Source organism: Embleya sp. NPDC025285 (genome assembly GCF_055558835.1).
Map to the genome: position 1 here is coordinate 57,672 of NZ_JBVHLU010000005.1, position 114,704 is coordinate 172,375.

General features: G+C 72.1%; 100 protein-coding genes, 2 tRNA genes and 2 riboswitches (1 of these 104 only partly in view). Of the genes, 40 read left to right on the forward strand and 62 right to left on the reverse strand.

The features are described from left to right. Positions 1-210 precede the first annotated feature (210 nt). Together ACZ4FV_RS05050 and ACZ4FV_RS05055 are read left to right on the forward strand one after the other, a co-directional pair. Positions 211-1,005: a hypothetical protein gene (locus ACZ4FV_RS05050; RefSeq protein WP_402234275.1), complete on the forward strand. Its 795-nt coding sequence runs from the start codon at positions 211-213 to the stop codon at positions 1,003-1,005. Between the two features lie 312 nt (positions 1,006-1,317). Further along, on the forward strand, positions 1,318-2,199 hold the full coding sequence (locus tag ACZ4FV_RS05055) for a hypothetical protein (RefSeq protein WP_402234273.1): 882 nt from the start codon (positions 1,318-1,320) through the stop codon (positions 2,197-2,199). A gap of 137 nt (positions 2,200-2,336) precedes the next feature. On the opposite strand, the gene ACZ4FV_RS05060 is transcribed toward ACZ4FV_RS05055, so the two are convergent. Continuing rightward, complete coding sequence (locus ACZ4FV_RS05060) at positions 2,337-3,335, reverse strand: LacI family DNA-binding transcriptional regulator (protein WP_395862952.1); 999 nt, start codon at positions 3,333-3,335, stop codon at positions 2,337-2,339. A 279-nt stretch (positions 3,336-3,614) separates the two neighbouring features. Then, positions 3,615-5,399 (reverse strand): bifunctional metallophosphatase/5'-nucleotidase, encoded by a 1,785-nt coding sequence (locus ACZ4FV_RS05065; protein WP_402234271.1) that lies wholly within the window; start codon positions 5,397-5,399, stop codon positions 3,615-3,617. Positions 5,400-5,639: 240 nt separating this feature from the next. Here ACZ4FV_RS05065 and ACZ4FV_RS05070 point away from each other — a divergent pair, with 240 nt between their 5' ends. Continuing rightward, positions 5,640-6,452 (forward strand): protein phosphatase 2C domain-containing protein, encoded by an 813-nt coding sequence (locus tag ACZ4FV_RS05070; protein WP_395862955.1) that lies wholly within the window; start codon positions 5,640-5,642, stop codon positions 6,450-6,452. A gap of 111 nt (positions 6,453-6,563) precedes the next feature. Here the strand turns inward: ACZ4FV_RS05070 and ACZ4FV_RS05075 are convergent, their stop codons facing one another. The 3 genes from ACZ4FV_RS05075 to ACZ4FV_RS05085 all read right to left on the reverse strand — a co-directional run bounded on the left by ACZ4FV_RS05075 (position 6,564) and on the right by ACZ4FV_RS05085 (position 8,795). After that, the gene (locus ACZ4FV_RS05075) at positions 6,564-7,055 is read right to left on the reverse strand and encodes a glutathione peroxidase (protein ID WP_395862957.1); all 492 of its coding nucleotides are present in this window, start codon (positions 7,053-7,055) and stop codon (positions 6,564-6,566) included. Positions 7,056-7,184: 129 nt separating this feature from the next. Next, positions 7,185-8,099, reverse strand: coding sequence for an NAD-dependent epimerase/dehydratase family protein (locus tag ACZ4FV_RS05080; RefSeq protein WP_395862959.1), 915 nt, complete (start codon positions 8,097-8,099; stop codon positions 7,185-7,187). Positions 8,100-8,423: 324 nt separating this feature from the next. Continuing rightward, positions 8,424-8,795, reverse strand: coding sequence for a roadblock/LC7 domain-containing protein (locus ACZ4FV_RS05085; protein ID WP_395863469.1), 372 nt, complete (start codon positions 8,793-8,795; stop codon positions 8,424-8,426). 792 nt (positions 8,796-9,587) lie between these two features. Between ACZ4FV_RS05085 and ACZ4FV_RS05090 the strand changes: the two genes are divergently transcribed. The 6 genes from ACZ4FV_RS05090 to ACZ4FV_RS05115 all read left to right on the forward strand — a co-directional run bounded on the left by ACZ4FV_RS05090 (position 9,588) and on the right by ACZ4FV_RS05115 (position 14,259). Further along, positions 9,588-10,442 carry a class II aldolase/adducin family protein gene (locus tag ACZ4FV_RS05090; protein ID WP_395862960.1) on the forward strand — a complete coding sequence of 285 codons (855 nt, stop codon included), beginning with the start codon at positions 9,588-9,590 and terminating at the stop codon, positions 10,440-10,442. A gap of 146 nt (positions 10,443-10,588) precedes the next feature. Beyond that, positions 10,589-11,134, forward strand: coding sequence for an RDD family protein (locus ACZ4FV_RS05095; protein WP_465321886.1), 546 nt, complete (start codon positions 10,589-10,591; stop codon positions 11,132-11,134). A gap of 189 nt (positions 11,135-11,323) precedes the next feature. Continuing rightward, positions 11,324-11,532, forward strand: a riboswitch (cobalamin riboswitch). A gap of 28 nt (positions 11,533-11,560) precedes the next feature. Then, positions 11,561-12,274 (forward strand): energy-coupling factor ABC transporter permease, encoded by a 714-nt coding sequence (locus ACZ4FV_RS05100; RefSeq protein WP_395862965.1) that lies wholly within the window; start codon positions 11,561-11,563, stop codon positions 12,272-12,274. Beyond that, complete coding sequence (locus ACZ4FV_RS05105; RefSeq protein WP_395862968.1) at positions 12,271-12,666, forward strand: energy-coupling factor ABC transporter substrate-binding protein; 396 nt, start codon at positions 12,271-12,273, stop codon at positions 12,664-12,666. The genes ACZ4FV_RS05100 and ACZ4FV_RS05105 overlap by 4 nt, the downstream gene beginning before the upstream one ends. 4 nt (positions 12,667-12,670) lie before the next feature. Further along, complete coding sequence (gene cbiQ / locus ACZ4FV_RS05110) at positions 12,671-13,414, forward strand: cobalt ECF transporter T component CbiQ (protein ID WP_465321888.1); 744 nt, start codon at positions 12,671-12,673, stop codon at positions 13,412-13,414. Next, complete coding sequence (locus ACZ4FV_RS05115; protein WP_465321890.1) at positions 13,411-14,259, forward strand: energy-coupling factor ABC transporter ATP-binding protein; 849 nt, start codon at positions 13,411-13,413, stop codon at positions 14,257-14,259. Before cbiQ ends, ACZ4FV_RS05115 begins: the two co-directional genes overlap by 4 nt. A gap of 18 nt (positions 14,260-14,277) precedes the next feature. Here ACZ4FV_RS05115 and ACZ4FV_RS05120 read toward each other — a convergent pair whose 3' ends face one another. The 8 genes from ACZ4FV_RS05120 to ACZ4FV_RS05155 all read right to left on the reverse strand — a co-directional run bounded on the left by ACZ4FV_RS05120 (position 14,278) and on the right by ACZ4FV_RS05155 (position 21,491). Then, positions 14,278-15,348 carry a PP2C family protein-serine/threonine phosphatase gene (locus ACZ4FV_RS05120; RefSeq protein WP_395862974.1) on the reverse strand — a complete coding sequence of 357 codons (1,071 nt, stop codon included), beginning with the start codon at positions 15,346-15,348 and terminating at the stop codon, positions 14,278-14,280. 94 nt (positions 15,349-15,442) lie between these two features. Then, positions 15,443-16,270: an Fpg/Nei family DNA glycosylase gene (locus ACZ4FV_RS05125; protein ID WP_395862976.1), complete on the reverse strand. Its 828-nt coding sequence runs from the start codon at positions 16,268-16,270 to the stop codon at positions 15,443-15,445. Positions 16,271-16,432: 162 nt separating this feature from the next. After that, complete coding sequence (locus ACZ4FV_RS05130) at positions 16,433-16,900, reverse strand: ribose-5-phosphate isomerase (protein WP_395862978.1); 468 nt, start codon at positions 16,898-16,900, stop codon at positions 16,433-16,435. 37 nt (positions 16,901-16,937) lie between these two features. After that, the gene (locus ACZ4FV_RS05135; protein WP_395862980.1) at positions 16,938-17,696 is read right to left on the reverse strand and encodes a hypothetical protein; all 759 of its coding nucleotides are present in this window, start codon (positions 17,694-17,696) and stop codon (positions 16,938-16,940) included. A 94-nt stretch (positions 17,697-17,790) separates the two neighbouring features. After that, positions 17,791-18,387 (reverse strand): biotin transporter BioY, encoded by a 597-nt coding sequence (locus ACZ4FV_RS05140; RefSeq protein ID WP_395862982.1) that lies wholly within the window; start codon positions 18,385-18,387, stop codon positions 17,791-17,793. Positions 18,388-18,542: 155 nt separating this feature from the next. Next, complete coding sequence (locus tag ACZ4FV_RS05145; protein ID WP_402234263.1) at positions 18,543-19,940, reverse strand: aldehyde dehydrogenase family protein; 1,398 nt, start codon at positions 19,938-19,940, stop codon at positions 18,543-18,545. Between the two features lie 121 nt (positions 19,941-20,061). Beyond that, positions 20,062-20,769, reverse strand: coding sequence for a hypothetical protein (locus ACZ4FV_RS05150; protein ID WP_395862985.1), 708 nt, complete (start codon positions 20,767-20,769; stop codon positions 20,062-20,064). Positions 20,770-20,861: 92 nt separating this feature from the next. Continuing rightward, a complete protein-coding gene (locus ACZ4FV_RS05155) occupies positions 20,862-21,491 on the reverse strand; it encodes a mycothiol-dependent nitroreductase Rv2466c family protein (protein WP_465321892.1) in 630 nt (209 codons plus the stop codon). A 282-nt stretch (positions 21,492-21,773) separates the two neighbouring features. Between ACZ4FV_RS05155 and pepN (ACZ4FV_RS05160) the strand changes: the two genes are divergently transcribed. The 3 genes from pepN (ACZ4FV_RS05160) (at position 21,774) to ACZ4FV_RS05170 (ending at position 27,396) form a co-directional block, all read left to right on the forward strand. Further along, entirely contained in the window at positions 21,774-24,317 is a 2,544-nt protein-coding gene (pepN, locus tag ACZ4FV_RS05160) for an aminopeptidase N (protein ID WP_465321893.1), read from the forward strand. A 91-nt stretch (positions 24,318-24,408) separates the two neighbouring features. Beyond that, the gene (pepN, locus tag ACZ4FV_RS05165) at positions 24,409-26,955 is read left to right on the forward strand and encodes an aminopeptidase N (RefSeq protein WP_402234259.1); all 2,547 of its coding nucleotides are present in this window, start codon (positions 24,409-24,411) and stop codon (positions 26,953-26,955) included. A gap of 267 nt (positions 26,956-27,222) precedes the next feature. Next, the gene (locus ACZ4FV_RS05170) at positions 27,223-27,396 is read left to right on the forward strand and encodes a hypothetical protein (RefSeq protein ID WP_465321896.1); all 174 of its coding nucleotides are present in this window, start codon (positions 27,223-27,225) and stop codon (positions 27,394-27,396) included. Between the two features lie 61 nt (positions 27,397-27,457). Here ACZ4FV_RS05170 and malQ read toward each other — a convergent pair whose 3' ends face one another. Together malQ and ACZ4FV_RS05180 are read right to left on the reverse strand one after the other, a co-directional pair. Next, positions 27,458-29,632, reverse strand: coding sequence for a 4-alpha-glucanotransferase (gene malQ, locus ACZ4FV_RS05175; RefSeq protein WP_395862994.1), 2,175 nt, complete (start codon positions 29,630-29,632; stop codon positions 27,458-27,460). 146 nt (positions 29,633-29,778) lie between these two features. Beyond that, entirely contained in the window at positions 29,779-30,321 is a 543-nt protein-coding gene (locus ACZ4FV_RS05180; protein WP_126642612.1) for an HNH endonuclease, read from the reverse strand. A 190-nt stretch (positions 30,322-30,511) separates the two neighbouring features. Here ACZ4FV_RS05180 and ACZ4FV_RS05185 point away from each other — a divergent pair, with 190 nt between their 5' ends. From ACZ4FV_RS05185 to ACZ4FV_RS05200, 4 genes are all read left to right on the forward strand, one after another. Further along, a complete protein-coding gene (locus ACZ4FV_RS05185; protein WP_465321898.1) occupies positions 30,512-32,680 on the forward strand; it encodes a prolyl oligopeptidase family serine peptidase in 2,169 nt (722 codons plus the stop codon). Between the two features lie 130 nt (positions 32,681-32,810). Next, positions 32,811-33,848 carry a mechanosensitive ion channel family protein gene (locus tag ACZ4FV_RS05190; protein WP_395862999.1) on the forward strand — a complete coding sequence of 346 codons (1,038 nt, stop codon included), beginning with the start codon at positions 32,811-32,813 and terminating at the stop codon, positions 33,846-33,848. Between the two features lie 204 nt (positions 33,849-34,052). Beyond that, positions 34,053-35,531 carry an SDR family oxidoreductase gene (locus ACZ4FV_RS05195; RefSeq protein ID WP_395863001.1) on the forward strand — a complete coding sequence of 493 codons (1,479 nt, stop codon included), beginning with the start codon at positions 34,053-34,055 and terminating at the stop codon, positions 35,529-35,531. 48 nt (positions 35,532-35,579) lie between these two features. After that, on the forward strand, positions 35,580-35,966 hold the full coding sequence (locus ACZ4FV_RS05200) for a globin (RefSeq protein ID WP_395863471.1): 387 nt from the start codon (positions 35,580-35,582) through the stop codon (positions 35,964-35,966). 178 nt (positions 35,967-36,144) lie between these two features. Here ACZ4FV_RS05200 and ACZ4FV_RS05205 read toward each other — a convergent pair whose 3' ends face one another. The 9 genes from ACZ4FV_RS05205 to ACZ4FV_RS05245 all read right to left on the reverse strand — a co-directional run bounded on the left by ACZ4FV_RS05205 (position 36,145) and on the right by ACZ4FV_RS05245 (position 48,585). Then, the gene (locus ACZ4FV_RS05205) at positions 36,145-38,280 is read right to left on the reverse strand and encodes an MMPL family transporter (RefSeq protein WP_465321901.1); all 2,136 of its coding nucleotides are present in this window, start codon (positions 38,278-38,280) and stop codon (positions 36,145-36,147) included. Positions 38,281-38,545: 265 nt separating this feature from the next. Beyond that, positions 38,546-39,193, reverse strand: coding sequence for a DUF8185 domain-containing protein (locus ACZ4FV_RS05210; protein WP_395863005.1), 648 nt, complete (start codon positions 39,191-39,193; stop codon positions 38,546-38,548). Then, positions 39,190-39,630, reverse strand: coding sequence for an acyl-CoA thioesterase (locus tag ACZ4FV_RS05215; RefSeq protein ID WP_395863007.1), 441 nt, complete (start codon positions 39,628-39,630; stop codon positions 39,190-39,192). Before ACZ4FV_RS05215 ends, ACZ4FV_RS05210 begins: the two co-directional genes overlap by 4 nt. A 132-nt stretch (positions 39,631-39,762) precedes the next feature. Continuing rightward, positions 39,763-41,427: an energy-dependent translational throttle protein EttA gene (ettA, locus tag ACZ4FV_RS05220; protein WP_395863009.1), complete on the reverse strand. Its 1,665-nt coding sequence runs from the start codon at positions 41,425-41,427 to the stop codon at positions 39,763-39,765. Between the two features lie 265 nt (positions 41,428-41,692). Then, the gene (locus ACZ4FV_RS05225; RefSeq protein WP_395863011.1) at positions 41,693-43,069 is read right to left on the reverse strand and encodes a Cys-Gln thioester bond-forming surface protein; all 1,377 of its coding nucleotides are present in this window, start codon (positions 43,067-43,069) and stop codon (positions 41,693-41,695) included. A gap of 584 nt (positions 43,070-43,653) precedes the next feature. Then, complete coding sequence (locus ACZ4FV_RS05230) at positions 43,654-44,124, reverse strand: single-stranded DNA-binding protein (RefSeq protein ID WP_395863013.1); 471 nt, start codon at positions 44,122-44,124, stop codon at positions 43,654-43,656. Between the two features lie 228 nt (positions 44,125-44,352). After that, positions 44,353-45,948: a GTPase gene (locus ACZ4FV_RS05235; RefSeq protein WP_402234253.1), complete on the reverse strand. Its 1,596-nt coding sequence runs from the start codon at positions 45,946-45,948 to the stop codon at positions 44,353-44,355. Between the two features lie 148 nt (positions 45,949-46,096). Then, entirely contained in the window at positions 46,097-47,476 is a 1,380-nt protein-coding gene (locus ACZ4FV_RS05240; RefSeq protein WP_402234251.1) for an ATP-binding protein, read from the reverse strand. Between the two features lie 56 nt (positions 47,477-47,532). Next, a complete protein-coding gene (locus ACZ4FV_RS05245) occupies positions 47,533-48,585 on the reverse strand; it encodes a Gfo/Idh/MocA family oxidoreductase (RefSeq protein WP_402234250.1) in 1,053 nt (350 codons plus the stop codon). A gap of 161 nt (positions 48,586-48,746) precedes the next feature. Here ACZ4FV_RS05245 and ACZ4FV_RS05250 point away from each other — a divergent pair. Beyond that, positions 48,747-48,819: transfer RNA gene (locus tag ACZ4FV_RS05250), tRNA-Arg, on the forward strand. 286 nt (positions 48,820-49,105) lie between these two features. Here ACZ4FV_RS05250 and ACZ4FV_RS05255 read toward each other — a convergent pair. The 5 genes from ACZ4FV_RS05255 to ACZ4FV_RS05275 all read right to left on the reverse strand — a co-directional run bounded on the left by ACZ4FV_RS05255 (position 49,106) and on the right by ACZ4FV_RS05275 (position 53,986). Further along, entirely contained in the window at positions 49,106-49,465 is a 360-nt protein-coding gene (locus ACZ4FV_RS05255; protein WP_395863062.1) for a hypothetical protein, read from the reverse strand. A 205-nt stretch (positions 49,466-49,670) separates the two neighbouring features. Continuing rightward, complete coding sequence (locus ACZ4FV_RS05260; protein WP_402234248.1) at positions 49,671-50,444, reverse strand: ABC transporter ATP-binding protein; 774 nt, start codon at positions 50,442-50,444, stop codon at positions 49,671-49,673. Then, on the reverse strand, positions 50,441-51,595 hold the full coding sequence (locus tag ACZ4FV_RS05265) for a FecCD family ABC transporter permease (RefSeq protein WP_402234246.1): 1,155 nt from the start codon (positions 51,593-51,595) through the stop codon (positions 50,441-50,443). The genes ACZ4FV_RS05260 and ACZ4FV_RS05265 overlap by 4 nt, the downstream gene beginning before the upstream one ends. Further along, positions 51,592-52,608, reverse strand: coding sequence for an ABC transporter substrate-binding protein (locus tag ACZ4FV_RS05270; RefSeq protein WP_395863068.1), 1,017 nt, complete (start codon positions 52,606-52,608; stop codon positions 51,592-51,594). Before ACZ4FV_RS05270 ends, ACZ4FV_RS05265 begins: the two co-directional genes overlap by 4 nt. 122 nt (positions 52,609-52,730) lie before the next feature. Then, positions 52,731-52,969, reverse strand: a riboswitch (cobalamin riboswitch). Between the two features lie 213 nt (positions 52,970-53,182). After that, on the reverse strand, positions 53,183-53,986 hold the full coding sequence (locus ACZ4FV_RS05275; protein ID WP_395863069.1) for a DeoR/GlpR family DNA-binding transcription regulator: 804 nt from the start codon (positions 53,984-53,986) through the stop codon (positions 53,183-53,185). Between the two features lie 135 nt (positions 53,987-54,121). On the opposite strand from ACZ4FV_RS05275, the gene galT reads away from it, so the two are divergent. The 3 genes from galT to galK are packed head-to-tail and all read left to right on the forward strand — an operon-like array spanning position 54,122 to position 57,305. Continuing rightward, positions 54,122-55,228 (forward strand): galactose-1-phosphate uridylyltransferase, encoded by a 1,107-nt coding sequence (galT, locus tag ACZ4FV_RS05280; RefSeq protein WP_402234244.1) that lies wholly within the window; start codon positions 54,122-54,124, stop codon positions 55,226-55,228. A gap of 5 nt (positions 55,229-55,233) precedes the next feature. Next, on the forward strand, positions 55,234-56,199 hold the full coding sequence (gene galE / locus ACZ4FV_RS05285; RefSeq protein WP_402234318.1) for a UDP-glucose 4-epimerase GalE: 966 nt from the start codon (positions 55,234-55,236) through the stop codon (positions 56,197-56,199). Further along, positions 56,196-57,305, forward strand: a complete 1,110-nt coding sequence (gene galK, locus ACZ4FV_RS05290; RefSeq protein WP_465321906.1) for a galactokinase — start codon at positions 56,196-56,198, stop codon at positions 57,303-57,305. The genes galE and galK overlap by 4 nt, the downstream gene beginning before the upstream one ends. Positions 57,306-57,374: 69 nt before the next feature. On the opposite strand, the gene ACZ4FV_RS05295 is transcribed toward galK, so the two are convergent. Beyond that, the gene (locus ACZ4FV_RS05295; RefSeq protein WP_395863075.1) at positions 57,375-58,316 is read right to left on the reverse strand and encodes an LLM class flavin-dependent oxidoreductase; all 942 of its coding nucleotides are present in this window, start codon (positions 58,314-58,316) and stop codon (positions 57,375-57,377) included. A gap of 188 nt (positions 58,317-58,504) precedes the next feature. Between ACZ4FV_RS05295 and ACZ4FV_RS05300 the strand changes: the two genes are divergently transcribed. Next, complete coding sequence (locus ACZ4FV_RS05300) at positions 58,505-59,470, forward strand: pirin family protein (protein ID WP_465321907.1); 966 nt, start codon at positions 58,505-58,507, stop codon at positions 59,468-59,470. 154 nt (positions 59,471-59,624) lie between these two features. On the opposite strand, the gene ACZ4FV_RS05305 is transcribed toward ACZ4FV_RS05300, so the two are convergent. Next, a complete protein-coding gene (locus ACZ4FV_RS05305) occupies positions 59,625-60,494 on the reverse strand; it encodes an SCO6745 family protein (RefSeq protein WP_402234238.1) in 870 nt (289 codons plus the stop codon). 82 nt (positions 60,495-60,576) lie between these two features. Beyond that, positions 60,577-61,314 carry a Mut7-C RNAse domain-containing protein gene (locus ACZ4FV_RS05310; protein ID WP_402234236.1) on the reverse strand — a complete coding sequence of 246 codons (738 nt, stop codon included), beginning with the start codon at positions 61,312-61,314 and terminating at the stop codon, positions 60,577-60,579. 233 nt (positions 61,315-61,547) lie between these two features. Here ACZ4FV_RS05310 and rpmG point away from each other — a divergent pair, with 233 nt between their 5' ends. Next, on the forward strand, positions 61,548-61,712 hold the full coding sequence (gene rpmG, locus ACZ4FV_RS05315) for a 50S ribosomal protein L33 (RefSeq protein ID WP_395863083.1): 165 nt from the start codon (positions 61,548-61,550) through the stop codon (positions 61,710-61,712). Between the two features lie 126 nt (positions 61,713-61,838). On the opposite strand, the gene ACZ4FV_RS05320 is transcribed toward rpmG, so the two are convergent. Next, complete coding sequence (locus ACZ4FV_RS05320; protein WP_465321908.1) at positions 61,839-62,744, reverse strand: hypothetical protein; 906 nt, start codon at positions 62,742-62,744, stop codon at positions 61,839-61,841. Then, the gene (locus tag ACZ4FV_RS05325; protein ID WP_465321909.1) at positions 62,741-64,879 is read right to left on the reverse strand and encodes a hypothetical protein; all 2,139 of its coding nucleotides are present in this window, start codon (positions 64,877-64,879) and stop codon (positions 62,741-62,743) included. Before ACZ4FV_RS05325 ends, ACZ4FV_RS05320 begins: the two co-directional genes overlap by 4 nt. A 306-nt stretch (positions 64,880-65,185) precedes the next feature. Between ACZ4FV_RS05325 and ACZ4FV_RS05330 the strand changes: the two genes are divergently transcribed. The 3 genes from ACZ4FV_RS05330 to ACZ4FV_RS05340 all read left to right on the forward strand — a co-directional run bounded on the left by ACZ4FV_RS05330 (position 65,186) and on the right by ACZ4FV_RS05340 (position 68,259). After that, on the forward strand, positions 65,186-66,445 hold the full coding sequence (locus ACZ4FV_RS05330) for an MFS transporter (protein WP_402234230.1): 1,260 nt from the start codon (positions 65,186-65,188) through the stop codon (positions 66,443-66,445). A gap of 183 nt (positions 66,446-66,628) precedes the next feature. Beyond that, positions 66,629-66,997 (forward strand): GntR family transcriptional regulator, encoded by a 369-nt coding sequence (locus ACZ4FV_RS05335; protein WP_395863090.1) that lies wholly within the window; start codon positions 66,629-66,631, stop codon positions 66,995-66,997. A 98-nt stretch (positions 66,998-67,095) separates the two neighbouring features. Next, the gene (locus ACZ4FV_RS05340; protein ID WP_395863092.1) at positions 67,096-68,259 is read left to right on the forward strand and encodes a DUF5925 domain-containing protein; all 1,164 of its coding nucleotides are present in this window, start codon (positions 67,096-67,098) and stop codon (positions 68,257-68,259) included. Positions 68,260-68,345: 86 nt separating this feature from the next. Here the strand turns inward: ACZ4FV_RS05340 and ACZ4FV_RS05345 are convergent, their stop codons facing one another. Further along, entirely contained in the window at positions 68,346-69,137 is a 792-nt protein-coding gene (locus ACZ4FV_RS05345) for an exodeoxyribonuclease III (RefSeq protein ID WP_402234228.1), read from the reverse strand. A gap of 131 nt (positions 69,138-69,268) precedes the next feature. On the opposite strand from ACZ4FV_RS05345, the gene ACZ4FV_RS05350 reads away from it, so the two are divergent. Continuing rightward, a complete protein-coding gene (locus tag ACZ4FV_RS05350; RefSeq protein ID WP_395863096.1) occupies positions 69,269-69,619 on the forward strand; it encodes a nucleotide pyrophosphohydrolase in 351 nt (116 codons plus the stop codon). 95 nt (positions 69,620-69,714) lie between these two features. On the opposite strand, the gene ACZ4FV_RS05355 is transcribed toward ACZ4FV_RS05350, so the two are convergent. Next, on the reverse strand, positions 69,715-70,059 hold the full coding sequence (locus ACZ4FV_RS05355) for a hypothetical protein (RefSeq protein WP_402234226.1): 345 nt from the start codon (positions 70,057-70,059) through the stop codon (positions 69,715-69,717). Further along, a complete protein-coding gene (locus ACZ4FV_RS05360) occupies positions 70,059-70,889 on the reverse strand; it encodes an ABC transporter ATP-binding protein (RefSeq protein ID WP_465321911.1) in 831 nt (276 codons plus the stop codon). Before ACZ4FV_RS05360 ends, ACZ4FV_RS05355 begins: the two co-directional genes overlap by 1 nt. A gap of 1,114 nt (positions 70,890-72,003) precedes the next feature. On the opposite strand from ACZ4FV_RS05360, the gene ACZ4FV_RS05365 reads away from it, so the two are divergent. Both ACZ4FV_RS05365 and ACZ4FV_RS05370 read left to right on the forward strand, forming a co-directional pair. Then, complete coding sequence (locus ACZ4FV_RS05365; RefSeq protein WP_395863102.1) at positions 72,004-72,606, forward strand: TetR/AcrR family transcriptional regulator; 603 nt, start codon at positions 72,004-72,006, stop codon at positions 72,604-72,606. Positions 72,607-72,674: 68 nt separating this feature from the next. Then, positions 72,675-73,811 carry a serine hydrolase domain-containing protein gene (locus ACZ4FV_RS05370; RefSeq protein WP_465321913.1) on the forward strand — a complete coding sequence of 379 codons (1,137 nt, stop codon included), beginning with the start codon at positions 72,675-72,677 and terminating at the stop codon, positions 73,809-73,811. A 217-nt stretch (positions 73,812-74,028) separates the two neighbouring features. On the opposite strand, the gene ACZ4FV_RS05375 is transcribed toward ACZ4FV_RS05370, so the two are convergent. Together ACZ4FV_RS05375 and ACZ4FV_RS05380 are read right to left on the reverse strand one after the other, a co-directional pair. Beyond that, entirely contained in the window at positions 74,029-74,769 is a 741-nt protein-coding gene (locus ACZ4FV_RS05375) for a hypothetical protein (RefSeq protein WP_402234221.1), read from the reverse strand. A gap of 75 nt (positions 74,770-74,844) precedes the next feature. After that, a complete protein-coding gene (locus ACZ4FV_RS05380) occupies positions 74,845-75,273 on the reverse strand; it encodes a hypothetical protein (protein ID WP_402234220.1) in 429 nt (142 codons plus the stop codon). A 306-nt stretch (positions 75,274-75,579) separates the two neighbouring features. Between ACZ4FV_RS05380 and ACZ4FV_RS05385 the strand changes: the two genes are divergently transcribed. Then, on the forward strand, positions 75,580-78,027 hold the full coding sequence (locus ACZ4FV_RS05385) for an amidohydrolase family protein (RefSeq protein ID WP_465321914.1): 2,448 nt from the start codon (positions 75,580-75,582) through the stop codon (positions 78,025-78,027). Positions 78,028-78,142: 115 nt separating this feature from the next. Beyond that, positions 78,143-78,718: a Uma2 family endonuclease gene (locus ACZ4FV_RS05390; RefSeq protein ID WP_402234216.1), complete on the forward strand. Its 576-nt coding sequence runs from the start codon at positions 78,143-78,145 to the stop codon at positions 78,716-78,718. 17 nt (positions 78,719-78,735) lie between these two features. Here ACZ4FV_RS05390 and ACZ4FV_RS05395 read toward each other — a convergent pair whose 3' ends face one another. Genes ACZ4FV_RS05395 through ACZ4FV_RS05405 form a run of 3 tightly spaced genes read right to left on the reverse strand, consistent with a single transcriptional unit; the run spans position 78,736 to position 81,922 of the window. Beyond that, positions 78,736-79,908 (reverse strand): type ISP restriction/modification enzyme, encoded by a 1,173-nt coding sequence (locus ACZ4FV_RS05395; protein ID WP_402234214.1) that lies wholly within the window; start codon positions 79,906-79,908, stop codon positions 78,736-78,738. Further along, the gene (locus ACZ4FV_RS05400) at positions 79,890-81,353 is read right to left on the reverse strand and encodes a carboxylesterase/lipase family protein (protein WP_465321915.1); all 1,464 of its coding nucleotides are present in this window, start codon (positions 81,351-81,353) and stop codon (positions 79,890-79,892) included. The genes ACZ4FV_RS05395 and ACZ4FV_RS05400 overlap by 19 nt, the downstream gene beginning before the upstream one ends. Before the next feature lie 23 nt (positions 81,354-81,376). Then, complete coding sequence (locus ACZ4FV_RS05405; protein ID WP_395863117.1) at positions 81,377-81,922, reverse strand: TrmH family RNA methyltransferase; 546 nt, start codon at positions 81,920-81,922, stop codon at positions 81,377-81,379. Between the two features lie 272 nt (positions 81,923-82,194). Here ACZ4FV_RS05405 and ACZ4FV_RS05410 point away from each other — a divergent pair, with 272 nt between their 5' ends. Further along, entirely contained in the window at positions 82,195-83,487 is a 1,293-nt protein-coding gene (locus ACZ4FV_RS05410; RefSeq protein WP_465321917.1) for a metallophosphoesterase, read from the forward strand. Between the two features lie 29 nt (positions 83,488-83,516). Here ACZ4FV_RS05410 and ACZ4FV_RS05415 read toward each other — a convergent pair whose 3' ends face one another. Together ACZ4FV_RS05415 and ACZ4FV_RS05420 are read right to left on the reverse strand one after the other, a co-directional pair. Beyond that, a complete protein-coding gene (locus ACZ4FV_RS05415; RefSeq protein ID WP_465321919.1) occupies positions 83,517-84,089 on the reverse strand; it encodes a Uma2 family endonuclease in 573 nt (190 codons plus the stop codon). Positions 84,090-84,239: 150 nt separating this feature from the next. Next, complete coding sequence (locus ACZ4FV_RS05420; RefSeq protein WP_402234210.1) at positions 84,240-85,007, reverse strand: SDR family NAD(P)-dependent oxidoreductase; 768 nt, start codon at positions 85,005-85,007, stop codon at positions 84,240-84,242. A gap of 97 nt (positions 85,008-85,104) precedes the next feature. Here ACZ4FV_RS05420 and ACZ4FV_RS05425 point away from each other — a divergent pair, with 97 nt between their 5' ends. Next, positions 85,105-85,698, forward strand: coding sequence for a 3'-5' exonuclease (locus tag ACZ4FV_RS05425; RefSeq protein ID WP_402234208.1), 594 nt, complete (start codon positions 85,105-85,107; stop codon positions 85,696-85,698). A 40-nt stretch (positions 85,699-85,738) separates the two neighbouring features. Here ACZ4FV_RS05425 and ppgK read toward each other — a convergent pair whose 3' ends face one another. From ppgK to ACZ4FV_RS05485, 12 genes are all read right to left on the reverse strand, one after another. Further along, entirely contained in the window at positions 85,739-86,476 is a 738-nt protein-coding gene (gene ppgK, locus ACZ4FV_RS05430) for a polyphosphate--glucose phosphotransferase (protein WP_395863126.1), read from the reverse strand. 127 nt (positions 86,477-86,603) lie between these two features. After that, positions 86,604-89,258 carry a right-handed parallel beta-helix repeat-containing protein gene (locus tag ACZ4FV_RS05435; RefSeq protein ID WP_465321921.1) on the reverse strand — a complete coding sequence of 885 codons (2,655 nt, stop codon included), beginning with the start codon at positions 89,256-89,258 and terminating at the stop codon, positions 86,604-86,606. Positions 89,259-89,428: 170 nt separating this feature from the next. After that, a complete protein-coding gene (locus ACZ4FV_RS05440; protein WP_395863130.1) occupies positions 89,429-90,574 on the reverse strand; it encodes an LCP family protein in 1,146 nt (381 codons plus the stop codon). Positions 90,575-90,772: 198 nt separating this feature from the next. Next, positions 90,773-91,429, reverse strand: coding sequence for an ACT domain-containing protein (locus ACZ4FV_RS05445; RefSeq protein ID WP_465321923.1), 657 nt, complete (start codon positions 91,427-91,429; stop codon positions 90,773-90,775). Between the two features lie 313 nt (positions 91,430-91,742). Next, positions 91,743-93,329, reverse strand: coding sequence for a tetratricopeptide repeat protein (locus ACZ4FV_RS05450; RefSeq protein WP_465321924.1), 1,587 nt, complete (start codon positions 93,327-93,329; stop codon positions 91,743-91,745). Positions 93,330-93,471: 142 nt separating this feature from the next. After that, entirely contained in the window at positions 93,472-94,833 is a 1,362-nt protein-coding gene (locus tag ACZ4FV_RS05455) for a YhgE/Pip domain-containing protein (RefSeq protein WP_395863135.1), read from the reverse strand. After that, positions 94,833-95,492: an ATP-binding cassette domain-containing protein gene (locus ACZ4FV_RS05460; protein WP_395863137.1), complete on the reverse strand. Its 660-nt coding sequence runs from the start codon at positions 95,490-95,492 to the stop codon at positions 94,833-94,835. The genes ACZ4FV_RS05455 and ACZ4FV_RS05460 overlap by 1 nt, the downstream gene beginning before the upstream one ends. Positions 95,493-95,643: 151 nt before the next feature. Further along, on the reverse strand, positions 95,644-95,946 hold the full coding sequence (locus tag ACZ4FV_RS05465; protein ID WP_020550640.1) for a DUF397 domain-containing protein: 303 nt from the start codon (positions 95,944-95,946) through the stop codon (positions 95,644-95,646). A gap of 173 nt (positions 95,947-96,119) precedes the next feature. Beyond that, positions 96,120-96,195, reverse strand: a tRNA-His gene (locus ACZ4FV_RS05470). A 97-nt stretch (positions 96,196-96,292) separates the two neighbouring features. After that, a complete protein-coding gene (orn, locus tag ACZ4FV_RS05475; RefSeq protein ID WP_395863139.1) occupies positions 96,293-96,904 on the reverse strand; it encodes an oligoribonuclease in 612 nt (203 codons plus the stop codon). Positions 96,905-96,908: 4 nt separating this feature from the next. Continuing rightward, entirely contained in the window at positions 96,909-98,195 is a 1,287-nt protein-coding gene (locus tag ACZ4FV_RS05480; RefSeq protein ID WP_395863141.1) for a GlxA family transcriptional regulator, read from the reverse strand. 185 nt (positions 98,196-98,380) lie between these two features. Further along, on the reverse strand, positions 98,381-99,307 hold the full coding sequence (locus ACZ4FV_RS05485; RefSeq protein ID WP_395863142.1) for a LysR substrate-binding domain-containing protein: 927 nt from the start codon (positions 99,305-99,307) through the stop codon (positions 98,381-98,383). Positions 99,308-99,318: 11 nt separating this feature from the next. On the opposite strand from ACZ4FV_RS05485, the gene ACZ4FV_RS05490 reads away from it, so the two are divergent. The 3 genes from ACZ4FV_RS05490 (at position 99,319) to ACZ4FV_RS05500 (ending at position 102,993) form a co-directional block, all read left to right on the forward strand. Continuing rightward, positions 99,319-100,431: a YeiH family protein gene (locus tag ACZ4FV_RS05490; RefSeq protein ID WP_465321926.1), complete on the forward strand. Its 1,113-nt coding sequence runs from the start codon at positions 99,319-99,321 to the stop codon at positions 100,429-100,431. A gap of 705 nt (positions 100,432-101,136) precedes the next feature. Continuing rightward, entirely contained in the window at positions 101,137-101,634 is a 498-nt protein-coding gene (locus ACZ4FV_RS05495) for a universal stress protein (protein WP_020550635.1), read from the forward strand. 153 nt (positions 101,635-101,787) lie between these two features. Then, positions 101,788-102,993: a MerR family transcriptional regulator gene (locus tag ACZ4FV_RS05500; RefSeq protein ID WP_395863146.1), complete on the forward strand. Its 1,206-nt coding sequence runs from the start codon at positions 101,788-101,790 to the stop codon at positions 102,991-102,993. An 83-nt stretch (positions 102,994-103,076) separates the two neighbouring features. Here ACZ4FV_RS05500 and ACZ4FV_RS05505 read toward each other — a convergent pair whose 3' ends face one another. Further along, positions 103,077-103,745 (reverse strand): TetR/AcrR family transcriptional regulator, encoded by a 669-nt coding sequence (locus ACZ4FV_RS05505; protein ID WP_395863148.1) that lies wholly within the window; start codon positions 103,743-103,745, stop codon positions 103,077-103,079. Positions 103,746-103,919: 174 nt separating this feature from the next. On the opposite strand from ACZ4FV_RS05505, the gene ACZ4FV_RS05510 reads away from it, so the two are divergent. Together ACZ4FV_RS05510 and ACZ4FV_RS05515 are read left to right on the forward strand one after the other, a co-directional pair. Further along, the gene (locus tag ACZ4FV_RS05510) at positions 103,920-106,385 is read left to right on the forward strand and encodes a beta-glucosidase (RefSeq protein WP_465321927.1); all 2,466 of its coding nucleotides are present in this window, start codon (positions 103,920-103,922) and stop codon (positions 106,383-106,385) included. A 267-nt stretch (positions 106,386-106,652) separates the two neighbouring features. After that, entirely contained in the window at positions 106,653-107,237 is a 585-nt protein-coding gene (locus ACZ4FV_RS05515; protein WP_395863151.1) for a TlpA family protein disulfide reductase, read from the forward strand. A 17-nt stretch (positions 107,238-107,254) separates the two neighbouring features. Here ACZ4FV_RS05515 and ACZ4FV_RS05520 read toward each other — a convergent pair whose 3' ends face one another. Beyond that, positions 107,255-107,458 (reverse strand): hypothetical protein, encoded by a 204-nt coding sequence (locus tag ACZ4FV_RS05520; protein WP_395863153.1) that lies wholly within the window; start codon positions 107,456-107,458, stop codon positions 107,255-107,257. A gap of 699 nt (positions 107,459-108,157) precedes the next feature. Further along, entirely contained in the window at positions 108,158-108,640 is a 483-nt protein-coding gene (locus tag ACZ4FV_RS05525) for a hypothetical protein (RefSeq protein ID WP_395863155.1), read from the reverse strand. Positions 108,641-108,980: 340 nt separating this feature from the next. Here ACZ4FV_RS05525 and ACZ4FV_RS05530 point away from each other — a divergent pair, with 340 nt between their 5' ends. Further along, the gene (locus tag ACZ4FV_RS05530) at positions 108,981-109,529 is read left to right on the forward strand and encodes a hypothetical protein (RefSeq protein WP_395863157.1); all 549 of its coding nucleotides are present in this window, start codon (positions 108,981-108,983) and stop codon (positions 109,527-109,529) included. 63 nt (positions 109,530-109,592) lie between these two features. On the opposite strand, the gene ACZ4FV_RS05535 is transcribed toward ACZ4FV_RS05530, so the two are convergent. Continuing rightward, entirely contained in the window at positions 109,593-109,835 is a 243-nt protein-coding gene (locus ACZ4FV_RS05535; RefSeq protein WP_395863159.1) for a hypothetical protein, read from the reverse strand. Between the two features lie 132 nt (positions 109,836-109,967). On the opposite strand from ACZ4FV_RS05535, the gene ACZ4FV_RS05540 reads away from it, so the two are divergent. Beyond that, complete coding sequence (locus ACZ4FV_RS05540; protein WP_395863161.1) at positions 109,968-110,174, forward strand: hypothetical protein; 207 nt, start codon at positions 109,968-109,970, stop codon at positions 110,172-110,174. Here ACZ4FV_RS05540 and ACZ4FV_RS05545 read toward each other — a convergent pair. After that, positions 110,165-111,328, reverse strand: coding sequence for a nucleoside 2-deoxyribosyltransferase domain-containing protein (locus ACZ4FV_RS05545; protein ID WP_395863163.1), 1,164 nt, complete (start codon positions 111,326-111,328; stop codon positions 110,165-110,167). The genes ACZ4FV_RS05540 and ACZ4FV_RS05545 overlap by 10 nt on opposite strands. Before the next feature lie 164 nt (positions 111,329-111,492). Between ACZ4FV_RS05545 and ACZ4FV_RS05550 the strand changes: the two genes are divergently transcribed. Next, a complete protein-coding gene (locus tag ACZ4FV_RS05550) occupies positions 111,493-113,196 on the forward strand; it encodes a serine/threonine-protein kinase (RefSeq protein WP_395863165.1) in 1,704 nt (567 codons plus the stop codon). A 15-nt stretch (positions 113,197-113,211) separates the two neighbouring features. Here the strand turns inward: ACZ4FV_RS05550 and ACZ4FV_RS05555 are convergent, their stop codons facing one another. Beyond that, a protein-coding gene (locus ACZ4FV_RS05555) for a class I adenylate-forming enzyme family protein (protein ID WP_395863167.1) crosses the window boundary here: on the reverse strand, positions 113,212-114,704 show its 3' portion. 229 nt of this gene lie beyond the right edge of the window; the window shows 1,493 of its 1,722 coding nt (coding positions 230-1,722); its start codon lies off the right edge, out of view — the gene reads right to left on this strand; it ends in the stop codon at positions 113,212-113,214.

Genomic DNA, 114,704 nt, shown 5'->3' on the forward strand with positions numbered 1-114,704 from the left:
CGCGTCGCGGAGAGTCCCGACTCGTTCGTCGCCGGCTGAACCGTCTTGTGGGGAGACGTGGTCCGGGCTGCGAGTTCGGTGTGTCGGCTTCCTGAAGGCTCCTGAAGGCCCGTCACACTCTCTTCGCGGCCCGCCGCGTCGTGCTCTCGCGACGCTTCGTACCGGCGTGGTGCGTCGGAGCGGGCCGCATTCCTCGGAGGAACCCGTTCCATGCGCACATCCATGTCTCGGCTGGGCTCGATCGTGATCACCGGTGCACTGCTCGTTGCGGCGACCGCGTGCGGTTCCGACGACGACAAGAAGGACAGCGGAAAATCGGCCGCCGGCACGCCGAGTTCGGCCGCGCCGTCCGCGCCGTCCGCGCCGATTCCGGGTACGCCGGCGGCCGGCACGACGCCGCCGGCTGCCCCGTCCTCGGCCGCGGGCGCGGTTTCCGCGTTGACCGGCCCGCAATTGGAGAAGGCCGTACTCACCGCCGCCGACCTCCCGCAAGGCGTCTACCTGACCCGGCCCGCGGCCGGGTCGGACGACCGCGCGACCGCGACGCCTGCCGACTGCCAACCGCTCGTGGACCTGTTCCTGCCGAGGCAGGGCGCCACGAAGCCGGCCGCCGTCGCTCAGGCCTTCGTGTCGATGGGCACCCCGATCCCCACCGGCGTGATCGGTAGCGAGTTGTTCTCCTTCTCGGGCACCGACGCGGAAGCCGTGATGGCCAAGGGGCGCGCGGCCCTGAAGAACTGTGGGTCGGTGTCGATGAAGGACCCCGAGGGTGAGACCTCGACGATCAAGCACACCGAAATCGCCCACCCGAAGCTGGGCGACGACACGTTGGCGATCACCAGTTCACCCGAGGACGGCGGCGCACGCGCGTCGATCGCGATCCGGGTCGGCTCCACGCTGATCGTGATCAGCTCCGCGGACCTTTCCGGCAACGCCGCCAAGGTGCCGGATCTCGCTCTGGTCACCAAGCAGGTCGAAAGGATCACGGCAGCGGCGAAGTCGTGATTCCCGATGGGTCGGCGGTGGATGGTTGGCAAATGCAAGCAGGTTCCAGCATGATGTTGCCGCTCTCGTTGCGCCCCCTTTCGACCGGGCGGCCGCGCCCGGCCCGACACCGGCCGACGCTTCGGCTCCGGGGCGGCGAACTCCGCCCGATCCGGCGCCGGATGCCCTGCTCGTGGGTGGGATGAGCGGGCGGCCGGTCGGCCGCTGTTCCGCTTCCTGATGGCCCATCGGATCCCGATCGGCCCGATCGCCGTCCTCGTCCGGCGTTCGGGCCCCACCGGACCGACCGAGCTTCTCCGAAGGAAACCTCGTATGCGCAGAATCGTGATTCGGGTGGGAACAGCGGTGATCGCCGGGGCTGTGCTCCTGGCGGCGACCGCGTGCGGTCGCGACGAGGAGGCGTTGGCGCGCGAGTACGCGAACACGGCCACGCCCGAGGCGAAGGCCGCGGCGACACCGGCACCGTCGGGGACCGCGCCTGCGGGCTCCGCGCCGCCGGCTGCCGGGCCGCCCGCCTCCGGCCCGCCCGCCACGGACTCCTCCCCCGGGGAACCTCCGCCCGCACAACCCCCCACCGACGAGTCGGCCACCCCGCCCGGGAACGGCAACGGAACCGGCTCCGACCCGACCGCCCAATCCCGCCTCGACGCCGCCCTGTTGACCGCGGCGGAGATGCCGCCCGGCGCCTACGAGGTCGTCTCGAACGATCGCACCGAAGTCCGGGAGACCGCGCGGGACACCGCGTGCCAGCCGCTGATCGACCTGCTGCGCCCGGCCCAGGCCGCCGGCGCGCCCACCGCGTCCGCGCAGGCGTCGGTGGCCAAGGGCGGCCCCACACCGACCGGCTTCATCGTCGTCGAGTTGTTCGCCTTCACCGACGCCGGCGCGCGGAACCTGTTCGCCCAGGGCCGCAGCGCGCTGAAATCCTGCGCGTCGATCACCTCCACCGACGCCGAGGGCGAGACGAGCACCCACGCGTACGCCGAGATCGCGCACGCCACCCTCGGCGACGAGTCGTTGGCGGTCGGGATGACCCCCGAAGCGGGCGGCGCGCTGGGCCAGATCGTGGTCCGGATCGGCTCGACGGTCGTGGTGGTCAGCAACGCGGACCTGTCCGCGACCACACCCGCGCTTCCGGCCGACGACCTCGTGTCCCGCCAGATCGCCAAGCTCACGGCCGCCCCGCGCGTCTGACCCGGCCGGCATCCCGGCATCCGGTCGGCGCGGCCCAAGCGCCGACCGGCGCCCACTCGACGCCCGCCGGCACCGTCGGCACCCGCCGGCGCCCACCACCGCGTGCGACACGCTCTCGACGGGCGCGCCGGGCACGGTCAGCTCGAGTCGCGGGCCCGCAACGTCATCCGCCACATGTCCAGATCGCCCTGGATCGCCCCCTCGCCGACCGCGACGATGGCCGCCGCCACCGCGCTCATCGGCTTCAACTCCTCGAAGGCGACCGAGGTCAGCCGGGGCCGGACCATCTCGCACAGGCTCAGGTCGTCCGTCCCGACGATGGCGAGTTGCTCCGGGATCGCTACGCCCACGTCGGCCAACGCGCCCATGAGCAGCGCGGCGTATTCGTCGTTGTAGCCGTACACCCCGTCGGGACGCCCCTCGGCCCGCCACTCCCCCGCGATCCGCGCGGCCTCGGCCGGATCCTCGGCCATCTCCACGACCCGCACCGTGCCACCCGCCGCCTCGGCCGTGGCCCGGAAGCCCTCGAGCCGTTCCAGGCCCATCTCGGCCAGGCCCGGCTCGCGCGGCACCACCACGGCGAGGTCGCGCCGACCCCGTTCGATCAGATGCTCGGCGGCCCGGCTGCCCGCCGCCTCGTGATCGGCCTTCAGAGTGAGCGCGACCGGCGCGGGGCTGTGGCCCAGGGCCACCACGGCGATCCCGCGCGAGGTCAGGTATTCGACGCCGTCGGCCGACATCCGCTCCGGCAGGACCAGCACCACCGCCGGGTTCAGCGCGCCCCACGCCTTCGCCGCCTCGATGCCGTGCGCGGCGGGATTGCCGTGGATCACCAGGGTGTGCCCCAGGGCGTGCAACTCGCGGGCCAGGCCGTCCAGGAAGCGCTGGATCAGTTGTCCGAACGGCACCACGTAGGTCGGCACGAGCACCAGATCGGTCCGCCCGCGCCGCAACGATCGCGCGTCCGAACGCGGCTCGTACCCCAACCCGGCGGCGACCTCGCGGACCCGGCGCCGGGTCTCCTCGGGGATGCGGCTGTCCAGGACGTCGTTCATCGCGTACGACACGGTCGCGCGCGAAACGCCTGCGGCGCGGGCCACATCGGCCCCGGTCGGGGGGCGTCTCGTTGTGCTCATGGGGCGATTGTCGCCCAGGTCGGGGCCGCACCGGGCACGTGGCCCGCCGCGCCGGTCCTCGTGTCGACGTACCGTCCCCATTGGCTGATTATGTGCCAGGAAGGCCCGGCCGCACCGCGACCGGGCCTTCCGAGTCACTCGGCGAGTCTCACCCGCCGAAAGCGGCGAGAAGACTCATCCGACGAGCCTCACCCGACAAAGGCGACGGGGAGACCCATCCGACGAGCCTCCCCGCCGCACGTGGCGAGGAGACCCATCCGACGACCGTGGTGAGGAGACTCACCCGATGAAGGTGATCCGGTCCGCCGCCGGCGGCGCCAACGGCGCGCTCGCCGACGAGTGGGCCGCGAAGTAGGCCAGCAGCGCGTCCAGATCGGATCCGCCGACCAGCTTGTTCGTACCGGTCTTGAAGGCGGCGAAGCCGTCGCCGCCGCCGGCCAGGAACTCGTTCGCGCTGACCTTGTAGGTCGCGGCCGGGTCGATCGGCACGCCGTTGAGCTTGACGCTGCCCGCCACGATCTTCGCCGCGCCGGTCTGCGACCGGTCGGTCGTGTAGGTCAGGCCCTTCGATATCTGCAACACCTTCGGACTGGCCGCGTTGCCACCCGTGTACTGCTGCGCGAGCAGGTCGAGCACGGCCTGACCCTTGAGGTCCAGGGTCTGCATCATGTTGGTGAACGGCTGCACCGTGAACGCCTCGCCGTAGGTGACGACGCCGTTCCCCTCGCTGCCGGCCGCCGCGTATTGCAGGTCGGACCGGATCCCGCCCGGGTTCATGAACGCGATCTGCGCACCGCCCTTGTCGGCCGGCGCGGTCGCCTCCAACTGCGCGTCGGCGATCACGTCACCGAGCGGCGACTCGGGCGTGGTCGCGCCGCGTCCGCGGATGTCGCCGGAGATGTAGCCGATCGAGCGGTTGGACACCGGGGCCGCGAGCTTCTGCCAGTCGGCCAGCAGGCTGGTCAGGTCCGGGGCCTTCGGGGTGTCCCGGCGGACGACCGTGTTCGTCGCCTTGACCGACGTGCGCACGATGTCGCGGGTGCGCTTGTCGTAGGTGGCGTCGATCTTCGTGTACACCTTGCCGAACGAGGACGCGCTGGTGACCATCCGCGGATTCCCGGCCGGGTCCGGGATGTTGCACGAGTACGCCTGGTGCGTGTGGCCGGTGACGACCATGTCGATCGCCGGGTCCAGGCCCTTGGCGATATCCACGACCGGACCGGACAGGCCCAGGTTGCCGCCCGCGTTGCAGTCGTAGTTGTACGCGTTGTTCGCCGGCAGGCCGCCCTCGTGCAGCAGCACCACGATCGACTCGATGCCGATCAGCCGTAACCACGGAACGATGTTGTTGGCGGTCTGGATCTCGTCCTTGAACTTCAGGCCCTTGACACCCTCGGCCGTGACGATGTCCGGCGTGCCCTCCAGGGTCATGCCGATGAAGCCGACCCGCGCGCCGCCCACGTTCTTGACGGTCACCGGGGCCAGGATCGGCAGGCCGGTGCGCTCGTCGAGCACGTTGGCCGCGAGGTACTGGAAGTCGGCGCCCTTGAACTCGCGGCCCGGGGTGTAGCAGCCCTCGGTGGGGTGGCAGCCGCCCCACTGCATGCGCTGGAGTTCCTTCCTGCCCTCGTCGAACTCGTGGTTGCCCACCGAGGTGACGTCCAGGCCGACCTTGTTCAGCGCCTCGATGGTCGGCTCGTCGTGGAACAGGCCGGACAGGAGCGGGCTCGCCCCGATCATGTCGCCGGCCGCGATGGTCAGCGAGTTGGGGTTCTTCGCCCGCTCCGCGCGCAGTTGGGTCGCGAGGTGTTCGATGCCGCCGGCCGGGATCGCGACGGGCTTGCCGTCGGGGCCGATCTCGGTGACGTTGCCCGCGGAACCCTGCGGTTCCTCCAGGTTGCCGTGCAGGTCGTTGAGCGCGAGGAATTGCAGATCCGTCGTGCCGGAGGGCCGGCCCTGGCCGGCGCGTGCGTCGGCGGTCGCCGTGCCGCCCATGGCGAGCAGGCTCGCGGCGACCAGGCCGGTGAGGGCGAGGCGACCGCGGCGTCGTCTAATCCCGAGCATGGGATCCCTTCCGATGGCGCGCAGTGGTGACGCGCGTAGAAATGGGGACTGAAGGTGTCACGAAGGCAGAGATTAGGGGCAGTTCCCCCACCGGGGGGAGACCTCACGCGAAACCGTTTCGTGAAACCGTCGTGAACTCGGGCGACCGCCGTGCGCACAGGGCATGATCAACCACCGTTTCCCACCCCCGGGCACTGGGCAGCCGTACGGCGTGGCACCTAAAAGGGAGGGATGTCCGCGATGCGCGTGGAATTCGCGACCGAACCGGGTCATCCGGGCAAACCGAACGAGGACTTCGTCGTCGCGGGACCGACGACGCTGGTGCTGCTGGACGGTGTGACGTCGAGTTCGGACAACGGGTGCAAGCACGGTGTCCCTTGGTTCGTCGAGCGGTTGGGCACCGCCCTGTTCACGCACAGCGGTGGCCGGCCGGACCGGTCTCTGGCCGAGTGTCTGCACGACGCGATCGAGGACACCTCGGCACTGCACGTGGACGGCTGCGACCTGGCGCGGCCGGACGCGCCCGCCGCGACGGCGGTGGTGGCGCGCGTGGTCGAGGACCGGTTGGAGTACCTGGTGTTGTCCGACTCGACGCTGTTGATCGAGCGGGACGAGGACCTGACCGTGATCACCGACGATCGCCTGGACGTGATCGGCGTGGCCGCCCGCCGGCGCCGGGACGCGCATACGACCGGCACACCCGAGTACCTGACGGCGCATCAGGAGTACGCGGACACCCTGCGGGCGGCGCGGAACGTGGCCGGCGGCTACTGGGTCGCGGCGGCCGATCCGGAGGCGGCGGGCGAGGCGTTGACGGGCGGACTGGACCTGGGCGAGGTACGCGCGCTCGCCGTGTTGAGCGACGGGGCCAGCCGGCTGGTCGACCGGTTCGGGCTGAGCGACTGGGATCGACTGATGACCACGCTGCGGCACTTCGGGCCGGCCGAGGTGTTGGCGCGGGTCCGGGCAGCGGAGGCCTCCGACGCGGACGGCACGCGCTGGCCGCGCGGGAAGCCCTGCGACGACGCGACGGCGGTGTGGGCTCTGGTGTAGCCGGCCCCCGCGGATGCGCGCCGGACGCCGGACCGCGCCCCGATCCGGCCCCGAACGTCGAACGTCGGTCGGGTCGTCGACGACCCGACCGACGTTCGACGCGCCGCCGGACTATTTCGGCAGCACGCTCTCGATCGCGGCGATCAGGTTCGGATCGTGCGGGTCGGTCTGCGGCCGGAACCGACCCACGATCGCGCCGTCGGCGGAGAGCAGGAACTTCTCGAAGTTCCACTGCACGTCACCCGCGCCGCCCTCGGCGTCGGAGGCCGCCGCGAGCACGTCGTAGAGCGGATGCCGGTCCGGTCCGTTGACGTCGATCTTCTCGGTCAGCGGGAACGTGACGCCGTAGGTCGTGGAGCAGAACTCGAGGATCTCCTCGGCGCTGCCCGGCTCCTGACCCATGAACTGGTTGCAGGGCACGCCCACGACGGTGAAGCCGCGCGCGCCCAGTTCCTTCTGGAGTTCCTCCAGGCCGGTGTACTGCGGGGTCAGGCCGCACTTGGACGCGACGTTGACGACCAGTGCGACCTTGCCCTCGGTGACACCGCCCAGGGTCGTACGCTCCCCCTCCAGCGTGGCGATGGGGGTATCGAGGATGCCCATGATCGTTGTCCTTCCTGCGTGGTGCCGCTCGCAGCGACGCGATCCGATGACGTGGAGCGCTCCGAGACGGCGCGAGTAAGACCTGAAGACTCGACGCTATCGAGCACAGCGGTAGGCTGCCCGACCGCGTCAGGCCGAATCACCACGCCGTGTGGCGTACACATCCGCCAGTCCCGCGCGCCACCCCACCGCGCACGGACCGGTGATCGCCGCGCGCTTGCCGGTGTCCTGCACCTGACCGCGCAGCGTGCCCGGTTGCTCGCGCACCACCACCTCGGCCGGCAGGCCGCTCAGATCGGCCATGTGCGCCGCCCAGTCCTGCACGCTCACCGGCTCGTCGCCGCCCCAGTTGACCACCGTCGCGGGGGTGGACGCCGCGTCCAGCAGGGCCGCCGTCTGGCTGTTGATGTCGTCCTGGTGGATCGGGCTGTACATGCACGGATCCCAGCGGGTGACGATCGGTTGCCCGGCCAGCACCGCGTCCAGGTGCATCGTCGGCAGGCCGCCGCCCGGGCCGTAGGAGGCGTTCATCCGGGCGATCACCACCGGGAGGTCGAACGCGCGGGCGCAGTAGCGCGCCACCGCCTCCTCGGCGGTCTTGGAGACCGAGTAGGTGGGCGCGTGCGAGACGTTGGCGTCGCCGAGCGGGTCGGTCTCACGGAAGACGTGCATCGGGTCGGGATGCGGCTTGAGCACCGACGCGGTGGACATCACCAGCGCCGCCTTGGCCCGTCGACAGTGCTGGAGCAGCAGCCCGGTGCCCTCCGCGTTGACCCGCAACGCCTCGTCGTAGTCCAGCCCGGGACCCTGGAAGGTGGCCAGGTGCAGGACATGGGTGAAGTCCTCGGGCAGGTCGCCGAAGTCGCCCGAGCCCAGGTCGACGGCGCGCGTGGTCACGCCCAGCGCGTCCACCCGCTTGCGGTCCTCGGCGTTCGAGAAGCGGGCGATGCCCCATACCTCGTTGTCCCGGGCCAGGTACTCGGTCAGCGGGTAGGCGATCTGGCCCGCGGGGCCGGTGATCAGGATCTTCTCGCCGGACAGCATGCGGCTCCTCGGGGACTCGGGTACGCGATCCGTAACGGATCCGGCTGCGATCCGTACGCGAAGTACGACGTCGAGCTTCGACGGTACATCTGACGTACCGTCATATCCGAGACGGAGCAGGGAGACCAGAGCGGTCGCACGTGGCCCCGGACACCCTCGCACGTGGTCCCGAACACCCGCGCGCGGCTTGCCGGGCACCCTCGCGCCGGTCCCCGGACACCCCGATGGCGCCCACCGCACGGGGGTGGCGGGGGCGCCAGGGGTATCGAGGATGGGTCTGCGGGCCCCGACGGCGGGCCTCGAACGCGCCGCCGGGGCGCGAACTCAGACCTCGATCTCCTCCTCGATACGCTTGAGGCTGTGTCGGGCCAGCGCGAGGTTGGCGCGGTCCTTCATCAGCACGATGTAGAGGAACAGGCCCTTGCCGGCCCGGCCGCTCAGCGGCCGGATCACGTGGTACTGCTTGCCGAGCGTGATCAGGATGTCCTCGATCTGGTCGCCGAGGTGCAACATCTCCATCGTGCGCATCTTCGCGCGCATCACGTCGGTGTTTCCGGCGGCGGCCACGTTCAGGTCGAGTTCCTTGCTGCCGCCGAGAATTCCGAGCGCCATTCCGCTCGTGTAGTCGACGAGGGCCACACCCACGGCGCCCTCGATCGTCATTGCTTCCTTGAGGGCCGTTTCCATACTGGCCATGATTGCCTCCGGGGCGATCGGCGGTGCGGCTTTCCGGTGGACTCCGACAGGCTCGTCCTCGGGCACTGCTGCGACACCCGGGGTCGGCGGCCCGACCGGGATCACCGCGATCGGGTCGGCGTCGACTGCTGCGTTGGGATCGGCCTCGATTGCTTCGATGACATCCGCCTCGGTCACAGGGGTCCACTCGGTGTCGGACCCGGTCGGCAGGTCGCCTGATCTGCGCCGGGACGGCCTCGACCGTCGCGGGGGTTGTGCCATCTCCGCCCAACTCCTCGCGATCGGGCTCCTCGACGTCGAAGCCCGGGCGGGTGAACCCCGCCGGCCCGCGTCCGCCTTGGCCCGCACCGGCACCGGATCGCCGCGGCCGAACACGGGCGTCGCCGAGGGCGCCCGTGCGCCGATACTCACAACCTCCGTCGAATTCACGCCCCCGCCGCTCAAGTCACGCGCCCCTTCCCCCTGTGTGCGCCCGTTCTTTCCGCGCGCCCGTACTTTGCGCGTTGCCCGTATCTTGTGCGTCTGTTGCGGGTCCGGAAATTCGAGTTCGACTGCTTCGAACTCGACCTCCCGGACTCACTGAACGGCAGCGTAGAAGCAGCTCGAAGAGCCCTGCGGGCAATATTCGATTAATTTCCGGAAACCCGGTCCCAACGCGACCCGGGCGCTAAAATCCCCGGCCTCGCACGAACGGCCCGCCGTCGGGGGCTGTCCTGGGAAGTGACTCGCCGGTAGCGTCGGCCGCGTCCCACGCCCCGCATAGCAGTCCGAGTCGAGTTCGAGGAGACGCACATGTCCGGCACCGATGCTCCGCAGGCCCAGGACGTGCCGGGCCGGCAGCCGACCCCGCCGCTGCCGGTGTCCCCGGCCGACCTGAGCTTCGCCCTGCCGCCCACGTTCGAGACCGTCGAACAGGAGCGCCGGCACCGCAAGGAGCGGTTGACCGCGGCGTTGCGGCTGTTCGGTCGGTTCGGCTTCGAGGAGGGGGTGGCCGGCCACATCACCGCGCGTGATCCGGAGCTCACCGATCACTTCTGGGTCAACCCGTTCGGGATGTCGTTCAAGCACATCACCGTGGACGACCTGATTCTGGTCAACCACGAGGGACAGGTCGTCGAGGGCCGATTCCACGTCAACCAGGCCGCGTTCGCGATCCACTCGCAGATCCACGCGGCCCGTCCCGACGTGGTCGCGGCGGCACACAGCCACTCCGTGCACGGCCGGGCGATCTCCGCGCTCGGCATCCGACTCGAACCGATCACTCAGGACGTGTGCCCGTTCTACGAGGATCACGAGCTGTTCGACGACTACGCGGGCGTCGTACTCGACGCCGAGGAGGGCCGCCGCATCGCCAAGACGCTCGGCCCGCGGAAGGCGCTGATCCTGCGCAACCACGGCCTGCTCACGGTGGGGCAGTCGGTCGACGCGGCGGCGTGGTGGTTCATCACCATGGAGCGCTCCTGCCAGGTACAGCTGCTCGCCCAGGCGGCCGGCGAGCTCAAGCCGATCACGCCGGAAAACGCGCGGCTGACCCGGGAACAACTGGGCAACGACACGGTCGCCTGGATCAACTACAAACCGCTGTACGACGTGATCAGCCGCTCCGAGCCGGACCTGTTCGGCGTGGACGGCCCGATGACGATCTGATCACCCGAGAATCCGATCGCCGCCGTCGGCGCCGGATCCGGGCCATCCGGTCCCGGCCGCCGACCGGATCCGCCGACCGGGCGCAATCTCGCCGATATCCGGCCGCGTCGGGAGTCAAATCACCCGGTTGCGGAAAGTACAACAGCATGTACGAACGGAGCCTTCCGCGGCACTTCGCCCGCTCGGCGCGGCCCGCCCGCCCGCGCGCCCGGGTGTGGCTGCCCGAGGTCGCGAGCCCGGTCGGCCCCTCGGTGCTGTGGCGCCGGATCGGCCAGTTCGTGGTGGACGTGCTGGCGTCCGCGCTGTTGCCCGGCGCCGCGATGTTCCTGTTCGTCCTGCTGCCCACACATCCCGACGGTTCGATCCGCAGCGGCCCGCTGACCGCGACGATCACCGTCGGTGTGCTGATGGTCGCGCTGGCCATCCTGTTCTGGTACTGGGTACTGCGGCCCGCCGAGCACGACGGGCGCACGTGGGGCATGCAGATGTTCGGTATCCGGGTCGTGGACGTGTCCGGTGGGCGGGCGGGGCGGCGTCAGCTCGGGATCCGCTGGCTGCTGCTGTGCGTCGACGCGTTCGCGCTCGGCGCGGTCGGCCTGACCGCGGTGCTCACCAGCGAGCGGCGCCAGCGGGTCGGTGACCGGGCTGCGGGCACCGTGGTGGTCCGGGGCCGAGGACCCGGCCTGGACTGAGCACCGCGCGGCGTGCCTCGGCGCCGAGCCGCGCCACACCGCGCCACTCCGCATCGCACCGCAATCGCGCCCCGCCGCACCCGTCGACGATCACGCTCCGGAATGCGGCAATTGCTCGACCGCTCCGCCCGCATTGTGGTCTTGCGCACGGTTTGCAAAAGCCATCTTGTCGCCATGTCCATCCGACCACTAGTGTCGGCTCGCCGTGGTGCTCGGGAAGCCGGTTCGATGCCGGCGCGGCCCTCGCCACTGTGATCGGGAAGTTCTCCTCCACCCCCGCGGAAACGTTGATTCGTCGCCGCGGGAAGCCACTGGGACCGCTCGCGCGGCCCCGGGAAGGCGGAGATGTGAACGTACGACCCGTCAGCCAGGAGACCGGCCACGGCGATCGTCCGTCCACGAGGTGTTGGAGAGGGACCCTTCCTCATGCATATCGCAGAGGGCTATCTGCCCTGGGAACACGCTGCCGCCTGGGGCGTCGCGTCGGCCCCGTTCGTCGTCCACGGCGCCCGCGCGCTCACCCGCGAGGTACGCGACAAACCCGAGAACACGCTGCTGCTCGGCGCGTCCGGCGCGTTCTCGTTCGTGCTGTCCGCGCTCAAGATCCCTTCCGTCACCGGTAGTTGCTCGCATCCCACCGGTACCGGACTGGGCGCGATCCTGTTCCGGCCGCCGATCATGGCCGTACTGGGCACGATCACCCTGCTCTTCCAGGCGTTGCTGCTCGCGCACGGCGGGCTGACCACGCTCGGCGCGAACGTGTTCTCCATGGCGATCGTCGGCCCGTGGGCCGGCTACGGCGCGTATCGGCTGGCCCGTTCGCTCCTGGACGGACGCGGCGGCACCACACCGCTGGATGTCGCGGTGTTCGTGGGCGCGTTCGTCGCGGACCTGAGCACCTACTGCGTCACCAGCGTGCAGTTGGCCCTGGCCTTCCCCGACCCGGACAGCGGATTCGCGGGCGCGTTGGCCAAGTTCGGCGGCATCTTCTCCCTCACCCAGATCCCGCTGGCGATCAGCGAGGGTCTGCTGACCGTCCTGGTCGTGCGCTTGTTGCGGCAGTCCAGCCGCGGCGATCTGGTCCGGCTCGGTGTGGTCACGGACGCGCGGATCGCGCGCGAGGAGGAGAAGTCCAAGTGAAGCGCTCCACGAAGATCAACCTGCTGATCGTGTTGGCCGTGGTACTGCTCGCGGTCCTGCCCGTGGTGTTCGGCATGGGCGACCACAAGGACGAGCCGTTCGCGGGCGCCGACACCCAGGCGGAGACCGCGATCACCGAGAACGACCCGGACTACGAGCCGTGGTTCAGCCCGCTGTACGAACCGCCGTCCGGAGAGATCGAGTCCGGTCTGTTCGCGTTGCAGGCCGCCCTCGGCGCGGGCGTGGTCGGCTACATGTTCGGGGTCAAGCGCACCCGCCGCCGGCTCGCGCCGGATGCCTCGGACACGCCCGACGAACCGACCGCCGCTTCGGCGAATGCCGCCGGGGCGACACCAGCGGACCAGACGCCGGCATCGGTCCCGGGCCGCTGATTCCGTGCTGCCGATCGACGCGGCGGCGCACGCGAGTTCGTGGCGTCACCGCCATCCGGCCGACAAGGCCGTGCTCTCCTTCGGGCTGCTCGGGTGCGCGGTGGCACTGCCGCCGTGGCCCGGCGCGGTCCTGGTCGCGGCGACCGTCCTGGTCGTCGCGTTCGGCTTCGCGCGCGTGCCCGCCCGGCGGTTGTGGCGAGCCGCCCGCGCGCCGCTCGGATTCGCCGCCACCGGCGCGCTCGCCCTGCTCGTCACGATCGGCGCGGACGGTGTCGGCTGGGCCCCCAACGGGCCGCGCCACGCCGCCGAGTTGCTCGCCCGCTCCACCGCCGCGGGCCTGGCGATGCTGCTGTTCGCGTTCACCACACCGCTGTCGGACGTACTGCCGAGGCTGACCCGGGTGGGCGTGCCGGCCGCCGTGGTGGACGTCGCCGCGGTGATGTATCGAATGTTGTTTTTGCTCTACGACACGACCACGCGGATCAACCAGGCCCAGGCGGACCGGCTGGGTCACCGCACCCGGCGAGCCCGTTGGCGCTCGGTGGCCGGGCTCGGCTCGGCGGTCTTCGTGCACGCGTTCGCCCGCGCCCAGCGCCTGGAGGCGGGTCTGGCCGGACGCGGCTACGACGGGCGCCTGCGGGTGCTGGTGGACGAGGTACGCATCTCGCGGGCGTTCGTCGCGGGCTCCCTGTTCGTCGTGGCGGCGGTCGTCGCCGCCACTCTTCTCCTGGTATCGGTGGTGCCGTGATTCCGTTGCGGGTACGAGAGATCGGCTACGCCTACGAGGACGGGCCGGCCGTGTTGAGCGGGCTGTCCCTGTCCGTTCCGACCGGGCGGGCGCTGGCGCTGCTCGGGCCCAACGGCAGCGGGAAGACCACGCTGCTGCGGCTGTTGACCGGCGGCCTGACACCGGACTCGGGGCGGGTCGAACTGCACGAGGTGCCGATTCGGCACGACCGCAAGGGGCTCACCGCGCTGCGGCGGGCCGTGCAACTGGTCGTCCAGGATCCCGACGACCAGCTCTTCTCGGCGTCGGTGGCCCAGGACGTCTCGTTCGGGCCGCTCAACCTGGATCTGGACCCGGCCGAGGTGCGCTCGCGGGTGGCCGAGGCACTGGCCGCGCTCGAAATCACCGAACTGGCCGAGCGGCCCGTGCACCTGCTGTCCTTCGGCCAGCGCAAGCGGGTCGCCATCGCCGGCGCGATCGCGATGCGGCCCGAGGTGCTGGTGCTGGACGAGCCGACCGCGGGCCTGGATCCGGCCGGGCAGGAAGCGCTGTTGCACACGCTCGACCACTTGCGTGCGACCGGGACGACGGTGGTGATGGCCACCCACGACGTGGACCTCGCGCTGCGCTGGGCCGACGACGCGGCGGTCCTCGCACACGGGCGCCTGCACACCGGGCCGGCGCACGAATTGCTCGCGGACACCGAGTTGCTGGCCGCCGCGAGCCTGCGGCCGACCTGGGCGCACGCGGCCGCCGCCGTACTGGCCGCACACGGGCTGGCCCCGGCGGGCACCCTGCCGCGCACGCCCGCCGAACTGGCGGCCCTGGCGCGTCCGGCCCCGAGCACCGCGGAGCCCGCCCGCTGAGCGAACCCCGGGCCGACCTCAGCGCCGGCGCAGCAGCACCACCGCGCGGTCGTCGCCCACGTTGCGCCCGGCCGCCGCCACGATCCGGCGCGCCGCGTCGTGGAAGTCGTCCCGGACCAGCCGCTCGGCCTCACCGAGGAAACGGTCGATGCCGGTGGCGATGTCCTCGCCGGGCATCTCCACCATGCCGTCGGTGAACAACAGGAGCGCGTCGCCGGTGCCCAGCCGGCCCTTGACGCCCTCGAAGGTCGCGTCCTCGATCACCCCCAGGAGCGGGCCGACCGCCTCGATCACGTGCCAGCGCCCGGAGCCCGCGTCCCAGTGCACGCCCGGAGGGTGTCCCGCCGAGATCAACTCGTACTCGCCCGACTCCAGGTCGAGCACGACGTGCACCGCCGTCGCGAAGCCCTCCGCCCACTCCTGGCGCAACAGGTAGTCGTTCGCCGCCGGCAGGAAACCGTGCGGGGGCAACGAGCCGAGCAGCCCGCCGAACGCGCCGGACAACATCAACGCGCGCGTGCCCGCGGCCAGCCCCTTGCCGGAGACGTCGACCAGCACCACCTCGAGCACCCGCCCGCCGCCCGCGCCGCGGGAGGCGACCAGGAAGTCGCCGGAGAACGACTGCCCACCGGCCGGTCGCAGCACCACCTCGGTATGCCACTGCGGCGGCAGCACCGGCATCTCGCCCTGGGCCCGCAACCGGTCCCGCAGGTCGAACAACATCGACTCGCCACGCGTCCACTGCACGCCCAGGCGGGTCCGCATCCGGGCCATCAGCAGCACGATGCCCGCGATCGCCCCGACCACCACGATGGTGCCCGCGGTGACCTCTTCCGGGTCGTGCACCTGGTGCTGCGCGACCAGTACGCCGGCGGTGGCCGCGTACAGCAGGAGCAGGCTGGGCATCCGCAGCACCAACCCGCCGACCAGGATCGGCAGCGCCGTCATCGTGGCCGGGAACCACGACGCGTTCACATCCGAGAGCAGGCCGCACGCGGTGACCGCGGCCAGCAGTCCGGCCAGGGCGAACCCGTCGGAGGGGAAGACCCGATGCCGCAGCCAGGTCGCGACGCGCCGGCCCGAGCGCACGAGTGTCGCGCGCCTCCCGGTCCGGCTTGCCCGGTTTCCTCTGCTTGTCGGCGCGGCCACCCCGCGACACTACCGAACGGTCACCAATCGGAGGTTACGCCGACGGCTGACAGGTGGGACACCAGAACAGATTCCGGCCGACCAACTCGGCGGTCTTGACCGGGGTTTCACACACCAAACACGGCATGTCGGTGCGCCGGTAGACGTACACCTCGCCACCGTGGTCGTCCTTGCGCGGCTCGCGGCCCATCGCCTCGGGGGTGTGCTCGGGGCGCACGGTGTCGATCCGGCCCGACAGCACGCCCTCGCGCATCAGCAGCACCAGGTCGGCCCACATCGCGTCCCAGGTCTCCCGCGCGAGCCGGTTGCCCGCCAGCCGGGGATCGACGCCGAACCGGAACAGCACCTCGGCGCGGTAGACGTTGCCCACGCCCGCGAGCACGTTCTGCTCCATCAGCAGCGCGCCGATCGGCTTCGCGCTGCGTTGGATCCGCTGCCACGCCGCCGCCGGGTCCGCGTCCGCCCGCAGCGGGTCGGGGCCCAGCCGGGCGTGCACCGCGTCCTTCTCGGCCCGGTCCAGCAGTCGGCAGGCGGTGGGGCCGCGCAGGTCGGCCCAGGCCGCGCCGCCCGGCACCTTCGCGGCCAGCCGCAGCCGGACCTGACCGACCGGGTCGGGCAGCTTGTCGCCCTCGCCGAAGGAGAACTGTCCGTACAGGCCCAGATGCACGTGGATGTAGCGCTCGCCGGAGAACTCCAGGAACAGGTGCTTCCCGTGCGCGTCGGTGGCGACCAGGGGCTCCCCGTCGAGCAGCGCCGCGCTCTCCGCGAATCGGCCCTGCGGGCTGCTCAGCCGCAGCGGCAGTCCGCCGAAGCGCTCCTGGTGGGCGGTGGCGAGACGGTGGATGGTGTGGCCCTCGGGCACGCGGCCTCCAGTGCGGCGACGAATGCGAAGTGGTGGATTCGGTGGTGAAACCCGGTGGTGGATGCGCGGTGGTGTGACGCCTCCACGCTACCGATCCGCACCGACATGGCGGCGCCCCCGACCGGACGGACCGATCGGGGGCGCCGGCGGAGCGGCCTCGGGCTACGGCAGGGTCGGCAGTTCGCCGGTGTTCTCGTACTTGGTGAGCATGTTGATCCGGCGGGTGTGCCGCTCGGCCTCGCTGTACGGGGTGTTCACGAAGACCTCGAGGAACTTCGTCGCCTCGTCGAGCGAGTGCATGCGCGCGCCCATCGAGATCACGTTCGCGTTGTTGTGCTCGCGGGCCAGCGACGCGGTCTCCTGGCTCCACACCAGGGCGCAGCGCACCCCCTTGACCTTGTTCGCCGCGATCGCCTCGCCGTTGCCGGAGCCGCCGAGCACGACGCCGAGGCTGCCCGGGTCGGCGGCCACCCGCTCGCCGGCCCGCAGGCAGAACACGGGGTAGTCGTAGGAGTCGGCCTGTACGGCCGGGCCGCAGTCGACGGCCTCGTGGCCATTGGCGTCGAGCCACGCGATGAGGTGCTGCTTGAGGTCGTAGCCGGCATGGTCGGAGCCGAGGTAAACGCGCATGGGCCGCAGTCTCTCAGGCTCGGTCCCGAACGTCCCATCAGGGCCGGTATCCACCGGGTGGCGTGTCCGGCGCACCGGTCGGCCGAGGCGGCGCGGTGGGCGGCGGGCCCGCGGGCCTGATGGTGGTGGGGGCACCGTAGGGCGACTGCGGCGGGAGGCCGAAGGCGAGGTTGCCGGGGGCGCCGGGCGGGCCGTACGCGCCGGCTTGGCCGTAGACGGTCATCGGGGGCGGCGGGTAACCTGCCGGGCTCGCCGCCCCGCGCGCCGCCACGTAGCCGGCCGCCGCGGCCAGGCCCACCAGCCAGCCGGTGAGCAGCCCGAAGTAGGCGCCGGCCTGGATCGTGGTCATCGCGTCCTGGAAGCCCGAGACGCCGCGCCTGCGCCCGGCCTCGTCGTGCACGATCGTGAAGACGGTCAGCGAGTGCAGCGCGCCGCCGAGCACCAGCGAGAACCAGCCGACCACGAACGCCACGAAGCCGCCGGCACGCTCGCTCAGGCCGCGCGCACCGAGCGCGAGCACCGCCGCGACCACCACGAACAGCACCGCGATGCCGACATAGCCGGCGGTGACGTCCTTGGTGGTGAAGCTGACCCGGAACTCGTCACCGAGTTCGCCCTTGTCCGCGATCCACAGCGGATGGCCGATGATCCGCAGCAGCACCATGTACCACTTGTCGCTGTCGCTGCTCTCGCCCCACGACTCCTTGAACACCCACTGGTTGCCCAGTCCGGCCACGATCAGGAACGCGACGACGGTTCCGCTGATGGCGATGCGCTTGGTTGCCCCCGGTCTCATGGGACGAGAGTAGGCGTCCGCGGGTGCCGCTCGCCAAAAAAATCGGACCCCGCCTCCCCTGACGGGGAAACGGGGCCCGACCGGTGACGGGGCGTCAGCCGCGCCGGCCGACCAGCTTCCACGCGGTGGGCAGCAGCGCCGTCGCGAGCAGGATCTTGACCGCGTCGCCGAAGAGGTAGTTCTGCATGCCGATCTCGTACGCCTTGGACATCGAGATGCCGAGGTCGTGCGCGAGGTAGGTGAGGCCGGCCGCGTAGATCACCGCGTTGCCCAGCACCATCGTGCCGACGGTGCGCAGCGGGCTGCGGTCGGTGCCGCGCTGGGCCAGGAAGCCGGCCGCGGCGGCGGCGAGCACCATGCCGAACACATAGCCCAGGGTCGGGAAGCCGGTGCCGGAGGTGCCCTCCGCGAACCACGGCATGCCCGCCGCGCCCAGACCCAGATAGAGCACCATCGCGGCGAGCCCGCGCCAGGCGCCGAGCGCGCTGCCGGCGAGCAGCACGGCGAAGGTCTGCGCGGTCACCGGGACCGGCGAGCCGGGCACCGGGACGGAGATCTGGGCGGCGAGGCCGACGAACGCGGACGCGCCGACGACCAGCGCGGCGTCGCGCACGGCGGCGCCTTTGAAGACCCGGGCCGGGATCAGGTCGGCCAGGACGGGGCGGCGCGCGTCGAGAAGGGCAGTACTCACAGCTGACTCCACACTCTTGTGTTGCGGGACCCTGTGAACTTAACCAATCGGACATCGAACGATCACGGCGGCGCCCGACAACGTATCGATCCGAACATTGTCGAGCGCCACCGAAAGCACCGTGTCGAGCACCACCGACAGCGTTCGGCCGAGCGTCACAGTTGCAGCGACTTGACCTCCAGGTACTCCTCCAGGCCGAATCGACCCAGTTCGCGCCCGTTGCCGGACTGCTTGTAACCGCCGAACGGGGCAAGCGGGTTGAACGCCCCGCCGTTGATCTCCACCTGGCCGGTGCGCATCCTGCGGGCGAACGCGACCGCGGCCTCGCGGCTGGGCCCCCACACCGCGCCGGCGAGACCGTAGGGGGTGTCGTTGGCGATCCGCTCGGCCTCCTCCTCGGTGTCGTAGGCCAGGATCGACAACACCGGGCCGAAGATCTCCTCGCGCGCGATGGTCATCTCGCTGGTGACGTCGGAGAAGACCGTGGGCCGCACGTGGTAGCCGCTCTCGACGCCCTCGGGCAGTTCCGGGCCGCCGGCCACCAGGGTCGCGCCCTCCTCGATGCCCTTGGCGATGTAGCCGCGCACCCGCTCGAACTGGGTCGCGTTGACCAGCGGGCCGAGCTTTCCGGTCATCGCCGTCGCAGTCTCCGCGGCCAACTCGACCGCGCGCGGCAGGTCGTCGCGGTGCACCAGCATCCGGGTCGGCGCGCTGCACGTCTGCCCGCTGTTGAGGTACGCGCCGCCCACGCCCGCGCGCACCGCCTTCTCCAGGTCGGCGCCGGGCAGGATCACGTTGGCGGACTTGCCGCCGAGTTCGAGCGCGACCCGCTTGACCGTCGCCGAGGCGAGTTCGGACACGCGCGTGCCGGCCCTGGTCGAGCCGGTGAACGAGACCATGTCGACGTCCGGGTGGGCCGCGATGGCCTCGCCGACCACCGGTCCGGTGCCGGAGACCAGGTTGACCACGCCCGCCGGGAAGCCCGCGTCGTGCAGGATCTCGAAGAACAGGTGGGCGGCCTGCGGCGCGACCTCGCTGGCCTTGAGCACCACGGTGCAGCCCGCGACCAGCGCCGGGCCGAGCTTGTTGGTGATCTGGTGCAACGGGAAGTTCCACGGGGTGATCGCGCCGACCACGCCGACCGGTTCGCGCACCACCAGCGAGGAGCCGATGTTCTCCTCCCACGGGAACTCGTCGGCGAGCTTGACGTAGCTGCCCAGCACGACCAGCGGCAGACCCAGGTGCACCCGCTCGACCAGTGCGGCGGGCGCGCCCATGTCCGCGACGATCACCTCGGCCATCTCGGCCGAGCGCTCGGCGAGCAGGTCCCGCGCCTTCGCGAGCAGCGCGGCCCGCTCGGCCGGCGGCGTCGCCGCCCACCCGGGGAAGGCACGCCTGGCCGCGGCCACGGCCAGGTCCACGTCGGCGGGCGTGCACTGCGGCACGGTCGCCACGACCCGCTCGGTGTTCGGGTCGACGACCTCGATGGTCTCGCTCGACGAGGGAGCCGTCCACGCGCCGTCGATGTAGATCGTGTCGTAAGCCTTGGTCATGCCGCCGGACTCCTCGCCGCTCGTCACTGGGACGCAGCCGAGCGTACGTCGACACGTGTGCAATACACAGAGCCGGCCCGAGAACCCGCGCCCGGGCGCATCGGCCGCTGGGCGGGCCCGCTCAGAACATGGACGGATCCGTGCGTCCGTGTGGGCCGTTCGACGTCCACACCAGGTCGCCACTGCGGCCGGTGACCGGGAACTCGCGGGCCAGGCCGACCTCGTGCAGGCGCGCGAGCGGCGTGAAGGACACCCCGTACTCGCCCTGACCCTTGTCGAAGCCCCAGTCCTTGTAGACCTCGACCCGATACACCAGGCGCACGTCGGGCAGCACCGGCGAGCCCGGGACCGAGGTGGTGCCGGGCAGCACCTCGATCCGGCCGGTGATCCGGTACTGGAGACCACGCATGGCCAGCCACCAGTCGGTGTCGTCACCGCGCCGGATCAGCACGCCGTGCCAGTGCGTGGTGGTCTCGAAGACGCTCTCCAGGCCCCCGCTGTCGTGCCAGCGGATCGCCGCGAGCGCCCACCACTCCTCGAAGTGGGTGAGCGCCGCGCGGCGGAACGGCTTGGCCCGCAGCGGCTGGGTCGGGTCGATCACGAACGGCGCGCCGCGCCCGACCAGGTAGTGCCGCAGCGAGGCCGCCCCCATCCGCAGTCCCACGCACCGCCACAGCGGCACGACCGCGCGCAGCCCGAAGGCGAGCGCGCGGTCGCGCAGCCGCGGCATGCGGGACCCGTAGGGGGCGTTGCCGTTGGGCGTGCACGGATCCGGCCGCCCGGTTCGGGAGGTGTGGATCACGCTGCTCTGGCGTTCCGGAGCCGTCATTTATCCAGATTAATTAGCTTTGCTTTGTTTTGTAGCGGTTTCCGGTCGACGCCGGCAGGTTTCATCCGGTCAGTCGAAGCCGGTCGAGTCGGTCAGTCGAAGATCGGCCCCTGGTCCCGGGTGCGCTTGATCTCGAAGAAGCCCGGCGTGCCCGCGACCAGCACCACACCGTCCCAGAGCTTGCCCGCGTCCTCGCCCTTGGGCGCCGGCGTCACCACCGGGCCGAAGAACGACACGCCGTTGACGCTGATCACCGGGGTGCCGACGTCCATGCCCACCCGGTCCATGCCGTCGTGGTGCGACTTGATCAGCGCCTCGTCGTACTCGGTCGAGTCGGCGGCGTCGGCGAGTTCGGTGGGCAGCCCGGCCTCGGTGAGCGCGGCCTCGATCACCTCGCGCGTGAACTCCTCACCACCCGGGTGTCGGCGGGTGCCCAGCGCGGTGTACAGCGGCAGCAGCACCTCGTTGCCGAAGCGCTGCTCGGCGGCGATGCACACGCGCACCGGCCCCCAGCCCCGCTCCAGCATCTCCTTGTACGCGTCCGGGATGTCGTCCCGGCCGCTGTTGAGCACGGACAGGCTCATCACGTGCCACTGCACGTCCACAGGGCGGATCTTCTCCACCTCGAGCATCCAGCGGGAGGTCATCCACGCCCACGGACACAGCGGGTCGAACCAAAATTGCGCTATGTCGCGGGCGGATCCGTCGTCCTTGGTGGTCACAGCGGGGTTCCTCTCGATCCTGATACCTGGTGCGCGGTGCCTCGCGCCCGACCGCGCCGTGCGCGTGGCCGAACGCCGGACGGCGGGCCGGCCGTCGATGCTGTGCAACCCGCGAGGGCACCGTGCCATTCCTGCCGACCGGGACAATCCCCGCGGCGCCGCGCGCCCACCCCGACCGACGGCGTCCCCGCCGCCGCGAATCCGGCCGGGAAACCGGGCCGACACCGTCGCCCCCGCCGTGAAAGGATCGGCCGGGACCGCAGCCAACCAGGGAGTGATCCAGTGCCCGGCAGGAACCTGACCCGCGAGGAGGCCCGCACGCGGGCCCGGATCCTGAGCGTCGAGGACTACGACGTCAGGCTCGACGTCAGCACCGACAGCACGGAGACGTTCCGCTCCGAGACGGTGCTCCGTTTCGGATGCCGAGAGGCGGGTGCGGCCACGTTCGTGGATCTGCTCGCCCCGCACGTACACGAGGTCGTGCTCAACGGCCGCGAGCTCGACCCCGCGCAGGTCTTCGACGGCACCCGGGTGCTGCTGGACGACCTGGTCGAGGGCGCCAACGAACTGCGTGTGCTCGCGTCGTGCGCCTACAGCCGCACCGGCGAGGGCCTGCACCGCTTCGTCGACCCGGTCGACGAGCGGGTCTACCTCTACACCCAGTACGAGCCGGCCGACTCGCGCCGGGTGTTCGCGAACTTCGAACAGCCGGACCTCAAGGCCGCGTTCCGCTTCTCGGTGACCGCGCCGGCCGACTGGCACGTGGTCTCGAACTCGACCACGCCGGACCCGGTGCCGGTCCGCGACGGGGTCGCCCGCTGGGACTTCGCGCCGACGCCGCGCATCTCCACCTACCTGACGGCGGTCGTGGCCGGTCCCTACCACGCGGTCTTCGACACCTACACCGGCCCCGACGGCCTCGTCGTCCCGCTCGGCGGGTTCTGCCGCGCGTCGCTGGCCGACGCCTTCGACCACGAGGAGATCTTCGAGGTCACCCGGCAGGGCCTGGACCTGTTCCACGACCGGTTCGACTTCCCGTACCCGTTCGGCAAGTACGACCAGCTCTTCGTGCCCGAGTACAACCTCGGCGCGATGGAGAACCCGGGCGCGGTCACCTTCACCGAGGACTTCGTCTTCCGCTCCAAGGTCACCGACTCGGCGTACGAGAACCGCGCCAACGTGATCCTGCACGAGATGGCCCACATGTGGTTCGGCGACCTGGTCACCCCGCGCTGGTGGGACGACCTGTGGCTGAAGGAGTCCTTCGCGGACTTCATGGGCTCCTACTCGCAGGGCGCGGCCACCCGCTGGACCGACGCGTGGACGAGCTTCGCCGCGCGACGCAAGGACTGGGCGTACCGCCAGGACCAGTTGCCCACCACCCACCCGATCGTGGCGGTGATCAACGACCTGGAGGACGCCAAGCTCAACTTCGACGGGATCACCTACGCCAAGGGCGCCTCGGTGCTCAAGCAACTGGTCGCCTACGTGGGCGAGGACGAGTTCTTCGCGGGTGCCCGGTCGTACTTCAAGCGGCACGCGTGGGGCAACACCACGCTCGCCGACTTCCTCTCCGCCCTGGAGGAGACCTCCGGTCGCGACCTCAAGTCCTGGTCGGCGGACTGGCTGGAGACCTCCGGCGTGAACACGCTGCGGCCCGCGATCGAGACCGACGCGGACGGCGTGATCACCTCGTTCGCGGTGCTCCAGGAGGCCGCCCCGGGGTTCCCCACACTGCGTCCGCACCGGATCGCGATCGGCCTGTACGACGGCGCCGAACGCGTCGCCCGGGTCGAGGTGGACGTGGTCGGCGCGCGCACCGAGGTGCCCGAGCTGGTCGGCCGCGCCCGCACCCCGCTGATCCTGCTCAACGACGACGACCTCACCTACGCGAAGGTGCGCTTCGACGCGCGGTCGTGGCAGGCCCTGCTCGACTCGCTCGGCGAGCTGGACTCCTCGCTCGCCCGCGCCCTGTGCTGGGGCGCGGCCTGGGACATGACCCGGGACGGCGAGCTGCCCGCGAGCCAGTACCTGGCGCTGGTGCTGCGGCACGCCGGCCGGGAGAGCGACGTGGGCGTGGTGCAAAAGCTTCAGGTGCAGGTCAAGACCGGCCTGGACCGCTACACCGACCCCGCGTTCCGGGCCGAGGGCCTGCGCCTGCTCGCGGCCGGTGCGCTGGCCGAGCTCAGGGCCGCACCGGTCGGCGGCGACCACCAACTGGCCTGGGCCCGTTGCCTGGCCTCGGCGTCCTCGACCACCGAGGAACTCTCCTTCCTGCGCGACCTGTTGACCGGTGACGCCGAGATCGCCGGGCTGGCGGTGGACACCGAGCTGCGCTGGGTGCTGTTGCGCGCGTTGTGCGCGGGCGGCGCCGCCGACGAGCCCGACATCACCGCCGAGGTCGAGCGCGACGGCACCGCGGCGGGCCGCCGGCACGCGATCGAGTGCCGGGCCGCGCGACCCACCGCGGCGGCCAAGGCCGAGGCGTGGCGGCTCGTGGTGGAGACCGACGAGCTGCCCAACGCGATGCTCAACGCGGTGATCGCGGGCTTCGCCACGCCCGGCCAGGAAGAGCTGACCGAGCCGTACACCGACCGCTACTTCGCCGCGCTCGCGCCGGTCTGGCGGGACCGTTCGATCGAGATCGCCCGCCGGATCGTGGTCGGCCTGTACCCGTCGGGTCGAGTCGACGCCGACACGCTGCGCCGGACCGACGACTGGCTGGCCGCGGCCGAGCCGGTGCCGGCGCTGCGCCGGCTGGTGCTGGAATGCCGCGACGACGTGGCGCGTGCGCTCAAGGCTCGAAAGCGCGACCAGCGGAACTGAAAAACCTTCGCGGACCCCGCCGTCATCCCGGGCGGGGTCCGATCCGTCGGCCGCCCCTTCCCGGCGGCGCCCATCCCACAAGGAGCGCAGCGTGCCCGGTACCAATCTGACGCGTGACGAAGCCCGCGAGCGGGCTCGGATACTGTCCGTCGACTCGTACGACATCACCCTCGACCTGACCGGCACCGGTGCGACGTTCCCGTCCACGACCGTGCTGAGGTTCGGGTGTACCGAGCCCGGCGCGACGACGTTCGTCGATCTGGTCGCCCCCGAGGTGCACGAGATCACCCTCAACGGCAAGGCGCTCGACGTCTCCTCGGTGTACGCGGACAGCCGGATCGCGCTGACCGACCTCGCCGAGAGCAACGAGCTGCGCGTCGTCGCGTCCTGCGCGTACATGAACACCGGCGAGGGCCTGCACCGCTTCGTCGACCCGGTCGACGACAAGACCTACCTCTACACCCAGTTCGAGGTGGCTGACGCGCGCCGGGTGTTCGCCAACTTCGAACAGCCGGATCTGAAGGCCACCTTCGCCTTCACGATCAGTGCCCCGAGCGACTGGCACGTGGTCTCCTGCTCACCCACCCCCGAGCCCTCGGCCGGCGCCGACGGCACCTCGGTGTGGGCGTTCGAGCCGACCCCGCGGATCTCCACGTACATCACCGCGCTGGTGGCGGGCCACTACCACGCGGTCCAGGACAGCTATACGGCCGAGGACGGCACCGTCGTCCCGCTCGGCGTGTACTGCCGAGCCTCGCTCGCGCCGTTCCTGGACGCGGACAACATCTTCGACGTCACCAAGCAGGGCTTCGACTACTTCCTGAAGCAGTTCGACTTCCCGTACCCGTTCGCGAAGTACGACCAGCTCTTCGTGCCCGAGTACAACGCGGGCGCGATGGAGAACGCGGGCTGCGTGACGATCCTGGAGGACTACGTCTTCCGCTCGAAGGTCACCGACACGTCCTACGAGACGCGTGCCGAGACCATCCTGCACGAGCTCGCGCACATGTGGTTCGGCGACCTGGTCACCATGCAGTGGTGGGACGACCTGTGGCTGAACGAGTCGTTCGCCACCTACGCGTCGGTGCGCTGCCAGGCCGAGGTGACCCGCTGGTCGCACGCGTGGGCCACGTTCGGCAACCGGATGAAGACCTGGGCCTACCGGCAGGACCAACTGCCGTCCACGCACCCGATCTTCGCGGACATCCGGGACCTGGAGGACGTCGAGGTCAACTTCGACGGGATCACCTACGCCAAGGGCGCCTCGGTGCTCAAGCAACTGGTCGCCTACGTGGGCAGCGAGAACTTCTTCGCGGGCGTGCGGACGTACTTCAAGAAGCACGCCTGGGGCAACAGCCGGCTGGCCGACCTGCTCGGCGCACTGGAGGAGACCTCGGGCCGGGACCTGAAGGCGTGGTCGCGCGAGTGGCTGGAGACCGCCGGCGTGAACACGCTGCGGCCCGCGATCGAGACCTCCTCGGACGGCCTGATCACCTCGTTCGCGGTGCTCCAGGAGGCTCCGCGGGAGTGGCCGACGCTGCGCTCGCACCGGATCGCGATCGGCTTCTACGACCGCACCGACGCGGGCCTGGTCCGCACCCACCGCCTGGAGCTGGACATCACCGGCGCCCGGACCGAGGTCGCGGACCTGGTCGGCCTGACCAGGCCGGCCGTCGTGCTGCTCAACGACGACGACCTGACCTACACCAAGATCCGGCTCGACGAGGAGTCGCTCGCGTTCGTCACCGACGCGATCGGCGAGTTCGTCGACCCGCTGCCGCGCGCGCTGTGCTGGGCGGCCGCGTGGGACATGACGCGCGACGCGGAGATGGCGACGCGCGACTACCTCAAGCTGGTGCTGGCCGGCGCGGGCGGCGAAAAGGACATCAACATCGTCCAGTCGCTCCAGCGCCAGGTCACCAGCGCGCTGGAGTTGTACGCCGACCCGGCGCACCGCGAGCGCTCGCTGGCCGAACTCGCGGTGGCGGCCGAGCGGTTCCTGCGCGCGGCCGAGCCGGGCAGCGACCACCAGCTCGCCTGGGCCCGCTGCCTGGCGTCGGTGGCCGCGCGGCAGGACCACCTGCAGCTCCTGCGCGGGCTGCTGGACGGCGGGGAGCGGATCGAGGGCCTGGCCGTCGACGCGGACCTGCGCTGGGCGCTGCTGCTGCGGTTGTCCGCGACGGGCGTGGCGACCGACGCCGACGTGGACGCCGAGGTGGAGCGGGACTCGACCGCGGCCGGACAGCGGCACGCGGCGGCCTGCCGCGCGGCGCGACCGACCGCCGCGGCCAAGGACGAGGCGTGGGCTTCGGTGGTCGAATCCGACGCGCTGCCCAACGCGATCCAGGCGGCGGTGATCGGCGGCTTCGTCCAGCCGGCCCAGCGCGACCTGCTCGCGACCTACACCGACCGGTACTTCGCCGCGATCGCGGACGTGTGGAAGACCCGCACCAACGAGATCGCCCAGCAGATCGTGATCGGCCTGTACCCGACCCTCCAGGTCACCGCCGACACCCTGGACCGCACCGACGCGTGGCTCGCGGCGGCGGAACACCCGGCCGGGCTGCGGCGCCTGGTGGTGGAGAGCCGCGACGGGGTGGCCCGGGCGCTTCGGGCGCGGGCGCGCGACACACGTTAGCCGTGCGGCGCGGGTTGCCGGCCTGCGGCCCGGCCTCTGCCTCGACGTCGAGCGCCGGCCGGGCTACTTGGCCTCGACCGCCGGCCGGGCTGTTGATCAGCCCGGCCGGCGGTCGACGCCGGCGGGTGGCGGCCGAGGCCGGTGGTGGTCGGTTTGCACGGAAGGGTCAACCCGGTGCGCGGGTGTGGGTGTGCGCCCGGTAGCGTGGGTTTCGTGGTGAACAGGAATGCACTTCGCGCCGGGGCCGTGTCGGCCGTTGTCACGCTCATGTCGCTGATTTCGTCGCCGGCGTTCGCGAACGTCCGCGACGACGGCGACGACCCGGCTCCCAAGCTGGGTATCGGCGAGACCCTCGGGATCTTCGTCGGCATCCCGATCCTGTCCTTCCTGATCATCGCGGGTCTCGTGATGCTTCCGGACATCATCAAGAAGAAGCACTGACGTTCGACCGAAGCCGCCGACCGGGTCCGCACCCGGTCGGCGGCTTCGGCGCGTCCGCCCTCTACAGGCCGCGAAACGCCCGGGCCAGCGACACCGCGCGCGGGTTGACCGGCAGGTCCTCCAGGTAAACGTGCCGGCCCTCGCCGTCGGCCACCGGCAACAACCAGTTCGGGTACTGGTTCCAGGTCCCCGGCAGGTTCTGCGGTCGGCGATCGCCGACCCCGTCCGGCAGCCACACGCCCAGCAGTCGGCACGGCGTCGCGGCGAGCAGTCGGTGCAGGGCCTCGATCGTCTCCCGCTCGCCCGCGCCGGGCCGCAGGTAGCCGCGCCGGCGCAGCAGTTCGAGCCACTGCTCACGGTCGGCGAGGTCTTCGGCGCGTTCGGTCTCCGCATCCCGTACCAGCAGGCTCAGCCGCTCCCACAGATCGATGTGCTCGCCCGCGAGCCGGGCCGCGGTGGGGGGCAGGTCGTGCGTGGTCACCGTGGCCAGCGAGCCGGCCCGCCACTGCTCCGGTGGCAACGGCCGCCCCTTGTCGTCGCGTTCGAACCACAACACCGACGTGCCCAGGATGCCGCGCTCGGCCAGATAGGTGCGCACCCACGGCTCCACCGTGCCCAGGTCCTCGCCGATCACCACCGCTCCCGCGCGGTGCGCCTCCAGTGCCAGGATGCCGACCATCGCCTCGTGGTCGTAGCGCACGTAGGCGCCCTGGGCCGGGCTGTTGCCCTTGGGGACCCACCAGAACCGGAACAACCCGAGTACGTGGTCCACCCGCACCGCGCCGGCGTGCCGGAACACCGCGCGCAACAGTTCGCGATACGGCGCGTAGCCCACCTCGGCCAACCGCAGCGGGTGCCACGGCGGCTGGTTCCAGTCCTGGCCGATCTGGTTCATCGCGTCCGGCGGCGCACCGCCGGTGGCGCCCAGGGCGAGCACCCGGCCGCCGCGCTCGGAGCCCAGCACCCACGCGTCCGCGCCGTCGGGATGCACGCCGACCGCGAGGTCGTGCACGATGCCCACCGCCATGCCCGCGGCGGTCGCCGCGTCCTGCGCGGCCCGCGACTGGTCGGCCAGCACCCACTGGGTCCACCGGTGGAAGTCGATCGCGCCGGCGAGCCGTTCGCGCTCGGCGTCGACCTCGGCCGCGTCCGGGTCGTGCAGTTCCTCGGGCCAGGAGCGCCAGGACGGGCCGTACTCCTCCACCAGCGCGCACCACGTGGCGAAGTCGGTCAGCCACTGGCCCTCGCGCGCGACGAACGCGCGGTAGTCGGCGTCCCGTCCCAGGCTGCGCGGCACCTTGTGGACCAGCGCGAGCGCCTCCCGCTTGGCCACCCGTACCGCGTCCCGGTCCAGGTGCTCGGCGCCGTCGTGCCCGTCCCCCGCCGCGGCCCTGAGTTCCTCGGCGACCGCGCGCTCGACCGGGGTCAGGTAGGCGAACTCGGGGATGGCCTCGACCCGGACGTACATCGGGTCCGGGAAGCGTCGGCTCACCGGCAGATACGGCGATGCCTCCACCGGCGGCACCGGCGAGGCCGCGTGCAGCGGGTTGACCAGCACGAAGCCGGCGCCCTGGGTGCGCGCCGACCACACCGCCAGGTCGGCGAGATCGGCCAGATCGCCGATGCCCCACGACCGGCGCGAGGGCAGCGAGTAGAGCTGGACCATGTATCCCCACGAGCGCCGCTCGGGCGTGGGCAACACGGCCGGGGTGATCGCGACCGGGCACGAGGCGCGGACGTCCTCGCCGCCCGTGCTCGGCACGCCGCCCGAGCCGAGCGACTCCTCGGGTTCGGGCGAGCAGCGCGCGTGCAGGGTGTGCCAGCCCAGGGGCAGGTCGCCGGGAATCCGGTGCCCGCCGACCGGGTCACCGAGCGGTCCACGGTCCGGTCCGGGGCCGAGGTCACGCCGTATCCCGCCGTTTTCCAGTTCGAGCCACAGGTCGACCCGGTGTCCGGCCGGCACGTTGACGGTGAATCCGGCCGCGCGGCCCGAGCGCAGCACCAGAACCGGCGGCAACAGCCGGGTCCGACGCAGTTCCTCGTGCGCGGCGAGTGCGGCCCGGGCGCTCTCGGGTGTCGACGCGTCCACCCCGAGCGCACCGAGCACCGCTATCACCGTCGCCGGGTCGGCGTGCACGACCTCGCCGCGCCACCCCTGATACTCCGTGGCCACGCCGAACGCGGAGGCGAGCCGGACCAATTCGGGAGACAGTTGCGATACGCGTGGTTCCTCCATGCCCGCGAGCATCGCACCCGAACGGCTCCGGTGTCGGCGTGTCCGGCCGACACGCGACGTGGTGTGTCGGGTTCCGGACCGCGGCCCAGGGGGAACCCGTCGAAACAAAAACGGCGACGGGCTCCCCTGAGGAAATCCGCCGCCTTCTAGGCGCTCGCGACCTGGTCGAAATGGTCGAAGCCCGCTTCCTGTGCACCGTACGGCGCCAGGTATGGCTCCCAGCGCGGATCACGGAAGCCGGTTCCGAGGATCCGCCAGGCCAGGCCGGTGGGTTGGGATGGGGGGCGCGGCATTCGCCAGCCCAACTCGGCGATGTACCGGTCGCTCTTGACGTGATTGCAGCGACGACACGCCGAGACCACGTTGTCCCACGTGTGTTGCCCGCCCCGGCTGCGCGGGACGACGTGGTCGACGCTGGTGGCGGCGCTTCCGCAGTAGACACAACGCCCTCCGTCGCGAGCGAACAGCGCCCGGCGGGTGAGCGGTACTTGGCCCCGAAAGGGGATGCGGACGAAACGGGTCAGTCTGATCACACTGGGTACGGGAATCTCGGTGGTGGCGCTGTGCAGGATGGTGCCTGTCTCTTCCAGGCACATTGCCTTGTCGTTCAGCACGAGGATCAGTGCGCGGCGAACGGGCACCACGCACAGGGGCTCGTACGACGCGTTGAGGACCAGCGAATGCGGCACGTATGCCTCCCTGTGACGCCGACAGCGCGTGGCTCGCGCCGGGGACGATCGGCCTCCAGTGTCCATGCCGGGATACCCCCCGCGCTACCAGGAATCGACAAGGTCACAGAGCGTTCACCTGCACGAGTGGCCCCGCGTGGCCGAGTGGTGACCGTGCGCACCGATGGGCCCGGACGTCTAGGGTGCGCCCATGACGCGCTCTGTGCAGCCCGCGGAACACGCCCCCTTCGAGACCCCGCGCGCCCCCGCCGCCGCCCGTGCGGACACGGTCGACGTGCTGTTCGGCCGCCCCGTCCCGGATCCCTATCGCGCCCTGGAGGACCCGGACGCGCCGGCCACCCGCGCGTGGTCCGCCGCGCAGGACGAGTGGTTCCACGCCCATGTGGACCATCTGGCCGGACGCGACGCGCTGCGCGCTCGGCTGGCCGAGCTGCTCGCCACCGGCCTGACCGGGCTGCCCTGTTGGCGCGGCGACCGGCACTTCCTGATCCGCCGTGACCCCGGCCGCGAGCACGCGGTGTTGTTCGTGGTCGAGCCGGACGGCGCCGAACGGGCGCTGGTGGATCCGATCGCGATCGACCCGACCGGCACCACCACACTCGACCAGTGGGTGCCCTCGGACGAGGGCGACCGGCTCGCCTACCTGCTCTCCACCGGCGGCGACGAGGAATCCCGCCTGTACGTGCTCGACGTGCGCACCGGCGCCCGGATCGAGGGCCCGATCGAACGCGTGCGCGACACCTCGATCGCCTGGCTCCCGGGCGGCGACGCGTTCTATCTGGTGCGCCGGTTGCCGGCGGAGGAGGTGCCCGCGGGCGAGGAGCAGTACCACCGCCGGGTGTACCTGCACCGGGTGGGCACCGACCCGGCCGCGGACGTCGAGGTGTTCGGCGCGGGTACCGAGCCGGCCACCTACTTCGGTGTCGGGGTCAGTCGGGACGGCCGCTGGCTCACCGTGTCCGCGTCGCTGGGCACCGCGCCGCGCAACGACCTGTGGCTGGCCGACCTGCGCGCGGGTTCGCCGGAGCGGCCGGTGCTGCGGCCGGTGACGGTGGGCCTGGACGCGCTCACCGGTGTGCGGGTGGGCCGGGACGGGCGGTTGTACGTGTTCACCGACCTGGCCGCGCCACGCGGTCGGCTGTGTGTGGCCGACCCGGCGGCGCCCGGGCCCGAGGGCTGGCGCGATCTGGTCGCGGAGGACCCGGACGCGGTGTTGACCGGCTTCGCGATCCTGGACGGCACGCACGCGCCCACACCGACGCTGCTGGTCACCCGGACCCGGCACGCGGTGGGCGAGTTGACCGTGTGCGACCTGGCCACCGGCACGGTACTGGCCCGGCCGGCGACGCCCGGCGGCTCGCCCGGTTCGATCGGCGGTCTGGCCGAGCACCCCGAGGGCGGGCACGAGGCGTGGTTCGGCTGGTCCGACTACACCGCGCCGTCGGCGGTGCTGCGCTACGACGCGCGCACCGGCGCGATCGACACGTGGGCCACCGCACCGGGCACCGCGACGCTGCCGGACGTGCACGTGCGCCAGGAGTGCTACCGGTCGGCGGACGGCACCGAGGTACGGATGTTCGTGATCGCGCCGACCGCCGAGCCGGACCGGCCCCGACCCGCCGTGTTGTACGGCTACGGCGGCTTCGGCATCTCGCTCGGCCCGGCCTACTCGGCGGGCGCGCTCGCCTGGGTGGAGGCCGGTGGCGTGTACGCGATCGCGAATCTGCGCGGCGGCGCCGAAGAGGGCGAGGAGTGGCATCGTGCGGGCATGCGTGGGAACAAGCAACGCGTGTTCGACGATTTCCACGCCGCCGCGGAGCACCTGACCGCCCGCGGCTGGAGCGCGCCCGACCGGCTGGCCGCGTCCGGCGGCTCCAACGGCGGGCTGCTGGTGGGCGCCGCGCTGACCCAGCGGCCGCAGTTGTACGCCGCCGTGGCCTGCTCGATGCCGCTCCTGGACATGGTCCGCTACGAGCGGTTCGGGCTCGGCCGGTTGTGGTCCGACGAGTACGGCAGCGCCGAGGTGGCCGAGGAACTGGACTGGCTGCTCGGCTACTCGCCCTATCACCACGTGCGCGCGGGCGTGCGCTACCCGGCGGTGCTGTTCACCGTGTTCGACGGCGACAGTCGGGTCGACCCGCTGCACGCGCGCAAGATGTGCGCGGCCCTGCAGGACGCGAGCACGAGCGGGCGCCCGGTGTTGCTGCGCGCCGAGGCCGAGGTCGGCCACGCGGCCCGCTCGGTCTCGCGCACGGTCGAACTCACCGTGGACACCCTGTCCTTCCTGGCCGACCGGACCGGTCTTGATCTGAACGCGCGCGCGGACGAAGACGGCAGAGATGGGGGTTCGGTGAGATAACGGTGATCAACGACAGAAGGTACGAACAAGAGGTATCGCACGAGGGCCCTCGGCCTCGTGGCTACTGTGGGGAGCCGATCCCCCCTCGCGGGGGCAGTGTCTCCCGCTCGTCGTCCGAAAGGTCTCGTACGTGTCCGCGCCCGTCCCCGGAATCCTGCTGTCGTACGACGTCGCCGAGAGCGACGGCAAGGTGTCGTCCTGGTTCGACCGGCACGGCGAGTCCCTCGTGGTGACGCCGATCCGGATCCTGGTGATCATCCTGGTGGCGCTGATCCTGCGCGCGGTGACCAGGAAGTTGATCACCCAACTGGTCGGCCGGATGGCCAACAGCGGCACCGACAGCAGCGGGCGGCCGGTGACCGGCTTCCTGTTGAACGCCGAGCGGCGCCGCCAGCGCGCCGAGACGGTCGGCTCGGTGCTGCGCAGCACCGCGTCGTTCGTGATCCTGGGCATCGCCGGGCTGATGGTGCTCGGCGAGTTCAAGGTCAACCTCGCGCCGTTGCTGGCCAGCGCGGGCATCGCCGGCATCGCGCTGGGCTTCGGCGCGCGCAACCTGGTCACCGACTTCCTGTCCGGGATGTTCATGATCCTGGAGGACCAGTACGGCGTGGGCGACCTGGTCGACGCGGGCCCCGCGACCGGCACCGTGGTCGAGGTGGGCCTGCGGATCACCAAGCTGCGCGACGTGGACGGCACCGTCTGGTACATCCGCAACGGCGAGATCAAGCGGATCGGCAACAAGAGCCAGGGCTGGGGCACCGCCAAGGTGGACGTCCAGGTCGGCTATCACGAGGACGTGGACAAGGTGCGCGCGGTGATCGCCTCCACCGCCGAGGCGCTGGCGGAGATCGAGCCGTGGAACGAGCGCGTGTGGGGCTCCGCGAACGTGGTCGGAATGGAGTCGGTGACCGCCGACTCGGTGGTCCTCCAGGTCCAGATCAAGACCATGCCGGGCCAGGAGTTGCCGGTCGCGCGCGAGCTGCGCGGCCGCCTCAAGCGTGCGTTCGACGACGCGGGCATCCGGATCAGCGAGCCGATCGCGAGCGCGACGGGACCCGGCACGGAGGAGGGCCCGGCGCCCGCCCCGGCCGAGCCGGCACCGGTTCCGGTGAACCCGCCGCCGGCCCCGCCGACGCCGCAGGCACCGGGTGCGCCGGGAGGCTCCTGACCCCGGGCCGGACGGCGGGCGCGGGCGGGTGGTCGCCGGGGGCGGCGGGCGCGGGCGGATCGCCGTCGGGCCGCACGGCGGACACCGGTAGTCGCCGGGCCTGCCCGCGAACGGGTTACCGCGGGACCCGTCCGGCGGACCGAACGGGTTGCCCTCGGGCGCGTCCGCGCCGGGTCGCGCGTGCCATCCGCGAGACTGGGCCGGGTGGACTCTCCCCTGTGCCTGGTCACCGGCGCCACCGGCTACCTCGGTGGCCGGCTGGTGCCCGAACTGCTCGCGGCCGGCTACCGCGTCCGCTGTATGGCCCGAACCCCGGCCAAGCTGCGTGACCACCCGTGGGCGGACCGGGTCGAGATCGTCCGCGCCGACGTGCTCGATCGAGCCGCGGTGCGCCGCGCCCTCGACGGCGTGGACGTCGCGTACTACCTGATCCACGCGCTCGGCAGCGGGCCGCGCTTCGCCGACACGGACCGCGAGAGTGCGCGCACCTTCGCCGCCGCGGCCGAGGACGCGGGCGTGGGCCGGTTGGTCTACCTCGGCGGGCTGGGCCCGGCCGCCGGGTCCGCCGCCCGCGACTCCTCGCCGCACCTGCGCTCGCGCGCCGAGGTCGGCGAGATCCTGCTCGCGTCCTCGGTGCCCGCGGCGGTGCTGCGCGCGGCGGTGATCATCGGCTCGGGGTCGGCCTCGTTCGAGATGTTGCGCCATCTCACCGAGCGGCTGCCGGTGATGGTCACCCCACGCTGGGTCACCTCGCGGATCCAGCCGATCGCGGTCCGCGACGTCCTGCACTACCTGGTCGGATGTGCCGAGCTGCCGCCGGAGGTGGACCGCGCCTTCGACATCGGCGGGCCCGACGTGCTGACCTACGAGCGGATGATGCAGCACTACGCGGCGGTGGCGGGTCTGCCCCGGCGGCGCGTGTTGCCGGTACCGATGCTCACACCCTCGTTGTCGAGTCATTGGGTGGGCCTGATCACACCGGTGCCCGGCGCCCTGGCCCGACCGCTGGTGGAGTCGCTGCGCAGCGAGGTGATCTGCCACGAGCACGACATCGCACGCTGGATCCCGGACCCGCCGGGCGGCCCGACCGGTTTCGACCGTGCGCTCGAACTGGCCCTCAAGCGCATCCGCGACGCGGACGTGGCCACCCGCTGGTCCTCGGCGGGCCTGCCCGGTGCGCCGAGCGATCCGCTGCCCACCGACCCGGACTGGTCCGGCGGTTCGCTGTACGAGGACGTCCGCGAGGCGGAGCCGGCCGCCTCCCCGGCGGCCGTGTGGCGGGTGATCGAGGGCATCGGTGGCGACAACGGCTGGCACTCGTGGCCGCTGGCCTGGTCGGTGCGCGGTGCGCTGGACCGGATCGTGGGCGGGGTCGGGCTGCGCCGCGGGCGCCGGGATCCGCACCGCCTGCGGGTCGGCGACTCGCTGGACTTCTGGCGGGTCGAGGAGGTGGTGCCCGGCGAACTGCTCCGGCTGCGCGCGGAGATGCGGCTGCCGGGACTGGCCTGGCTGGAGTTCACCGTCGGTACCCGGGACGGCCGCACGCGCTATCGCCAGCGTGCGCTGTTCCACCCCCGGGGCCTGCTCGGGCACCTGTACTGGTGGGCGGTGTTCCCCTTCCACGGCATCGTCTTCGGAGGCATGCGCCGAGGCATCGCCCGGGCCGCGGAACGATCGGGCTGAGCCTGCCCGGCCCGCCGGGCCATCTGGGAGGATGGAACGGTGACCGAGATGCGAGAGCCGGAACCGAGTCTCTACGAAGCCGTGGGCGGCGAGGAGACGTTCGTCAAGCTCGTGCACCGCTTCTACCAGGGCGTGCGCGAGGATCCGCTGCTGCGCCCGATGTATCCGGAGGAGGACCTCGACGGTGCCGAGGACCGGCTGCGGATGTTCCTGGTGCAGTACTGGGGCGGTCCACGCACCTACAGCGACCAGCGCGGGCATCCGCGGTTGCGGATGCGGCACGCGCCGTTCGCGGTGACCGAGGAGGCCCGGGACGCGTGGCTGCGGCACATGCGGGCGGCGGTGGACGACATCGCGCTGCCGGCCGAGCAGGAGAACACCCTGTGGGACTACCTGGTCTACGCCGCACAGTCGATGGTGAACCGACTGGACTGACGGGCCGACGGCCGCATCCGCGATGCGACGGAGGCTGCCGCCGGCACGTGGTCGGTGGCACGACGCGATCTTCCACCGAATCCACGTGCGCGGCTTCGCGGACGGCGAACCCGGTGCGGCCGGCGCCGGTCGGCGCGTTGTCGCTCGCCTCCGGCCCGGTGGGTCCGGGCGACGGCGATCAGCTCGTGCCGCCGCCGGACACGGCCGTGTGGTGGTCGGACGGGGACTGATCGGGTTCGGACGCACGCACCGGGTGCCGGTACAGCACGCTGGGCCACCACATCACCCGGCCCACGTCCAGGGTGAGCGCGGTGACCAGGATCGAGCGGACCACGATGCTGTCCAGGAGCACGCCGAGCGCGACCGCGAAGCCGATCTCGGCGAACGTGACCACCGGCAGCGTGCCCAGGACGCCGAACGTGCTCGCCAGCACCAGGCCCGCCGAGGTGATCACACCGCCGGTGGCGCGCAGCCCGATCAACGCCCCCGGCCGCGCACCGTGCCGGGCGCTCTCCTCACGCACCCGGGTCATCAGGAAGATGTTGTAGTCGATCCCGAGCGCGACCAGGAAGACGAACACGAACAGCGGCAGCGACGTGTCGGCGCCGGCGAAGCCGAAGACGTACTCGAAGACCAGCGCACTGGCACCGAGCGCCGCGGCGAAGGACAACACGACGGTGGCCACCAGGATCACCGGCGCGGCCACCGCGCGCAGCAGCAGCGCCAGGATCACCAGGACGGCCAGGAGCACGAGCGGGATGATCCACTTGTCGTCGTGCCGCTGGGCCCGGGCGATGTCGATGTTCACCGCGGTGGTACCGCCGACCTTGGCCGCCGCGTCCGGTACGGCGTGTGCCACGTCGCGCAGCCGCTCGACCGTGCGTTGCGCCGCGGTGCTGTCCGCGCCGTCCTTGAGCGTGGCGTCGATCTCCACCAGCCCGTTCCGGGCCCGGACCTGGTGTGCGGGCAGCACCCCCGGGTCGGTGGACAGCGCCGCGACCACGGCGCCGGCCGCCGGTTCGCGAGCGATCACCACGACCGGGGCGCCGGAGCCTTGCGGGAAGTAGCGGGCCGCGACCGCGGCGCCCTTGATCGACTCCGGGCGCCCGATGAAGGTGTCCTTGTTGCTGAGCCCGTCGGCCTTGAGCGCGAACAGGCCGAGCGAGAGGGCGGCCAGCGCGAGGCTCGTGCCGATCCACACGATCCGCGGCCGGCGGGCGATCCCGTTGCCCATCCGGGCCCACATGCCGGTGGCGGCCGGGTCGGCGGTGCCGTACCCGGGCCGGACCGGCCAGAAGACCCATCGACCGCAGATCACCAGCAGGGCGGGCAACAGCGTGACCATCGCGACCAGGCCGACCAGGATGCCCAGCGCGCGCACCGGGCCGAGCCCCGAGGTGGAGTTCATCCGCGCGGCCAGCAGGCACAACATGCCCACGCCGACGGTCGCGGCGCTGGCGAGCAGCGCGGGTCCGGCGCGCAGCAGCGCGTGCGCCATCGCCTCGTGCCGGTCCTGGTAGCGGCGCAACTCCTCGCGATAGCGCGCGACCAGGAGCAGTGCGTAGTCGGTGCCCGCCCCGAAGATCAACACGGTCAGGATGGCCGCGCTCCGGGCGTTGACCACGACCACGTCGTGCTTGGCGAACAGGTAGACGAAGGCCTGCGCGCCGAACAGCGCCGTCACCACGGTGAGCACCGGCAGCAACCACAGGGTGGGGCTGCGATAGGTGAGCAGGAGCAGCACGATCACCACGGCGAGCGCGCTGTACAGCAGTACGCCGTCGATGCCCTCGAACGCCTTGCCCTGGTCCGCGCCGATCCCGGCCGGGCCGGTCACGTAGGCGCGCAACCCCGGCGGTGACCCCTCGGTGATCGTGTCCACGTCGTCGACGACGTCGATGAACTCGCTCCAGCCGACCTTCGGGTCCATCTCGATCGGCGCCAGCACCTGGGCCGCCCGGCCGCCGGGCTCGAACGTCGGGTCCGCGATCGGCCCGACGACGCCCGGGGTGTGCCGGATCCGCTCGGTCTGCGCCAGGATCGCGGCGCGGTCCGGCTCGCTCAGCCCCGCGGCGCGCTCGTAGACGACGACCGCGGTGACCGTGTCGACGTCCTGGAGCCGACTCTGCAACTTGATCACCTTGGTCGACTCGGCCGCCCCCGGCAGCCACGCGGACGCCTCGTTGCGCTCGACGTCCGGCAGCTTGCCGGCGAGCGGGAACGCGCCGACCAGCAGCGCCACCCACACGATCAGCACAACCCACTTGGATCGCCGCCCACAGGGCCAAGTGGCCATCGCCTTGACGCGCTCCATGGTCCGGTCCCCTCGCCACGAACAACGCTCGTCACACAACGCCGGTATGTGTCTCCCGAGACAAAGATCGACACACCACGTCGCCGAACATGACGGAGCGTCAAGGAAACCTGACGAGGCATCAGGAGGCGTCGGTGCGACGTCGGTTCGGCCCGAACAGCGGTCTCGGCCGGCCACAGGCGTCGGCCGCTCGGGGCATGTCGGTCGACGCGCGGGCCGGGGCGGGTGCCTCGGGCGTGTCGAGGACCCCGGCCGGACCGGGGCGTCAGCGGGTGAAGAGGATGCCCGGGGCGCCTTCCCGGCGGACGGAGACCGAGCCGAAGCGGGCCTCCAGGCGCAACCAGGTGCCGCAGGCGAGGATCTCCACCCGTGCCTCGGGGTCGGGTGGGCCCAGGAAGCCGAACGACTGGGCGGCGTGCGCGGCGCGGAGCGGGAGTCGTCCGGTCATCGGTCGGGTCCAGATGTCGGCGGCGATTCGGTCGAGTTCGGCGCGCGGCAGGCCGGGCTCGGCGCGGGATCGGAACTCCGCGACACCGGCGGCCACTTCGCGGGCCAGGTCGAGCACGGCGAGCTCGGCGACCCGCTCCCAGCCGGTGCGCGGGGGGAGCAGGCCGGCCCACCCGGGACCGGTCACCGACGGCGGCAGGGTAACGCTCGCGTCGTCGGTGATCGCGTCCAGGAGTTGCCCCGCGGACACGGTAGCGTCCACGGTCGCGGGCCCGGCCAACTCGCTCGCGCGCAGCGTGATCACGCCCGACGCGGCCTCGCCGAACGGCGGGTGGCCGAACGTACCGAGCACCGAGCCCTCGGCTCGCACCCGCACCACCGCGCGGCGGTCGTAGCGCAACAGTCGGCTCAGATAGCCGCCCAGGTCCGCGGCGGCGGCGGGATCGGCGAAGCGCAACACGGTCATGGGCGGACCGGCCGCCCCTCGGGCTCGTCCCGCGGCTCGACGAAGCGCTCCAGATAGGCCCGCTCCTCCGCATTCAATCGCCGGGGGCGCTGCTCGTCGAGCGAATAGGGCACCAGCACCGACAGCGCCGTCGCGTACACCTGCTCGTCGTCCTTGACCTCGTAGGCGAGCGTGAACCGGGCGGCGCCGATGTGGGTCACCCACGTCTCCACCCGCACCGGCTCGGCACGCCACACCAGCGGTCGTTTGTAGTCGATCTCGTGCCGGGCGATCACCACACCCTCGGAGAGCGTCTTGGCCCCCTCGCGTTGTCCGAGGGTGAACATCATGTCCACGCGCGCCTCCTCCAGGTAGCGGAGGTACTGCACATTGTTGATGTGCCGGTAGGCGTCCATGTCGGACCACCGAAGCGTCGCCTGGTAGATGTGCCTGGCCACGTGCCCAGTCCTCTTCTCTGTTCCCGTGTCGATGCGTCCCGAGTGCCCGAGCGTGCCGGCCGGAGGACGCCGGTGGCCTGCCGTATGCGGGCATACGACAGGCCACCGGTTACGCCGTGCCGACCGGGTGGGTCAGTTGCGCTTGAGCTTCTTGTACGTCGCGCGGTGCGGCCGGGCCGCCTCGGCGCCCAGGCGCTCGATCTTGTTCTTCTCGTACGACTCGAAGTTGCCCTCGAACCAGAACCACTTCGAGTCACCCTCGTAGGCGAGGATGTGCGTGGTCACCCGGTCCAGGAACCAGCGGTCGTGCGAGACGACCACGGCGCAGCCCGGGAACTCCAGGAGCGCGTTCTCCAGGCTGGACAGGGTCTCGACGTCGAGGTCGTTGGTCGGTTCGTCGAGCAGCAGCAGGTTGCCGCCCTGCTTGAGCGTCAACGCCAGGTTGAGGCGGTTGCGCTCACCGCCGGAGAGCACCCCGGTGGGCTTCTGCTGGTCCGGGCCCTTGAACCCGAACGCGCTGACGTAGGCCCGGGACGGCACCTCGACGTTGCCGACCTTGATGTAGTCCAGGCCGTCGGAGACGACCTCCCACAGGTTCTTCTTCGGGTCCAGGCCGCCGCGCGACTGGTCGACGTAGGAGACCTTGACGGTCTCGCCGACCTTGATGTTGCCCGCGTCCGGCGTCTCGGCGTCGATCAGCATCTTGAACAGCGTGGTCTTGCCCGCGCCGTTCGGACCGATGATGCCCACGATGCCGTTGCGCGGCAGCGTGAAGGACAGGTCGTCGATCAGCAGCTTCTCGTCGAAGCCCTTGCTGAGGTGGTCCACCTCGACCACGACGTTGCCCAGGCGCGGACCCGGCGGGATCTGGATCTCCTCGAAGTCCAGCTTCCGCATCTTGTCCGCCTCGGCGGCCATCTCCTCGTAGCGGGCCAGGCGCGCCTTGCTCTTGACCTGGCGGCCCTTCGCGTTGGAGCGGACCCACTCGAGCTCGTCCTTGAGCCGCTTCTGCCGCTTGGCGTCCTTCTGCCCTTCGACCTTGAGGCGGGTGGCCTTGGTGTCCAGGTAGGTGGAGTAGTTGCCCTCGTAGGGGTGCAGCCGACCGCGGTCGACCTCACAGATCCACTGGGCGACGTTGTTCAGGAAGTACCGGTCGTGGGTGACCGCGACGACGGTGCCGGCGTACTTCTCCAGGTGCTGTTCCAGCCACTGGACGCTCTCCGCGTCGAGGTGGTTGGTCGGCTCGTCCAGGAGGAGCAGGTCGGGCGCTTCGAGGAGCAGCTTGCACAGCGCCACGCGGCGCTTCTCGCCACCGGAGAGGTTCACGATCGGCCAGTCGCCGGGCGGGCAGCCCAGTGCGTCCATGGCCTGTTCGAGCTGCGAGTCGAGCTCCCAGGCGTTCGCGTGGTCGAGCTGGTCCTGCAGCTCGCCCATCTCGGCCATCAGCTCGTCGGTGTAGTTGGTCGCCATCTCCTCGGCGATGGCGTTGAACCGGTCCAGCTTGCCCTTGATCTCCTTGACGCCGTCCTCGACGTTCTCCAGAACGGTCTTGGACTCGTCCAGCGGAGGCTCTTGCAGCAGGATGCCGACGGTGTAGCCGGGGGACAGAAACGCGTCGCCGTTGGACGGCTGTTCCAGCCCGGCCATGATCTTCAGAACGGTCGACTTACCCGCGCCGTTCGGGCCGACGACGCCGATCTTGGCTCCCGGCAGGAAGCTGAGCGTCACGTCGTCGAGGATCACCTTGTCGCCGTGCGCTTTACGCGCCTTGCGCATGGTGTAGATGTACTCAGCCATGCGTCCAAGCCTATGGTCTGCCGGGCAGTGCCCGTGCATGGGTGCCCGCAGGGCGCGCGATCGTCGGCGCCGGGTCGCGGGATTTCGGCGCCGGGCCGCGCGATCGTCGGCCGCGGGGCTCCTCGGCCGGGCAGGCGGGCCACTCGTCCTCGAACGCCGGACCGGCCCGCGACGGTGGTGCCGGGGGACGACGTCGGGCCCCGACGCGCCGGCTGCGCGTCGGGGCCCGACGGTTATCGGTGTGCTTCGATCAGCGGCGCCCGAATCAGGCGGCGGCGCCGTCCGAGCCGTTGTTGCGGCGGCGCATGTAGAACACCAGTCCGCCACCCGCGAGCAGGAGCGCACCGGCGCCGCCCAGGATCGCGGGGGTGTTGCTGCTGTCGCTACCGGTGGCGGCCAGGTCCGGACCCTTCGGGTTCACCGGAGCCGGCGTCCCGCCGGTGCTGCCGCCCGAGGTACCACCGGTGACACCTTCGGTGGCGCCGGCGGTCTTGCAGTCGAGCGTGCCGGTGAACTCCTTGGCGGTCTTGCCGTCGGGGCCCACGATGGTGATCTTGTAGGCTTGGTCTTCGGCGACCTTGACGACCTGGTCGACCGACTTGCCGGCCTCGACGGTGGTTTCCTTGCCGTCGAGCTTGAACTTGTACGACTCGTCACCGGTGTTCTTGACGGTGACCTTCACGCCGCCGTCGACACAGTCCTTGGTGGCGTTGATCTCCGGGAGCGGGCCCTTGCCGGGGTTGCCCCACTTGGCGATCGCCTTGTCGGAGGTCTGCACCTTCTGCTTGTCCGCGACGATCAGGAGCTGGCTGGTCGACCCGTCCTTGTTGACGCCCTGGAAGACCCGACCCGCCTGCACGGTCGACTCACCGGAGACCTGGAAGGTCTGGCTGCCCGCCTTGGTGGCCTTGGAGGCGTTCACGTAGAGCTTGTCGCCGTTGCCGACCTTGTCGACCGGCTTGCCGTCGGCGTCCACCAGGGTCGCCTTGGCGTCGGCGTCGCCCTCGAGCAGCTTGGCGTTGATCGACTTGCCCTCGGCGTTGGTCTTGACCTCGAACGGGCCGATGCCGGGCTTGTCGTTGATCTTGCCGGCCTTCTCGCCCGGGGTCACCGAGAGCGAGACGGGAGGCTCGGTGACGTCGCCCTTGTTGGCGTCGCCGACCAGGTACTTGTAGAGCTTGACGATGTCGCCGTCGTTCTTCTTGCTCTCGTCCAGCTTCTGGCCGTCGGTGAAGTGCCAGATGGCGACCTGCGTGGCGGCGGCGGCCTCGCCCTCGGTCAGCTCAGGAGCGCCGACCTTCGCGCGAACGGCCCCCAGGTCCACCGTCGGGAACGAGTTCAGGAGCACCCACTTGACCTTGGCCTTGTCGGCCTTGGTGCCGAAGGAAGTCTCCTTCCAGCCCGACTCGTCGTACTTCGCCTCGTCACGAACGAGCGTGTGGAAGTCGATGCAGTAGGTGCGCAGGATCTTGCCGTCGACCTCGAGCTTCAGGATCGAGGCGCGCTGCGACTTGTCCTTGCCCTGCAGGAAGATGTCCGCACCGACATCGCCGCCCTTGTAGACGCCCTTGGCGCCTTCCGCACTGGCCGCACCCGCGAAACCGATCACGCCGGCCGCCGCCAAGCCGCCGGCAATGATCATGGCCGACAAGCGGGTGGCCGTCCGTCCCGGTGTACGGAACATGTGGTGGTCCCCTCGAAAATGTATGCCGACTCGCGCGGCGCATGGTTCCCCCGAGCGGGGCGCGAGTAAAGAACCGTTGAATGGTATGAGGAGTCGGGCCACCTCTCGCGACCCGGGGTACTCATTTGTTTCACGTTCTTTACCTCGGGAGAAGATCCACGTCGAGGATGTCAATTCGCATATCGGGAAGTCGACAAGTCTTCGACGGATATAGCCGCCTATGGGGTGCGTCAAGCCGCTTAGACGCTGATCAGGGCCATCTCATCCGCTATTGATTTGTCAGTGTTCACAACCGACCGAATCGGTCTTTTTCGTGATCAACGCCTCGTCTCGGGCGCTATTCGCCCCCATGATCCGGCTTTTTCCACCCTCCCACCCCATCGGTTGAGGGACATGCGACGGTTGGTCTGATTTGACGCGGATCGCACCCGCTCCGAGTCGTCACAATTCTGTTCCAGATTCGTTCCCGAAACCGCCTTGAATTATCTCCGCCATCAACAATGAATGGCTTTCCCGAACACGCGATCACACGCCGCGGCAATTCACGCGGCCTCCTCCGCGCCGACGGATCCGGGATCGGACCCGATCGCGAGGGTGCCCTGCTCCGCCGCCGAACCCGCCGCGACGCCGTCCGCCACCACCGACAGACGCGCGGGCCGACCCACCCGCCGAAACTCCGCGACCCCGCGGGCGAGGTCGTGTCCCACCGAGGACGCGTCGATCTCGGTGACCGTCCACCATCGCCCCTCGCGCTCCCACTCGCGCACCCGCAGCCGACCCGTGACCACCAGTGGGTCGCCCTTGTCGATCGAACTCGTCACGTTCTCCGCCAGGCCCCGAAAGCACACGATGGTGTAGAACGACGCGTCCCCCGACACCCACGTCCCCGTCTCCCGATCGAAGCGCCGGGGCGACACCGCCATCCGGAAGCGGGCCAGGGGCACGCCCGCCTGGGTCATCTGGACCCGGACATCGCTGGCGGCATTGCCGATCACCGTCACGTACGTGTCCACGCTTGCCTCCTGTGTCGCCGCGGGTCACGGCGTGCCCCGCGACATCGCCGTCCGCCCTCGACGATCCGGCACCGGGCGGTCGACCGGCGGCGGGCCGGGAGGGGCTGTGGACAACTCGGCCCCTGTGCACGACACCACGTCACCCACGTGAGGGACGCCCCGGCCGCCCGTCGCCCACGTGGGTGACACCGCCCCCGCCACGCCTCCCGCCCCGCCCCGCCCCTCCCCTCACCCCCGCCGCATCGGCTCCCGAGCCGTCACGAAATACCCGTGCGCCTCCCGATACCGCGCCAACTCCCCCTCCACCGGCCCGACCAACAACCGATCCGCCACCTCCCCGACCCGCGACCGCAACGCCGCCGCCACCTCCGCCGTCCGCCGGTCCGCCGCCGTCCGCGCCACCCGGCGCGCGCACCACACTCCCGCCACCACCAGCACGAGCCCCGCCACCACCACCCACCACGAGGCCGGCATCCCGAACCCACGCGCCGCCGGCCCCCCGGCCCGGGCCGAGCCCGCACCGACCACCCCGGCCGCCACCGCGAGCACCCCGACCCACTGCGCGCCCACCGCGACCCGCACGCCGAGCGCCGGCGGAGCGGCCTCCGGCCCGGCCCCCGTCAGCACCGCGGGCAACTCGTCCGGCAACCTCCGCAACCCCTCGGCCGACACTCGGTGCACGCCACCCACCCACTGCGCGGGCAACCCCCGCGTCCACCTCGCCCCCGCCCGCCGGATCACCCGCTCGGCCCGATGCATCTGTACCGGCGCGGGCCGCGTCGCCGGCCGCCGCACCCGACGACCCGACAGCGGCCCGCGCGGCACCCGCTGCCCCTCCCCGGCGGCCGCCGCGAGAACCGCCACCCCGGCCGCGTCGCACAACCCGTCCACGAGCGCGTCGCGGTCCTCGGCGGTGAACCCGTCCACGTCCGGCGCCACACCCGCGAAATACGGCTCGAGGCGTTCGGTCAACGCGTCCAGATCCGCGGCCAGCCGGGTCACCGACGCCTCGCCGGGTCCGGCCGCGGCCACCACCACCCGGCGCAGTTCGGCGATCCCGATCCCGGTCTCCGGCGACGTCGCCAGCACCCGCACCTCGGCGAGCCCGTCGGCCGCCAACAGCGCCCGCACGTCGGTCAGGCAGGCAGCGAGGTCCCCGGCCGGCAGCCGGTCCGCGTGGTTGAGCACCACCGTCATGCCGGGCCCGTGATGCCGCAACGGCCGCAGGTAGCGCTCGTGCACGATCGCGTCGGCGTACTTCTGCGGATCGAGCACCCACACGATGTGATCCGCGACCGCCACGACCGCGTCCACCTCGGCCCGGTGCGCGAGGTCGATCGAGTCGTGATCGGGCAGGTCGAGCAGCACCAGGCCGGCCGGCATCCCGCCGCCTCGGCGCGCGTCCAACGAACCGTGCCGGGCCACCCGGTGCGCCGGTTCGATGCCGAGCAGGTCCAGCAACGGCGCCGCGCCCTCGGGATCCCACGCGCACGCCAGCGTGGTCCGGGTGGTCGGCCGTTCAGCGCCGGTGTCCGCCAGCCGCAACCCGGTGAGCACGTTGAACAACGACGACTTGCCGGCGCCGGTGGCGCCGGCGAGCGCGACCACGGTGTGCCACGTGGCCGTGCCCAACCTGGTCTCGGCATGCCCGAGCAGGTCCTCGATCAAGGCGAGATCGGTGCCGGGCAGCCGATCCCGGGCCAGCGCCGCGGTGCGATCGAGCGCGGCCAGCCGAGCCATCAGCCGCCCCGCCTCCTCGGTCCCACTCGCGTGCCGGGCCCGACGCACGGCGAACCGATCGACATCCTGCCCACCGGCGGTCACCCCGGCCTCCGCTCGGAACCGGGTCGCACCCCGACCCGCCTCTCGCGGCGGCGCACCCGAGCCGGCCCGCCGCACCGCGTACGACCCGGCTTCCGCGCGAGACCGGTACGCGGCCCCTGCTCGCGCTCGGGCCGCGCCCCGCCGCCCCTCACGCGCTCCTCCGCACCACGTCGAGCGCCTCGATCAACCCCGCGTCGGCCCGGGCGGGCAGGAGCGCCACTGCCGCCACCCGCCGCGCGCGCTCACCGTCCAGCGCCTCCGCGACGACGGCGCGCAGCGCACGATGGAGATCGGTGATCAGCCGCGCGGCCGGCTCGGATCCGATCCGGACGCCGAGCCGCCCCGCCGCGTCGCGGCCGATGCCGGGCCCGAGTTCGGCGCCACCGACCGCGGCGATCAGCGCGAGGGGCTCGGCCCGGTCCGGCCACGCGAGCGGCCCGGGCCCGGGCCGACGGATCCCGCCGCGCGGCAGACACCCCGCCGACCGCTCGGCGCCCCGCGCGAAGGCGTCCGCCACCAGCGCGTCCAGGCTCTCCAGTACCGCCCGCGCGGCCCCCGCCTCGTCCCCCTCGTACCAGCGTCCCGCCGCCGAGCCGCGCAACAACGACCCGTCGTCGAGCGCCCGCAGCGCCCATCGCGAGGTCGCCGCGTACGCCCGATCCACGCACTCGCGCGCCCGCCCGGCCGCCTCGTACTGTCGCCCCACCGCCTGCGCGAGCGGCGGCACCCGCCGATCCAGGCTGTGCAACAGCCCGCCCAGGGTGCGCCGGACCACCGCGGCCCGCGCGTCCGGATCCGCGCCGCGCTCGGCGAGCCACGTGCGGATCGGCACCACATTGCGCTCGGGCAACCCGGCCCCCGGCTCGGTCTCCACGATCGGGTACAGCGGCACATCGCCCAATCCGGCGTGCCGCAACAATCGGACGTAGTCGGGCCGGACCCGGTCGAGTACCTCCGCCGGCACCCGGTTCAACACGATCGCCAGACGGGTGTTGCGATCGCGCGCGAGCCGGAGCAGGTGCCACGGCGCGGCGTCGGCGTAGCGCGACGCGGTGGTGACGAAGATCCACAGGTCGGCGGCGCCGAGCAGGCGAACCGCGATCCGCCGGTTGTCGGCGGAGACCGAGTCGATGTCGGGCGCGTCCAGCAGGGCCATCCCGGGCGGTACCCGCTCGTCCAGCTTCAGGTCGATCCCGGGCTCCGCGGCGAACCAGTGCCGGTCCCCCGACCGACACACCAGGACCGGCACCCGGGTGGTCGGCCGGAGCGAGCCGGCCACCGTGATCTCGCGCCCGACCAAGGCGTTCACCAGGGTGGACCGACCCGCGCCGGTGGACCCGCCGACCACCGCGAGCAGCGGCGCGCGCGGCACCGCGAGCCGGGGCAGCACGTAGTCGCCGAGTTGGTCGATCAACTCGCGACGGGCCGACCGCGCCTGCACGGCGCCGGGCAGGTCGAGCGGGAAGCACGTCGCCACGACCTTGTCCCGCAGGTCGGCGAGGGCTGCGGACAGGGTGTCGCTTCCCATGATCACCACGGGCGACCAGTGCCCGAATTGTCCGCATTCCCAACGTGCCGTCGCGGTTACAACGCGACGGTCACTCCGTCGGCGGAGGACCGCTGCGCCGCCTCGATCGTCTCCAGGACGGACACCGCCTCCTCGATCGCCACCGGCGGCGCGCCCTCGCCCCGCACCGCGCGCGCGAACGCGGCGTAGTAGTCCTGGTAGGCACCCGGCTCGGTCTCCACCGGCACGGTGTCCCCGGGCGTACCGAGCCTTCCCCACGCCGACGGTGGCTCAGTCCCCCACCCGGGCGTACCGACCTCCGCCCCGGCGCGCAGCAGTTCCTCCTGCGGGTCCATCCCGAACTTCACATACGACGCCTTCGAACCGAGCACCCGAAAGCGCGGTCCGAGGTCGGCCGCCGCCGCGCTCATCCACAGGTGCGACCGCACCCCGCTCGCGTGGGTGAGCGCCACGAACGAGTCGTCGTCCACGAGCGCCCCGGCCCGCCGGGCGGACAACTCGGCGTACACGTGGGTGGGTCGCCCGAACAGCGTCACCGCCTGGTCGATCAGGTGGGTCCCGAGGTCGTACAGGATCCCGCCCAGCGCCGCCGGATCGGCCTGCTCCTTCCACCCCGAGGTCCGCACCTGCGGTCGCCACCGCTCGAACCGCGACTCGAAGCGGTACACCTCACCGAGCCGCCCCTCCTCGACCAACCGCCGCACGGTCCGGAAGTCGCCGTCGAACCGACGGTTCTGGTACACCCCCAGCACCCGCTCGCAGCGCGCCGCCGTCGCGGCCAGCGCCCGCCCCTCGGCGGCGGTCCCCGCGAACGGCTTGTCCACCACCACGTGCAGCCCGGCCTCCAGCGCGCGCTCCGCCAGCGGTACGTGGAAGCGGTTCGGCACAGTGATCACCACGAGGTCGAAGTCACCCGCGCGAGCGAACATCTCGTCGGTCGTCCCGATCAGCTCGGCCTGCGGATGCCGCTCGTGCGCCGTCGCCCGGCGCTCCGGATTCCCGGTCACCACGGCGGCCAGTTCCAGCCCCTCCGTGGCCTCGATGACCGGTGCGTGGAAGGCCGAGCCCCCTACGCCGTAGCCGACAAGTACAGTCCTTGTGGGACCCACTGCGCCTCCCTCTGCCCGATTCGGCCCTTCTCTGATCACATTCTGGCCGCCAACTGCGTCTGATCAGGTAACGGTGACCGCCGGAACGTCGGTGAGGCATGCACACGGCCCTATTCTGTTGTGCCGCGACCGGATCCAGTGCAAGATCCTGATTCGCCCACGCCCTCGTAGCTCAGTGGACAGAGCAGGTGCCTTCTAAGCACTTGGTCGCAGGTTCGAGTCCTGCCGGGGGCACAGTCACGCCGCCGTCCGCCGCCCGCACCCCCGGGCGGCGTCCGCGCAGGTCAGCGCCTTGGTGGGGAACGTCGTGCGGCGCCGAGCGGCTTCGGCGCCGGCCGTCGGCGGGCCGATGGTGTCCGACCGTCACCGTGCTTGCGCGAGCGGTGACAGAACGCGTGCGACGACCGGAACCCGCGCGCCGATATGACCTCTTCACGCTCTTTGTGCGGCGTGGACCGCCGGCCGAAAACACACCGGCCCCGGCGCGTGCGCGATCCGGCCCGACGGGCCGCCCGTGCGTTCAGGCGGCCGGACCGTTCTGGCTCAGGGCGAAGGCGGTGGCCTGGAGCGCGATGGCGGCGAGGGACAACGGCAGGGTGATCGTCACGCGACGGCCGCCGCGGCGGCGGGGACGGCGGACCAGGGCGATCAGGGCCGTCACGAAGCTGAGCGCGAACAGGCCGAAGACCCAGGGAAGTCGGGTGCCGTACCAGTCGCGGCACGTCTGGTTGGCGCAGGATTCGGTGGCGCCGCCGAAGCCGATCAGGACGAACAGATCGACCATCGCGACCACGACGAAAAGGAACAGGCCGACGACGAACGCCGCCGCGCGGGCGAAGCCTTCGCCATTGCTGCCCGGGGTGGGAGGCGTGTAGGTCATGCGGATCACGCTAGGCGGCGGGTCCGACGCGAACATCCGTACAACTACTCACTTCCGCCCTTCACCCGCCCGGACGGCACCCGCCGCGCATCGGACATATCGAATGCATCGGACACACCGGACCTCTCGAACACGGCGAACACGGCGAACACGGCGAACGCACCGGGCACAGCCGCCCCGACCGCCCGTCTCGGCCCGGCTTCCCCTACAACACCACCACCAGCGGCGTCCCGGTCCGGGGGTGCGTCCGGATGTCCGTCTCGATCCGGTACACCCGCTCGATCGTCGGTGCCGTCAGCACCTGCGCCGGCGTGCCGGTCGCCACCTCCCGGCCGTTGGCCAACAGGCAGATCCGGTCGCAGAACATCGCCGCCAGGTTGAGGTCGTGCAGGGCGACCAGCACGCTCACGCCCAGCCGACGGACCAACCGCAGCAGTGCGAGCTGGTGGTGGATGTCGAGGTGGTTGGTCGGCTCGTCCAATACCAGCAGGCCCGGCTGCTGTACCAACGCCCGTGCCACCAGCGCCCGCTGCCGCTCACCGCCGGACAGCAGCGCGAACGCGCGCTCGGTCAGGTCGGCGAGTTCCAGCAGCTCCACCGCCGCCGCCACGATCGCCCGGTCGGTCGCGTCGTCCGGGTCGAGCAGGCCCTTGTGCGCGGAGCGGCCCATCGCGACCACGTCCCGCACGGTCAGCGGAAAGTCGGTGGGCATGTCCTGGAGTACGGTGCCGATCCGGCGTGCGGCCCAGCGCGCCGAGTGCGTCCACACGTCCTCGCCGTCCAGGAGTACCCGGCCCGAGGTCGGCCGGTTCACCCGGTACACGCTGCGCAGCAGGGTCGACTTGCCGCTGCCGTTGGGGCCGAGCAGACCGACCACCTCGCCGGGCTCGACGGTCAGCGACACCGCGTCGACCAGGGGCCGGCCGTTGATCGCGAAGGTGACGTCGTCCAGGACCAGGCGTGCCGCGGGCCCGGTCATCGTGCGCCCGCTTCCCGGCGCGCGTCCCGGCGCAGCAGCCAGACGAAGAACGGGCCGCCGACCAGCGAGGTCACGATGCCCACCGGCAACTCCTGCGGCGCGAGCACCGTACGCGCCACCAGGTCGGCGCAGATCGCGAACACCGCGCCGAGCAGCGCGGCCACCGGCAGCGCGCGCCGATGATCCGCGCCGACCAGCAATCGCACCACGTGCGGCAACATCAGGCCGACGAAGCCGATCACGCCGCTGACCGCGACGACGACCCCGGTGAGCACCGCCGCGAGCAGGAACATGCCCTGCCGAAAGCGCTGGACGTCCAGGCCGAGCGCGGCCGCGCTCTCCTCGCCGGCCAGGAGCAGGTTGAGGTTGCGCGCCTGGAGCAGCAGCACCACCAGGCCGATCGCGAGCGCGAGGGCGGGGACGAGCAGCAGGGTCCAGCGGGCCGAGCCGAAGCCGCCCAGCGTCCAGAACAGCACCTGGGCGGCGAGTTGCGGATCCGGTGAGGTCAGCACGAGCAGGCTGGTCAGCGAGGACAACACGGCGCTGACCGCGACGCCGGCCAGGACCAGTCGCACGGCGGTGACCCGGCCGCCGGAGCGGGCCACCGAGAAGACCACGAGCAGGGTGATCAGTCCGCCGGTGAACGCGGCCGCGTTCAGGGTGAGCGCGCCCAGCGAAAGGCCGCCGATCGACGCGACGCCCCAGCGCATCACCAGGACCGCTCCGGTGGCCGCGCCGGAGGAGACGCCGAGCACGTCCGGACCGGCCAGCGGGTTGCGCACGATCGCCTGGATCACCATGCCCACCACGGCCAGCGTCGCGCCGACGACGGCGGCGAGCAGCACCCTGGGCAACCGGGTGTCGGCGATGATCAGGTCGTGTGCGCGGCTCCACGACGGCCGCACCCACGCGTCTCCGCCGACGCGATGCGCGAGGATGCGCCACGTCTCCGACCAGGGCACCGACACCGACCCCACCAGCAGCCCCGCCGCGGCCGCCGCGAACAGCGCGACGAGGAGGCCGCCGACCACCAGCGGAAGGCGGACCCGGCCGCCCGGGACGACCGCCGCACGGCCGACCGGTGGTGTCGGCGGGCCCTCGCCGCGCAGGACCGCGACCCGTACCGCCACCGGGTCCCGATCGACCGTCACGGCCGGTCGGGGTGCAGTTGCCTGGCGAGTTCCTCGACCGCGTCCACCGAGCGCGGCCCGGGCTGCGCTACGGACAGCGAGATCACCGGGAAGGCGTTCGCGCGCAGCGCCGGTACGTCGGCGAGTACCGGAGTGGCCTTGAGGGTGGCGATCTTGGCGTCGACCGGCGGCGTCACGTAGTCGTAGATCAGCACCACGTCCGGCTTGCGTTCGGCCACCTGCTCCCAGGAGACCTTGGTCCAGCGCTCGTTCAGGTCGGCGAACACGTTGGTGCCACCGGCACGGGTGATGATCTCGTTGAGCATCGAGTTGCCGCCGGTGGTCTGCGCGGCGTCGGCGCCCGAGTTGTACACGAACACCTTGACCGGCGCGGCGCCGGCGAGCCGCGCGGTGACCGCGTCGAGCCGCTGCCGGAACGCGGCGGCGGAGCGCTCGGCGCGCTCGGGCACGCCGAAGATGCCGCCGATGGAGCGGAGTTCGCCGTAGAGCTGATCGAAGGTGACCGGCGCCTTGGCGCAGCCCTCGGGGTTGAGGTGGGTCTTGATGTTCAACTCGCCGAGCCGCGCCCGGGTGTGGCCGGACGACTCGGAGAAGCCGTCCGGGTAGCCCGAGTAGACGAAGTCGGGGGTGGCTTCGAGGAGTTTCTCCAGCGAGGGTTGCGCGTCGGCGAGCACCGGGATCCGCGCGTACGGCTCCTTGTACTTGTCGCCGATGGTCCGGCCCTTGAGGTAGGCGGTGCCCACCATCCGGTCGGCCAGGCCCAGTTCGAGCATCAGCTCGGTCGCGTTGGAGGTCAGCGTCGCGGCGCGCTGCGGCGGCCGGTCGTAGCTCGTGGTCACACCGCAGTTGTCGGTGTCCGCGTACGGCTTGTAGGCGGCGGGTGCGGGAGCGGCGGCCTTGTCGTCCCGCACGGCGCCGCCGCACGCGGTCGCGAACAGCGCGAGGGCGGCCACCGCCGCGGCCCACGAATATCGGTGTGCCGCCGGCATCCGCCCGGGTATCTGCGTACGCATCGTCGAAGCTCTCCCTTGCGAGTCCTCGTCGGGGGAACTCGGGAGGGAGTACGGCGGCGGACACCGCACGGCGCCGTCGTCCGACGGACCCGCCCGCGAGGTCCCGGAAGTCCGCGTGCGTGAGGCGTACGCGGGCGACGGCAGGTCTTCGGACTCGTGGGCGGGTCCCGGGAGCCACGGGTGTGGCCGGGATGCCTACCGGTCGTCGCTTCCCGGGACCCGTTCGACCGGGGCCCAGTGCGTGATGACGACTTTCGTTCCCACTTACCGCTGCGGGGCAGTTCCGGATTCGCACCGGATTCCCTCTTGCGACACCCGGAATCGGTCGAAGCCGGGTGAACCGTTCGCAAGGGCAGCCTAACCAGGGCGCCTCGACCGTCGAGCGAGGGGGCCGGGACGGGCGCGCCGAGGGTCGCGGCGGCCGAGTGAGGGGCCACGGCGGGAGGACCGGCTCGGGTCCGGGCAGGGTCCCGCGCTCGGGTACGTGCCCACCCTTACCCGCTTCGCGCCGTGCCCGCCTACTCCGCGCGCTCCGGTACATGCCCACCCCGCACCCGCTGCGCGCAGCGGCCGCCTACTCCGCGACCAGGATCTCCAGCCCCACGTCGCGCAGCGCGTCGAGCGCCTCCGCATCGGCCGCGCCGCTCGTGATCAGCAGGTCGATGTCCGCCAGCGGGCACACCTCGGCGAGTTCGACCCGGCCCAGCTTCGAGCCGTCCGCGACCACGACCCGGCGACCCGCGGCTCGCAACATCGCGCGTTTGGCCTCGGCCTCGGGCAGGTTCACATTGGTGATGCCCCCGGTGGGATGCACGCCGTTGCAACCGATGAAGACCGTGTCGGCGTGGATCCGCTCCAGAATGTGGTCGCCGAGCGGATTGATCAGCGAGTGCTGCAACGGCCGCAGCGTGCCGCCGGTGACCACGACCGAGAACCGCGGGATCGCCCGTTCCAGCTCCAGGGCGATGGTCAGCCCGTTGGTGAACACCACGAGGTCGCGCAGTTCCTCGCGGTCCACCAGCGCGCGGGCCACGAACGTGGTGGTCGTGCCCACGTCCAGCACCACGCTCTCGGACGGCGACACCAGTGCCGCGGCCGCCCGCCCGATCAGCGTCTTCGCGGGCGACGCCGAGGTCAACGCCTCCTCGAAGGACGGCTCCACCCGGGGGTCGCGGCCGGTGAACATCGCGCCGCCGCGGACCCGGCGCAGCCGGCCCTGCCGCTCCAACACCTCCAGGTCGGCCCGGACCGTCACCCGCGAGATGCCGAACGCCTCGGCCAGGTCGGTGACCTTGGCGAAACCCCGGTCCGCGATCGTCGCTGCCATCCGGGCGCGGCGGCCCTCGGCGGGCAGTCCGTCGGTGTCGTCGTCAGGCATGGGCAGCATCTTGCGGACACCTTTCGAAACTTGTCAAACCGCAGGTGACCCCCGGTCGATCCCGCCAAATGGCAAGCCTGCTGGCATCTTTCCTTTCTCATTGACAAGTTTTGGAAAGCTTCGCAAAATGAGCGCATGAAGAAGACGCAGGCCGTCATGGCCGACGGTCGCGAGATCGTCTACTACGACACCCGGGACGACGCGGTGCGCACCGCCGTCGACCACCGCGATCTCGCGCCCGTGGTCAGTGGCTCGGAGATGCGCTACGACCGACTGCTCGACGAATGGGTCATGGTCGCCTCGCACCGGCAGACCCGGACCCACCTGCCCGCCGCCGACGCGTGCCCGCTGTGTCCGTCCACGCCCGAGCGGGCCACCGAGGTCGCCGAGTCCGACTACGAGGTCGTCGTCTTCGAGAACCGCTTCCCGTCCATGTCCGGCTCCTCCGCGGCCGACGGCGGTCCGCCGGCGGGCCCGGAACCCGGCTGGGACCACGCCCCGTTCCCGCGCCGACCGTCCGGCGGACGGTGCGAGGTGGTGTGCTTCACCCCCGAGCACGACGCGTCCTTCAAGGACCTCACCCCCGAGCGCGCGCGCCTGGTCCTGGACGCGTGGACCGACCGCACCGCCGAGTTGTCCGCGCTGCCCGGCGTCGAGCAGGTGTACTGCTTCGAGAACCGCGGCCGGGAGATCGGCGTGACGCTGCCGCACTCGCACGGGCAGATCTACGCCTACCCGTTCGTCACCCCGCGCACGGCCGCGATGATCGCCACCACGACCGCGCACCGGCACCGCACCGGCCGCAACCTGTTCGACGACGTGCTGGCCGACGAGCGCGCGGACGGGTCGCGGATCGTGGCCGAGGGCGGGCACTGGACGGCGTTCGTGCCCGCCGCCGCGCGCTGGCCGTACGAGGTGCACCTGTACCCGAACCGCCGGGTGCCGGACCTGCTCGCGCTGGAGGAGGCCGCGCGCGCCGAGTTCGGCGCGATGTACCTGGACCTGCTGGGCCGCTTCGACCGGCTGTTCGACGGCGAGCCCGCGCCGTACATCTCCGCGTGGCAGCAGGCGCCGGTCCGCTCGGGGCGCCAGGACTTCGCGCTCCACCTGGAGCTTTTCTCGATTCGCCGGGCACCGGGCAAGTTGAAGTACCTTGCCGGGAGCGAATCGGGGATGGGTGTGTTCATCAGCGACGTGCCGCCGGAGACCGCGGCGGCACGACTGCGGGAGGTCGGCGAATGAAGCTCATGGTCACCGGCGGCGCGGGCTACGTGGGCAGCGTCGTCGCCGCCCACCTGGTCGCGGCCGGCCACGAGGTGGTGGTGCTCGACGACCTGTCCACGGGGCATCGGGACGCGGTCCCGGACAAGGCGCGACTCGTCGAGGGCCGGGTCCAGGACGCCGCCGAACATCTGGACGCCTCGTTCGACGCCGTGCTGCACTTCGCCGCGTCCTCCCTGGTGGGCGAGTCGGTCACCGACCCGGCCGAGTACTGGCACAACAACGTCGGCGGCTCGCTCGCGCTGCTGGACGCGCTGCGCACGCACGGCGTCACCCGCTTCGTGTTCTCCTCCACCGCGGCCGTGTACGGCGCCCCCGAGGTCTCGCCGATCACCGAGGACGCGCCGTGCGCGCCGACGAACCCGTACGGCGCCTCGAAACTGACGGTCGATCGCCTGATCACCTCGTACTGCGCCGCGTACGGCCTGCGCGCGGTGAGCCTGCGCTACTTCAACGTCGCGGGCGCCCACGGCCGGTACGGCGAGCGGCACGCGACCGAGACCCACCTGATCCCGCTCGCGCTCCAGGTGCCCAACGGCACGCGCGGCTCGGTCGCGCTGTACGGCACCGACTACCCGACGCCCGACGGCACGTGCGTACGCGACTACATCCACGTCGCCGATCTGGCCGACGCGCACCTGCTCGCGCTGGACGCCACCGAGGCGGGTGGCGCCGCGACCGGGCACCTGATCTGCAACCTCGGCACCGGCACCGGCTTCTCGGTCCGCGACGTGGTGGACGCGGTCCGCACCGTGACCGGATGCGCGGTGCCCGCGCACGAGGCGCCGCGCCGGGCGGGTGATCCGCCGGTCCTGGTCGCCGCCGCCGACCGGGCGCGCGACGTGCTCGGCTGGCGTCCCACCCGGACCTCGCTCGAGGACATCGTCGCGGACGCGTGGTCGTTCCTGCGGGACGGCGAGGCCGTGCGATGAGCGAGTTCCGTGTCGAGGGCGTCTGGGCGGCGCCGGGCCGGGTCAACGTGATCGGCGAACACACCGACTACAACAACGGGTTCGTGCTTCCGATCGCGATCCCGCACACCGCGCGCGCGGCGGTCGGGCGACGTACGGACGGCCGACTGCGGCTCGCGTCCGGCCATGCGGGCAGCGAATCGCTCGACATCGCGATCGAGGACCTGGCGCCCGGCGCACCGGCCGGCTGGGCCGCGTACCCGGCGGGCGTGTTGTGGGCACTGCGCGAGGCGGGACACGAGGTCGGCGGCGCCGACATCCGGATCGACAGCGACGTGCCGGTGGGCGCGGGGCTGTCCTCGTCGGCGGCGCTGTCCTGCGCGGTCGTGCTGGCGCTCGACGACCTGTACGAACTGGGCCTGGATCGCGTCGGGCTGGCCCGCATCGCGCAACGCGTGGAGACCGACTTCGTGGGCGTCCCGGTCGGGATGCTGGACCAGATGGCCTCGCTCGGCTGCGTCGCGGGCCACGCGTTCTTCCTCGACTGCCGCGATCTGACGGGCACTCATGTCCCGTTCGACTGCGAGGGGGTGGGGCTGCGTCTGCTGGTGATCGACACCCGGGCCCGACACGCGCTCGTGGACGGCGGGTACGCGGAACGGCGGGCCTCCTGCGAGGAGGCGGCAGGACTGCTCGGGGTGCCGTCGCTGCGCGAGGTGGCCGACCCGGACGCGGCCCTGGCGGCGCTGCCGGACGGGCCGCTGCGCCGTCGGGTGCGGCATATCCTCACCGAGAACGCGCGGGTGCTGCGGGTGGTCGAGGCACTGCGGGCCGGCGACGTGCGGGCGATCGGGCCCGAGTTGACCGCGTCGCACGTGTCGATGCGGGACGACTACACGATCTCCTGCCCCGAACTCGACACCGCCGTGGACACCGCGCTGGCCGCGGGCGCGCTCGGGGCGCGGTTGGTGGGCGGGGGCTTCGGCGGCTCGGCGATCGCACTGGTCGACGCGGATCGGTGCGCGGCGGTCGCGGACGCGGTGGAAAAGTCCTTCGCGACCCGGGGATTCACCGCTCCGCGATTCTTCGAGGCGGTGCCGTCGGCGGGTGCGCACCGGGAATCCTGACCGCTCCCGGGCCCGCCCGGGAGCACGAGGGCGTCGACCCGGCTGCCGCTCCCGTCGTGTCGGCCGGGCTCACGTCACCTCGGCCGCGGCCGCGCGGAGCAGAGGCCGGACTTCGTGCGCGGTGCGGCGCATGACGGGCAGGAGCGCGGCCGGGGGCAGCCGGGCGGGCTGGGTGTGGCACAGGAGCTCGGTGGCGTGCGGATAGCCGGGGTCCGCCCGCAGGGACCGGGCCACGGTTTGCGGGGTACCCGTATACATGTTGCCGATTGCCAGGTAGTCGGTCGGCGTGAAATCGACCGGGAAGCGGCCGGCGGCTCGGCCCCGGGTGATCCACGGGATCAGCCGCTCGGTCAGGGCGGTCGAGGCGCCGGGGTGCACCGGACGGGAGAGGGCGACGCGGGTCGGGGTGTACCGGGCCAGGTGTTCCGCCGCCTCGCGGTCGCCCGGGAGCGGGCCGGCGGGGCCGCTCGAGCGGCGGCCGGAGAGGATGCCGAGGCCGCGTTCGACCGCCCACGCGATGCCTTCGGGACTGCCCGTGCCGAGCCATATCCGGTCGCGCAGGGTGGGTGCGGACGGGACCAGGTCGGCGCCGGTCAACAGGTCGAGCACGGTGTCCACGGTCTCCCGGAGCCGGGCGTGCCGAGCCTGGTACGGGACGCCGAACGCTTCGAACGTCGCGGGGTCGGAGCCCGCCCCGAGGCCCAGTTCCAGCCGGCCGGCGCTGAGTGTGTCGAGCGCGGCGGCGTCCTCGGCGAGCCGGATCGGGTGCTCGGTCGGGGCCACCACGACGGCCGTACCGAGACGGATCCGGGTGGTGCGTTCGGCGATCGCGGCGAGCAGCACGAACGGGGAGGGCGCCGACGCGCCCTGCGCGCCCAGGTGGTGTTGCGCGACCCAGAACGAGTCGTAGCCGAACTCCTCTGCGGCGACCGCCAGTTCGATGGTCTCGCGATAGACCGCGCGGGCGTCGTCGCCGGCTCCGGCCACGTGGGTGAGGAAGCCGAGCCGCACGCGTGTCATCCTTCCGAGCCGCGAAACGCCCCGGTGGCATTCGCGGGATCGTCCGTTTTCCACCCATCCCAGGGCGATACCGATCCTAGGACGTGACTTCGCCGTCCTCGCCGCCGGCCCCGCCGGGTTCGTGCTCCCCACCCGCCGGGTCCGTGGGCCGACGTCCCGGTCCGCGTAGCGTTGGCGCCATGAGCAACCTCGATACCCAACCGACCCTGACCACGTGCGGTGGCCGGGCCGACGTCCCCGGCGCACCCGTCCACGAGTTGCTGAAGTCCCGCGAGGTGCCGCTGGGCGAGAGCCACATGGTCCGCCGGCTGCTGCCGAGCCTGGGCCGGCGGATGATCGGCGCGTGGTGCTTCGTGGACCACTACGGCCCGGACGACATCGCGGACGCGCCCGGCATGCAGGTCCCGCCGCACCCGCACCTGGGGCTCCAGACGGTGAGCTGGTTGCGCGAGGGCAGCGTGCTGCACCGGGACAGCCTGGGCAGCCTGGCCACCGTGCGACCCGGCGAGCTGGGCCTGATGACCTCGGGCCGGGCCATCTCGCACTCCGAGGAGTCCCCGCGCGAACACGCCCGACTGCTGCACGGCGCGCAACTGTGGGTCGCGCTGCCGGACGCGCATCGGGGCGTGGACCCGCACTTCGAGCACCACACCGAGCTCCCGGTGGTCGTCGGCGGCGGACTGACCGCCACCGTGATCATGGGCACGCTGGACGGGTCCACCTCGCCGGGCACCACCTACAGCCCGCTGGTCGGCGCGGACCTGACCCTGGCGCCGGACACGGACGTACGGCCGCCGCTGGAGCCGGACTTCGAGTACGCGGTGATGTCGATGTCCGGCGAGGCCGAGGTGGACGGCGTGCCGCTCGCTCCCGGCGGGCTGCTGTATCTGGGCTGCGGGCGGACCTCGCTCTCGATCCGGTCGACGAACGGAGCCGACCTGATGCTGCTCGGCGGCGAGCCCTTCGCCGAGGAGATCGTGATGTGGTGGAACTTCGTGGCGCGCACGGGCGAGGAGGTCACCGCCGCGCGCACGGCGTGGGCGAACGGGTCCGACTTCGGCACGGTGAACGGCTACGACGGGCCGCGGATGGACGCGCCCGCGTTGCCGTCCGTACCGCTGCGGGCCCGGGGTCGGGTTCGCTGACGTCGAGGCGGGGTGCCGAGGCGGGTGCCGAGGCGAGGTGCCGACGCGGGGTGTCGGTGCCCGATCCGGCCTCGTCCTCGATCGGGCACCGGATGGGCCGGGCCGGACCCCGCGTCGGGTCCGGCCCGGCCTCGGGTCGGCGTTGCCGCCCGGGTCAGCCCTTCGGCGTCGCGAAGACGCCCGGCGGGAACGCGCCGTTGGCCAGGGCAGTGCCGGTGAGCATCGCGGCCAGGTCGGTGAGGCGGGCGGTGTCGGTGTCGCCGAGGTGGTGGAACGGGGCCAGGCCGAGGCGATCGGTGCGTTCCTCGACGGAACGACGCAACTCGCGCCCCGCGTCGGTGAGCGCGCCGGCCGCGTCGACCAGGCCGCGCGTGGCCAGCCGGTCGCGGGCCGCCTCCCACTGCTCGACGGTCCAACCGCGATTGCCGATCGCGAACTCCGGGACGAACCCGCGCCCGGTCGCGGTGTGCGTGAACAGCGCCTCGATGCCGTCCAGTTCGGCCTCGACCAGGGCCACCAGGTGCCCGTCGCCGCGATACTCGCGGATCAGCGTGGCGGCGTGCCACAGCGCGACGTGCGGCTGCACCGCCGGGTCGGGCGGGTCGAGTTCGGCGTGCGCCGCGTACAGCGGCCGGGCCTCCGGGCCGCCCGCCCACGCGCAGGACAGCGCCAGTTCGGCCGCCTCGCGCAGTTCCGCCGAGCGCACCAGGTCCTCGCCGAGGACCCGGCGCAGCGCCTGGTCGACCACCCGCAGTCGCGCCGCGTATACCGCCTCCGGCGTGGCCAGCGCCCATGCCGCCGGGATGTGCCGGCCGATCAGCACCGGGCTGAAGTTGTAGAAGGTCGCCCGGACGGTGGCCGCACCGACCGCCCCCATCGGCGCGGCCCGGGACGCGAAGTAGCCCATCCGTCCCTTCCGCAACCCGACCGCGACGAACTCGGAGTCGGCCTCGGGCGCGAAGTAGACCAGCGAATGCAGCGGATTCAGTACGGTGTGGCAGCGCCTGCCGGTGCGAGCATCCATGCCCCGACCGTAACCATCGGCGCGGGGCCGCGACAGGGCACGGTTGCTGTCCGCGACCGGTCGCAGCCGTGCGCGGCGACCGTCAGCGGATGCCCGCGACGGTGCGCCGTGCGGCCTCGACGATCTCGTCCAGGTGACCGCCGTGCGCACCGTGCCAGTACACCCGGTCGCACGCGCGGCATCGGGCGAACGCGTCCACCCGGTCCAGCGTGCCCGCCTCGACCTCGGACTCGACCTCCTCGCGCGTCGCCGCCCGCAACTCGCCGTTGCACGCCGTACAGCGCGTCCAGGGTGCGAGCGGCAGCGCGAACCGGCGGAGCAGGTCGTCGAGTTGGCCGTCCGCGCGGATCCCGTACACGTACGCGCCGAACCACAGGTTCTTGCGCCGGAGCAGACCGCGGTCCTGGGTGAGCAGCACCCGCCGCTCGGCGTTGGCCTGGATCACCAGGGTCGGGTCGTCGCAGTCGTTGTGATAGGCCGTGTCGATCCCGATCAGACGCATCCGACGGGCCAGCGCGCCGAGGTGCACGTCGAGCAGGAAGCGCGGCGGCGCGTCGGCGAATTCCGGGATGGCCTGCGGGCGCCGGATCGGCAGCACGTCCACGACCTCGCCGCCGGCCGGTCGATGCCCCGGCCCGACCTCGCGACCGTCCACCAGCAGCGCGCCGACCTCGGGCAGCGGCGGTCCGGCGGATTCCACCAGGTGCCCGAGGGTCGAATCCCCGTCGGCGGGGATGGTCACCGGCAGTCCACGCAGCCTCGGCGGCAGGAACTGTTGCAACTCGGCGGGGATCTGAAGCAGCACGTCCGATCGATTCACCGGGCCAGCATCGCATCGCGCACCCCCACCGCGCCCGGGGTTTCCGGGGCGATCTCGCGGTCGCCGGAGCGTGTCCTCGATCCCCCGCCACCGCCCCGCCGGCCGATGCCGCGCGCCTACCCGACGCGCGCCGACGGGGTGACCCTCCCCCGCGTGGAAGCCGTGGAATAACCGGTCGTCCCAATGCCTTGAAGCAGCCATCGGGACACACTTCGAAACTCCGGGAGGCGTCCATGGCTCGCAGTGAGCTTCGTCCGATCGTGAAACTTCGGTCCACCGCCGGGACCGGTTTCACCTACGTGACCAGAAAGAACCGGCGCAACGACCCCGACCGGATGAGCCTGCGCAAGTACGACCCGGCCGCCGGAAAGCACGTACTGTTCCGCGAAGAGCGTTAGGCAAGGCTTCGAGCGGAGCGACAGGCCGGAGGGAATAACAGCCGGCGGAACGTCGACGCGAAACAGCCGGACCGCAGGGGCCGCACACCACCATGGGTGTGCGGCCCCTGGTCGTGCTCGATTTCGCTATCCGCCCGATTTTGGTTCGTCTCTCGCGTCCGAACCGCGTTCGACCAGGTCGTCCCACAGGCCCAGGCCGCGCAGCACCTCCACGCCACGCGGCCCGGACGCGGCAAGGCCGGCCACGATCGCCTTCCGTAGTTGATTGCGCTCGAAGTCGTCGGCGTCGCCGAGCAACGCGAGCAGTTCGGTACTCAGGGTGGAATCCGCGGCCGCGGCCGAATCACGGCGATCCAGGTGCTCCACCACCGCCTCGATTCGATCGGGAAACCGGGTCAGCCAGTACGCGATCAGCGCCTTCGGCCCCTCTCGAATCAGCGCCTGGTGAAAATCCAGCCGCATTCGGGTGAGCCGCTGTCGCTCCTTTTCCAGAGGCACCGCCCAGCGCGCCTGGTCGAGCGCGTCCCGGATATTGTCCGGAATCGGCTCGGCAAGCAGGATCGCGCCCGCCGGGCGATAGCCGAGTCCGTATTCCGCCAGCACCGTCGGCTGAGCCGCCACAAGATCGAGTTCGTCCTGGACCCGGCCCTCGTCGGCGTCGTGCGACACGGCCATCGCCTTGCGGATCCGGTTCTCCACGTCACGGCGAATGAAGGCGACCGCGTCCACGGGGCGAAGACGCGCGACCGTTCCGGGGTCGTGCACCCACCAGTGCAGCTGTACCTGCACCCGACAGGCACGCTCGCCGTCCGGTCCGGCCCGCAGCTCGAACTCGCGGATGTCGGCGAACTCGCGTACCGCCACCCACCACAGCTCGCGCGCCTTGCGCACCTCCGCGAGGGTCGGTCCCGGCTTCGCGCTCGACGGGACCACGAGCACATGATCGGCGGGCGACCCGAACCGATGGCGGAGGTAGGTCAGGATGCGCGAGCCGGTGGCGGGCCGGACCAGGGCAATCCGGTCGTCGGTCATGCGCTTGCTCCCCCGTTCGCTCGGGTCGGCGGCTCCTCGAACGCGGTGATGGCGGGTTCGAGCACCTTGATGTCGATCACGCCGCCGTCGGGCAGCCCCCGGTGGGCCAGCCGGGTCAGGTCGTACGCGAGGCGTTCCAGTCCGTGGCCGCGGCCACGGCCGGTGCGAAACAGCAGCACGAAGGACGCGCGCAGCGCCGCGGCGCGGGTCGAGTCGCCCCGCGTGGTGCCGAGCAGGTCGGTGAACAGCCGGGCCACCACCGGGTATGCGTCCCGATCGCACACCGCGTGCCGGACCACGGCCAGGAATCGCTCGCCGGTCAACAGTTCGCCGTCGGCGTCCTCGCCGACCAGGACGGCCGCCACCTCGGCGGCGGCCCGCGCCTCCTCCCAGTCCTCCACCCGTTCCAGCACCGACTCGGCGCGCATGCCGTCCCGGCACAGCGCCGCGAGACCCTCCCGGGCCGCCGCCGCCACCGCGCGGTCCCCCGTCCGGGCGAGCCGGAGCAGATCCGTCAACGTCCGGCCGGGATAGACCGACGCCAGCCCCGGGTACGCCCGGGCCGCCATCAGTCGCAGCCCCGAGCGGGTGGTGTCCCGACTCCAGTCCGCCAACAGGCGCCGCACCTGGGTGGCCACCACCGCGTCCTGGGCCGCCGCCCGCAACGCCGGCACCGCCATCGCGCGCCTGGCGTCGTCCCGGACCCAGCGCAGCACCGGCGCCAACGGCCGGTGCCCGCGGCCGGTCGCGATCAGGTCGCCCACGGCGCGCGCCGCGACCCGGTGGACGTCCGGCGGATGCCGCGGGGTCGCGGCCAACCAGTCCAGCAGCGGGTCGCGCAGGTCCGGGTAGGCGTCCCACACGTGCGCCCGAACCGACGCCGCCCAGTGCGGTCGGTCGAAGGCGACCACGTCGAGCCGGTAGCGGGCACCGTCACGCGTCGCGTCGGCGGCGATCGTGGTCGCGTCGATCAGGTCCAACCGGGCCGCCCGGGCCCGTGGCGGCCAGTCCTCGGCCGGTTCCTCGGCCCCGGTCGGCAGCCGCTCGGTCAGCGTCTCGCGCAGCGCCCCCGCGCGCTCGGTGACGATGCCGTAGTCGTGCCCCTCGAAGACCGCCGCCGCGATCATCAGCGCCCAGTCGGCGCGCCCGGGATGCGCCCGCAGCCAGCCGGCCACGGCCGCGTGGTCGCGATCGCGCAGCACGTTCAGCACCTCGGTCCTGGTGAACCTGCCGTCGGCCAGATCGGCCAGGTCGCCGGCGACGGCCGAGGCCCGGTCCGGACGGCCCCCGTCGGCACGCACCAGTTCGGCGATGTCCTCGTCCACCAGGTCCAGGTGGCGGCGCTCCCAGTCCCGACCCAGGTGGTGGGCGAGGTGGCTGTGCAGCACCTGGAGCGGGTCGGGACGTTCACACGGCACGTGCCAGGGTGCCCACAGGGCGAGCACCGGGGCGGTGGCGACCGCGGTCACGACGAGCACGCTGTCGCGTTCGACCAGGCGACCGCGCAGCAGTTCGAGGTCGTGGCGGGCGTAGCCGGCAAGCGGGTCCGCGGCGGCGGAGTCGACCACATAACCCCGGCCGCGCTGGATCCGGTGGGTGGTCAGGTCCTCGTCCGGGTCGAGCGCGATCACCTTCCCGGCGTACTGGTCCTGCATCAGGTGCAGGGCCAGTGTGCGCTTGCCCGACTCCGCCTCGCCGGTGAGCAGGATCAGGTGGCGGGCCATCATGCTGCGGGCGCGCAGGTAGCCCTTCGGCGGCACGAACGTGCGCCGGACGAACTCGCTCTCCTCCGGCCAGATCGGACCCTCGCGCGCCTGCCGCAACCGGCCCGCGCTGCCGGGGCCGGCCCCGGAGGTCAGGTCCGCGAACATCCGTGCGCCGAAGACGTGCGTCCCGGTCGTGCCGTCCAGGTTGACGATCACCGTGCCGGCCGCGTCCGGACGCACGAGGTCCTCGTCCGGCCGGTCCGTGTCCAGCCGGTCCTCATATCGCCCCTCACCATCCGCTCGGTCCCGGTCGACCTGTGCCGGGTCGATCCGCCGCTCGGACCGCAGGGGTCCGGCGGCGCCCTCGCGCGGCGGGACGGCGCGAGCCGAGGCGGCCGGGTCGAGCGGCCGCTCGTCGGGAAGGCTCATCTCACACGCCCCGGGCCGAGCCGCCGACGTGCGGCTCGTCGTCCGGGTCCCGGCGGTGATGCGTGAACCTCTCGGTATCCACGGCGAACAACGCCCGGATCGACGGTATGTCGGACACGGATTCCCCCTTCGGCGAGCGTGTGACCACGCTGGGTTCGACGGGTCCACCGTGCCGCAGCCGCGCCCGCGGCGCCGCGCACTTCCGCCTTCCCGTGCCGGGGTCGTGGCGCGGCAACCGGCCCGGTCGCCGACGGGTGTCCCGGAAATCATTCGACAGCGGCCCGGTGTTTGTGCCGATAGTCACGAATGTCGAGCCGACTTGCGCTGCCCACGTGGGCGAGCCGCAACTATGTGTTGCAGACCGGGGCCACCTTCGTCACCGGGCTGGGTAATTCCGGGGCGCTGATCGCTGCGGCCTTCGCGGTGCTGGAGGCCGGTGGCGGCGGGACCGGTGTCGGGTTCGTGGCCGCCGCGCGGACCCTGCCGCTGGTCGGCTTCCTGCTGCTGGGCGGTGTGATCGCGGATCGTTTCCCGAGGCATCACGTGATGGTGCTCGCCAACATCGCGAACGCGCTGTCCCAGGGTGTGTTCGGGGTCTACGTGCTCACCGGAGGCACCCGCCTGTGGGTGATGATGCTGCTCTCCGGCATCGGCGGTTCGGCGCAGGCGCTGTATCTGCCCGCCGCACAGGGCTTGTTGTTCGCCTCGATGGAGGCCGAGCACGCCGGGCCGGCACTGGCCGCGTACCGGGTCGCGGCGACCGGCTCGCAGATCGGCGGGGCGGCGCTCGGCGGGGCGCTGACCACCACGATCGGGCCCGGGGTGGTGCTCGTGCTGGACGCCGCCTGCTTCGTGTCGGCCGCAATGCTGCGGCTATTCATGCGGTTGCCCGCGTCCGGGCCGGTCGAGGACGACTCGGTCTTGCGGCAACTCGTGGACGGTTGGCGGGCGTTCGTGGCGCGGCGCTGGTTGTGGGGGATCGTGCTGCAGTTCGCGTTGCTGAACGGGGTGATGACCGCCGGCGAGACGGTGTACGGGCCGTTGGTGGCCGAGGAGCACTGGGGCGCGGCCTGGCCGTGGGGGGTGGCGCTGAGCGCGCTGGGCCTGGGCGCCCTGGTCGGCGGTCTGATCCAGGTGCGGTATCGGCCGCGCCGACTGCTTCGGGTGGGCAACTGGGGCCTCCTGCCGGTCGCGCCGACCTTCGTCGCGCTCGCGATCCCCGCGCCGTGGCCGCTGCTCGCGTTGTCGATGTTCGTCTGCGGGGTGGGCATGGAGGTGTTCGGCGTGTGCTGGATGTCGGCCCTGCACCAGGAGATCCCGCCCGAGTACGTGGCCCGCGTCTCGGCCTACGACTGGCTCGGCTCGATGGCCCTGGCCCCCGCGTGCACCGCACTGGCGGGCCCGGCGGGCAACGCCTTCGGTTACCCGAACATGTTGTGGGCCTGCGCGGGCGCGTGTGTCGTGCTGGTGCTCGCGGTGTTCGTGATCCCCGAGGTCAGGACGTTGTCCCGAGCACCGACCGGGCAGCGGGTGAGCGATCCGGTCACCACGGTCGACGCGTCCTGACCCGGCCCCACGATCGGGCGACGTGCCCGGCTCCGACACCGGTGCCGCGCCCGGATCCTGGCTGTGGTGCCCGGCGCAGGCGGCCTGACTCTCGGCCATGCCGCCGCCGGGCCGCACAGCCAGGCTCCGGGCGCGCGGCCGTGCTGCCGCCGGGCCGCACCGCCAGGCCCTAGGCTCGCGGCCATGGTGATCACCGTCGATCCGGCCTCGCCCGTCGCGCCGTTCGAGCAGATTCGGGCCCAGCTCGCCGAGCAGGCCCGGGCCGGCACGCTGCCCGCCGGCACCCGGCTGCCGACCGTACGCGGCCTGGCCGGCGACCTCGGCCTCGCGCCCAACACCGTCGCCCGCGCCTACCGCGAACTGGAGGCCGACGGCGTGATCGAGACCCGGGGTCGTTCCGGGAGCTTCGTCGCCGCCGTCGGCGACACCGCACACCGGGCCGCGAGCGAGGCCGCGTTGGAGTACGCCCACCGGGCACACCGGCTCGGCCTGACCCGCGACGAGGCGATCACCACCGCGCTGGCCGCGTTCGACGCGGTCTACGACGCCTGAACCCGGTCCTCGAACCCCGGCCGGCACCGCCCGGTCGGGAAAAAGCGCTACGCGAAAACCTCTGTACGGACGGCCCGGGGCACCGGATCATCGAATTCATGTCGATGCCTCGCCAGACGTCCCGCCCATCGGATGGGGCGCCGAGCTCAGCCGGTGACGACCCCTCGACGCTGCTGCCCTTCGTCTTCGGACTCGACGACGCGGACACCCCCTACGACGCCGTGGACGGGCTCGCCCTCGCCGCCTTCGTGACCGGCGCCCAGCCGTGGGCCAGGACCACCCGCCTGGACCGGGTCAAGCCCGGCGCCCGACTCGTGCCGCGCGGCGCCAAGGTGGTCCGCGCCGTCGAGGAGGACGACCGCTCCTCCCAGCTCGCCGTCGGCGACGGCTGGACCCTGCGCTCGGTGCGCTGGCGCAGCGGTGGCGGCGAGGTCACCGTGACCGCCGTCGACGAGAAGGTCGGCCGCGCGGTGCTGAAGAAGGCGGTCAAGGGAGCGGCGGCCGATCCGCCGCCCAAGGACGAGGCCGTCGCGATGGGCTTTTGGTACTTCTCCGCCCGGCGCGGCCCGTACCGCACCACCCGGGCGATCACCGCCGCGCCGTGGGAGGACATCCGGCGCAACTACACCGCGCCGACCGCCGGCGCGTTCGACCGACTGATGAAGGTGACGCCCGACGACGTGTCCGGGCGATTGATTCTGCTGCACGGTCCGCCCGGCACCGGCAAGACCACGGCCCTGCGCGCGCTGGCCCGCTCGTGGCAGGACTGGTGCCGGATGGACTGCGTACTCGATCCCGAGGCGCTGTTCGGCGACACCGGCTACCTGATGGACGTGGCGATCGGGCGCGGCGACGAGGACGAGGAGACGCACGACAAGTCCAAGAAGCAGCGGTGGCGGTTGTTGGTCCTGGAGGACTGCGACGAGCTCATCCGCGGCGAGGCCAAGCGCTCGGCCGGTCAGGCGCTGTCCCGGCTGCTCAACCTCACCGACGGTCTGCTCGGTCAGGGCCGCAACGTGATGGTGGCGATCACGACCAACGAGAACCTCGGCCGATTGCACCCGGCGGTGGTGCGCCCCGGCCGCTGCCTGGCCCAGATCGACGTCGGCCCGCTGGACTTCGCCGAGGCGCGCGAGTGGCTCGGCACCGCCGACGGCATCGGCACGCACGCGACCCTCGCGGAGCTGTACGCGCTGCGCAACGGCGCGGCGCCGGTCGAGGTCGAGCGGCCCCGGCACGATGGCGAGGGGTTGTATCTGTAGCAGCCGTGGTCCTGCCGGCGGGATCCGTACCGGCGGCCGGTCCCGGAGACGACGCGCGGCCGGCTCCGGGACCGGGTGGCCGGCGGCTACACGTCCAGGTCCACCACGACCGGCGCGTGGTCGCTGGTGCCCTTGCCCTTGCGGGCCTCGCGGTCGACGTAGGCGTCGGTGGTCGCGGTGACGAACGGCGTGTTGCCGTAGACCAGGTCGATCCGCATGCCCTTGTTCTTCGGGAAGCCCAGCTCGCGGTAGTCCCAGTAGGTGAACGGGACGTCGTACTTCAGCGCCCGGGGCATCACCTCGCGCAGTCCCACGCCCTCCAACGCGGTGACCGCGTCCCGCTCGGCCTGCGTCACGTGGGTGGAGTTCTCGCCGAACAGCGAGATGTCCCACACGTCGCGGTCGGTGGGCGCGACGTTGAAGTCGCCGAGCACCGCGAACGGTCGCGAGCCCGCCGCGTCGGCGGCGACCGCGGTGCGCAGCGCGCTCAGCCACTCCAGCTTGTAGGCGTAGTGCGGGTTGTCCACCTCGCGGCCGTTGGGCACGTACACGGACCACACCCGGACGCCGCCGCAGGTCGCGGAGATCGCCCGAGCCTCGTGCGGGCCGTCGACCTCGGGGAAGCCCGGACCGGCCTCCAGCCCGAGGGTGACATCGGCCAGGCCGACCTTGGACAACACCGCGACACCGTTCCAGCGCCCACCGGCGTTGACGGCCGACGTGTAGCCGGCCTCCTCCAGTTCCTTGCTCGGATAGGCCTCGGGTGTGGACTTGAGCTCCTGCAGACACACCACGTCGGGCGCGGCCCGCTCCAGCCACTCCAGCAGCTTGGGCAGCCGGGCCCCGATCGAGTTGATGTTCCAGGTGGCGACCCTCATGCGAACCTTCCAGGGCGGACGACGGCGGTCGGGGCGGCCGGACCGGCCGGACATACCCCGCGGCCATTCTCCCTCGCCGGGGTGACACCACCGGTGCGACCGGGGCGCGTCGGATGCGGTAGGCATGGGGCATGGACACCACTCCCCCGGCCGATTCCGAACTCGCCGAACTGACCGCCGCGCTCGCCGCCTTCGCCGCCGAGCGGCACTGGCAGCCGTACCACACGCCGAAGAACCTGGTGATGGCGCTGAGTGTGGAGGCGGCGGAGCTGGTGGAGATCTTCCAGTGGCTGACTGCCGAGCAGGCCGCCGACGTGATGTCGGATCCGGAGCGCGGCGAGCATGTCCGGGAGGAGATCGCGGACGTCCTCGCCTACCTGCTCGGACTCGCGGGGCAGCTCGGCATCGACCCGGCGCAGGCGCTGCGGGACAAGATGGTCAAGAACGCGATCAAGTACCCGCCGGGCGCGCCGGGGTTGTAGGCCGGACCGATCCGCGCGCCGGGGTTGTCGGGCGGACCGATCCGCGCGCCCTGGCGTGACACGCCGGGCCCGGGCGGATACGACCGCCGTCCGGGCTACGCCCGGCGCAGCCGGATCCAGTGCCGCGCGCGGGTGATCCGGCGGGAGACGCGCGGCCCGCGCGGGTCCGGCTTCGCGGCGGTCGTGGCCACGAGCCTGGTCTGGGTGCGCGGGGCGTCGGGTTCGTAGGGCAGGGCCCCGAGGTCGCCGGGCAGACCGTCGACCGCGGACCGGGCGCCTTCGAGCAGCGTGTGCGTCATTGTTGTTCCCCCGTTCGGGATCCCACGGACCCCGTCGTCTTCCTCGATCCCGCCGTTTTCCTCGATCTCGTCGATGTCGTGGATCGCGCCGATCGCGCCGACGGTGTTCATCTCGGCGTGCGGCGACTCGGTCTCGGTCATCACGCGTGCCCTCCCGAACAGGCGTCCATGGTGCGACGGTCCCGTCGCACCTCGGCCGGCGTGCCCTCCGCAACCACGCGGCCGGATTCCAACAGGGTGACCCGATCGCACACCGCGTCGACGAAGTCGCTCTCGTGATCCACCACGAGCAGCCCCACGCCGTCCGCCGCGACACCGCGCAGGAGCAGCAGCAGGGCCTCCGTCTCGCGCGGTGTCAATCCGGCGCTCGGCTCGTCCAGCAGCAGCACACGCGGTACGGCCACCATGCCGCGCGCGATGTCCAGGAGCCGTCGTTCGCCGTACGTGAGCACGCCCGCGTTCCGCTCGGGGCGACCGCGCGGGCCCGCCCGACCCGGCGCGGCCGGCCCGCCGGGTCTGCGCTCCTGCTCGACCCGCGCCATCATCGGGCGTAACAACCACGAGGCGAGCAGCAGCCGGTGTCGGGTCTCGGAGCCGGCGAGCACGACACTGTCCGCGCCGGATAACGCGCGAACCGGCTGCGGGGTCTGGAACATCCGGACCAGGCCGGCCCCGCGCGAGCGTTCGGGGCTGCCCAGGCGGACCGGCCGGCCGTCCACGAACAACTCGCCGCCGGCCGGCACCACCCCGGTGATCGCGTTGAGCAGCGTGGTCTTGCCGCTGCCCCGCGGGCCGATCACGCCGAGCACCTCGCCGCGATCCACCGTCAGGGACACGTCGTCCACGGCGCGTAATGCGCCGAAGTCCACCCGGATGTCCCGGACCTGCAGGACCGGTCGTCGCGCCTGATCGGACGCGACGGCCGGGACCGGCTCGGGCCCCGGGACGTACCGGCGCGCCGGGTCAGGCATGGTCGCCCCCCTTGGCATGGCCCGGATCCCGCGCGTGTGCAACGGTCGTTCGCACCCGCGCGGGCGGGCCCGCGAGTGTCGCTTCCCCAAGCAACACCTGCCGCGCCGCGACGGCCGCCCCCCGGCCGCGCGGCTTTCCGGGGCCCGAGCCGAGGCGCGCATGCGGGCACGCCCCGGCGTCGGACCCTTCCCCCGGGCAGCGCACGGGACCGGACGCCATACCTGACACGGCGTCACCCCCCACCCGCGCGCCACCCGTATCGGAGGCCGATCCGGAAGCCGGATCGGCGCTCGAACAGGGCTCCCCCACCCCGTCCGATACCGACCCGGACGTATCCGGGACAACCTCCGCGAACCGGACAGACGCCGACTCCCCTCCTGACCCGGCGTCACCTCCCGGCCACGACACATGGTTGGTACTGGTTCGGAGCAACCGGCCGCCCCCGGCCCGGTCGACGCACCCGAGCACGACCCGATCGGGACGCGTCGCGAACACCGAAGTCGGAACGAGGGATGACGGCGCACCCGAGCGACCGGGCAACCTACGCCCGGCGAGCCGGAGTCGGCCCGGATCGGCCCCGAGGCGGCCGGACACCGCGGGGGCGGCGAACGGCGCGACGAAGGTGACCATGGTCAGACCGCACCGTGCACGAGTGCCGGGAGCTCGGTCGACGCACCGCCGCAAACGCCGGTGACCGGCGCGGTGCGAGCGGACACGACGGGGCCGCCCGTCCGGAATCGATTCCCGGCGGGTCCTCGGCCTGCTCGTGCCGCTCTGGTGGTGCGTGTCGTGCGCACGGCATGCGCCGTGCGTGCCGTCCATCGAGCCATGGGAGCCAACGCCTCTCGCGTCGTCTCCCCGCCCGGCCATCCCCCACGGAGTCCCGGATGCGGCACAAGCTAGACCGCAACGCCCTTTGCCCGCAAGGGCCTTGACAGCGATTCGAGAACTGGCGTAGAAGGTTCAGCACAATCTAACAAATGTTAGATAGGCAGTTCGGTTCTCCCTGAAGGCAATCCCCCACCGATCAACGGCAACCGCTCCACCTGCGGTTAGGCTGCACGCACCGCACGACGCAGCCGCATCCACCCGCCGGACCGAGAACGGGCGCTCATGTCACGCAGGAAGACGGAACCCGAAGCACTTCCGCGCCGGGAGGTGATCCTGTCCGAGGCGGCAACGCTGTTCGCCCGCAAGGGAGTCGTCGCGTCGACGGTGCGCGAGATAGCCGACGCGTCGGGGATTCTCGCGGGCAGCATCTATCACTGGTTCGGCTCGAAAGAGGATCTGATCGACGAGATCCTCACCGGCGCGATGCGCGACCTGTCGACCTGGTACGACGAGGCGTTCGCCGACGCGCGCACCTCGAGCGACCGGTTGCGCGGACTCGTGCACGCCGCGTTCCGCACCATAGAGCACCACCCCGACGCGGCCACGATGTACGTCCGGGACTACGCCTACCTGGCCACACTGCCGCGCTTCGCGCATCTGGCGGCGGACGGTGCCCGGGTTCGCGACCTGTGGCTGAACACCCTTCAGGAGGGCATCGAGTCCGGGGAGTTCCGCGCCGATCTGGATCCGGAGCTGGTCTACCGCTACCTGGCCTATCCACTGTGGCTCACCGCCGGTTGGAAGTCCGGCATCGACCGCACCCTGCCCGAACTGGAAGCCCAATTCACGGCGCTCGTGCTGGAAGGCGTCACCCCCCGAAACTGACGAGGCGACGGCTGCCGACCACGCCGACGCCGGTGGGGGACCCCGAGCGTTCGCGAAAGGACCACACCATGCACGTCGACGGTTTCGTCGCGCCCGGATTCGCGCCCGTACAGGCCGCGTTCGAGGAGAACTTCGCGATCAACGGCGAGGTGGGCGCCGCGCTCGCGGTCCATCTGGACGGGGCGCCGGTGGTGGACCTGTGGGGCGGACTGGCCGAACCGGACACGGGACGCGATTGGGAGCCGGACACCGTGCAGGTGGTCTGGTCGGTCACCAAGGGCCTGGTCGCGACGTGCCTGGCGGTGCTGATCGATCGCGGCCTCCTCGATCCCGCGCAGCCGGTGTGCCGCTACTGGCCCGAGTTCGCGGCGGCCGGCAAACGTGCCGTGACGGTCGCCCAACTGCTGTCGCATCAGGCCGGGTTGCCGTTCCTGGACGAGCCGATCACGCTCGACCAGGTGGCCGTACCGAACGCGCTGGCCGACGCGCTGGCCGCCCAGCGGCCCGTGTGGGAGCCCGGAACGGCACACGGCTATCACGCGGTGACCTGGGGCTTCTACGCGGGCGAGCTGATCCGCCGGGTGGACGGCCGCACGGTGGGCGCGTTCCTGGCCGAGGAGGTGGCCGGCCCGCTCGGCGTCGACGCGCACATCGGCCTGCCGGCGACCGTCGTGCCCCGGCTCGCGCACCTGACCACCCTCGCCCCCATGGACCCCGGTCTGCTCGACCTCGGCTCCGATCTCGGCCGGGCGATGCTCGCGCTGCCCGAACTCGCCGCCCCCGGTGCGGATCACGATCCGGACGTGCTCGGGTGGGAGGTGCCTTCCGGGCTCGGCGTGACCAACGCCCGGGCGCTGTCCCGGGTGTACGCGATGCTCGCCGGAGGCGGCACGCTGGACGGTGTGCGGCTGCTCTCCCCCGCGACCGTCACCGAGGTGACCCGCACGGTGGTCGAGGGCCGGGACCGCATCCTGGGCGACCACACCGCGTTCAGCCTGGGTTTCATGAAGCCGGAGACCGCGTTCTTCGGCGTCTCCCGCGATCCCGCCGCGTTCGGACACCCGGGCAGCGGCGGCCCGTTGGCGTTCGCCGACCCGGCGGCGGGACTGGCCTTCGCGTACGTGACCAACGGCCGGTCGCCCCTGCACACGGACGTACGGGCACTCGGACTGATCGAGGCGGTGCGGGGCTGTTCGTCGCGCTGAGGCGGGACTTCGAACGCGATGCCGAACACCGCGGCACCCGGTGCCGTGGCGCATCGGCGTGCCGTGGAGAAGCCCGCAGGATTGTTCCATTCGCGTGTTTCGCCGGGGCGGCGAGCGCGGCGAGCGCGGCGAGGAGCCCAAAGCGCGGATGCGGTGCCGGCGGCGTGCTGCTCGGCGGGGAATCGAGCCACGCGCCGGAGCCCGACCGGCGCAGAGGTCAGTCGCGGCGGCGAGCGGCGGCGAGCAGGAAGCCGCCGAGGAGAAGCAGAAGGCCGGCCGCCACGCTCAGCGGCAACACCGGCGCCGAGCCGGTGTTCGCCACATGGTCGGTGATCGCTCTGCGAGCGATCACCGCGGGTCCGTCGTGCACCGCCCGCTTGGCGGCGGCGCCTCGGTCCTTGGCCGCGCCCTCGCGGCTGCCCGGGGGCTTGGCGCGACGCGGGGGCTTGCCGGCCGCCGCCGGGCGGGGGGCGCCCGCCGGGTGACGAAGCGACCCGGCACCGGCTCGATCGGCCCCCGACCCGGTCGAAACGGCGGACGACACATGCGGCGCGGCGCCCGGATCGGCGCGCCGGCCCGGATCCCGCAGGCCCCGGCAGTCGTCCCGGGCCGGTTCGGCGCCCGGGACGCGGGCCCGTTCGCGCAGCGTGGCGGTGTCCGGCCGGCCCGCGCCGAGCGGGTCCGCCGCGGTCGCCGGGTTCGAGTCCGGGCAGCGCGCCGCGCCGACCGTGTCGGTGTTGGGGAGTCGGATGCCGGGCCGGAGCGGGTGATCGGTCGGAAGCGGCGACAGCGGCGGCGGGATCGGGCGCAGACGTACCTCGGCCGACCCGCGCGCGAGCGCCGAACCGGCCTGGACCGGCGCCGCGGCGGCACCGATCGGTGTGGCGATCGAGGTGAGCACGGCCACGCCGAGCACAACCGCCGGCGACGTCGCGCGGAGCCTTCGGTGTCTGCTCACCCGACCACGCTAGCCGGCCCGGGCAGCTCGGGGCCGGCGCCGCGCGTGCCGTTCCCCCCTTCGGCCCAACGCGCGTCACCCGCCCGGGAGGACCCGGGCCACGACGCCCGCGTCGCGCAGCAGCCGCGCGAGGTGCTCGACCTCGACCCGGGTGCCCGCCCAGCCGTTGTCCAGCGCGTCCGCGGCCATCCGGCCGGCGGTGGCGAGGTCCACCGGGAACTCGTCCCGGAACACCTTGAGCACCCGGACCCGAGGGCCGCCCGGCCCCGCGCCGCCGGCGTCGACCACCAGGTGCGCGAGCCCGTGCTCGGCGATCAGTGCGGCGCGGATCACCGCCGGCGTCGGCTCGCGTCCCCAGTCGTCGCTCACCAACCCACAGGCGCCGCACTGATAGCTGTCGTCCCAGGCCGGCCGGCCGTCGACGATCTCCTGGGTCAACCAACGGCGGATCGAGGCGCCGCATCCGCCGCACGCCGCGACGATGCTCGTGGACTGATGGCGCATGGTCCGCCTCCGGATCCGGGCGGCCGCCGGTCCCGAACCGTCGGCCACGACTGGTGCTGCGAGGTACGCCGGCGGCCGGCACCCGCCCGCGGGAACCGGGGTCGACCCGTGGCGACCCACGGCGACCGGTGGCGCCCCGTGGCGCAAAGCCACCGATCACCCGTTCGGGAAACTCGCTGCGGAGCCGATCGCCCGGCGGCAATCATCCTTGCAGGGACCGAACTTCGGCGCGTGGCACGCGACGCGCAGCCCGCCGGCCCCGGGTCGATCGTCGTCCCCGAGGAAACGTGCGCACAGGGAGCCACCGTGGCGAAGGTGTCGGCGGGCCGGTATCGGCTCGTCGAGGCGTTGGGCCGGGGCGCGATGGGCGTGGTCTGGCGCGCGGTCGACGAGTCACTCGGGCGGTCCGTGGCATTGAAGACGCTTCCGCCCGCGTACGGTGATCCGCGCGAGGCCGAGCGCCTGGCGCACGAGGCCCGCGCGCTCGCCCGGATCGCCTGCCCGCGCGTCGTGGACGTGCACGACTACGGTCGGGACGAGGACGGCACGGTCTTCCTCGTGCTCGAACTGGTCGAGGGCCGCACGCTGTACGACGTCATCGCGTCGGGTCGGCTGCCCTCGATCCCGGTGCTCCTGGACTGGGCCCGCCAGGTGCTCGAGGCGCCGGACACCACGCACGCCGCGGGTCTGCTGCACCGCGACATCGAGCCGGCGAACATCATGGTCACACCGTCTGGCGCGATCAAGCTGCTCGACTTCGGCATGTCCCGCTTCCTGCGGGATGGACTCCCGCCGCCTCACCCGCACCGGCTTCGCCGCCGGAACCCCGGCGTACATGGCGCCGGAACAACTGGATCCGGACACCGAACCCGACGGCCGGGCCGACCTGTTCGCGCTCGACGTGGTGCTCTACGAGTTGCTCACCGCCCGGCGGCCGGAGCGCGGCGCACCCACGCCGCCGAGCGCGCTGACCGCGACCGCGGTGCCCGACGTCCTCGACGATCCGGCGCCGGCCGCACTCGCGCGCCCACCCGCGACGCGCGCCCCTCGAACGCGCGGACGGCGCGGGTCGGGGTCGAGTACGCACTGCGCTCGTGGCCGGCCGAGCACGTGTCCACCGGGCGGGCCGGGCGGTTGTCCCTGGGGGTGATCGAGGACCCGGCCCGCCTGCCGGGGGGCCTGCCCAGCGGCGCCGACCTGCGCGGCGCCTCGCTCGCGGCGGCCGACCTGCGCGACGCGGACCTGTCCGACACCGATCTGCGCGATACCGCCCTCAGCGGCGCCGATCTCACCGGGGCCGACTGTCCGGCGCCACCCGGTTCCCCGGCACCCGCCGGCCCGTCGGCGCGGAACACCTGCGCCGGATCTCCACCCCCCGTCCTCCGTCGACATCCTGCGCCTGCCCCGGCACGCCGTCTTTCGACCCTCCATGAAAAAGACAGACAGCCTTACCTTGTAACGGTGTCACGATTCGAGCGACAATCCCCGGACACCGGGTCCCGACCCGCGTCCGGGTTCGCGTCCCGTCGCGTCCGGTGCGGGTTCGTGCCGGGTTCGTGCCGCTCCGAGGGGGTCTTCGCCATGCGTGTCTTCGACGCCGACAACCACTACTACGAGGCCATCGACGCCTTCACCCGCCATCTGGACCCGAGGTTGGGCGAGCAGGTCATTCAGTGGTGCGAGATCAACGGCCGCAAGTACCACGTGATCGGCGGCACGGTGAACCACGCCGTGGTCAATCCGACCTTCGACCCGATCGCCAAGGCCGGCGCGATGGCCGAGTACTTCCGCGGCAACCCCTCCGGCCGCAACCCGCTGGACTACCTGCGCGAACGTGAGCCGATCCGCCCGGAATACCGCGACCGGGACGCGCGCCTGGCGGTGATGGACGATCAGGGCCTGGACGGGATCTGGCTGTTCCCGACCCTGGGCATGGTCTACGAGGCGGCCCTGGCGCACGACCCCGCGGCGGTCGGGCAGTTGTACTCGTCCTTCAACCGCTGGCTGGAGGAGGACTGGGGGTACGCCTACCGGGACCGGATCTTCGCCGCGCCGTACATCGCGCTCGCCGACCCGCGGACCGCGCTCGCCGACCTCGACCGCGCGCTGGAGGGCGGCGCCCGGATCGTATGCATGCGCCCGGCGGCGCCGAACACGGCGGACGGCCCGTACCCGCCCGGGCATCCGGTCTTCGATCCGTTCTGGGCCCGGGTGAACGAGGCCGGCGTACCGGTGATCGTGCACGCGGGCGACAGCGGCTACTCGGCCAACGGCTACAGCCGCAAGCAGGGCCTGCGCACCGACTTCAAGGGCGGCGGCGGCCCGTCGGTGACCATGTTGTGGACGATGGAACGGCCGATCTTCGACTTCCTCGCGTCGCTGATCCTGGACCGCCTGTTCGAGCGCTTCCCGAACGTGCGGGTGGTCTCGGTGGAGAACGGCTCCGAGTTCCTCGGCGACCTGTTCCGCAAGCTGCGCTCGGTCGGCCGCAAGATCCCCGGCCTGTTCCCCGAGGACCCGGTGGAGACCTTCAGGCGGCACGTGTGGATCAACCCGTTCTGGGAGGACGACCTGGTCGAGGTGGTCGACCTGATGGGCCCCACCCGCGTCGTCTTCGGCTCCGACTGGCCGCACATCGAGGGCCTCCCGAACCCACGGGACTACGAAAGCGAACTCAAGCCCTTCGACGAACGAACCAAAGCCATGATCATGGGCGAAAACGCGAAGGAACTGAACACACCCCGCCCGATCTGAACCCGGCGCCTCCCGCGCACTGTCGCACCTTCCCGTTTGTCACATATCGGGAAGGTGGATCCTCGTACCTCGGTAAGGTGGGCGGCGTTCAGAGTCGTCCACAGGAGGCATCGACATGAGCAACGGCCCCCAGTCCACCGACTCCGGTATCGCTGCCCTCTTCGAGTCGATAGAGGCACCCGAAACCGTCCGGGTGGAGCTGATCGGAGGCCGCATCGTGATGTCACCCACTCCTGTCAGCGGGCACGGAGGGCTGCTGCGCCGACTGTTCTCACGGTTCCTGGAACCGAATCTTCCCGAAGGCATGGACGTTCCGATGTCCCCCGTCACGATCATGCTTCCGGGCGTCGGTGGCGACGGATACGTCCCCGACATGGTTGTCTTCGACGAAGACGCGAACTGGGACTTCGACGACTGGAAGCTCCCCGCCGATGTCGTCCACCTGGTCGTCGAGGTTGTCTCCGCCGGCCGGGAGAGTCAACACGACGACCGTGAGGTCAAGCCGCTCGGCTATGCCTCCGGTCCGATCCCGCTCTACCTGCTGATCGACCCGCTCCGTCAAGAGGTCACGCTGTTCGCGTCCCCGTCGGACGGCAAATACCAGGAGCGGCACACCGTGCCCTTCGGCGGGCGTATTCCGGTACCCGACCCCTTCGACGCCGTGCTGGACACCTCGATCTTCTTCCGCTGAGCGCGGCTGTCGATCGGTCAGATCAGGACGGCCTGGCCGCCGGGGCCCTCCTCGGTGATGTCCAGGACCGTGGGTGGGCGGCGGGTCGCGGGGGCGGGTGGGAGCAGGGCGGCGGGGTCGAGGGTGGGGCCCGCGGCGGCCCGGATGCGGAGTTCGGCCTGCTCCTCGGTCAGGTCGGTGAGCAGGCCCAACACGTGGAGCAGGTCGATCAGTTCGCTGGTCAGGTCGGTCGACCAGGTACGTTCGCGAATGCGCTCCAGGCCCTCGCCCGGGGGTTCGGTACGGGCCGCGATCCACGGCTCCAGGATGCCCAGGTCCCACACCTCGCGCGGGACGGGACCGATCCGGCCGGAGCCGAGCAGGAGCGTACGGGTCTCCTCGTCGTAACTCGCGCCCGCCGGGCGCGCGGGGATCGGCTCGCGCACGAACGGGCGCCGCCCGCCCGGCAGTCGGGGCTTGCCGTCGCCGGGACGGCCGAACCGCGCGCCGAACGTGTACAGGCCGATCAGCCGGCGGCCGAGTTCGACGCCCGCCGCCCACACCGTCGGGTCGGCGGTGAGCGGCACCCCCGCCGGATCCACCGTCACCGCCACGATCCAGGCGAACACGTCCTCGGCCGCGACCGGGACGGCCAGCCGCTCCGTGAGCAGGCCGACCAGACCGGGCGCGAGGTTGGGCACCCGGCCCGCCGGGTCCCGATACAGCGGCGCGACCCGCCCGCCCCGACCGCCGTGATGGGCCGCGTCCGGCAACAGCGCGCTGCACAACAGCGGCCAGGGGTCCCCCGCTTGACGTTCCGTCAGGTAGACCTGCCGATCCCCGCGCACCCGCCACAGTTCGGGCCGGGCGAAGTCCACCACGCGGTGGTCCGCGACCAGCCACTGCCGATCGAAGGGCCGCCGGGCGACCCGCACCAGCCGAGGCGTGGGCCCGACCTCACGCGCCAGCGGCCCGATCGGCGCCGCACACCCGGGCAGTGGCGCGGGCCGGGACCCGTCCGTGCGCGAACGCGTGGGCTGCAACAGCGTGTTGCGGTCCTCGGCGGCGGCCAACCGGGCCCAGCGCCGACGCAGCGTCTCCCGTTCGGGCGCGTACACCCAGGTCCGTCCCGTGCCGATCCCACTCGTGCCCCACGGCATCAGATCCGCCAGCGGAGGCGGCCCACCCGGGCTCACAGCGCGTGGTCCCACACCCGCCGCTCCTCCCGATCCGGATCGCCGACCACCGTCGCCGGCACGTCGAGCAGCATCGTGCGCCGCTCGCTCGGGTCGTACCGGGGCCACGCCGGCAGACCGTCCGCCACCGGCGGCCCGCCCTTGACGAACGCGACCCACGCCTGCTGGATGCGATCGGACAACTCCCGCGCGGCGGGCGGCACCCCGCCGGTCAGCCAGCGGCCGAGTGGCGTGTCCAGCGTGCCGAACACGAACGGGATGTCGATCGCGTGCGGCGACCCCAACCGCTGTGGATGGGCCTTGGGCGCCCAGCGGAAGCGGTACATGTACGCCGTGCCGCCGGCCGCGAGCTGCGCCTCGGCGAGGCGCACGGTCGGTATCCCGTACGACTCGGCGGTGAGCAGCCGGATCCGCCGCGAGCGCCCGTTCAGGTCCGGGTACATCTCCGCGTAGGTGCGCACCAATTCGGCGAGCGCGTCCGGGCGGCGCAGGTTGGCCAGGTCGGCGGGTCCGGGCTCGCGTGCGCCCGTCCCCTCGGTGACCGCGAACATCTGCTCCTCGTCCTGATTCGACCCGAGCAGGATCGGCACGTCGCCCCGGATCGCCCGCAACGGCGTCACCGGCAGCGGCCCGGCGGGATCGACCACCGGCCGGAACACGAACCGCGCCGTACCGCGCCCGATCGCCTGCTCCTGCGCGTCGAGCAGATCGGTCGACGGCACGTCGATCAGTTCGGCGGCCCGGTCCGGGCCGAGCCCGAGCGCGGCCAGCACGTGCCCGGTGGCCTGCTCCGCCTCGGGCACCGTGCGCACCGTGTGCGCTCCGCCGCTCTGCACGATCGCGCGGTGGAAGAGCCCGCGCGCGGCGGGCAGCGCGAGCAGGTTGGCGGTGAGCTTCGCGCCCGCCGACACCCCGCCGAGGGTGACCCGGTCGCGATCCCCGCCGAACGCGGCGATGTGCTCGCGCACCCAGCGCAGCGCCCGCACCACGTCCAGGAGCGCGTTGGTCGAGGAGGCGGCGTACTCGTCGCCGAGCAGGTGCCGCAACTGCAACAGCCCCAGCGCGCCCAGCCGGTAGGCGACGGTGACCACCAGCACGCCGCGCCGGGCAAGCCGGCCGCCGTCGTAGACACCCTCGAACGAGGCGCCGGAGGTGTAGCCGCCGCCGTGCACCCACACGAGCACCGAATGCGGGCCGGGCTCGACCGGCGCGTGGATGTTCAGGTACAGGCAGTCCTCGTCGACGGCCACCGGCGCGGCCCCGTACCGGCCGATCGGCTGCGGCGCCGCGTGGGCGAACTCGCGCGCGTCCCGATCGCCGGTCCAGGCCGCCGGCGGCCGGGCCGGGCGAAACCGGGCCGGGCCCACCGGCGGCGCGGCGAAGGGCACCCCTCGAAAGATCCGGACCCCGTCCGACTCCTCGCCGACCAAGCCACCCAGCGACGTCCGCACACGCACCATGGCATCGAGCATAGGACCCGCCGTCACAGCAGACCCGCGAGCTTGTAGGCGACCAGGGAGCCGGCCACCGCGACGTTGAGACTGGTGCCGGTGCCGACCATCGGAATCTCCACCATCTCGTCGAGGTGCGGCAGCGCCTCGAACGGGATGCCGTCGCTCTCGTGGCCGAGCACGGCGATGGTGGGACAGCGGGCGGGTTTCAGGTCGGCGAGGCGGACCGCGTCGTCGGCGAGTTCGACGCCGACCACCCGGGCGCCGCGCTCGCGTTGGGCGCCCAGCCAGGTGAGCGGATTGCCCACGCGATGCACGCAGGTCGGTCGGCGCAGCGTGTTGCCCCGGGCCAGGGCTTCGGGAACCCAGGGCAGCCGCGGGACGACGAGACACGCGCCGACCGCGTCGCACGTGCGCAGGAGGGTGCCGAGGTTGACGCCGTACTTGGGCCACAGCGGCGCGAGGTAGAGGTGGTCCCAGCAGCCGTGCGCCTTGCCGCGGCGCTGCCGCTTGAGTTCGGCGCGGGTGTTGACGTGATACGCGGGGCCGGCCGGGCGCCTCCCGCCGGGCGCGGTCATCGCTCCCGGGAGGAGTGCCTCCCGTCGCGGTGCCGCCGAGCCCGATCGGTGCGGTGCGACATGTCGTCGCTGTTCTCGATTCGCTTCACGAGTGGGCCACTTCGCGGCGTGACCGGGCCATCGTCGGGTGTGTCACTACCGCGTCAGGATACGGGCAACGGCGTCGCGTTGCTCCTGCGGGAGCAACCTCGGATACTCCGCGAGCCGGATGCCGGCGCCGGCGCGGGCGTGACACGCTTCCCGGGAACCATCCATGCACCCGGGAGTCCCCCTTGACCGTTGTCCTGGTGATCATCGCGGCCGTCGCCGTGCTCGCGCTGCTGGTCGGCGTGCACCTCTACGTGTGGCGGCGACTCGTGCGCGACACCACCCGGTCGGGGCTGGTGCGACGAGTCGGCGCGGGCGTGGTGATCGCGCTCGGGGTGTCGATGGCGGGCGCGCTGGTGCTGCCCAAGGTGTTCGGCCCGCGCGGCACGGAATGGATCGCGTGGCCGGGCTTCGTCTGGATGGCGCTGCTGTTGTACGTGGTGATGGCGCTCGGGGTGCTCGAGGTGCCTCGGGTGCTCGCGCTGCGGGCGCTGCGGCGGCGCGGGGCGGGTGAGCGGCCGGCGGAGGTGCCGCGCTCGGTCCCGGTCGCGGTCGGTGCCGACGGGGATGCCGTCGGCGAGGTCGCGGAGCTTGACGCCCGGTCCGACGCCGGGTCGCCGGTCGCCGCGTCGGGCACGCCGCTGGGGCCGGATCGGCGCCTGGTGCTGAGCCGCTCGGTCGCGCTGTTGGCGGCGGGCACCTCGATGAGCGCGGTCGGCTACGGGATGACCCAGGCCCTGGGCGCGCCGCGCACGGTGCGGGTGCGGATACCGGTCGCACGGCTCGATCCGCGCCTGGCCGGCTTCCGGATCGCGGTGGTCGGCGACATCCACCTGGGCCCGCTGCTCGGGCGTGCGCACACCACGCGAGTGGTGGAGACGATCAATCGGACCAACCCCGACCTGGTCGCCATCGTCGGCGACCTCGCCGACGGCACGGCCGGGCAACTGGGCGACGACGCCGAGCCGTTGCGGCGGCTGACCAGCCGATACGGCAGCTTCTTCGTCACCGGCAACCACGACTACATGTCCGGCGCGGCGGACTGGGTCGCCGAACTCGCCGAGTTGAACGTCCACACGCTGGCCAACGACCGGCTGGAGATCGCTCGGGGCGGCGCCGCCTTCGATCTGGCCGGCGTCAACGACGTGACCGGCAAGTCGCACCACGACGGCCCGAACTTCGCCAAGGCACTGGGCAACCGCGACCCGTCCCGCCCGGTGGTGCTCCTCGCCCACCAGCCGGTCCAGGTGGACGACGCCGCCAAGTACGACGTAGACGTACAACTCTCCGGCCACACCCACGGCGGCCAGATGTTCCCGGTGCAATTCCTGGTCAAGCTCGACCAGCCGGCCGTCGCCGGGCTGCACCGGGTCGACGACACGATGCTCTACATCACCAGAGGCGCCGGCTTCTGGGGCCCTCCGGTCCGCCTCGGCGCACCCCCGGAGGTCACGGTGGTCGAACTGCACCCGAAGTAGCGAAGCCGAACCACCCGTACCCATCCCCGTCACCGCATCCGCAGCAACGTGCCCGGATCGAGGGCGACCGGCGCAAACGCGGGAAGCGTGGTGACGACGCCCGGCTTGGCGGTACCCGAGGGCACGTACTCGTCTCCGTCGAGTGTGTAGGTCTCGACGGTCAGGGCTTTCGGGTCCACGACCCAGTAGGACGCGATCGCCCACTCGGCGTACCTGGCGAGCTTGTCGATGCGGTCGGCGCCCTCGTGGCCGGGCGAGAGAATCTCGACGGCCAGGAGCACGTCTTCGGGGGCGAAAGCCACCTCGTCCGCTTCGAGACCCTCTATCCCGGCAGCACGAGTCACCACGGCGATATCGGGCTGGAGCAAGTCCCGCTCTCCTCGACGAACATTGACGTTCTCGAAGACCATGACGGCGACCCCGGAGTCGGCTGCCACCTGTTCGAAACGGCCCGACAGCGTCGAAGACACACGTTGGTGGCGCAGCCTGGGCGCCGGAGACATCATCAGAACGCCGTCCAGGAGTTCGATGCGGTATGGCGAGGTCTCCTGAGCGGCGATCACGTCGTCGGCCGTCCACTCGTGGTCGAAGGCGGGTTGCACAATCTCTCCCGAACGCTCGGCTTCCTCATCCACAGGATCACCACCACTTTGTCAGGGATTGATCTGCCGTATGCCCGGTTTCCCGAATCACGATCATGAACACTCGGGGCAGGGCGACGTCCCTTCGTGAGCCGGCCCTGCCCCGATCGATCAGACCGTCTCCGTCATCCCGCCGTCCACCATCAAGTGTGTGCCCGTCACGAAGGACGCCTCGTCGCTCAGCAGGAAGCGGATCGCGCCGGCGATTTCCTCCGGGCGCCCCAGCCTGCCCAGCGGGGAGCTGTTCTCCATGCGCTCGCGGGTGCCGGGGCGGGCGAAGGAGCGGGCCAGCATCGGGGTCTCCACGTAACCGGGGCAGACCACGTTGCTGCGGATGTGGTACTCGGCGAGCTTGGCGGCGATCGAGCGGTTCAGGCCGAGCATGCCGGACTTCGACGCGCAGTAGGACGGGTTGAGCGCGTTGCCGACGATCGCGTTGAGCGAGGCGATGCCCACGATCGCGGAGCCGGCGTGTTCGCGCAGGTGCGGGGTGAGCGCCTGGACCAGCAGCGCGAACGAACGCAGGTTGACGTCCAGGACGCGGTCCCAGTTCTCGGCGGTGACCTCGGTGATCGGGGTCGAGTCGACGATGCCCGCCGCGTGCACGAAGCCGCCGATGGTGCCCAGCGCCTCGGCCGAGGCGTGGATCGCGCCCGGGTACGCCTCGGTGTCGGTGACGTCCAGGGCCAGACCGAGCGCCCGCACACCGTGCTCGGCCTCGATCTCCTTGGCGGCCTCCTCGACCGGACCCGCGGCGATGTCCCACAGCGCGACGGGGCGCCCGGTGGCGGCCAGCGCCCGCGCGGTGGCCCGCCCGATGCCCGAGGCACCGCCGGTGATCACGACGCCGGTCTCGGGTGATGTCTTGTGCGTACCCATTTCTTATCTCCTCCGTGGACGGGTGGACTCGACATCTGACATACCGTCAGAACAAAACCAGTGGTAGCACGTCGCCGAGGATGCTCTGCTGACCGGCATGGCAAAACGACTGATGGACCTGCTCCTGGTGATCGACGTCGAGGCGACCTGCTGGGACGGCCCGACTCCCGAGGGACAGCGCAACGAGATCATCGAGATCGGCCTCGCCACCTTCGACATCGCCACCGGGGAGCGTGTCGACCGACACGGCATCCTGGTGCGTCCGACCCACTCCACCGTCGGCGCGTTCTGCACCGAACTGACCACGCTGACCCAGGCGGACGTGGACGCCGGCCTGCCCTTCGCCGACGCGTGCGCCCTGCTGCGCGCCGAGTTCAAGGCGCATCAGCGCATGTGGGCGAGTTGGGGCGAGTACGACCGGCAGCAGTTCGAGCGGCAATGCGCCGCCGAGGGCGTCCCGTACCCGTTCGGCACCCGCCACCTCAACGCCAAGTCGCTGTACTCGCTCGCGCACGGCCTGGACCGCGAACTCGGCATGGCCGGCGCCCTGGAGCACGCCGGCATCCCGCTCGAAGGCACCCACCACCGAGGCGTCGACGACGCGTGGAACATCGCCGCACTGCTCGGCGGCGTCCTGCGCGCCCCACGCCGGAACCGCCCGACCGCCGTCGACACCGGCGCCGACGTCTAGGCCCTGTCCGGCGGACCCACCAAGATCCGCCGGACAGGGCCTAGTCGCCGGTCACCAGCATCGCCGCGCCCACGATCCCCGCGTCGTTGTGCAGCTTCGCGGGGACCAGGTCGGCCCGGATCTTGATGTACGGCAGGAACCTCTCCGGCTTCTTGCTGATCCCGCCGCCGATGATGATCAGCGACGGCGAGAAGAGCATCTCCACGTGTCGCAGGTAGTCCTGCACGCGCCCGGCCCACTTCTCCCAGGACAGGTCGTGCGTCTCGCGGGCCACCGCCGAGGCCCGGTGCTCGGCCTCGTGCCCGTCCAGCTCCAGGTGGCCCAGCTCGGTGTTGGGCACCAACTTTCCGTCCACGAAAAGCGCGCTGCCGATTCCGGTGCCGAAGGTCAACATCAGCACGGTGCCGGCGTGGCCCGCGCCCGCGCCGAACCGCATCTCGGCCACCCCGGCGGCGTCCGCGTCGTTGACCATCGACACCGGTCGCCCCAGCGTCGCGGAGAACAGCGCGTCGGCGTCCAGGTCGATCCACGACTTGTCCACGTTCGCGGCGGTGCGCACGATGCCGTCCCGGACCACACCCGGGAAGGTGATGCCGACCGGCCCCTGGGTGTCGGCGAACTGCTCCAGCACCTCGCGGACCACACCGATCACCGCCCGCGGTTCGGACGGTTCGGGAGTGAGCAGGCGCACCCGCTCGTGGGTCAGCCGCCCGGCGCCGGCGTCCACCGGTGCGCCCTTGATCCCGGTCCCGCCGATGTCGATGCCCATGACCGGCACGTGAGGCTCCTTCGCCGTCGCAAACCATCCAAAGCCGTGCACACCGTCCACACCCTGCGCACACTCTCCACAACGCGGCCCGGGGCGACCGCGTCCACCGGCGGTTACCCCGCCGACGCGGGCCGATTCACCGCAGCTCGGGCAGATCCTCCGGATGCAGCGTGCGCAGCTCCTCCATGCCCGCACCGGGCAGTTGGGCCAACCGGGTCGCGTGTCGCTCGATCATCGCCTCGAACGTACGCCGCGCCTCGCGCGCGTTGCCGAACGCGGCCCCGCGCGGGAGCCGGCGGAAGTAGCCCAGCAGCGCGTCGCACGCGTCGTCGGTGAGCACGTACTCGTGCTCGCGCACCTGCTTGCGGGTGATCTCGACCAGGTCGTCGGCCGAGTAGTCCTGGAACGTGATGGTGCGCGAGAACCGGGACCCGAAGCCCGGGTTCGCGCCCAGGAAGCGCTCCATCTCGTCGGTGTAGCCGGCCACGATCACCACGACGTCGTCGCGGTGGTCCTCCATCAGCTTCACCAGCGTGTCGATCGCCTCGCGGCCGAAGTCGCGCGAGGGGTCCGCCGGGGCCAGGCTGTACGCCTCGTCGATGAACAACACGCCGCCCCGGGCCCGGTCGAAGACCTCCTTGGTGCGCGGCGCGGTCGAGCCGATGTGTTCACCGACCAGGTCCACCCGGGAGACCTCGACCAGGTGGCCCATCCGCAACACGCCCAACGCCTTGGCGATCTCGCCGTACAGCCGGGCCACCGTGGTCTTGCCGGTGCCCGGGGAGCCGGTGAAGACCAGGTGCCGGCGCAGCGCGGGTGCCTTGAGTCCGGCCTCCTCGCGCCGCCGGCCGACCGAGATCAGGTCGATCAGGTTGCGCACCTCGGCCTTGACGCCGGCCAGGCCGACCAGGCCGTCGAGTTCGGCGAGCAGTTCGTCCACCGCGCGCGCGGGCGCGTCGGCGGCGGCCTCGTCGGCGGCCGCACCGTCCCGCGCGCCCGGGATCGGCAGCGTCGCGGTGAGCTTGGCCACGCCCTGCGGCTGCGCGTCGGCCGCCTTGATCGGGCTCGGCGTACCCAGGATGCCGCCGGCGGCCGGCGACTGACCGCTGCCGGCCCCGTCACCCTGCGACGTGCATTCGACCGCCACCGGCCCCGGGCCGGCGAACTCGAACCCGCCCTTGGCGTTGTCGCGCGTGGTGCAGCGGGTGAACACCGGATGGCAGCCCTCGCGCACGTTGACGCCGTAGCCGCGCCCGCCGAGCACCTCGCAGTCCTCGAAGTCGCCGCGCCCGCCACCGGCGATCCGGATGCCCTCACCGGACGCCCGGTCCACCCGGACCCGGCGCACCGTGGGCCCGGCCGCGCCGGTGACCGAGACGCCGTCCGTGGTGTCCTCGATCGTGCAGTCGGCGATGATCCCGCCGCAGTCCGACTCCATGAACCACACGCCCGTGGTGGCCTTGCGCACCTTGCAGGACTTGACCGAGACCACCGCGCCCGCGCCGATCCCGATGCCGGTCTCGTCCACGTCGTGGATCTCGCAGTCGTGCATGGACAGGCCGGTACCGGAGCCGGCCACCTTGACCCCGTCCAACACGTCGTGGATGCGGCACTCGCCCAGCGCCGCGTCCGCGCCGTCGGCGACCCACACGGCCGGCTTGCCGCCGGTGGAGTCGTGGAACTCGCAGTCGATCGCGGACGCGCGGGCGCCGTGGTCGGCGAGCGAGAGCCCGTTGCGGCCGAAGCTGCGGATCGTGCAGCCGCTGAGGGTGACCTCGGAGTGACCGTGCACGTCGACGCCGTTGCGGCCCATGTCGCGCAGCCGACAGCCGACCAGGGTCAGGTTGGCGCCGCGGTCGACGGAGACGCCGTTGCCCTCGGCGTCGCGGATCGTGCAGTCGTCGAGCGAGAACGTGGCCAGGTCGTCGGCCTGGACGCCGGTGCCCTTGACCGAGGTGATCTCCGTACGCGAGAGCGATCCGGCGCTGCCCTGGCCGCCGACCGAGATGCCCGCCCAGCCGACCCGCTCGATCCGCGAGTCGGCGATGATCGGCGCGGCGCCGCCCGCGACGCAGATCCCGCCGCCGCCCACGTCGTGGATGTGCAGGCCGGTCAGATGCGGCGAGGCCTGGTCGCCGACGAACACCGCCGGCTCCGCGTCCGAGCCGTCGTGGATCTCGCACTCCTGCACACTGCCCGTGGTACCCGGGCCGGTGAACCGCAGCCCGTGCCCGGACGCGTCCCGGACCCGGCCGCGACGCAACGTCGGCGCGCTGCCCTCGCGGACGTCGAAGCCCTCGCGCCCGGTATCGCCGATCTCGCAGTCCTCGAAGGTGCCGCGCGAGCGACCGGTGACCCCGATGCCCACACCCTGCGGGTTGCTCACCCGGCAGCGGCGCACCATCGGGTCCGCGCCCGCGCGCAGTTCGACCCCGACCACGGAGGCGGCCCGGACCACGCACTCCTCCAATATCGGCGCGCAGCCCTCGATCACGATCGCGGGCGAAAGCACGCCCGCGCCGCCCTCGACGACCAGCCCGTGGACGGCCGCGTCCGAGGTGATCGTCAGCGCGACGCCGTCGGCGGCGGTCAGCACCACCGTCCCCGGCCCGTCCGATCCGACCACCGTCACCGGGACGGCGATCGACACGTCCTCGCGGTACGTCCCCGGCGCGACCAGGATCGAGTCACCCGCCGCCGCCGCGCCCACCGCGGCTGAGATCGAGGTGTACTCACCCGTGCGTCGTCGCCAACGAGTGCCCTGCACCACCTGAAGAACCCGACCCGTCATGGCGCCCCTGCCACCAGCCCCTCGGTCCGCACCCAGCACCCTCGCGAGTCCACCGTAAAGCGTCGCGGGCGGCCCCATGACCGGGTCTGCCCGGAGGGCCCGGTCGCTGCGTCGTCGGCGAACCCCTGCACCGTACAGTTCAACGACCAGGGGTCACGGCCCGGTGACGGTTATCGCCCCGCAGTGCCCTGATTCGTGCCACCCGGCGAGGCCATTCCGGTCGCGGTGGGTACCGGCGCCGGAGCGCCGTCGCGCAGTGCGGTGAACAGTTGCGCGGCCTCGGGCTGCTTGAGCGCGACGCGGTTGGGGTCCGGCGCGTAGTCGGTCAGCGGCGGCGTGGTGAAGTTGATCCTGTCCAGCGGGATGCCGCGCAGGCCGTTGGCGAAGTCGTACAGGCTGACCAACGAGTTGATCCCGGAGTCGGTGGTGATCGCCTTGGTCGCGGCGTCCATCACGTTGTACGCCTTGGCCGGGTTGGTCAGCAGGTTCTCGTCCTGGACCTTCTTGATCAGCGCCTTGAGGAACTCCTGCTGGCGGGCGATCCGCTGGATGTCGCTGCCGTCACCCATGCTCTTGCGCACCCGGACGAAGCCGAGCGCCTGCTCGCCGTTGAGGTTGACGTCGCCGGCGGGCAGTTGCAGATGCGCGGCCTTGTCGTCGATCGGCTGGGCGATGTGCATCGGTACACCGCCGAGCGCGTCCACGACCTTCTTGAAGCCGGTGAAGTCGATGGTGATCTGGTGGTCGATGCGCGCGCCGGTGAGCCGTTCCACGGTGGCTGCCACACACGGCACGCCGCCGACCTCCATCGCGCTGTTGAACTGGCCGAAGTAGGCGCGCTCGGTGCCACCCGCGGCGGTCCGGCACGAAGGCACGTTCACCATCAGGTCGCGCGGGAAGCTGACCGCGGTCGCGCTCTTCCGGCCCTCCGGCACGTGCAGCAGGATCGTGGTGTCCGAGCGCTGGCTGCCGCCGTCGTCCTGCCCGTACGCGGCATTTTCGCCGGCCCGCGAGTCGGACCCCACCAGCAGCACGTTCAGGCCGCCGGTGGGCGGCGGACGATCGGTGAGCTGGTCGGCGAAGTCCTGCGTGCGGATGTTGCCGTTGAGGCGGTCGTACAGCCACCAGCCGAAGCCGCCGGCGGCGAGCAGGACGGCGACGAGCCCGCCGGCGGTCCAACCGAGGATGCGCCGCCGGCGGCGTCGCCGGTCCCGGGCGCGCCGTTCTATGCGGCTGGGGCTCTCCTGCCCCGGCTCCTCGGCCGACGTCCCCGGAACGGCCGATGCCGCCGGGGACGTCTCATCCTTGTCCTGCACGTCGTCGTCGCCTTCGTCGGGCCCCCGCGCTCGATGTGCGCGCGGCTCGATGGCCCGAAGTGCGCGCACAATTACACAATCATACGTTCTTCCGATCGTTACATGCCGAATGACGCCAATTGGTTCCTACCCCCCATCACCGGCAATCCCTCCGAAAGCGTCGAAACGGGGCGGGCCGCCGGGTGGTGGCGGGCCGGGTTACGGCGTGGTCGTGCCCGTGGCCTTGGCGGCGGCCCGGTCGCCGAGGACGCCGAGGGCCACGTCGACGATGCGGCCGAGGCGTTCGAGTTCGGTGCGATGGAAGGCCGGACCCTCGTGGCGGACCACGTACAGGGTCAACCACGAGGCGCCGATCGGTGCGGCCGCGCCGTGGCCGCTCGCGTCACCCTCGTAGGCGAAGGCCAACGGGCGCATCGGGGTGAGCGCGGGCAGCGCCGGCGCCTCCGGGGCCCGCCAGCTCTGGTGCACCAGCTGCCGGCCGCGCCCGCCCCGGGTGGCGACCGCCCAGTCCGCGTGGAAGAGCGTGGGCGCGGCGTCGATCAGCGTGGCCACCGCCCGCCCCGGATCGCGCGCCACCTGGCCGAGCACGTCCAGCTCCGGTGCCGACCCGGGCACCTCGCCGGCCGCCCAGCAGCCCTCGACCCGCACTCCCACCGATCGCTCCATCGCCGCGACCAGCGCTGCGATGTCCCGCTCGCCCGCCCAGGAGACGGTGAACTCGTCGACCGCGCGACCGCCGTGTTGTTCGAGCACGGTCATCTGCATCACGTCGGCGCCTGCCGCGCCCAGCAGTTGCGTCACCCGCGCGAGCGATCCGGGCCGATCCGGCAGCGACACCCTCAGTCGGTACAGCACGCGACACCTCCTCCATCGACCTGCCCTTGTATCCTGACTCTTCCCCGTTTCGATCACGTTGCGTACATATGACGGTCCAAAGTGATCGTTTGACAACCCATCAGAAACAGGGCCGGCACACTCCCGCAACGTCCGTACCCAAGGCTCCCATCGACACCGCCCCGGGTGTCGGTTCGCGGCCGATCCGGCCCATCGCGAACTCGGCGTCGAGGTACGGCCGTTCCCGGGCCGGAACGCCGACGCGCGATCCACCGGTCGGACACGTGTGCGGGGCGCCACCGAACCGTCCGGTGGCGCCCCGCACACGTCGTGACTACTTCTTCTTGTCGAGCTTCCCGGCCGAATCTCGGGCGGACTCGTCCGGCCCGTCCGGCTCATCCGATTCATCCGGCTCATCCGACTCGACAACCGCGGCAGCCTCCGTCTCCGGCTCCGACCCCGAGCCCGCCGCCGGCTCCGCCGGACGAGCCGGCGCACTGACGTGCGTCGGCTCGTCGTCGGGCGCCACGCTCGTCACCCGGGTCACCGCGCTCTCCGCCGGTTCGGGCGTCTTCGCGGCGACCCCGACGACCGGTCGGCCCGCCTCCGCGTCCACGTCGGCATCCGGATCCACGTCCGCGTCCTTGATCGGGCCCGTCCGTACGCCCGGCGCGGCCGACACCGCCGCGTTCTCCTCGGTGTCCGGGGTGAGCCCGGCCATCGGGGCGAACGCGGTGACGTCCCCGTCCGGTTCCGCGGGAGACGGCACGGCGGCCGAGGCCCCCACCGAGACCACCTCGCCGGCCGCCGCCTGGGCGGCCGGCATCGACGCGGCGACCTCCGCCGACACGGGGGCTCCGCCGGCCTCCGAAGGTGCCGGTTCGAGCCGCTTCGCCTTCGACAATCGACCCGGCTTCGGCGGTTTCGCCGCCTTGGCCGGCTTCGGCGGCTTCGGCGGCTTGGGATCCTTCGCCGGCCGCCCGGCCCGTACCGAGGTGTTGCCCACCGCCGTGGCGAACACCGGCGCCGGATCGTTGGCCTTGGGGCCGTACGTCCACCACATCAGCCCACGCCGGGCGTTCTCGCTGTCCGGATGTTGCTCGCCGAGCGCTCGGGCGCAGTCCGCGACCAACTGGGTCAGCAGCGTCCGGGCGCCCATCGGGTCCCCGGACTCGCCGGTCCAGTGCGCGTGGTTGTGCCGGATCACCAGCGTGTCGTGGTGGTCCGGCCCGAGCACGCGCGTGGCGTCCTCGACGAGCTGCATCAGCGCGTCCCGGGCCACCGACACGTCGCCGGCCTCCCCCGCCCACATCGCGCGGTCGTGACGGGCGGTCAGCGCCGCGGGGTCGTCCGGCTCGTGCACCTCGCCGCGCTCGTCCGCGACGGCCGCCATCAACCGGGCCGCCTGGATCGTCTCGCCCGAACGACCCACCCAGTGCGCGTGCTGGTGCCGGATGGTCAGCGTGTCCGGGTGCACCGGCCCGAGCGCGTCGGTCGCCTCCTCCACGATCGGTCGCAACATCCGGGCCGCGCCCGCGGCATCACCCGCCTCGCCGATCCACCGGGCCCACCCGGCACGCACGTTCAGCGTCTCGGGATCGTCCTGACCGAGCACCAGGACACAATCGGCCGCCACGTCCCGCGCCAGCGACTCGGCGGTGACCGCGTTCCCGGACAGACCCAGGCAGTAGGCATGGTTGTGCCGGGCCAGGAGCGTGTCGGGATGCTGCGCGCCGAGCACGCGCGCGTAGTCGCCCGCGAGCTCGCCGAACATCCGAGCGGCCTCTGCGGGCCTGCCCTCGTCACCGACCACCCGGGCCCACGCGGCGCGCGCGTCGAGCGAAGCGGGGTGATCGGGCCCGAGTTCCCGCACCCGGGTCTCGGCCTCGGCCCTCAGTTTCTGTATCTCCTGCTCGTTCATCGCCGCTGATTCTCCCTCCTCCACCACAGGTGGCAAACCCGCGGTACCCCCTGATTGTGGGCGACGTGCACGGAGCCGACACGGTTGCGCTCCCCCGGTACAACCGTACGGGGGAGCACATTGACCCATCAGTAGTGCGCGCTCACAACTCCACGGCCGGTTTCAGTGACGCCATCGTCCACATCCGCCGGTATCGGACCACGAACGTGGTCGCGATCAGCGCGACCACCAAATACCCGCCGAGCACCGCGAAGGCGACCGCCAAACGCTCGCCCTCGCCACCCGTGAGGGTGACCCGCAACCCATTCACCAGGTACGTCATCGGCAACACCGGATGCAGCGCCTGGAACGGTTCGGGCGTCGTGGTCACCGGGTACAGCCCGCCGCACGAGGTGAGCTGGAGCATCAGCAGGACCAGGATCAGCACGTCGCCCACCGCGCCGAGCGCGGCCCGCAGGAACTGCGCGATGGCCACGAACGTCACCGCGGCCAGCGCGACCAGCAGCAGACTCAGGCCCGGATCGTCGGCGTCCAGGCCGAGCCCGAGTTGGACCACCGCGTACAGCACGAACGCGCCCAGCAGGCCCAGGGCCGCGGCCGGCAACCAGCCGGCGATCGCCACCTTGACCGCGCCCGCCCGGCCCGCGAGCGCGCGCGGGTTGTACGGCCGCAGGAGCAGATACCCGACCAGACCGAACACCCACAGCGCGATGCCGAAGAAGAACGGCGCCAGTCCCCGGCCGTACAACACCGCCGGATGCGTGTTCGTCACCTCGATCAGCACCGGCGCGCCGAGCACCCGCGCGTCGGCACCGGCGTCCTGCGCCGGCGGCGGGGCCGGCACCGAGGCGTTCAACGCGTCCAGGTCGCCCGCGAGCCGCTCGGCGCCCTGCCGCACCTGATCCGGCGGCACGACATCCACGCCGCCCGCCAGTTGCCGCGCGCCGTCCGCCGACCGGGCCAATTGCTCCTTGAGCGCTCCGGTCTGCCCGTACGACTGCTGCACCAGGGTGCTCTGCGTGGTGGCCGAGATCTGCTGCTGGAGCTGCGTCTTGGCGACCTCGGCCATCTTGCCGATGATGAAGCCGTTGGCGTCGTCGAGGGTCATGGACAACTTCGCCTGCCGGGGCTGCGCCGTGGTCGTGGTCGCCAGCGTCGCGCTGAAGTCCGCGGGCACGGTGACCACGAAGTGGTAGTCGCCGTCCTCGAGTCCCTCGCGGGCGTCCTTCGCGTCGGTGACCCGCCACCGGAAGTTCCGGTCCGTCCGGATCACCTCGGTCAGCCGACCGCCCGCGTCCAGGTGCTGCCCGCCCACGTCCACCGGACGGTCCTCGTTCACGAACGCGACCGGGACCTGGTTCAGCCGGCCGTACGGATCCCAGTTGGACCACAGGTACAGCGCGCCGTACAGGGTCGGCACCAGCATCAGCATGACCGGGACCAGGCGGGGCAACGGGCCCCGGAAACGCCGTAGTTCGAACCAGGCCAGGCGCAGCACACCCATCAGGCGATACCGCCTCTCGGATACAGGTGGTGTCCGGGCAGGTCCACCACCGCGTCGGCGCCGGGCGGCGCCTCGGTCGCGGTGGCCACGACGGTGACGCCGGTGTCGGCCAGCTCGCGCAGGGCCCGCCACGCCCGGGAGAGATCGGCGCCGGCGATGCCGCTGTCCACGTCGTCCACCAGGACGGCGCCCGGATGCGTGGCCGCGGCCAGCGCGACCGAGAACAACAGCTGCTCGACCGCGGCCAGGTGCTCGACCAGGACGTGGCCGGGCGGATCGATCCGCAGCAGGTCGTACATCCGCGTCAGCGCGGGCTCGGTGGGCCGGCCGCCGCCGATGGCCCGGCGTTCGGCGACCGTCTCGGACACGAGCAGGTGCGGTTCCAGATCCAGACCGGGTCGGGCGCGGGCGAGCGCGGTGTGCGCCCGGGCGGTCGCGGCGCTGTGGCTGCCCGCGACGGTCACGCTGCCCGAGTGGGTGCGGAACCGGCCGCCGAGCGCGAGCAGCAGCGAGGTGCGGCCGGCGCCGGCGGGTCCCACGAGCACGGTCAGGCCGGCCGCGGGCGCGGTCAGCCGGACGTCGCGAAAGATCGTGCCGTCCGGCCCGTGCGCCGCCAGGCCGACCGCGCTGATCTCCACCCCGGAGGTGGCTGTGGACACGGGTCTCCCTCCGTCGGTGGACGTCCACCGAGGAGTAACCGGTACACAGGTTGCCAAACGGGCGAAATGGCTGACAATGACACGCGAGCCCGCCTGACAAAGCGTCAGGTGCGGCTCGGGCGCGGTGTCGGGCGAGGGTTGGGACCAGGCGTCAGCCGCGCTGCTCCGGCAGCGGCTCGGCAAGCCGGTCCAGGTCGAACTCGCCGTCGCGCACCCCGAGCACGAACGCGGTCCACTCGCCCTCGGTGAACCGCAGGATCGGCCCCTCCGGGTGGATCGAGTTGCGCATCGCCATGCCGCCACCGGGCAGTTCGGCGGTCTCCACGATTCCCTCGCCGGTGGTGTCCTCGCCGTAGCCGATCCACGTGACACCGCTGATGTCCATGGCGTACAGCGCGGCCTTCTCGTCGTCCAACTGCTGCCGCGACGGCTGCTCGGACTCGCCGGTGCTCATGATCGAAACCTCCCGATGACGCGTGCGTGACGCTTTGGTGACCGCACGCTACGCCGCGTGCGGCGCCGCACACAACGCGAACGTCGACATCGGGCGCATCCCCGGGCGCCGGGGGCGCACCCGGCGCACAACGAGCGAGGTCCCGAGACACTCGCGTGTCTCGGGACCTCGTATGGGGTGAGTGACGGGACTTGAACCCGCGACTTCCTGGACCACAACCAGGTGCTCTACCAGCTGAGCTACACCCACCATCGCCGAGGCGTTTCCGTCCCGGCGAGGAAAAGTGTACAGGCTCGCGGAGGCTGCTCGCCGCAGGGTTTCCGGGAGCCCGCGCCCGGGCGGATTCTCAGGCCCGCTCGGCCGGCTTGTGCCCGTACTTGGCCGAGATCGCCTTGGCGGTGTCGCTGTCCGGACCGGGGTCCGGGACGAAGATCGCCTCGCGGTAGTACCGCAGTTCCTCGATGCTCTCGTGGATGTCGGCCAGCGCGCGGTGGTTGCCGGCCTTCTGCGGACTCTGGAAGTAGACCCTGGGATACCAGCGGCGGGCCAGTTCCTTGATCGAGGAGACGTCGATCACCCGGTAGTGCAGGAAGCTCTCCAGGTCGAGCATGTCCCGGGCGAGGAAGCCCCGGTCGGTGCCGATCGAGTTGCCGCACAGCGGCGCCTTGCGACCGTCCGGGACGTACTTCTTGATGTACGCGAGCACCTCGGCCTCGGCCTCGGCCAGGCTGACGCCCGCCTCCAGCTCCTCCAGCAGACCTGAAGCGGTGTGCATTTTGCGCACCACATCGGGCATGCCGGCCAGCGCCTCGGCGGGCGGGCGGATCACGACGTCGACACCGTCGCCCAGGATGTTGAGTTCGGAGTCGGTGACGAGGGCCGCCACCTCCACCAACGCGTCCCGGGACAGGTCGAGTCCGGTCATCTCACAGTCGATCCAGACCAAGCGGTCGTTCATAGGGTCACCCTACGGCCCGGGCACACACCTCCTCGTCCCCGGTCTCCTCCGGGCTGCGGGTGCGGAAGGTCTCCCGGTAGGAGGCCGGCGGGACACCCAGTTGTTTGCGGAAGTGGCCGCGCAGCGCGACCGGCGAACGGAACCCGCAACGACGGGCGATCTCCTCGACCTGGAGATCGGTGGTCTCCAGCAGCCGCTGCGCCTGGAGCACCCGCTGGGTGAGCAGCCATTGCAGCGGGGCACTGCCGGTGAGCGTGCGAAAGCGCCGGTCGAAGGTACGCCGACTCATGTACGCGCGGGTCGCCAACTGCTCGATGTCGAAGCGCTCGGCCAGGTTCTCCAGCGCCCACGAGATGACCGTGGCCAGCGGGTCGCCGCTGATCTCCTCCGGCAGGGTCAGGTCCATGTACTGGGCCTGGCCCCCGATCCGGTGGGCCGGTACGACCAGCCTGCGGGCGAGCGCGTTGGCGGCGTCCGGCCCGTGGTCGAGGCGGACCAGATGCAGGCACAGGTCGATGCCGGCCGCGGTGCCGGCGCTGGTGAGGATGTCACCGTCGTCGACGTACAGCTCGCGCGGGTCGACCCGGACCTTCGGGTAGCGCTTGGCCAGCGCGGGCGCGTACATCCAGTGGGTGGTCGCCGGACGGTCGTCCAGCAGGCCCGCGGCGGCGAGCACGAACGCACCGCCGCACAGGCCGACGATCCGCGCTCCCTCGCGGTGCGCCCGGCGCAGCGCCTCCAGGACGGGGGGTGGCGGCATCCGCGACGGCGAGTGCCACGCGGGCACGATCACGGTGCCGGCCCGGGCGAGGGCGTCGAGGCCGTACGGCGCGATCAGTTCGACGCCGCCGGTGGTACGGAGCGGTCCGGGTTCGGCCGCGCACACCAGTAATCGGTAGTTCGGCACGCCGGCGTCGCGTCGATCCACACCGAACACCGATATCGGGATCGAGCTCTCCAGGATCGGCGAGTTCGCGAACAGCAGCACCGCGATCGTGTCCGGGCGGCGCCGACCGAGCAGCGGGCGCTCTCGCCCCGGGGCCAGCACGCCCTCGGCGTCGGGGTCGTACTCACCGTCCAAGTCGATGTCGTCGGCGAGGTCGGCGTCGTCCTCGATCGAGTCGCCTTCGGGCGGAGCCTCGGACAGCACAGTGGACGCCGCGACGATCACCACCGTGTCCTCGTCGCCGACCGGGACGGCGTCGACCGCGTCGGGCGCGGCCGGGTGGTCGGCATCGGCCACCCGGGCTCGCCCCCGTCGCCGATCCTTGCGGCTGTCGATCCTGCTCATGGCCCCGATCGCCCCCTTCACCCCTCACGCCCCAGTAGGTCACAGGCGTCACTCACGTAACCCAAGATCGGAACTTACTCTCTCTTACCTTGTCTATGCATGGTGTTCTCTACGTGACGTTATGTAGATATGCACGTTTGTGACGGTGGTCACATCGCGGAACTTATCGACATTCGCTTTCGCGGTCAGGCTTCCGGGCGCCGCCGGGCCGCGTGCAGCAGGTGCAGGGCCGCCTCCGGGAGCTCCCGACCGCGCGGCCAGACCGCCCGCAGCACCCGGTCCAGCACGGGCAGATCGGCCACCGGGACGGCCACCAGGCGCCCCTCGGCAAGGTCCTCGCGCACCGCGAGATCGGACAACACGGCCGGCGCGGACCCGGCGATCGCCGCCGAGCGCAGCGGCGCGGTCGCGCCCAACTCCAGGGCCGGGACGGCCACTCCGTCGTAGGCCGCCAGCGCCCGCTCCAGCGTCTCCCGGGTGCCCGAGCCCGCCTCGCGCAACAGCAGCGGCGTCGCGGCCAGTTCGGCCGCGGCGATCGCACGTCGGCGCCGGGCCCACGGGTGGGTCGGCGCGACCACCACCACGAGCCGATCCCGGCCCACCGCCGCCGACTGCAGGTCGCGCGGGACCCACGGCCCCTCCACGAAGCCCAGATCCGCCTCGCCCGCCCGCAGCGCCTCGATCACGTGCAGGCTGTTGGTCACCTGGAGCCCCACATGCACCCCGGGCACCGCCTCGCGCAGCATGGTCAGCCAGCCGGGCACCAGGTGCTCGGACACGGTCAGGCTCGCCGCGACCCGCAGCCGGTCCTGCTGCCGGGCCTTGAGCGCCGCCGCGCCCTCCACGAGCGCGTGTGCCTGATCGAGTACGCCGCGCGCCCAGTCGGTGATCACCAGCCCGGCCGCGGTGGGCACCGAGCCGGTGGTGCTGCGCTCCAGCAGCCGCACCCCGAGCCGCCGCTCCAGGGTGCGCATCCGCGCGCTGGCCGAGGGCTGGCTGATGCCGAACCGGCGGGCCGCGCTGCCGAGGCTGCCGCTCTCGGTCACCGCGACGAGCAGTTCGAGGGTGTACAGGTCGGGCAGTCGGTCCGAGGGGCGCGCCGGCGAGCTCATAGCCAAACCCTATGACCTGCCAGGCAAGCGACCGCTACCCGCGCGAGGCGGGCGGGCCGAGGGTGGTGATCATGACCCTGACGGCCGCGCACCGCGCCCACCCCGAGCAACTTTCGGCCACCGCCGCGACGAGCCGGTCGCGATTGTGGCCGGGGCTGCTCGCGGCGGCGGTGGCGGTGGCCGCGAGCTGGGGTGCGCACCGGCTCTGGCCGCAGCTCCCGATGCTCACCGTCACCGTCGCGCTGGGCATCCTGGCCGCCAACGTGCGGGCGCTGCCCGCCGCGACCGCACCGGGACTGGGCTTCGCGGGCAAACGGCTGATGCGCGCCGGCATCGTGCTGCTCGGGCTCAAGCTCGCACTGGGCGACGTCGTCGGGCTCGGCTTCGCGCCGGTGGCGATGGTGATCGTGGTGGTCGTGCTGACCTTCTTCGGCACCCGGTGGTTGGGCCGGCGCATGGGCCTGCCCGGTGATCAGCCGCTGCTGATCGCGACCGGCTTCTCGATCTGCGGCGCGTCCGCCGTGGCCGCGATGAACGGCGTCAGCGACAGCGACGAGGAGGACGTGGTCACCGCCGTCGCGCTGGTCACCCTGTGCGGCAGTCTGGCCATCGGCGTGTTGCCGCTGCTCCAGGCACCGCTGGGGCTGGATGCCGTGCGCTACGGCGGCTGGGTGGGCGCGAGCGTGCACGATGTCGGCCAGGTGGTCGCCGCGGGCGGCGTGGCCGGGCCGGTCGCGCTGCACACCGCGGTCGTGGTGAAGCTGATGCGGGTGCTGTTGCTGGCGCCGATCGTCGTGGGGACCGGGTACGCGCTGCGCCGCCGGGCCGCGCGGGCCGGCGGCACCGGGCCCGAGGGCACGCGGCGGCCTGCGCTGATGCCGCTGTTCGTGGTCGGCTTCCTGGCCATGGTCGCCGTGCGCGGCACCGGCCTGCTGCCCGCCTCGGCGCTGGAGGTCGCGGGCACCGCGCAGGACCTGCTGCTGGCCGCCGCGCTGTTCGGCCTGGGCAGCATGGTGGACGTGAGCCGGCTGGTGCGTACCGGTTGGCGCGCGCTGCTCCTGGGCTTCGCGTCCTGGGGGCTGATCGCCGGCGCGGCCTACGGCGGCGTGCTGCTCACCATGTGAGGCTCGCGCGGGCGTGCGCTCCCGCCGCTCGTGCCGTCCCGCCCGGAGCCGCAGCCGCCGGAGCCGCCCGGCGAGGGTGCCGGGCCGCGACACGCACGCGTCCGGAAGTACGTCGAACCCGCCGACGGCCCGGCGCGTGACGGGCCGTCAGACAGGTTCGACGTCGGCGCCGCGGCGCGGGTCGGCGTGAGGGAGGGTCGGCGTCCAACCTGCGGATCGCCGCCCGTTTCGCGCGGTCGCCCGGACGCACGGTGTCGCCTTGACCAACGCTCGGGCGGGGTCCGGGGTAACGCCCGTTCCCTCCTGCGGCGTCAGCGCGCACCCCCGAACGGTCCCGGACGCCCGCCCCGAGCGGCCCCGCGACCGGCCCGAACGGGCCCGATCCGGGGCACGTACCGGGACTGCCGACCGCCCTCCGTGAGCGTCGCGAACCGACCGCAACCGGATCACGATCACCCACACGGCGTCGCGGGTCTCCCCATTCGGGGCGTTGTCCGGCTAATGTGCGTGTCTCGCCGAGGCTTTGTCGGGGGCGCCATCCCCGTGCGTGGTCCGGCGGAACGCTTCATGCCCCGCCCGGCACGCGTCGTGGTGTCTTTTTTGTCCGGGAGAACCCCGGTTGGCACTTCGAATGTGCGGATCGGCGCAGTAATCTGGTTCAGGAAGCCCCGAGGCGCCCCTCCACAGCAAAGACGCCCGATTCCCATGGCTGCTTTCGAGTTCAGTGACCTTCCGGACGGCACACCGTTGCTCCGTCCCGACTCTCCTCATCAGCGCGATCCCGCGTTCCAACACCCTGTCGTGGTCGGTTTCGACGGGTCCGAGTCCAGCGAGCGTGCGCTCGCGTACGCGTCCGGCATGGCGCGCAGACTCGGTGGCGGATTGGTGATCGTGCACGTGGCCAACCGCATTCCGGCCACCGTGTGGGCCGGCTGTGAGCCGCCGGTCTTCATCGATGTGCCGGACAGTCGCTCCGAGGCCCTCGGTCTCGAGCTGGCGTGCGCGGATCACCTCAGCGACGTGCCGTGGATCCTGGTCGAGCGCGGGGGTGACATCTGCCACGAGATCGAGGACGTCGCGCGCGAGTTCACCGCCGACGCGATCGTGGTCGGTGGATCCACCGGGCTGGCCAGCCGCATCTTCGGTTCGGTCGCGTGCCGGTTGGTCAAGCACGCCAAGCGACCGGTCGTCGTGATTCCCTGACCACCGCCGTCCGCCCGGTCCGCCCGCGCGGACCGCCGGAACGTCGTTTCCGGGCCTTTCCCGCGCCTTTCGGGTCACCGTGTGATCGAACCTCGAACGCATCTGCATTACGTTGGCCGCGGACACGGGGCACGAGGATCGCGAGGCACGAGGTTGGCGGAGTACCGGATCGAGGACCTCGCCCGCGAAGGGGGCACGACCGTACGCAACGTACGGGCGTACCAGGATCGCGGGCTGTTGCCGCGGCCGAGGCGGCAAGGGCGGGTGTCCCTGTACGACGACGGCCATCTGGGCCGGCTCCGGCTGATTGGCCAATTGCTGGAGCGCGGGTACAGCCTGGTCAGCATCAAGGAGCTGCTCGACGCCTGGGACGGCGGACGCAGCCTCGGTGGGGTGCTCGGCCTGGTCGCCGAGGCGAGCGGTCCGTGGAGCGACGAGGCGCCGGAGCGGATGACCCGGGCCGAGCTGATCGCGATGTTCGGTGGCCTGTCCGATCCGGTCGCGCTCGCGGGGGCGGTGCGGCTGGGCCTGCTCGAACCCGAGGACGACTCGCTGACCGTGTTCCGGGTGCCCAGTCCGCGCGAACTCGCGGTGGGTGCCGAGTTGCACGCGGCGGGTGTGCCGGTGGCCGCCGTCACCGAGCAGCTGCGGATGTTGCGCGCGGCGATGGAGCACGTGGCCGAGGGTTTCGGCCGGCTGATGGAGTCGCACCTGCTGCCCGCCGACGGTGACGCGGACGAGACGGCGGAGATGATCCGCCGGATGCGTCCGCTGGCGCTGCGCGCGGTGGAGGCGGAGCTGGCCCGGGCGATGCGCCGCACGGCCGCGCGCCGGCTCGGCGAGGAACTCGGGAAGGTGCTGCGCGAGGAGCCCGCGCCGACCCGCGGCGGCCCGGAGCCGGTCGACGACGAGGAGCCCGCGCTCGATCGGCACCCCTTCATGTCGGACGCGTGGATAGCGGCGGTGTCCCGACTCAGCCGGCTGATCACCCCCGATCCGGAGAAGCGCACGCCGCACCCGGCGATCGTGGACATCGTGGTGAGCGACGTGCCGGACCGGGACGACCCGGCCGAGCTGCACCTGGACGTCTTCCAGGGGCGCGTTCTGGTCCGCCCCGGGCTGTTGCCGGGCCCGGACCTGATCGTGCACATGGACTACGACACCGCGCGCCGGGTGATCCTGCTCAACGATCGCCACGCGCCGCGCGAGGCGCTGGCCACCGGCCGGATGACCGCGCGGGGCGACCTGTTCGGGCTGACCGTCTTCCGCGAGGCGCTGGCCGGGCTTTCGAACTGGGACCTGGGCGCGGTGCTGCGCGAGCTGACCGCGGGCGAGGGCGCGACCGGCGCGGCCGTGTAGCTCCCGATCGCGCTGCCGCGGGGGTCCCGGGCCTGGGGCCGGCGGCGATCCGTGCCCGGCCGGGCCGGCCCGCGCCCGGGGATTCAGGCCCGGATGCGGCGCAGGAGCTGTTCCACGTAGTCGTGGAACAGCGTCGCCATGTCCACGTGCTCGGGGTCGAGCAGCCATTGCAGTTGCAGGCCGTCCATCATCGCGAACACCTGCGCCGCGACCGCGTGCGGATCGATGTCCGCGCGCAGCTCGCCGCGGGACCGTCCGGCCTCCAGGGAGGCGGTCAGGCTCGCGCGCAGCACCGCGTAGCGCTCCTTGGCCCAGCCGTGCGCGGGGTGGTCGGTGGTCACCGCCTCGCCGGTGAGCACGGTGAAGAGCTGGACCAGGCCGGGGATGTTGCGGTTGTGCTCGGCGAGCTCGATGAGCTTGGCCAGGGCCGCTTCGCCGCCGAGCGGGAGCACACCCACGTCCAGGTGCTCCATGTCCATGCGGTCGCGCAGGTCGAGTACCGCCACGAGCAGTTCCTGCTTGCTGCGGAAGTGGTGCAGCAGGCCGGCCTGGGTCAGCTCGGCGCGCTCGGCGATCCGGGCCAGTGAGGTGCCCCGATAGCCGTTCTCGGCGAACTCCTGGAGCGCGATGTTGAGGATGCGCGTACGCCGGGCATCGCCGGACGCGTAACCGCGCCCGCGCGGTCGCGCCCGGGTGGCCCGGGCGGGGGTCGGGGTCGGGGTGCCGGGCATCTCGTCCCGTTGCGCGTCCATGAGCTCATCCTGCCGTGTCCCGAAACGGGCTCGTCGAGGTGTGTATCACGTCAGGATAACAAAGCTACCGTGCAATAGGTTTTTGCGGCTACCGTACGAACGGATCCCCGGCCGGCCCGACCGGCGGGTCACCCGGGATGCGGGTCGATCGGGAACGCGAGCGGAAGGCAGACGATGGCGTCTCACACCACACCCACCGGCAACGAGGCCACGGACGACGAGCTGCGCGACCTGGTGGCGCGGCTGACCCTCGAGGAGAAGTTGTCCCTCGTGGTCGGCGAGGACTTCTGGTCGCTCCCGGAGATCCCGAGCATCGGTCTGCGCAAGCTGCGCGTGTCCGACGGCCCGGTCGGCGTGCGCGGCGTCACGTGGGACGAGCGCGACACCTCGCTGCTGTTCCCCAGCCCCACCGCCCTGGCCGCCGCGTGGGACCCCGAGGTCACCCGGCGGGCCGGCTTCGTCATGGGCGCGCAGACCCGCGACAAGGACATCCACGTCCTGCTGGCGCCGACCGTGAACCTGCACCGCAGCCCGCTCGGCGGCCGGCACTTCGAGTGCTACTCCGAGGACCCGTTGCTCACCGCGCGGATCGCGACCGCCTTCGTCGAGGGTGTGCAGTCCGCCGGCGTCGGTGCCACGATCAAGCACTTCGTGGGCAACGAGACCGAGGACGACCGGATGTCCTACGACTCGCGGATCGACGAGCGCTCGCTGCGCGAGGTCTACCTGGTGCCGTTCGAGGAGGCCGTCCGCACCGGCCGGGTGTGGCTGGTGATGAGCGCGTACAACCAGGTCAACGGCGAGACGATGACCGAGAACTCACGACTGGTCAACGGCGTTCTCAAGGACGAGTGGGGCTTCGACGGGGTGGTGATCTCGGACTGGATGGCGGTTCGCTCGACCGAGGCCGCCGCGGCCGGCGGCACCGACATCGCGATGCCCGGCCCGACCGAGGTGTGGGGTGAGCCGCTGCTCGCCGCCGTGCGCGAGGGCCGGGTCGCCGAGTCGCTGATCGACGAGCGGGTCACCCGGATCCTGCGCCTCGCCGCGCGCGTGGGCGTGCTGGGCGAGCGCACCCCGGCCACGACCACCACTCCGGACGACGCGGTCGCCACACTGCGCGCGATCGCCGCACGGGCGATGGTGCTGCTCGGCAACGACGGCACCCTGCCGCTCGACCCCTCGACGCTCTCCCGCGTCGCGCTGATCGGGCCGAACGCGCTGCGGCTGTCCGCGCAGGGCGGCGGCAGCGCGCATGTGAACCCCTCGCATGTCGTCTCGATCCCCGACGGCCTGCGGGCCGCGCTCGGCGAGAGCGTCGAACTGACGCTGACCGAGGGCGCCTTCACCCACCGCGCGCTGGCCGACCTCTCGCTCGAAACGGCCCGCGACCCGGAGAGCGGCGAGCCGGGCCTGCGCGCCGAGTTCCTCGACGCCGAGGGCACCGTGCTCTCCTCCGAGCACCGGCTGGGCTCCAGCCTGATGTTCTGGCCGGACAACGTGCCGGCCGGGGCCACCGTGATCCGGCTGCGGGTGAGCGTCACCCCGACCGTGTCCGGCACCAACATTCTGGACGTGCGCGGCGCGGGCCGCTTCGAGGTCACCATCGACGGCGCGACCCGCACCGTGGACATGACCGCGCCCGAGGGCACCGACGTGATCGAGACGATCATGCGCCCCGAGGCCACCCGGATCGAGGTCGAGGCGACGGCCGGCACGCCGGTGGAGATCCGGGTCGACTTCAGCCAGGGCGGGCGGTTCTTCATGGCCGCGCTCGGTCTGGGCTGGGCGGACCCGCGCCGGTCCGAGGAGGCCGAGTTGCACGCCGCGGTCGAGGCCGCGCGGGCCGCCGACGTCGCGGTGGTCGTGGTCGGCACCACCGACGACATCGAGTCCGAGGGCTTCGACCGCGCGGATCTGGCCCTGCCCGGCCGCTCGGACGAGTTGGTCCGGCGGGTCGCGGCGGTCAACCCCAGGACGGTCGTGGTGGTCAACGCGGGCTCGCCCGTGCTGATGCCGTGGCGGGACGAGGTCGCCGCCGTGGTGTGGGCGTGGCTCCCCGGTCAGGAGGGCGGCGCCGCGCTGGGCGACGTGCTCACCGGCGTGGCCGAGCCGGGCGGTCGGCTGCCCACGACCTACCCGGCGGCCGCCGCCGACGTGCCGGTGTACTCCACCGCCCGGGTGGACAACGAGCACCACTACGCGGAGCAGTCCAGCAACATCGGCTACCGCGCCTGGGCGCTGGGCGACGCCGCGCCGGCGTACCCGTTCGGGCACGGTCTGGGGTACACGACCTGGGCGTACGAGGGCGTGACGGTCAAGGGCGACGCGACCGGCGTGACCGTGGAGGTCACCGTGGCCAACACCGGCGAGCGCGCGGGCCGTGAGGTCGCGCAGGTGTACCTGGAGACCGCCGACGGCACGCTGATGGGCCGGCCGGAGCCGATCCGCCTGGTCGGGTTCGCCTCGATCGAGGCCGACCCGGGCGCCCGGGCCACCGCCACGATCGAGATCGACGCACGCACACTGGCCCGCTGGGACGAACAGGGCGCGGCGTGGGTCACCACTCCGGGCACGTACACGCTGCGCGTCGGTCGCTCGCTGGGCGACCTGCCACTGAGCGCGGAACTCGCGCTCTAGCCACGAGCCCGACCACCGGGCGCGGCACCGTACGCCGGGCGAGGGGCGACCGCCCCTCGGCCCGGTTCGACGCGGTGCGGCTCGCCCCCTCGGACACGGCCGCGTCGGCCGGGGAGTCACGGCCCCGAACGACGCGGCCGTTCGTGTGCCCCGTGCGGCGACCCGGGCGGGTCCGGCGGCTCGGGCACCCGTGCCGATTCCGGTGCCGGACAGGGGCCTTCCCGACCCCGTGCGTGTGGTGGGTGGGGCCGGTGGGACGATCACGCCATGCGACTTCCTCGCGCCCGGCGGCGGATCCCGATCGCGCTCGCGCTGATCCTGCTGTCGGCGGGCTGCGCCGGATTCGGCGCGCCGGACACCAAGGACTCGGCGGTGATCTCCGCGGACGGCGTGCGCAGGATCCCCGCGGGCAAGCGCGCCCTCTCGCCGAACCTGTCCGGCGAGACGCTCACCGGCGAACGCCTCGACATCGCGTCGCTGCGCGGCCGGATCGTGGTGCTGAACCTGTGGGCCTCGTGGTGCGCCCCGTGCCGGGGCGAGGCACCGGCCCTGCAACGGGTCTACGCCGATCTGCGGCCTTCCGGGGTGGAGTTCGTCGGCCTGAACACCAGCGAGTCGACCCGGGAGAACGCGCGGGCCTTCGAGGCCCGCTTCGGCATCGGCTACCCGAGCCTGTGGGACCCCGACAATCGCAACGTCCTCGAGTTCGGCACGTACGTCAACGCCGCGGCACTCCCGAACACCGTGGTGCTCGACCGCTCCGGCGCGATCGCCGCGTCGGTGGTCGGCAGGGTCTCCGAGGGTCGACTCCGCGACGTGCTGACCCCACTGCTCGCGGAGCCGGCCGTATAGGGCGGGTGTCGTCGGTGTCAGCAGCGTTGGCCGAAGGCCGGGTTGATGAAGCCCAGCAGGTCGGCGTCGTTGCCGCAGAGGCCGCCCGCCGTGTCGATCGTGTCCGCCTGGACCCGGTGCGTGTCGGCGCCGTCCGGTGCGGCGACCGACGCGGTCACGCCGACGATGGGCGTCGCGATGACGGCCGTGCTGACCAGAAGGCCGCGGACGATGCGCTGCATGGAACGGTTCCTTTTGTCGAAGTGGCGGTGCCTCGAAGTCACGGTGCCTCGAAGTGGCGGTCCCGAACGCCGAGGAGGGCCCGACTCGCCAACGCGGCGCCGCACCCGCAGGACACGGCGGTTGCGCTGAATGGAAGATGCGTCCGCTTCGTTCCGACGGTGCGCGGATCGGCGTCCCACCTTCGGGGGATCGGGCTCGGGCGAAATGCGGTCCCGTGCGTCACGGCCCCGGCGCGCGTCGCGCATGCAGCTCCGCATCGGTACCCGGTCCTCCCCCATGGCCCTCGCCCCGGCTCGGCGAACTCCCTGCCGGCCGAACCGGACGCGGGCGAGTTCGACGCGCCGATCCCGGCCGTCGCGGGCCTGGGACGCATCGGCGAAGGGCTGCGCGTCGCCCCTGACCACCACTCGGAAGTTGCCCGCGGTCGGCGCGGGCGACCTGTCACGGCTGCGAGCCGGACGAGTTCGGCGTCGCGGTGGCCGGAGAACTACCCGCCCGAGGCGCCCGGGCGCTGATCGACGCGCGACCCCGCCCGCACTGAGCGATCCGGCGACCCGGCGACTCCGTGACCCAGGATCCCGCGACAGGCGACGGAACACGAGCCGTCCCGCCGCCGGGCCATGTGTGGTCGGCGGCGGGACGGCTCGTGCACGCCGGGCGGCCACGCCCCCGCGCGGCCCGGCGGATGTTCGGCGTGCTCAGCTGTTGAGGCACTTCTGCACGGTGGACTGCAACTCGCCCGGCAGCTTGTTGGTGCGGGCGTACTCCTGGTCGAACGCGTTCATCTGAGCCTGGCTGTATTTACTCTTCAGCTCGGTCAACGCGCACTGGCAGTACTTCGTGTTGTTGCCCGAGGTGCTCAGGCAGCCGTTGAGGAAGTTCGTCGAGTAGAGCGAGCTCCAGTCGCCGCCACCGCCGCTCGCACCGGTCGAGGCCGGCGGATTGGGCGCCGTGGTGCGCGGGCGGGTCGTGGTCGGGCGCTCGCTGACGGGTGGCGCCGGCGTGTCGTCGTCGGTGGCCCGGCTCGTCGGGGTCTTCCCCGTCGGCGTGCTCTCCCCGGTCGCGCTCTTGGTGTCCTTCGGTTCCCCGAGACCGAAGCTGCTGCCGTCCCCGTCGCTCCCGCAGGCCCCGACCGCGCAGGTCAGAATCACCGCAATCAGGCCAACTTTGAAGGTGCGCATGCATTTCCCCCTAGAACGATGTTGGTCGAGACTCTCCTCCCCTGGCTCTGCCGGTCACAAGGGGATCTTTTCGGCCATTGCGTAACGGTTTCGTCGCCGGGACCGTTACAAATGCCGTGACGCCTCGCCGGCGTGACCTCACCCGAGACCGATCCGGGTCGTCGATGGGCGCACCCGCCCGGCATCCCAGTGGCGGGCGTCGCGCGGGTTTACCGCTCGACAAACATCCACAAACCGGGCACCAACGTGCTGATCGTCACATTCCATAGCGTTTACCGATCGAATCTGTTCACTATGGACGGGTTGCCTCCCGTCGGACGGCAGAAAGGAACGGCACACCATGAGCTTGACGCCAGAGCACGTGGCCGCGCTGCGCGGCCTTGCCGCCGATGTCTCGGCCCTGGGCGCGGAAGGCGCCCAACGGCATCCCGCCTTCGCCGGTTCCGCCGGTTCGATCGCCGACCGCGCGGACGCGCTCGCGAGCGAGGCGCCGCCGTTCCACAAGGTCGCGCTGCGCCGGATCGGCGACGCGATGCGCGCCTGCGCCGAGTCCCGCGAGGCCGGCGACCCGACCCGGGTCGCCACCACCCAGCGCACCGCCGCGCACCTGGCCGACCGACTCGTGCACGCGCTCGACCGCTACGCGTCCGCCTCTCCGGCCGCGACACCGGCCGTCTGCACGCGCTGCGACGAGCCGTACATCGCCCAGTTGATCCCCACCCAGCGGCGTTACCTGTCCCGGATCGACGCCCCCGTGTCGGGGCACGTGTTCAACGCGTCCGGCACCACCTACGTCGTCGAGCGGCACGTCTTGTGCCCGCTCCAGGACGTGGCCGGTCTGTCCGACCTGCCCGAGCTCGAGAACCTGGACGACCTCGACAACGCCTGATCCACCCCGCCCGGGCGCGACGGGCACACACGACCGAGGCCGGGTCCCCCAGGGAGCCCGGCCTCAGTCATGGCCCCGATCCTTGCGATCCTTCCGCAGCCGTCGCAGGTATTCGCGGGTCCACCCGGTCACCTTGACCACCTCGGCCTGCTTGACCCCCGCGGCCATCGCGCGCACCGCCGCCCGTTTGAGTTCTTGACGCGCCTCTTCGTGCGCCTTCTCGGTCCTTCGATACGCCTTCGCGGCCCGGACCAGGCCTTCTCCGGCGGAATCGGGGTGCTCGCGGTCGACATCCTCGTGATCCACACTGTCAGGATGCCATATGGAGGGCCACCCCCGTAGGCCAACAGAGTTGACATTTCCGCATCCAAGAAGGAAACTGGGGACCGAACCAAAGGTGAACGGAAGGTTAACGTCACCAGTCACGGAGGAGCCGACATGCTCAAGACCCTCACCGCCCCGGCCATGTGCACCCGCTGTGGCGAGCCGTACGTCGCGGCGCTCAGCCCGCGCTCGCTGGTCACGCTGCAAACGCCGGTGTTCCGCAGCCCGGAGATCGTCGGCGGTCGGCTGATGACCATCGACGACACCGTCTGCCTGGTCGAGCGGCACGCCCCCTGCACGGGTCTGGGCAACTACCGCTGATCCTCGGCGGCGCCTGCCAACACCGCCGCCAGCATCCCCAGCGTCGACCAGTCGACGCACCCGTCACGCAGCAGTTCGCCGTACGTCGTGATCTCGACGTGAGTGCGTTCCCCGTCCCCGGCCACACCATGTGGGCCGGGGACGCTGCGTAGCAGGGCCAATTCCGCTTCGGTGAGTTCGGCCGAGTACACGTGTGCGTGATGCGCCGCCAGGGTCCCGGCGAGCTGGCGCGAGCCGTGTGCCCGCAGTCGCTCCGGCGCGAGCGCCAGACCGGTCTCCTCGGCGACCTCGGCACACCCGTCCACCGCCGTGCGCCCGCTGCCGCCCGGGAACTCGCGCACGAAGCCGTCCCCGGTCCGCGCCGCCGACCGGAACTCGCGCACGAGCACCACGGTGCTCGCCGGTACCGGCTCCGCCCGCCGATAGAGCACCACCGCGGTCACGTCCGGCCGGCCGAGCACCACCTCGTCGTCCTTGACCCGGCCGCCCTCCGCGGCGATCGCGACGCGTACGTGCGCCGCCCACAGCCAGGTCGCCGCGCGCCGCCGCCACACCCACGCGATCCGGCCGCCGAGCAGCGTGTTGCCCGCCGCCCGCTGGGCCGCGTACCAGTCCGCGAAGGCCCGGGTCAGCCACACGTTCAACGGGATGTCCCGCTCGCCGTCCGCGCGCGGCTCGCCCGCGCCCACCGCCTCCAGCACGGTGTCGATCGTCTCGGCCAGGGTGTCGCGTACCGGCACGTCGTGGCCGAGCGCGTAGGCCCGCTGATAGCGCACGTGCGGCGCGTCCGGCGGCGTGCCCAGCACCGCGCGGCCGGAGTCCTTGAGCCAACCCCACTCGTCGTTGGTGGTCAGCCCCGGCAGGTCGCGCAGGTCGCGCGGGATCCAGAAGAGCACCCGGTCGCTGCGGTCGAGGTTGCGCAACTCCCAGTCCCGCTGCACCTGATGCGTGGGCCACGAGTGCCCGTCCGCGGGCTCGGGCACGAACACCACCAGGCGGCCCGGGCCGCGCCACCGCTCGCCGAGCAGCTTCAGCGCGGCGGGCCGCCAGGAGGCGACGTGCGCGGCACGGGGTGTGGGGCCGGCCAGGAAGACGCTCGCGTCCCACTCCCGCGGCGGCTCGTCGGGCGAGTTCACGACAACGATCTCGGTCATGGCCCCGACCGTAGTGGTCGTTCCCGAGGGTGATCGAGGGTCGGGCCGATGCGCGTGGGACGGACCCGATCCCAGTCCGGGTGGTGATGTCGCATACCGTTCCCCGCACGCACGCTGCTACGAAAGAATCACATCCACAAGGCGCGTACGGGGAGGCGTTTGCGGTGGCTCAGTTGTGGCTTGGCAGCCGATATCGGCTGGACAAGAGGCTGGGCTCGGGAGGCAACGCGACCGTGTGGCGGGCCTGGGACCAGAAGATGCAACGGTTCGTCGCGGTCAAGGTGCTCAAGGAGTCGTTCGGCGCGTCCAACAACAGCGTGGACCGCTTCGGCCGCGAGGCGATCATCGTCGGCGGGTTGTCCTCGCCGAACATCATCGTCGTGCACGACCAGGGCCGGAAGGCGGTCGTGGAGCACCGGACCGGCCCGCAGGCGCCCGGCCCCGAGCCGACCGAGCCGAACCGGCCCCGGCCGAGCGGCCGGACCGACCCCGAGACCCGGGTGTTCACCCACGACGCCGAGACGGTGCACGACGCGCAGGTCACCTCCGCGCTCGGTCCGGGACCGGGCGAGCTGCGCCGCACCGACGGCAAGGTGATGTACCTGGCGATGGAGCTGATCACGGGCCGGTCGCTGGCCCAACTCGTCGCGGACGGCGCGTGGCTGCCGCTGGGACACGTGGTCGGCTGGGCGATCCAACTGTGTGACGGGCTCGACGTCGCGCACGCGGGCGGCGTGCTGCATCGCGACATCAAGCCCGCGAACGTCATGGTGACCTCGCGCGGCGTGGTCAAGGTGCTCGACTTCGGGATAGCGCGATACATGGAGAAGGTGTCCTCGCGCGCGGGCATCACACTGCCCGGCAGCATGATCGGCACACCCGCGTACATGTCGCCCGAACAGATCCTCGGCGGACGCATCGACGGCCGCGCCGACCTGTACAGCGTGGGCTGCGTGCTGCACGAACTGCTGACCGGCGCACCGCCGTTCGGCCTGGACCATCCGCATTCGATGATGCAGGCCCACCTGGGACGCACGCCCGAGTCGGTGCGCAACACCCGGCTGGAGGTGCCCGACGACCTCGCCGCCCTCGTCCTCGCGCTGCTCGCCAAGCGGCCGGAGAACCGGCCCGCGAGCGCGGCGGAGGTCCGCGACCTGCTGTTGGAGTTGTCCGTCACGCCACCGCGCAACCTCGCGCCGCAACCGTGGGGCATGCCGGCGTCGGAACCGGTCGCGGACGACGACGCGCAGCAGACCCAGGATCAGCCGGTGCGGCTGCTCCCCGAAGGGAGCGAGCCGCAACCGACCCGTGCCGAGGCGCCCGAGCCGCGGCCGGCCCGGGCGAGCGATTCGCTCCAGGTGATGCGGGCCGAAGTCGGGCGGCGGATCCGGGAGTTCGGCAAGGACCACCCGGACACGCTGCTGCTGCGCGAGCAGTTGGCCGCCCGGCTCGGCAAGGACGGGGACCCGCTCGCGGCGATCACCCTGCTGCGCGGGGTGATCTCCGACGGCGGGCGGTTGCGCGGCGCGCTGACCCCGGACACGCTGCGCGCCCGGCACGCGCTCGCGCACTGGACCGGCGTCGCGGGCCGACCGGCCGAGGCGGCGCGGCTGCTCAAGAACCTGCTGCCGGACCAGGTCCAGGTACTGGGCACCGACGACCTGGACACCCTGCGGATCCGCCGCGAACGGGCCCGCAGGGAGGGCGAGGCGGGCAACTTCGTCGGCGCGGTACACCACCTGCGCACACTCGTCCCGGACGTGATTCGGGTGCTGGGCCCCAATCACGAGTTGGTCATCGAGGTCTGGGACGAACTCACCTACTGGGAGCACCGCCTCGACGGCTACGGCGTCCGGGACCAGGCGTGAGTGTCGCGCCCGCCGTCACAACGCCAGCATGTCGCGCAGTTCGCGTTTGAGCACCTTGCCCACCGCGTTGCGCGGCAGCGCCCGCTCGGTGAAGCGCACCAGCGTGGGCACCTTGAACGCGGCGAGCCGGCGCGCCACGTGTCCGCGCAACTCGGCCGCGGTCGCGGCGCCGGCCACGTGCAGCAGCACCACGGCGGCCACCTCCTCGCCCAGATCGTGGTGCGGCACCCCGACCACCGCGACGTCGGCGATCGCCGGATGCTCGAACAGCACCGCCTCGACCTCGGCCGAGTAGACGTTCTCACCGCCGCGGATGATCACGTCCTTGAGCCGGTCGACCACGTACAACAGCCCCTCGGCGTCGATGTGGCCGAGGTCGCCGGTGCGGAACCACCCGTCCGGGAACGCCTCCCGGCTCTCCGCGGGCCGATTCCAATAGCCCCGGACCACCTGCGGGCCCCGGATCCGGATCTCTCCCGTGTGCCCGGTCGGCAACTCCTCCCCGGTCAGCGGGTCGGCCACCCGCAGATCGGCGGTCGGCACCGGCCGGCCGACGCTGTCCGGGTGCGCGTAGTAGTCGTCACCGGCGTTCGCCACCACCACACAGGTCGTCTCGGTCATCCCGTAGGCGTTCAGCGGCACGATGCCGTTGCCGGACATGGTGCCCACCTGCGCGACCAGGTCCGGCGGTACCGGCGAGCCACCCGCGCCCAGGGTGGTCAGGCTGGACAGGTCGCGACCGGCTCGCAGCGGCGATTCGACCAGCCTGCGCAGCAGCGTGGGCACCATGTTGGCGGTGGTGATGCGCTCGGTCTCGATCAACTCCAGCGCCGTGGCGGTGTCCCACCGGTGCATCAGGCACAACTTCGCGCCCTGGGCCGCGCCGATATAGAGCCCGGCCAGTCCGGCGATGTGGAAGAACGGGTAGACCTGCAGGCTGCTCGGCGTCGGCAGGCCCGCGGCCATCTCCTCGAACACGGCCGGACCCTTGGCCAATTCGGCGGCGGGCAGGCCCAGTCGGGCCAGGCCGATGGCTCTCGTCAACCGCATCGTGTGCAGGTTGGTGGTGTGGTTGTGGTGCGTGGCGACCGCGCCCTTGGGCCGTCCGGTGGTGCCGGAGGTGTACAGGATGGTCGCGTCGTCGAACGGCTCCGGACCGCTCGCCGGCAGCGCGCACTCGCCGGTGAATCCGCGCAGCAGCGCGGACAGGTCGGTCTCGCCGACGACCGGCGGCCCCTCCGGGCGGACCACCAGGACCGCGGGCCCCGTGCCCTGGTCCAGGTGTCCCCGGATCCGCTCGGCCCGCTCGCCGTCGCAGATCAGCACGGCGGCGCCGGAGTCGTCGAGGGCGTAGCGCAGCTCGTCGGCGGTCCACCACGCGTTGAGCGGCACCGCGACCGCGCCCAGGACCTGGGTCGCCCAGAACGCGAGCGGCCATTCCAGGTGGTTGCGCATCGCGATGGCCACCCGGTCGCCGCGCCGCACCCCGCACTCGCCGGCCAGGTGTC

Coding starts and splice junctions, on each gene's coding strand:
- ACZ4FV_RS05050 (WP_402234275.1), top strand. CDS start 211: ATGCGCACATCCATGTCTCGGCTGGGCTCGATCGTGATCACCGGTGCA.
- ACZ4FV_RS05055 (WP_402234273.1), top strand. CDS start 1,318: ATGCGCAGAATCGTGATTCGGGTGGGAACAGCGGTGATCGCCGGGGCT.
- ACZ4FV_RS05060 (WP_395862952.1), bottom strand. CDS start 3,335: ATGAGCACAACGAGACGCCCCCCGACCGGGGCCGATGTGGCCCGCGCC.
- ACZ4FV_RS05065 (WP_402234271.1), bottom strand. CDS start 5,399: ATGCTCGGGATTAGACGACGCCGCGGTCGCCTCGCCCTCACCGGCCTG.
- ACZ4FV_RS05070 (WP_395862955.1), top strand. CDS start 5,640: ATGCGCGTGGAATTCGCGACCGAACCGGGTCATCCGGGCAAACCGAAC.
- ACZ4FV_RS05075 (WP_395862957.1), bottom strand. CDS start 7,055: ATGGGCATCCTCGATACCCCCATCGCCACGCTGGAGGGGGAGCGTACG.
- ACZ4FV_RS05080 (WP_395862959.1), bottom strand. CDS start 8,099: ATGCTGTCCGGCGAGAAGATCCTGATCACCGGCCCCGCGGGCCAGATC.
- ACZ4FV_RS05085 (WP_395863469.1), bottom strand. CDS start 8,795: ATGGCCAGTATGGAAACGGCCCTCAAGGAAGCAATGACGATCGAGGGC.
- ACZ4FV_RS05090 (WP_395862960.1), top strand. CDS start 9,588: ATGTCCGGCACCGATGCTCCGCAGGCCCAGGACGTGCCGGGCCGGCAG.
- ACZ4FV_RS05095 (WP_465321886.1), top strand. CDS start 10,589: ATGTACGAACGGAGCCTTCCGCGGCACTTCGCCCGCTCGGCGCGGCCC.
- ACZ4FV_RS05100 (WP_395862965.1), top strand. CDS start 11,561: ATGCATATCGCAGAGGGCTATCTGCCCTGGGAACACGCTGCCGCCTGG.
- ACZ4FV_RS05130 (WP_395862978.1), bottom strand. CDS start 16,900: ATGCGCGTTTACCTCGGCTCCGACCATGCCGGCTACGACCTCAAGCAG.
- ACZ4FV_RS05135 (WP_395862980.1), bottom strand. CDS start 17,696: ATGAGACCGGGGGCAACCAAGCGCATCGCCATCAGCGGAACCGTCGTC.
- ACZ4FV_RS05145 (WP_402234263.1), bottom strand. CDS start 19,940: ATGACCAAGGCTTACGACACGATCTACATCGACGGCGCGTGGACGGCT.
- ACZ4FV_RS05150 (WP_395862985.1), bottom strand. CDS start 20,769: ATGACGGCTCCGGAACGCCAGAGCAGCGTGATCCACACCTCCCGAACC.
- ACZ4FV_RS05170 (WP_465321896.1), top strand. CDS start 27,223: ATGTCGCTGATTTCGTCGCCGGCGTTCGCGAACGTCCGCGACGACGGC.
- malQ (WP_395862994.1), bottom strand. CDS start 29,632: ATGGAGGAACCACGCGTATCGCAACTGTCTCCCGAATTGGTCCGGCTC.
- ACZ4FV_RS05185 (WP_465321898.1), top strand. CDS start 30,512: ATGACGCGCTCTGTGCAGCCCGCGGAACACGCCCCCTTCGAGACCCCG.
- ACZ4FV_RS05200 (WP_395863471.1), top strand. CDS start 35,580: ATGCGAGAGCCGGAACCGAGTCTCTACGAAGCCGTGGGCGGCGAGGAG.
- ACZ4FV_RS05205 (WP_465321901.1), bottom strand. CDS start 38,280: ATGGAGCGCGTCAAGGCGATGGCCACTTGGCCCTGTGGGCGGCGATCC.
- ACZ4FV_RS05210 (WP_395863005.1), bottom strand. CDS start 39,193: ATGACCGTGTTGCGCTTCGCCGATCCCGCCGCCGCCGCGGACCTGGGC.
- ettA (WP_395863009.1), bottom strand. CDS start 41,427: ATGGCTGAGTACATCTACACCATGCGCAAGGCGCGTAAAGCGCACGGC.
- ACZ4FV_RS05225 (WP_395863011.1), bottom strand. CDS start 43,069: ATGATCATTGCCGGCGGCTTGGCGGCGGCCGGCGTGATCGGTTTCGCG.
- ACZ4FV_RS05240 (WP_402234251.1), bottom strand. CDS start 47,476: ATGGGAAGCGACACCCTGTCCGCAGCCCTCGCCGACCTGCGGGACAAG.
- ACZ4FV_RS05255 (WP_395863062.1), bottom strand. CDS start 49,465: ATGACCTACACGCCTCCCACCCCGGGCAGCAATGGCGAAGGCTTCGCC.
- ACZ4FV_RS05260 (WP_402234248.1), bottom strand. CDS start 50,444: ATGACCGGGCCCGCGGCACGCCTGGTCCTGGACGACGTCACCTTCGCG.
- ACZ4FV_RS05270 (WP_395863068.1), bottom strand. CDS start 52,608: ATGCGTACGCAGATACCCGGGCGGATGCCGGCGGCACACCGATATTCG.
- ACZ4FV_RS05275 (WP_395863069.1), bottom strand. CDS start 53,986: ATGCCTGACGACGACACCGACGGACTGCCCGCCGAGGGCCGCCGCGCC.
- galT (WP_402234244.1), top strand. CDS start 54,122: ATGAAGAAGACGCAGGCCGTCATGGCCGACGGTCGCGAGATCGTCTAC.
- galE (WP_402234318.1), top strand. CDS start 55,234: ATGGTCACCGGCGGCGCGGGCTACGTGGGCAGCGTCGTCGCCGCCCAC.
- galK (WP_465321906.1), top strand. CDS start 56,196: ATGAGCGAGTTCCGTGTCGAGGGCGTCTGGGCGGCGCCGGGCCGGGTC.
- ACZ4FV_RS05300 (WP_465321907.1), top strand. CDS start 58,505: ATGAGCAACCTCGATACCCAACCGACCCTGACCACGTGCGGTGGCCGG.
- ACZ4FV_RS05305 (WP_402234238.1), bottom strand. CDS start 60,494: ATGGATGCTCGCACCGGCAGGCGCTGCCACACCGTACTGAATCCGCTG.
- rpmG (WP_395863083.1), top strand. CDS start 61,548: ATGGCTCGCAGTGAGCTTCGTCCGATCGTGAAACTTCGGTCCACCGCC.
- ACZ4FV_RS05320 (WP_465321908.1), bottom strand. CDS start 62,744: ATGACCGACGACCGGATTGCCCTGGTCCGGCCCGCCACCGGCTCGCGC.
- ACZ4FV_RS05325 (WP_465321909.1), bottom strand. CDS start 64,879: ATGAGCCTTCCCGACGAGCGGCCGCTCGACCCGGCCGCCTCGGCTCGC.
- ACZ4FV_RS05330 (WP_402234230.1), top strand. CDS start 65,186: ATGTCGAGCCGACTTGCGCTGCCCACGTGGGCGAGCCGCAACTATGTG.
- ACZ4FV_RS05335 (WP_395863090.1), top strand. CDS start 66,629: ATGGTGATCACCGTCGATCCGGCCTCGCCCGTCGCGCCGTTCGAGCAG.
- ACZ4FV_RS05340 (WP_395863092.1), top strand. CDS start 67,096: ATGTCGATGCCTCGCCAGACGTCCCGCCCATCGGATGGGGCGCCGAGC.
- ACZ4FV_RS05345 (WP_402234228.1), bottom strand. CDS start 69,137: ATGAGGGTCGCCACCTGGAACATCAACTCGATCGGGGCCCGGCTGCCC.
- ACZ4FV_RS05350 (WP_395863096.1), top strand. CDS start 69,269: ATGGACACCACTCCCCCGGCCGATTCCGAACTCGCCGAACTGACCGCC.
- ACZ4FV_RS05355 (WP_402234226.1), bottom strand. CDS start 70,059: ATGACCGAGACCGAGTCGCCGCACGCCGAGATGAACACCGTCGGCGCG.
- ACZ4FV_RS05360 (WP_465321911.1), bottom strand. CDS start 70,889: ATGCCTGACCCGGCGCGCCGGTACGTCCCGGGGCCCGAGCCGGTCCCG.
- ACZ4FV_RS05365 (WP_395863102.1), top strand. CDS start 72,004: ATGTCACGCAGGAAGACGGAACCCGAAGCACTTCCGCGCCGGGAGGTG.
- ACZ4FV_RS05370 (WP_465321913.1), top strand. CDS start 72,675: ATGCACGTCGACGGTTTCGTCGCGCCCGGATTCGCGCCCGTACAGGCC.
- ACZ4FV_RS05380 (WP_402234220.1), bottom strand. CDS start 75,273: ATGCGCCATCAGTCCACGAGCATCGTCGCGGCGTGCGGCGGATGCGGC.
- ACZ4FV_RS05390 (WP_402234216.1), top strand. CDS start 78,143: ATGAGCAACGGCCCCCAGTCCACCGACTCCGGTATCGCTGCCCTCTTC.
- ACZ4FV_RS05400 (WP_465321915.1), bottom strand. CDS start 81,353: ATGGTGCGTGTGCGGACGTCGCTGGGTGGCTTGGTCGGCGAGGAGTCG.
- ACZ4FV_RS05405 (WP_395863117.1), bottom strand. CDS start 81,922: ATGACCGCGCCCGGCGGGAGGCGCCCGGCCGGCCCCGCGTATCACGTC.
- ACZ4FV_RS05420 (WP_402234210.1), bottom strand. CDS start 85,007: ATGGGTACGCACAAGACATCACCCGAGACCGGCGTCGTGATCACCGGC.
- ACZ4FV_RS05425 (WP_402234208.1), top strand. CDS start 85,105: ATGGCAAAACGACTGATGGACCTGCTCCTGGTGATCGACGTCGAGGCG.
- ACZ4FV_RS05435 (WP_465321921.1), bottom strand. CDS start 89,258: ATGACGGGTCGGGTTCTTCAGGTGGTGCAGGGCACTCGTTGGCGACGA.
- ACZ4FV_RS05450 (WP_465321924.1), bottom strand. CDS start 93,329: ATGAACGAGCAGGAGATACAGAAACTGAGGGCCGAGGCCGAGACCCGG.
- ACZ4FV_RS05455 (WP_395863135.1), bottom strand. CDS start 94,833: ATGGGTGTGCTGCGCCTGGCCTGGTTCGAACTACGGCGTTTCCGGGGC.
- ACZ4FV_RS05465 (WP_020550640.1), bottom strand. CDS start 95,946: ATGAGCACCGGCGAGTCCGAGCAGCCGTCGCGGCAGCAGTTGGACGAC.
- orn (WP_395863139.1), bottom strand. CDS start 96,904: ATGAACGACCGCTTGGTCTGGATCGACTGTGAGATGACCGGACTCGAC.
- ACZ4FV_RS05480 (WP_395863141.1), bottom strand. CDS start 98,195: ATGAGCAGGATCGACAGCCGCAAGGATCGGCGACGGGGGCGAGCCCGG.
- ACZ4FV_RS05485 (WP_395863142.1), bottom strand. CDS start 99,307: ATGAGCTCGCCGGCGCGCCCCTCGGACCGACTGCCCGACCTGTACACC.
- ACZ4FV_RS05490 (WP_465321926.1), top strand. CDS start 99,319: ATGACCTGCCAGGCAAGCGACCGCTACCCGCGCGAGGCGGGCGGGCCG.
- ACZ4FV_RS05495 (WP_020550635.1), top strand. CDS start 101,137: ATGGCTGCTTTCGAGTTCAGTGACCTTCCGGACGGCACACCGTTGCTC.
- ACZ4FV_RS05505 (WP_395863148.1), bottom strand. CDS start 103,745: ATGGACGCGCAACGGGACGAGATGCCCGGCACCCCGACCCCGACCCCC.
- ACZ4FV_RS05510 (WP_465321927.1), top strand. CDS start 103,920: ATGGCGTCTCACACCACACCCACCGGCAACGAGGCCACGGACGACGAG.
- ACZ4FV_RS05515 (WP_395863151.1), top strand. CDS start 106,653: ATGCGACTTCCTCGCGCCCGGCGGCGGATCCCGATCGCGCTCGCGCTG.
- ACZ4FV_RS05520 (WP_395863153.1), bottom strand. CDS start 107,458: ATGCAGCGCATCGTCCGCGGCCTTCTGGTCAGCACGGCCGTCATCGCG.
- ACZ4FV_RS05525 (WP_395863155.1), bottom strand. CDS start 108,640: ATGCGCACCTTCAAAGTTGGCCTGATTGCGGTGATTCTGACCTGCGCG.
- ACZ4FV_RS05530 (WP_395863157.1), top strand. CDS start 108,981: ATGAGCTTGACGCCAGAGCACGTGGCCGCGCTGCGCGGCCTTGCCGCC.
- ACZ4FV_RS05540 (WP_395863161.1), top strand. CDS start 109,968: ATGCTCAAGACCCTCACCGCCCCGGCCATGTGCACCCGCTGTGGCGAG.
- ACZ4FV_RS05545 (WP_395863163.1), bottom strand. CDS start 111,328: ATGACCGAGATCGTTGTCGTGAACTCGCCCGACGAGCCGCCGCGGGAG.